Below are 115343 nucleotides of genomic sequence, written 5' to 3'. Positions count from 1 at the left end.
TCGGCGGCGATCATCCCAGCCAGTTCCAGCGCGCGCGGCATCAGCCTTTCGACATCGACGATCTCGTTGACCAGGCCGGTGCTCACGAATTCGGAGGCCGCCACGATGGCGCCGGTCATCAGCAGAAGATTGGCGCGGTTGCGGCCGAGCTTGGCGACGCTGCGTTGCGTGCCGCCACCGCCGGGGATCAGCCCGAGCTTGATTTCCGGCAAGCCGAGTTTCGCGAACTGGTTGGCGATCACGATATCGCAGCACAGCACCAACTCCATGCCGCCGCCCAGTGCGAAGCCGTTGACCGCCGCGATCACCGGCTTACGGTTGTTCTCGATCGCCGCATACATGCGCGTCCCGGCAGCCTGGAACGTGTCGAACTCTGCCGCCGTCTGGGCGCCGTATTCCTTGATGTCGGCGCCGGCCATGAAGCCGCGCCCCTCGCCTGTCACCACGATCGCGCCGACGCCGGGGTCGGAGGAGAGAGCCTCGAACGCCTCCGTGATCTCACCTTGCATGATCCGGTTCATGGCGTTGAGCTGGTCGGCGCGGCGGAAGGTGACGACCGCGACCCGGCCCTGGGTTTCGACCGTGAGTGTCTGGTAGGCGCCCATCCTCAGACCGCGTCCACGGTCATGTCGCCCGACGCTTCGAGTGCAGCGATCTCGTCCTTCGACAGACCGAACTCGGCCAGGATCTCGCGGCCATGCTGGCCGACCAGCGGCGCCGGACGCTCGATGGTCGCGGGCGTCTCGCTCATCTTGACCGCTGGCGCCACCACCTTCACCTTGCCGCCGCGCGGATGATCGTAGCTGGTGATCATGCCCATATGCGTGACCTGCGGGTCTTCCGCCGCGCGACGAATGTCCTTCACCTCGGCGCACCAGATGTCGGCCTTGAGCAGCCGCGCCAACAGGTCCTGCGTGGCGAATTTCTTCGTCTCGGCATTGACCTTCTCGAACACCTCGTCGCGCTTGTCGAACAAAGTCTTGAGATCGTCGTAGACGGCGAGCTGCGGCGCTTCCAGCACCTCATAGAGCGTCTTGAACGGGCTCATGGCGATCGACACATAGCCTCCATCCTTGGTCTCGTAGATGCCGAACGGCGCCTGCATGCCAGGATGGCCGATGCCGGAATTCGGCCGCACGAAATCCTCGCCGAGATTGAGCACGGCGACATATTCCTGGTTGAGATGCGCCAGCAGGCCGGCCAGCAGATTGACCTCGATCTTCTGGCCCTTGCCGGTCTTCTCGCGATAATAGAGCGCCGACAGGATGCCGTAGACCATGTTCATTGCGCCGATCTGGTCGGCGAGGCCGGCGCCTGCCGGAACCGGCGCCTGATCGCCGCGGCCCGTATTGGCGATCAGCCCCGCCAGTCCCTGGATCAGCATGTCCTGCCCCGGGCGCTCGACGTAAGGCCCCTCCTCGCCATAGCCCGAGCCCGAGCAGTAGATGATGCGCGGATTGACGGCCTTGAAGTCCTCGTAACCGTAGCCGAGCTTGGCCAGCACGCCGGGGCGGAAGTTCTGCACCACGACATCCGCGGTCCGGGCCATCGCCATGATGATGGCGTGCACCTTGCGGCTTTTCAGGTTGAGCGCGATCGAGCGCTTGTTGCGGTTCCAGGCGAGGAAGTTCGGGCTCTCGGAGCCCCCGACCCATTTGGCGAAGAAGGTCATGCCGCGGAACATGTCGCCGGCGCCGGCGCGCTCGATCTTGATGACGTCGGCGCCCATGTCGCCGAGCAGCTGCGTGGCGAACGGCCCCTGCAGCAGATGGCTGAAATCGAGGATACGGACGCCTTCGAGGGCCTTGTTCATTTCATGTCTCGTTTCGTTTTCAAAGCAGTTCGGGAACGTAGCGGGGTGCCGCCGTCAGCCCGCCATCGACGCGCAGGTCGGTGCCGGTGGTGAAGCCGGCCGCATCGGAGGCCAGATAGACGGCGGCCTCGGCCACTTCGGAAGGCTCGCCGATGCGGCCGAGCGGATGCATCTTGACCCAGGCCTTGGCGAGGCTGCCGCCGATCTCCTTGATCAGCCTGTCGTTCATCGGCGTGTTGATGGTGCCGGGCGAGATCGAATTGACGCGGATGTTCATCGGCCCGAACTCCACCGCCATCTGGCGCGTCATCGCCATCACCGCGCCCTTGGCGCCGGCATAGGCGGTCCAGCCGTCGAGGCCGATATGGCCCTGCGCCGAGGCCATGTTGATGATCGATCCCGACTTCTGCGCGATCATGTGCGGCAGCGTGTATTTGCAACCGCGGAACACGCTGGTCAGGTTGACGGCGATCAGCCGGTGCCATTGCTCGTCGGTCATCTCGTGCACCGGCATGCCGCCGATGGCGATGGCGGCGTTGTTGACCAGGATGTCGAGATGTCCGGTCTTCTTCACCGCGCTGTCGATCAGGCCGGCGATATCGGTTTCCTGGGAGACGTCGCAATGGACATAGTCGGCGCGGCGGCCGGCCGCGCGAAGTGCCGCGGCGAACGCCTCGCCGGCCTCGTCGGCGATGTCGCCGAGGAAGACATGCGCCCCTTCCCGCGCCATCGCCTCGGCGATCGCGTGGCCGATGCCGTCGGCCGCACCCGTGATGACTGCGGTTTTTCCTTCAAGACGAGCCATGTCAGCCTCCATTCGCGCGCCGGCGCTTCGCTTCGTCGAAGGCGACCGCGGCGATGATGATCATGCCGGTGATGACAAGTTGCCATTCGGTCGGCAGCCCGAGCCCGCGCAGGCCGTTCGACAGGAATTGCAGGATCAGCACGCCCAGCGCCATCCCTGTCAGGCTGCCGATGCCGCCGGCAAGGCTCACGCCGCCGAGGACCGTCGCGGCAACGACCTGGAATTCGAAGTTGAGCCCCGCCGTATGCTGCGCCGAGCCGACTCGCGCCGCCAAGATGATGCCGGCGACCGTCGCCAGCAGCGCGCTGATGATGAAGCAGATGAACTTGACGCGCCGTACGTCGTAGCCTGCCAGCCGCGCCACTTCCTGGTTGCCACCAACGGCGTAGATCTGCCGCCCGAACGGCCGGTGCTGCATCATGTAGCCGAAGGCGGCGAGGAGCATGATGGCGATCACCGCCGAATACGGGATGATGTTGAACAGACGACCGTCGGACAGCGCGATGAAGCTGTCGAGGCTGGCGTCGTCGGGAATCGCGCGCTGGCCGGTGTAGAGATAGACGCCGCCGCGCATGATGAACATCGTGCCGAGCGTCACGATCAGCGAGTTGATGCCGGCGTAGGCGACGAGATAGCCGTTCACCATACCGATGATCAGGCCGAACAGCAGCGCTCCGCTGACGCCGAGCAGCAGCGAGTTGGTATCGTTCATGATGATGATCAGCGGCAGCGCGATGGTCGCCAGCAGCGAGCCTATCGAGATATCGACCTCGCCGGATATGAAGACGATGGCGCAGCCGATGCCGGCGGTGAGCGCCAGCGAGGCCTGGCCCAGCACGTTGGTCATGTTGCGCACGGAGAAGAAATTCTCGACCGTCGCGGAAAAGAACGCCAGCACCAGGATCAGGCAGACGAGCAGCGCCAGTTCCTGCCGGGCAAAGAGCCGCGCCAGCATGGATGGCCGGTCTTTTGCGGAAGCCGTGCTTGCAAGGCTCATCGCTTGCTCCCTTCGAAGGAATTGCACTTATCGCAAGGAATGCTGCGGCGATGCGCCATGGTTCTATCCGATCGCCGCATTGAGGATCTTTTCCTGCGTGGCTTCCTCGCGCGACATGATCGAGGTCAGGCGGCCCTCGCACATCACCGCGATGCGGTCGGCGAGGCCGAGCAGCTCCGGCATTTCCGACGTCATCATGACGACCGCCAGGCCCTCGCCGGCGAGCCGGTCGATCAGCGCGAAGATTTCCGACTTGGCGCCGACATCGATGCCGCGTGTCGGCTCGTCGACGACGATGACCTTCAGGCCGCGCATCAGCCAGCGCGAGATCAGCACCTTCTGCTGGTTGCCGCCCGACAGATTCTTGATCTGCTGGAACAGGCTGGGCGTCTTGATGCGGAAGCGGTCGACATAGTCTTGCACCGCCTGATGCTCTTTCGCCTTGTCGACGAAGCCCAGGCGGGCGAACGCGCCGAGCGAGGCGAGGCTGGCATTCTGGTAGACGGGCAGCTCGCCCATCAGGCCTTCGCTCTTGCGGTCCTCGGTGAGCAGGCCGATGCCGAGCCGCACGCCGGTGCGCGTGTCGTGCGGCGCGAGGCGCTGACCGTCGACCGCGATGGTGCCCGAAATGATCGGATCGTAGCCGACGATCGCCTTGGCGAGCTCGGTCCGGCCGGCGCCCATCAATCCAAAGAAACCGAGCACCTCGCCGGCGCGCGCCTCGAATGACACGTCGATGAGCTTCTTCGCCGTGCTGAGCTTCTCGACGGAGAGCGCCACCTTGCTGCCCGCCGCGCCACGCTGACGGGGAAAGAGGTTGTCGATGCGGCGGCCGATCATGTCCTGGATCAACGTGTCGTTGGTGTGCTCGCCGATCGGCTTGGTCGATATGTGGCGTCCATCGCGCAGCACCGTCACTGTGTCGGCGATCTCGAACACCTCGTCGAGCTTGTGGCTGACATAGACCACGGCGATGCCGAGCGATGCCAGGCGGCGGATGACGGTGAACAGCAGCGAGACTTCGTTCGGCGTCAGCGAGGATGTCGGTTCGTCCATCACCACCACACGCGCCTCGTGGGCGAGCGCGCGGGCGATCTCGACCATCTGCTGCTGGCTCACCGGCAGCGATCCCGTCCGCGCCGCCGGATCGACGTTGAAGCCGATGCGATTGAACAGCGCCGCCGAGTCGGCGCGGATCTTTTTCCAGTCGATCGAGCCGGTCCTGCCGGTCGGATAGCCTTCTAGGAAGATGTTTTCCGCGACGGTGAATTCGGAGATCAACGCGATCTCCTGGAACACGACCTTGATGCCTTCCTTCAGGCTGTCGCGCGGCGACTTGATGTCGACCTCGCGTCCGCGCATGCGCACCGTGCCGGCGTCCTTGCCGTAGACCCCTGCCATGATCTTGATCAGCGTCGACTTGCCGGCGCCGTTCTCACCCATCAGGGCATGGATCTTGCCGGGCTCCAGGGTGAAGTCGACATTGTCCAGCGCCACCACGCCCGGAAACCGCTTGCCGATGCCGCGCATCTCCAGCGCCGACACGTTCGTGTCGATGGCCGCGCCTTCGCCGGGATGAAGGAAATCAACGGACATTGGCTTTGTTCCGGATGATGTCGAGATAGGTCGCCAGGATGATGACGATGCCCGGCACCACCATCTGCAGGTCCTGGTTCCAGCCGAGGATGATGATGCCATTGTCGATCACCTTCAGCACCAGCACGCCGAGCAGCGTGCCGAACAGCGAACCGCGGCCGCCGAGCAGGCTGGTGCCGCCGAGGATGACGGCGGCGATCACCGTCAGCTCGAAGCCGCGCCCGGCGGTCGGCTGGCCGGCATTCATCAACGACGACAGGATCATGCCGGCAACGCCGACGCACAGGCCGGTGACGACGAAGGCAAGCAGCTTGAGCCGTTCCGAACGCAGGCCGGACAGGCGCACCGCCTTTTCGTTGGCGCCGACCGCGTAGAGATAGCGGCCGAGCGTGGTGAAGCGCAGCGTCACATAGGCAACAAGGAAGATCAGCGCCGCCAGGATGACGGGGACCGGCACGGCGCCGACATAGCCGGCGCCGAGATCGGTGAAGCTTGCCAGTTGATTGTGGTTCTGCACCGCTTCGCGCGTGAACAGATAGACGCCACCCTGCAGCATCATCATGGTGCCGATGGTGGCGATCAGCGAATTCACCCTGAGCCTGGTGACGACGAGCCCGTTGAACAGGCCGACGCCGCCGGCAAAGGCGAGTGCCGCCAGCATGCCGAGCGCGAGGCTGTGAGTGGAATTGAGCACCGCCATGCCGATGCAGCCGACAAAGGCAAGCGAGGCGCCGACCGACAGGTCGACTTCCGCCGTGATGATGAGCATGGTCATGCCCGAGGCGACGATCAGCACCAGCGCGCATTGGCGCAGGATGGCGATGATGTTGGCCTCCGAATAGAACTGCGGCGCCGCGACCGAGATGGCGATGCAAAGCACCGCCAGGATGGCGCCCAGCACCAACTGGCTGCTGCCGAGAAGCTGGCCGCCGATGAAACGCTTCTGCGCGGAAGCGTGTATAAGCTCGCTCATATCAGTCCGTTCCCGTCGCTAGAGCATGATGCCGAAAAGTGTGAAGCGGTTTTCGGACGACATCATGCTCTATCTCTCGGATTTAGAGACGGATTCAGATTTCAGGTCGAACAGACCTGAAATCATCCGGCTCTAAGGTCAGGCGCCGGCGCCGTGTTTTCGCTGGCCGTCGGCGCCTGGCTGGTGGTCCTTCCCGCGACGCGGGAAGGACCGTGTCGATCGACCTATTTCTTCAGGTCGGCCGAGGTCTTCATGCACTTTGCCGGCGGCTGGAGCGCATTGACGGCATCCCATTTGATGGTGCGGGTCGTGCCGTCATAATCATAGTATTTCTTCCACTCGTCGCCAGTCATCGGCGCGGTCGGGCTGACGATGTGCTCCGGCACCTGCTCGTTGTTGAACAGCTTGACCGCCGCGTCGATGGTCGTGAAGCCTTCCTTTTCCGGGAACATGGCGGCCTCGATGCGGTAGGACGGCTCGTTCTGCATGGCGTTGATGAAGGCAAGTCCTTCGCCGCCGGTGCCGACCGTCAGCAGGCCGTCCTGCGACTTGCCGGCAGCCTTCCATGCCTGCAGGCCGCCCAGCGAGGACGAATCGTTGATGCCGTAGATGATGTTGATGTCGGAATTCTTGGCGAGTGCGGCCGACGACACTTCAAGCGCGCGGTCCGGATTACCGCCGCCGTCAAGGTCGTGGACCATGACCGCGTCGGGGACGATGGTCTTCAGCCCGTCCATGAAGCCTTGCGAACGCAGCACCGTCGCCGACAGCAACGGCAGGCCGACATTCATCACCTTGGCGACGCCGCCGAGCTTTTCCTTGGCATATTTGCCGGCCTCGACGCCCGAGAAATAGCCGGTGTCGTAGTCGCAGATGGCGACCATCGTGGTCATGCCCTTGACCGGGTTTCCCTCGAGCACCACCGGGATGTTGGCGGCCTTGGCCTGACGCAGCAGCGGCACCACGCCTTCCTCATTCACCGGGGTGATGATCAGCACGTCGACGCCCTTGGCGATGAAGTCTTCGGCCGCGGCGACCTGCTTGGCTATGTCGAGATTGGCGTCCTGCACCTCGACCTCGATTCCCAGTTCCTTGCCATGCGCTTTCATGCCCTTGATGACGTTCTGGTACCACTCATGCGTGGCGTAGTTGGTGACGTAGCCGATGTGCTTGGGCATGTTCTCGGCATGCGCCGCCGCCGCGCCAATGGCCAGCATGGCCGCGGATGCGAGCAGGATTGATTTGGACCAGTGCATTTTTCTCTCCCAGGTTTTCGTTTGTCTCAGTCGCTGAACGGGTAATCCCGCCGTTCCGGGTCGGCACGTGAAGAGCTGTTGGCTTCGCCCCAACCGAGCGCGGCCGATATCTTCTCGGCGGCTGTCCGGGTTCGTTCGAAGACGGTCTGACGGTCGAAACGTGCTGCTTTCTGCGGCAGCAGCGGGACCGTAAGCGCGGCGATGACGGCGCCGACATGGTCGCGCACGGGCATGGAGATGTTGGTGCAGCCCTCGACAGCCAGCGACGCGCGCATCTCGTAGCCAAGCCTGGCCACCTCGTTCAGCCGTGCCTCGATTTCCCCGCGCGTTCCCTGGCCTTCGCCGACGGCGACGATGCGCTCGACGATGCGGTCGCGCTCGGACCGGTTCGAGTGGGCGAGCAGCACCGCGCCGGAACTGGTTTCCAGGATCGGGAAATGCGATCCGAGCGCAACCGAATAGCGCATCGGCAGCGGTGAATCGATCTGCAGCACCACCAGCGCGTTCTGCCCTTCACGCACCACAAGGTGGCAGCTCTGGTCGGCATTGGCGGTCAATTCGCGCATCGCCGGCAGCGCGGATTCGACGAGCCTGTTCACCGGCGGATGCATATGCGCCAGCTCGAACAGTTTCAGCGACAGCCGGAAGCGGTCCGATTGCGTGCGGAAGATGTAGCCGCGCTTCTCCAGCAAAAGCAGGATGCGGTAAATTTCGTGGATGGACCTGCCAAGGCCGGTCGCGATCTCGGTCTGGGTCATCGCATCGGCGCTGGAGGCCATGAACTCCAGCACGTCGAGCGCCTTCTCCACCGCCGGCACGCGATATCCATTGCGGCCGCTTTCACTTTCCTCGAGCGTTTCGGCAATACCGGCAGCCATCACGCAATGCTCCGTTCCGGTTGCCTGGTTTCGCGATAGAGGCGGTTCACGTGGTCGGCGAGCTCCGCAGCGCCGATGTCGCCGGCTATGGCCGCGGCCGCGCGCGGCGCGCATTCGCGGAAGAAGGCGATGAAGCCTGGATGTGTCGGACGCAGATAGGACGAGCTGATCGTGCGCAGCGTCGAGGAGAAGAAATCTTCGGAGAGACGATTGACTTCGGCGTCCTTCCAGGCTGCCAGCGATCCCGGCTGTCCACCCGACTTCACATAGTCGCCGCGCTGATAGTCGGGCGAGCATAGGAACAGCGCGTAGTCGATCGCCTGCTGCTTGTGCTTCGACTGGGCGCTGACGCCGATGCCGGCGCCGCCGAGCAGGGCGCCGGCCGATCGCGGGGTCGGCACGTCGGCAAAGCGCAGATACGGCCTGTCGGTCTTCGCGGCATAGTTCACGTAGCCGAAGGCGAACGGCACATAGACAACGTCGTCATGCGCGACCATGTGGTCGTAGCAGCGGATCGGATTCCAACCGGACGAGTTCGGATGCGACAGCGCCGCAAGCTCGCGCAATTGCCCGACGACCTGCTCGACCATGTCCGTCGCGATGAATTGCTCGCCGTCCTCCTGTGGGTCGCCAAGCGTCAACAGCAGGCACATGGCGTCCGTCGGCACGAAAGGCAGGCCGAGCCATTTCCCGTCCTTGCGCGCCAGCCGGCCGAGCGCGACCACCTCTTCATGCGTGCGGGGCACCGGTGCGTAGCGTTCCAGCAGGTCCGGGCGATACGAGGCGACGTGGCAGGCGGCATCGATCGGCAATGCCCATTGGCGCCCGCTCTTCTCGTAGGACCGCCAGGACGGACCGACGGAATCCTGCTCGAAGAAGCGGACCTGCTCCGCCGACAGATAAGCGTCGAACGGCACCATCAGCTCGTCCTGCGCGATGTCGCCGATGAAGGGATGGTCGAACACCACCAGATCGTAGGCCGAGAGCACGGGGCCGAGCGCGCCCTCGCCGAATTCATAGAGGCTGCGCCGGTCCCATTCGATCTCCAGGCCGGGATTGGCGGCGCGATACGGCCCGACACTGGCATCCAGCGGACCCCAGCAACGTCGATGATCCCACGCAAGACCGCGCAGTCTTGTCATATCCGGCAATTCCTCCCTGCAAACCGGGCATGTGCCCGGTCCGCAAACCACTAGCAGGTATTTTTACCTGAGCAAACAGTTTTTACATACGCAAACCGCCTCAAGCCAGCCCGAACCGCTCGACGGCGCGCATGATGCCCCGCAATTCGGCGAGGCCCTTCAGCCGGCCGATCAGCGAGTAGCCGGGATTGATCCTGGTCTTGCCGATGTCGTCGGCGAGCAGATGCCCGTGGTCCGGCCGCATCGGAATGCGCCAGTCGGCGCGGCCTTCCTTGCGACGGCGCGCCTCCTCCTGCATCAGCGCGAGGATGACATGCGCCATGTCGGTGCCGCCCTCGAGGTGCTCGGCCTCGTGGAAAGAGCCGTCATCCTCGATGGTGACGTTGCGCAGATGGACGAAATGGATGCGGCTGGCGAACTCCTTGACCATGGCGACGATGTCGTTGTCGGCGCGCGTGCCGTAGGAGCCGGTGCAGAAGGTCAGGCCATTGGCCGGGCTGTCGACGGCATTGAGGATGAAGCGCGCATCTTCGGCGGTCGAGACGATGCGCGGCAGGCCGTAGAGCGAGAACGGCGGATCGTCGGGATGGATGCACATGCGCACCCCTTCCTCCTCGGCCACCGGAATGATCTCGCGCAAGAACCAGGCCAGGTTCTCGCGCAATTCCTTCGGCCCGATCGCATCGTAGTCGGCCAAGGCCTCGCGAAAGCTGTCGCGGTTGTAGGCGCGCTCGGTGGCGGGCAGGCCGGCGATGAGATTGCGCTCGATCCCGTCGATCTTCTCGTCGCTAAGCTCCTTCAGCCGCGCTTCCGCCTCGGCGATGCGGGCAGGCGTATAGCCGGCCTCGGCATTCCGGCGCTTCAGCACGAACAGGTCGTAGGCGGCGAAATCGATCGCATCGAAACGCAGCGCATAACCTGTCGTCGGCAGGCGGTAGGCCAGATCCGTGCGGGTCCAGTCGACCACAGGCATGAAGTTGTAGCAGATCGTCGCGATGCCGGCCTTGGCGAGGGCACGGATCGTATCCTTGTAGAAGCCGACATAGCGGAGTCGCTCCGGCGAACCGATCTTGATCGAGTTGTGGACGGGAATGCTCTCGACCACCGACCAGGTCAGTCCTGCCGCCTCGATGATCCGCTTGCGCTCGAGGATATTTTCCAGCGGCCAGACGCGCCCGTCATAGATGCCGTGCAGGGCCGAGACCACGCCCGTCGCGCCCGCCTGTTTGACGTGATCGAGGGTCACCGGATCGTCCGGACCGTACCAGCGCCAGGTTTGTTCCATTTGCCGCTTTCCTCCGTGAGAGGTCGGCAACTTATTGTTGGACCACAATGGGAGTCAAATTAAAATTTGGCGCTCACGAATGGCTGACCTCTCGGGGAAAGCCCCGAAAATTCCCCAACATCAACCCCAAAACCGGTTGTTTTCCTTAGATCATACGATATGTTGGTCCAACAATTAGGAGGATCGATGCCTGAAAATTCGCAAGCCGTGCGCGATAACGTCGTTGCCCGCCGCGCTGGCGGCAGCTCCGCGGTCGACACTGCGGCAGGACGGATCCTCGACCTTATTCGCGCGCGACAGCTCAATGTCGGCGACGTGCTGCCGACGGAACGCGAGCTCAGCGAGATCACCGGCGCCAGTCGCAACACGGTGCGCGAGGCGTTGCGCACCATCCGCACCTATGGACTGATCGAGCCCAAACCGCGCGTCGGCGCGGTGCTCGCCGACGGGCAGAGCATCGCCATCCAGAATTTCTTCGCCGCCCACATGGATGTTTCGCGCTCGTCCTTTGCCGACATCCAGGGTTTTAGGCGCATCATCGAGGTCGGCATCGGCGACCACATCGTGCTCAATGCCACGAGCGAGCAGATCGAAGCGCTCGATGAGATCAATGCCCGGATCGTCGACAGCCGCTCGATCGAGGAAGCCGCAGAGAACGATTTCAATTTCCACATGTCCCTGATCGGGCTGGCGGACAACCGCATGCTCACCGACATGTATTCCTTCCTGTCGCCCGTGATCCTGCGGATCATGACCATCGGCAAGGAAATGCGCCCGGTGCTGGCCGACACCCGCGCCGCGCATGGCGAGATCATAGCCGCGCTACGCGCTCGCGACAGGCTGGCTTACGCCTATCTGATGAGCCGCCATCTCGATTTCGCCCTGCGATTCCTGCCGGAAGAGCCGGCTTCCGACACGTGAATGAAGGAGTTCCCGCAATGAAGGATTTTGAAGGCAAGGTCGCGCTGGTGACAGGGACGACCGGGATCGGTCTCGCGACCGCCAGGCGCCTTGCCGCCGGCGGCGCCGCGATCGTCGCCTGCGGCATCGACCGCTTGGCCAATGCCGCGATGCGAGCGGAGTTGGGAAGCTCAGGGGCCGGCACGCTGGTCGTGGACACCGACGTCTCCGTGCAAGACCAGGTCCGCGACGCCGTCGCTGCCGGCGTGGCGCGCTTCGGCGGCCTCGACGTGATCGTCAATTCGGCGGCGGTCCATCCCTATGGAACCGCGACGACGACCGACTGGGAAACCTGGAACAAGGCAATGACGGTCAATGTCGGCTCGATCTATCTGACCGCCCATTTCGGCATCCCGGAAATGATCAAGCGCGGTGGCGGGGCGATCGTCAACGTCGCCTCGGTGCAGGGTTTCGCCTGCCAGCAGAACGTCGCCGCCTATGCCACCACCAAGGGCGCCATCCACACGCTGACGCGTTCGCTGGCGCTCGACTATGCGGCCGCCGGCATCCGGGTCAATTCGGTCAGCCCCGGCTCGATCCGCACGCCGATCCTGGAGAAGGCCGCGCGTGGCGAAAACGGCAGCGATGCCGACGTCGAGGAAGCCTACAGGCGCTTCGGCGCGGCCCATCCGCTCGGCCGCATCGGCGAGCCCGAGGAAGTGGCGGAGCTCATCGCCTTTCTGTGCTCTTCCAAGGCCGGCTTCTGCACCGGCGCGGACTACAAGATCGACGGCGGCCTGACCGCTGGCATTGGCGTGAAATGACCATGAAGATCGGTCTTGGTCTTTACCGGGAGTCGCTGACACCGGACAATTTCCGCTTCGCCCGCCAGGCGGGCGCCACCCACATCGTTGCCCACCTCACCAACTATTTTCGCGGGCGTGATCCTTCGCTGTCGGCCGGCAGCGAGAAGGAAGGCTGGGGCGATTGCTCCACCGATGCGCTGTGGAACTACGAGGACTTCGCCGGCCTGGTCAGGACCGTGCGCGACAACGGGCTGGAAATCGCCGCGATCGAGAATTTCTCGCCGCGCTTCTGGTCCGACATTTTGCTCGATGGTCCCGACAGGGCGAAGCAGATCGAAGGGCTGAAGCGGCTTATCCAGGATGCCGGCCGCGCCGGCATCCCGTGCATCGGCTACAACTTCTCCATCGCCGGTGTCTGGGGCTGGTCGCGCGGGCCCTTCGCGCGCGGCGAGGCTATGTCGGTTGGGCTCGACCTTGCGGCCATCGACCCCGATTTGCCCCTCCCCGACGGCGTGGTCTGGAACATGCGCTACCGCGCCGGCCGGCCGGCCGCCGCGCCGGTGACGGTGAGCAGCGATGAGCTCTGGCAGCGGCTCGGCGCCTTCCTGCGGGAAGTCGTTCCGGTAGCCGAGGAAGCCGGCGTGGTGCTCGCCGCGCATCCGGACGATCCGCCGGCCGAAGCGCTGCGGGGCGCGGCGCGGCTCGTCAACCGGCCGGAAAAATACGACCGGCTGATGGAAATCGTCGATTCACCGTCCAACGGGCTGGAACTCTGTCTCGGCTCGCTGCAGGAAATGCCGGGCGCCGACGAGATTTACGGGCATGTCCGGCGCTTCGCCCGACGCAAGCGCATCGGCTACATCCATTTTCGCAACGTGCGCGGCAAGGTGCCGAACTATCACGAGACCTTCGTCGACGACGGCGACATCGACATGGCCGAGATCGTCCGCATCCTGCGCGACGAAAACTATGAGGGCGTCATCATCCCCGACCACACGCCGGAAATGTTCTGCGACGCGCCCTGGCACGCGGGGAAGGCCTTTGCGCTCGGCTATATGCGCGCGCTGGTGCAGAATGCCGCAGCGCTGGGACCTTCGCGGACCATTCAATCCACCAACATCCGGATGCAAGCCTGATGACCAGATTGACGCGCCTCTATGCCGACGACGGCGAAATGTACCGCCTGTTCGAAACCGAACTCTTCGTTGCGGTGGTCGGCGACGTAATGGACACGCTGGGGCTGCAGCATCAGTTCCTGCCGCCGGTGTTCAAGCCAGTTGACGAAAGCACGCGATTGCTTGGCCGTGCCATGCCCGTGCTCGAGACCGATATCTTCCCGTCCAACGGACCGACGCACAACCCACTGATGAGCAAGCCGTTCGGGCTGATGTTCGAAGCGCTCGACGATTTGAAGCCCGGCGAGATCTACGTCGCCAGCGGCGCCTCGCCCCGCTACGCGCTGTGGGGCGAGTTGATGTCGACGCGTGCGAAGATCCTTGGCGCGCGCGGCGCGCTGGTCGACGGTTTCGCCCGCGACACGGACGGCATCAAGGCGCTGGGATTTCCCTGCTTCTGCGCCGGTTATTACGCGCAGGACCAAGGCGTGCGCGGCAAAGTCGTCGACTATCGCTGCGCGCTCGAAATCGGCGGCGTGCGCATAGAGCCGGGAACACTGCTGTTCGGCGACAAGGAAGGTGTCCTTGTTGTCCCCGCTGAAGCCGAGGAAGAAGTGGTGCGCCTGGCCCTCGAAAAAGTCCGCGGAGAAAAACGCGTCGCCAAGGCGATCCGCGAGGGAATGAGCGCGGTGGATGCTTACAAGACCTTCGGCATCATGTGAAAGGCCGTGGCCGACCAGCGGTAACCAGATGGTCAGTCGAGCTTGCGCGACAGCACCAGGTACATGGCTGCAAGCATCAGGAACAGGGCCACCCAGAACGAGGCGGCCGGTCGTTCGTCGAAGACGGCCAGACTCCAGAAGATACCGGCGGCCACGGCCAGATAGTTGAAGACCGAAAAGCGCGTCGGCCCAATACGAGCGACCAATACGAAGAACAGGACGAAGAAGACGGCATTGATCGCCGTCGCCAGGACGAGCGGCATCGCGGTCCTGCCCGTCCACTCGGACGGCAACGCCGCACCGCCGAGCGCAAGCATGACAACGCCGGCAACGACGGCCCCTCCCAGCAACGTTCCAGCCGCCATCATTACGGAGGACGCACCTTCGGGGCGCAGCCATTTGGCGCAGTTGTTGGCGGCAGCAAACATGACCGGGGCAATGAGGGCCACCAGAAACCAAACGATGCCGTCCGAACCGACAACGCCTACACCGGGCAGCGCGAGGACAGCCACGCCGGCCAATCCGAGCATCATGCCGGCGAAAGTGCGCCAATCGAAGCGATCAAGGCCCGCCAGCGCGCCGATGGCGAGGGTGAATATGGGAGATAGGCAAAGCACCAGGGTGAGCACCGAGGCGTCGACATGCGGAGCGGCCGACACCAGTATGCCGATCGGCAGGCCAACCACCAGGCCGCCCATGATCAGGTACGTGCCCATCTGCCCGACGGTGACGGCGAACCGACCGCCGGCGGCTACCGCCGCCAGAGCCAGGATCACGCCTGCCGCAAGCGATTGGGCAAAGGCGAAACCCACAGGCGGCCATTGCGTCTCGGCGGCCAGCCGGTTGATCGGAAAGATGCCGCCGTAGATCGCTGCTGCCAGGAGCAGAAGAGCAGCGTCTATCGGTGGCAGGCCGCGGCTCGGCACGGGTCGGTCGTCATGCATCGCACACCGCCGGGCAGGCGCTCCCTCTCCAACCACCGGCCCGGAATTCGAGGTCTCTCGCAGACCAGTTCCGCGCCTAAGCAATTCCAGGAAAAGTGTGAGCGGTTAAGTTCGGCGTCTTCGCCGTAACCTTCCGTCCGGAATTGCGTAAAAACAAAGGGATAGAGCGGTTCGCCGTTTCCGTGAAACGGTGAAACGCTCTATCGGAGTCAAACGGTTCTGAGGGCGGCTGTACGGGCTTCGTCGACCTTGAGCAGGCCAGGCTCGTCGGCATCGACCAGAACCACCTTGTAGACCGTCTCGGCATCCTCGCGGCTCAGCCAGCCGCGATTGACGGTTGCCGCGACACGCTTCGGATCGCGCCTCAGCGGGTCGCCGTAACCGCCGCCGCCGCAGGCGGTGAACTCGATACGGGCGCCATTCTCGATCGTCTCTTCGCTGAAGGCCGGCAACACGATCTTCTCGTCGGCCCGAAGCTTGATCGTCTCGCTCTCCTTGCCGTCGCCGCCCCCCAGCACGCCGCGCGGCGGGAAGCTGGTGCCGTCGGCGGCGTAGACGATCGTCATGTCGTGGTCGAGCGGATAGAAGACGCCGCCGGTCGCCGGCGCGCCCTCGAACTCGCCGAAACCCTGCGATCCAGGCAGCACGCCACGGCGCTCGATGACGATCGGATACATCGATTCGTCGACCTCGACCGAGTCGAGCTGAATGAGGCCGGCATTGGCCGGGCCGCAATAGGTCAGCCAGCCATCGAAGCCATGGCGGGCGCCGCCGCCGGCATAGCCGACGAAGACCTGGTTGACATAGGACTTGCCGTGCTTGAACGGATCCTCGCCGGAGATGACGCCGACGCCGGCCGGCAGGTGCGAGCCGCTCTCGGCCTGGCCGTAAGGCGCGCCCATGCGCGAAAAGACGCAGTTGCCGGCAATCATCAGGCGGTCGTTGACGTTAGTGGTGGCGACCGAAGTGCCGACCGGATATTTCGGCTTGCCGACGACGCTTCCCTCGCGCAGCAGCACCTTGATCTGCGACTTCGCGCCCTCATTGTGCGGAATGCTCTCGTCGAGATTGTTGAAAACGCCGATCCGGCAGGAGCCTGTTGCGGTGTTTTCCGACAGGTTGAGCCCGCCCGGCACATTGTCGATGTTGTCGCGCACGTCGACGACGATCTCGCCCTTTTCCGGATCGACATTGATCGTCACCCTGACCGGAATGCCTTCGTCGGCGACGCCGGGCACCGGGTCATGGCGCGTCTCGTAGCTGTAGCTGCCGGCCGGCAGCTTGGCGATCGCCGCCTTGGCGCAGCGCGCACCGTAGTCGAACCAGTCTTCGACGAAGCCGAGGATGGTGTCGCGGCCGTAGCGGGCGAACAATTCGCCGATGCGGCGCTCGCCGGTGCGGCAGGCGCCGATCTGCGCGCGCACGTCGCCCAGCCACATGTCTGGCACGCGGTTGCGCATCGTGCCGATGCGCAGGATGTCCTTCTTCTCCTCGTAGTTCTGCGCGACGCGCACGCAAGGGAAATGCATCCCCTCCTCGAAGATGTTCTTGGCGAAGGGCAGATAGGTCGACGGCACCGGCGCACCGGTGTCGGCGTGGTGCGACAGCGCCACGACCCAGAACAGCGGCTCGCCGTCGAAGAACACCGGCATCGCCATAATCAGGTCGGCGTGGTGGGTGCCACCGGTGTAGGGGCAGTTGTTGAGGAAGATGTCGCCTTGCGTGATGTCGTCGAACAGGTCGGTCAGCGGCCGCGTCGCCATGTCCATAGACATGACGTGGATCGGCAGCGCGTCTTCGACCGAGACCAGCCGATGATCGTAGGTCAGGATGGCGCAGGAGAAGTCGCGCGCGTTCTTGATCACGGCCGAGCGGCTGGCGCGCATGACGACCAGCGTCATCTCGCGCACGATCGCCTCGAAACGGCTTTTCAGCACTGACATCAGAAAGGGGTCGACCCGCCGTTCCGCGACGTCGAGTTCGAGCCTGTTGATGGAGTCCATAGGATCGTTCCCTTGTGTAGATTTGACTAGGCGATGTTCACGACGAGATTGCCGTAACGGTCGATCTGGCCCTGGTGCTGGTCCTTGAGATAGGCGGTGAAGGTCTCGGCCTCGACCAGGCAGGGGCCGGCAACCTGCGCACCCGCGCGCAATTGCGCAAGTTCGTAGACCGGCACCGTTTCGACACGCCCGCTCTCCTGCTGGTAGATCCCGCGCTTGGCCTTCAGGTCGATGGCGCCGACCTGGTCGGGCAGCGTGTTCTTCTGCCAGATGTCCTGGCCGGAGCGCTTGCCGATGGCGCGCAGCTTCCAGGCCGTGAACTCGACGACGTCATTGTCGGCGCGGATCGAATAGATGCGCTCATGCATCTTGTGGAAGGCTTCGACCAGACCCGGCAGATCGCCCTCGGACACCATGCCGTCCTTGGCCTCGAACGGGACCTCGATCTCGAAGGACTGGTATTCGTAACGGCCGAGGAAGGAGAACTCGAACTGACGGTTCTCCACCGCGACTCCGGCTTCGGCGAGGAAGTTGTTGCCGGCCTGCTTCAGCCGCTTCAGCGCATCGTTGACGCCGGCGACGTTGAAGTCGGCATCGGAGGTGAGCAGCACCGCGCTCTCTTCGGAGCGGATGTCGGAGATCAGGCCGCCGAAAGCGCTGAGGCCGGCCATGAAGCGCGGCACCATGTAGCGCTTCAAGCCGAGGATGTCGGCCATCTCGGCGATGTGGATGGCGGTGGCGCCGCCGCCGCAGACGAAGAAGGAGTCGCGCGGATTGATGCCCTCGCGCACCGTGATCTCTTCGATCGCCGCCACCATGTTGTGATTGCTGGTGGTGTAGATCGCGTAGGCCGCCTCCTGCCGCGACACGCCGAGCCGCATCGCGATCTTGTCGACCGCCGCCTCCGCCAGCTCCCGCTTCAGCTGCATCTTGCCGCCGAGGAAATAATCCGGATCGACGATGCCGAGCACGACATTGGCATCGGTCACTGTCGGCTCGGTGCCGCCCTGGCCGTAGCAGGCAGGACCCGGTCGGGCGCCCGCGCTGCGCGGGCCGACCTGCAGCAGGCCGCCTTCATCGACGAAGGCGATCGAGCCGCCGCCGGCGCCGACCGAGCGCACATCGACCTTGGGAATGCCGAGCGAATCGTCATGGATCATGCTGTCCGGCGTGACGATGATCTGGTGGTCGCGCAGCGCCGAGACGTCGAAGGTGGTGCCGCCCATGTCGCCGACGATGATGTCGGGCTCGTCGGACAATGCCAGTGCCGCCATCGGCGCCAGCGTCGGACCGGACATGACGCTGTAGATCGGCTTCCGGATCATGTCGGCCAAAGGCATCATGCCGCCGACGCAGTTGGCAAGCAGCAATTCGCCCTCGAAACCTTCCTCGTCGAGCGCCGTCTTCAGCTTCTCGATATAGGTGCGCACGATCGGGTTGATGGAAGCATCGATCGCGGCCGCGATGATGCGCTTGTACTCGCGCGGCATCGGGTTGATCTCATGGCTGAGCGTCACCGGGACGCCGGGCAACTCCTGGTTCAGGATCTCGCGCACGGCGAGCTCATGCGCCGGATTGACCACCGACCACAGCAGGCCGACGGCGATCGCCTCGACGCCGAGACCGCGAAACTCGGCGGCGGCCTTGCGGACGTCATCCAGCGAAAGCGGCGCGAGCTCGCGACCGCGGGCATCGATACGGCCGGCGACGGTCTTGGTGAGATGGCGCGGCACATAGGGATCGGGATAGTTCAGCCGCCACTGGAAAGCGCCTTTGCGCGGACCTTCGCGCAGCACCAGTATGTCCTGGTGACCGGCGGTCAGGATGAGGCCGACCTTGACCGTCTTGCGCTCGACCAGCGCGTTGGTCGACACGGTCGAGCCGTGCACGACGAGGTCGATCTGCTTCATGAAGTCGGCGCCGCTCAGGCCGTAGCCCTCAGCCGCGACATGCAGCACGTTGATGAAGCCTTTTTCGAATTCGCCGGGCGTCGTCGGCGACTTGAAGATGGCGATCTCGCCCTTGCTGTTCGAGACAAGGCAGTCGGTGAAGGTGCCGCCGATATCGATGCAAACTTGATAGGCCATACGAGCTTCCCGAAGAGGTTGGAGTATCAGCGCCTGGCTTCGTCGCGATTGACGATCAGGCTGACGATGATGATGACGCCCAGGCAGATCTGCTGCAGATAGCCGTCGATCTGGACGAGGTTCATGCCGTTGGAGAGCACGGTGACGAACAGCGCGCCGAGCACGGCCGCGCCCACGCCGCCCTCCCCGCCGGAGAGGCGCACGCCGCCGACCACGGCGGCCGCGATCGCCTCCAATGTGAGATTGCCGCCGAGATTGGGCTCACCCGAGCCGGTGCGCGCGGTGAGCAGAAGCGCGCCGAGCGCGGCAAGCAGCGCGCATAGCGTGTAGGCCAGCACCAGCACCGGCACGGTGCGAATGCCCGCCGCGACCGCCGCCCTTGGATTGGCGCCGATGATGTAGAGGCTGCGGCCGAAGCGCGTCGCCTTGAGCACGAGGAACAAGAGCACGAACACCAGGGCGGCAATCCAGATCGGCATCGGAATCGAGAGCGGCGATCCCTGCGCGAATTCGGCGGTGAGGCTCTTCGGCAGGCCGGTAACGGGGAAGCCGCCGCTGATCGTCGAGGCGAAGGCCAGCACCATGTTGGCCATGCCGAGCGTCGTCACCAGCGGGTTGATGCCGATGCCGGCGATCAGAACGCCGTTGGCGAGGCCGATCGCACCGGCGATCAGCACCGCGGCGCCGACGCCGTAGAGGATCGAGACATCGCCGCCGCCCATTGCCACCATCGCCATCGAGGCGGCGACGCTGACCAGCGAGACGGTGTAGCCGAGCGAAAGATCGAAGCCGCGCGTCAGAAGCACCATGGTCTGCGCCATGGCGAAGATCGCAAGATAGCTCGCCTGCAGCGCGATGTTGCGGAAATTGCCGAGGGACAGAACACGCGGCTCGACCAGGCCGAACAGGATGAGGACAACGACAATGGCGATCGGCAGGCGCGCCGCGCGCAAGATCTCTTTCAGCGAAAGGCCGGAGCTCTGAGCCATCGGTTGTGTCTTGGCCTCCATGCTCATGACTGCCGCTTCCTCAGCAGAAGCCGTTCGATGGCCAAGGCTATGATCAAGACGGCGCCGAGCACCAGCGTCTGGTACTTGCTGTCGACCTGCACCAGGTTCATCGCGTTGGCGATGACCGACAGGAACAGCGCTGCGAGCGCCACCAGTTCTGCGCGGCCGACGCCGCCGCGCAGCGAGACGCCGCCGATGACGGCGGCGGCAATGGTTTCGAGCGCCAGGGTTCCGCCGATCGTCGACTGGCCGGAGCCGAGCCGCGACGTCATCAGGAAGCCGGTGAGCGCGGCGAGCAGGCCGGCAAGCATATAGGCCGCCATCAGCGTGCGGCCGGTGGCGACACCCGACAAGCGCGCCGAGCGCTGGTCGCTGCCGACCGCATAGATATGGCGGCCGAGCGCGGTGAAGCGCTGCATGACGATGCAGGCGGCAAGCACCGCCAACCCGACCCAGAGCACGATCGGCAGGCCCAGGAACTGGCCGCGTCCGACATTGACGATGAAGGAATCGGCCACGCCGTAGATCGGGATACCTTGCGTGAAATAGAGCGCGATGCCCATCAGCACCGACATCATCGCCAGCGTCACCATGAAGGGCGAGAGCGAGAAGGTCGCCACAAGCCCGGCATTGACCAGCCCGACAAGCGCGCCGGCGCCGAGCGCGATGACCAGCGAGGCAAGGATGACGATCAGCTCCATGCCTGGGAAATAGCCGCTGCCGACCAGCATCACGGCAGCCGTCACCACCGAGGTCGCCGCCACCACCGCGCCGACGGAAAGGTCGAAACCGCCGGCCGTCATCACCAGCATCTGCGCCAGCGACGGAATGAGCAGCAGCGCAAAATTGCGCATGACATTGAGCAGGTTGAGCCGGTTGAGGAAGCGCGGCTCGATCAGCGCGGTCGCGACCACCGCCACGACCAGGAATGTGATGACGATGCCGCCCTGCATGAGGAAGCGGTCGAGCCGGCTGGCGCGATGCGATGGCGCGTTGGCAACGGTCATGGTCGCCGTTTCCGAGCTCATGCGCGCCCTCCGAAATAGTGGGACAGGACCTGGGCTTCGCTGAGCTCGTGCTGAGCAAGCTCGGCGACCACCTTGCCTTCATGCATGACATAGACCCGCGACGCGAGATTGATCAGCTCCGGCAATTCGGATGTCGAGACCACGACCGAGGCGCCGGCCTCGACCAGCGATTTGATGAGGTTGTAGACATCGGCCTTGGCGCCGACGTCGATGCCGACGGTCGGCTCGTCGAACAGGTAGACGTCGAACGGTTTCATCAGCCCGCGCGCCAGCATCAGCTTCTGCTGGTTGCCGCCGGAGAAGGCGGACGCCTTGCGCTCGGGCGCCATGGGTCTGAGCGCAAGATTGGCGAGCGGCGTCTTGATCGTCTCGTTCTCGCGCCAGAATTTCAGCACCGGCCCGGACGACAGTTCCGGCAGGTCGAGCGAGCTCATGGTTGCGTTCTCGCGCGCCGAGCGCGCCAGCGCCAACCCCTCCGAGCCGCGGTCGGCCGGAAAATAGCAGACATTGGCGGCGAGCATCGACGTGGGCGTCGGCCGCTCGACAGCCTTGTCGCCCAGCATGATCGAGCCGGCCTCGATGGTCTCGAGGCCGAAGACGGCGCGGCAGAGCTCGCTGCGCCCGCAGCCGACGAGACCGGCAAGACCGACCACCTCGCCCGCCCGCGCCATGAATGACGCGCCGATGACGGAGCGCTTCTCGGTTGTAAGGTCGCGCACCTCGAGCCTGACCGGGCCGGGCTTGTGCTCGATCTTCGGAAACAGCTGTTCGACGGGGCGGCCGACCATCATCTCGATCAGCCCCTCGTCCGAAATCTCGGCGGTGACAACCGTGCCGATCTTCTTGCCGCCGCGCAGCACGGTGACGCGGTCGGAGAGATTGCGGATCTCGCTCATGCGATGCGAGACATAGATGATGCCGACGCCGCGCGCTTTCAGCAGCGCCACGGCATTGAAGAGCTTTTCCGCCTCGCCATCGGTGAGCGAGGCCGTGGGCTCGTCGAGGATCAGCACCTTCGGCCGCATGCGCAACGCCTTGGCGATCTCGACCATCTGTTTTTGCGCGCGCGACAGGAAGGCGACCTTCTCGTCGAGCGGCAGATGGAAGCCGAGGCTGTCCAGCAGCTCCGCCGCCGCCTGGCGCATCTGCTTGCGCTTGAGGAACAGGCCGGACGACTGCTCGCGGCCGAGGAAGATGTTCTCGACCACTGTGAGATCGGGCACCAGGCTGAATTCCTGGAAAACGGCGGCGATGCCGATCTCCTGCGCCACCTGCGGCGTCAGGCTGGTGATGGTGCGGCCATTGATGCGGTAGACGCCTTCCGCCCACGGGAAGGTGCCGGCGATGAGATTGATGAGCGTCGACTTGCCGGCGCCGTTTTCGCCAAGCAACGCGTGGACCTCGCCCTCATTGAGGGAGAAGTCGACATTGTCGAGCGCGGCGATGCCGCGGAATCTCTTGGTGAATCCTGTAACTTCCAGCATCCAAAAACCCAAGGCTGGCGAGCTAAGTCGCCTGACCGCTTCCGACGAAGCGGCCAGGCCGGGAGGATCGCGATCCAACCGCGATGTGCGGGCCGCGTATGCGGCTACGCTATTCGACCGAGAACTCGGGGCGCCAGTTGTCCGGCGCGAAGATCTGGGTCGTGTCGATCTTGTCGACATTGTCCTTGGTAACGATGCCGGGGGCAACCAGCAGGACCTTCTCGTGATCCTTCTTTTCCAGCGCGCGAACCGCGAGGTCGACGCCGATGCGTCCCATGATGACCGGATACTCGGTGGCGAAGCCCAGCACAGAGCCGTCCTTGACGGCCTTCAGCATGGTCTGGTTCTCGTAGGAGGACATGATCGTCACGTTGCTCAGGCCGGCGTCGGCGACGGCGCCGATCGCGGCTTCCGCCGTCGGCGCGCCGCCCCAGATGACGTTGACGTCCGGATGGGTCTGCAGCGCATCCTCGACCAGCTTGAGCTGCGCCGGCACGCTGGCCTCGCCGAACATTTCGCCGACCAGCTTGATGTTGCCGGTCTTGGTGCTGTCGCGGAAGCCGTTCATGTAGGTTTCGGCCCAGCCGCTGCCCTGCGGGCCCGGGAACGCCACGGCGGTGCCCTGCTTGTCGCCGAGGAACTTCTTCACATACTCGCCGGTCTGAAAGCCCTTCTGGTAGAAGTCGGGCGTGATGCGGGCGGTGATCGGCGTCTCGAGGATCGGGTTGGCGACGGCGATGTTGACGATGCCCTTGCCCATGCCCTCGTTGATCTTGGCTGCCACGCCGGCTTCCGAGATCGCCGAGATCAGGATGGCGTCGGCGCCCGCCGCGACGCAGTCGTCATATTGCGAGATCTGCTTCGGCAGCGCGGTGTATCCACCCGCCTGCAGCACCGTCACCTTGACGCCCAGGCGCTTGGCCTCCTCGACGATGCCATAGTCCACCGACACCCAATAGCTGTCCTGCAGATGCGGAAAGAGCACGCAGAGCTTCCAGGGCTTCTCTGCCTTGTCGAGCGGCTTGTATTCGATCTCTCCCACGTTCTTGAGGTCGCCATCCTTCGCCGAGGCGATCTTGAACGGCCACCAGTCGGCGGCATGCGCCATTCCGGCCGACAGCACCGTCGCCGACAGCGCCAAAGCCAGTGACTTCTTCAATCCACTCATATCAGTCTCCCATTTGAACAGCTGCCCTTGGAGGGCCTGGAGTTGTTGACCCGATCGACCGGTTTAGCCCGATCAGTTTTGTATCCAATCTGCCACTTCTTCGTTGGCATTTCAAACTTCAAACGCTGAATTTCGCCTAAATGTATCCATTTAGCCTATTCAGGTCGCTTAACTCTCAACTTACATCTTATATCTTATGTGTCAATGCGCGATAGGCCGCTCACCCGACAGGGCGTTTCGACTGCCATAGGCTGGCTTAGCCCCGCGGATGAACCTGCGGCAGGGCGGCGTCGAGCGATCGCTCGAAAGCATCGACCAAGGCGTCGACCTGCGCTTCGGTGATGATCAGCGGCGGACAGAAGGCGATCGCGTCGCCCATATTGCGCGAGATGACGCCGTTCTGCTGCAGAAAGCCGTTGACCAGCGCGCCGAGCGCCGCCGGCTTGCCCCACGGCGCTTTGCTTGCCTTGTCGGCGACGAGCTCGACCGCGGCGATGAGACCGACGCCGCGCACCTCGCCCACCAGTGGATGCGAGGCGAGCTTGTTGAGCCTTGCCTGCAGATGCGCGCCGACCTTGCGCGCATTGCCGACCAGGTCGCGCTCCTCGATCAGCTTGATGTTCTCCAGCGCGACGGCCGCGGCGACCGGATGACCGCCGCCGGTGAAGCCGTGGCCGAACGTGCCGATGCGGTCGCTCTCGTCGGCAATCGGCTCGAACACCTTGTCGTTGATGATGAGCGCCGAGATCGGCAGGTAGGAGGAGGAAATCTGCTTCGACAGCACCATGATGTCGGGCTTGATGCCGAATGTCTGCGAACCGAACATCTCGCCGGTGCGGCCGAAGCCGCAGATGACCTCGTCGGCCACCAGCAGGATGTCATATTTCGACAGCACCGCCTGGATCTTTTCCCAATAGCCGGCGGGCGGAACGACGACACCGCCGGCGCCCATGATCGGCTCGCCGATGAAGGCGGCGATCGTTTCAGGCCCCTCGGCAAGGATGAGTCTTTCCAGGTCGTCGGCGAGCCGCGCGGAGAACTGCTCTTCGCTCTCGCCGGGCTGGGCGTCGCGCCAATGATGCGGCGTCGACGTGTGCAGGATATTGGCGATCGGCAGGTCGAAGGAGAGATGATTGTTGGGCAGCCCGGTCAGGCTCGCCGAGGCGATGGTGACGCCATGATAGCCGCGCTTGCGGCTGATGATCTTCTTGCGCGCCGGCTGGCCGAGCGCGTTCGACCGGTACCAGATCATTTTGATCGCGGTATCGTTGGCCTCGGAACCGGAATTGGTGAAATAGGCCTTGCTCATCGGCACCGGCGCCATCTGCACCAGCTGCTCGGCCAGGTCGATCAGCGGCGAATGCGCCTTCGAGCCGAAGTCGTGATAGAAGGGCAGCTTCGACATCTGCCTTGTCGCAGCATCCACCAGACGCTTTTCCGAGAAGCCGACGGCGACGCTCCACAAGCCCGCCATCGCCTCGATGTAGCGATTGCCTGCAATGTCCTCGACATAGATGCCATCGCCCTTTTCGATGACCAGCGGACCCGTCTCTTGATGCTTGCGGGCATTGGTATAGCCATGCAGGTGATAGCGGATGTCGCGGGCTTCGGGGGAATTCGGTCTGGCGTCCATCACGGCTCCTGTCTGCAGGTGTCCAAGCGGAAATTGCCCTGCCTCCCCCTCGTCCAAGGGTCGCAGTTCCCTCTTGCTTTATGCTGTTTGATGCATCATGTTTCTTATAAGATATACTGTCAAGCCCTTTTGGGCCGGCAGCCAAAAATGGGACGGGAACGGCATGGCGAGCTTCAGCTTCGAAACGCTCGAGCGCGAAAATCTCGGCGAGACCGTCTATGCGCGCGTCGCCGAGGCGCTGGTCAAGGGACGCTTCGCGCCGGATGCCAGGCTGACCATCCGCGACCTCGCCCAGTCGCTCGGAACCAGCGTCACGCCGGTGCGGGATGCGATCCTGCGCCTGATCCAGGACGAGGCGCTGGTGCAGAAATCGGCGCGCGAGGTGCGCGTGCCCATCATCACGCTGGAACGCTATCGGGAGATCCGCCAGATCAGGCTGAAGCTCGAAGGCCTCGCCGCGCGCGAGGCCGCGCTCAAGGCGACGGCCAGGGATGTCGAGCGGCTGCGCCATCTGATTGCCCGCAACGAAAGCGCCATTACCGAGAGGAATTGGACGGAAGCGCTGGAGCTCAACCAGACCTTCCATTTCGCGCTTGCCGACATCGGCGACATGGTTGTGCTACGCGGCATCCTGAACCGGCTGTGGCTGCAGATGGGTCCCCTGATTGCGGAATCCTATCATGAAGGCGGCAGGACCATGATCGACAATCACCACGCAGTGCTCGCCGCGGTCGAAAGGAAAGATGCCGATGGCGCCGAACGTGCGATCATCGCCGACATCACCGAGGGCGGAAACGTGATTCTCGAACGGCTGTTCAGCAGGCGCGCCGCCGACACGGCCAAGGCGGGCTGAGAATGGAACAGATCGACTGCATCGTCGCCGGTGCCGGCGTCGTCGGTCTGGCGATTGCGCGCAAGATGGCCGCGCGCAGCCTGGACACGCTCATCGTCGAGGCGGCGGATGCCATCGGCACCGAGACGAGCTCGCGCAATTCGGAAGTGATCCATGCCGGCATCTACTATCCGCAAGGATCGCTGAAGGCCCGGCTCTGCGTCGCCGGCCGCGACATGCTCTACCGCTACTGCGCGGAACGCGCTATCCCGCATCGGCGCTCCGGCAAGCTGATCGTCGCAACCGACGAGGCCCAGGAACCCGTGCTTGCCGCGATCCGCGCCAGCGCCGCAGCCTGCGGCGTGGAAGATTTGCGCTTCGTTTCCGCCGCTGAAGCGCAAGCCCTGGAGCCGGCGCTTCATTGCACCAAAGCGCTGCTCTCGCCTTCCACCGGCATTATCGACAGCAAAGCGCTCATGCTCGCCTTGCTCGGCGACGCCGAAGAAAGCGGCGCCATGCTGTCGCTCAACACGCGCATCGTTTCGGGCCGCATCGATGCCGGCCGCATCGTGCTCCAGACGATGGACACGGCAAGCGGCGAGGGTTTCGAGATCGCTACGTCGCGCCTCGTCAACGCGGCCGGCCTCGGCGCCGTTGCGCTGGCGGGCTCGCTCGAAGGCTTCGACCGGCGGTTTTTGCCGACACTTCGCTACGCCAAGGGCAACTACTTCTCGGTGGTGGGCCGGGCGCCCTTCTCGCGGCTGGTCTACCCGGTGCCTGAACCGGGCGGGCTTGGCGTCCACCTGACACTTGATCTCGGCGGTACGGCTCGGTTCGGGCCCGACGTCGAATGGACGGACACGCTCGACTACCGCGTCGATCCGGCGCGCGGCAAACGCTTCTACGACGCGATCCGCAAATACTGGCCGGATCTGGCCGACGACAGCCTGCAGCCTGCCTATAGCGGCATTCGGCCGAAACTCTCCGGCCCGGGCGAAGAAACCAGCGACTTCGTCATCCAGGATGCGACGACCCATGGGAGCGCCGGGCTGGTCAATCTGTTCGGCATCGAAAGCCCCGGCCTGACCTCCAGCCTGGCGATTGCCGAACATGTGACACGCATTCTCGCGCCTGAGGCGGACTGACGGCGCCGACGCGCAGCATTGAGGCCGGTCGGTACCCGCGCGCCTACCGCAACGAAAGCTGACATATTAATTGTATCCAATGACAAACCTATTTTGACAATTTTCGCCTTTCAAAAGGCAATAAACGTCTCTATCGTATCCAATACGCTTCTCGACCCAGTCACGAACCCGCCAGGAAGTCCTGATGCCCGACTACGCAACATTGGCCCCATCAGCCCCCTGGCGCGAACTGCGCACGACAAGCGCCGACTGGGACGACGCCGATCCGGCCGCGCTGGAATCGATGCTTGTTTCGGCCCATCTCATCCGCGCCTTCGAGGAGAAAGTGCTGGAGCTCGCGGGCCAGGGCCTGGTGCACGGTCCGGCCCATTCCGCGGTCGGCCAGGAAGGCGGCGCCGTCGGCTCGGCCGCGTTGATGCGCGCTGGCGATCAGATCAATGGATCCCATCGCGCGCATCACCAGTTTCTCGCCAAGTCGATCCGTTATGTCGCGCCCGACGGCCTCTTGCCCGCGGCGGAGTTCTCATCGGCAATCCGCGGTCTGGCCAAGAGGTCGCTCGCCGAGATCCTCGGCCTGGCGCAAGGCTTTTGCCGGGGACGCGGCGGCTCGATGCATCTGCGCTGGGCCGAGGCCGGCAATCTCGGCACCAACGCGATCGTCGGAGGCGGCGTGCCGCTGGCGGCCGGTGCCGCCTGGGCGCACAAGCGGGCCGGCAAAGGCGACGTCGCCTTTGCCTATTTCGGCGACGGCGCGGTCAATATCGGCTCGGTGCTGGAGACGATGAACATCGCCGCCGCCTGGAAGCTGCCGCTCTGCTTCTTCATCGAGAACAACCGCTATGCCGTCTCGACCCATGTCGAGGAAGCGACCGCCGAGCCGCGCCTGTCGGCACGCGGATCGGCCTTCGCCATTCCCGCCTGGAAAGTCGACGGCATGGATCCCCTCGCCGTCTATCTTGCGACGAAGGAAGCCATGGAGCTGATGCGCAACGGCGGCGGGCCGGCCATCATCGAGGCTGACGTCTATCGCTACTTCCATCAGAACGGCCCTCTGCCCGGCAGCGCCTTCGGCTATCGCGACAAGGCGGAGGAAGCGGCCTGGCGGGCGCGCGACCCGCTCGACCGGCTGGCGAGCGAAATGGAACAGCGTCAGATCATCGGCAGCTCGGGCGTTGCCGCTCTGCACGAACGCGCGCTTGCGCTGATGGCCGATGTCGCCGCCGAACTCGTCGAGCAGGTGGACGGCAAAAACCGCATCAAGCCCGCGCTCTGGCCGGACGAAGGTTTCCGCGACCACGGCATACGCGGCGACCTCTCGGAATTCGCGAGGACGCGCACCGAGGAATTGGAAACCTTCGGCGGCGCGATCGACGGCAACGCCAAATTCATCGACGCCGTCGCCAATGTCATGCAGCGGCGCATGGCGACGGACGACCGCATCGTCGTCATGGGCGAAGATGTGCACCGGCTGAAGGGCGGCACCAATGGCGCGACGCGCGGCCTTGCCGCCGCCTTCCCCGACCGGGTGCTCGGCACGCCGATCAGCGAAGCCGCCTTTACCGGGCTCGGCGGCGGCATCGCCATGGATGGCCGCTATATTCCGGTTGTCGAGTTCATGTATCCGGACTTCATGTGGGTGGCCGCCGACCAGGTCTTCAACCAGATCGGCAAGGCGCGCCACATGTTCGGCGGCGATATCGACGTGCCGCTGGTGCTGCGCACCAAGGTCGCCATGGGCACCGGCTACGGTTCGCAGCACTCCATGGATCCGGCCGGCATCTTCGCCACCTCGCCCGGCTGGCGCATCGTCGCCCCATCGACGCCCTTCGACTATGTCGGTCTGATGAACAGCGCGCTGCGCTGCAAGGACCCGGTGCTCGTCATCGAGCATGTCGATCTCTACAATTCGACCGGACCGGCGCCGATCGACGACCTCGATTACTTCATCCCTCTCGGCAAGGCCAAGGTGGTGCGCCAGGGCACGGCCATGACGATCCTCACCTACCTCGCCACGGTGCGGCCAGTGCTTGAAGCGGTCGAACGTCTCGGCGTCGACGCCGAGGTCATCGACCTGCGCTCGCTCGATCGCGCCGGGCTGGACTGGCAGACCATCGAAGCTTCGATCCGCAAGACCGGCAATGTGCTGGTGGTCGAGCAAGGCGCGCGCGGCACGTCTTATGGCGGCCTGCTCGCCGCCGAGATCCAGAACCGCTGCTTCGACTGGCTTGACCAGCCGATCCAGCGTGTCCATGGCGGCGAGGCCTCGCCGAGCATTTCCAAGGTGCTCGAGGGCGCCGCTTGCGCACGCCCCGCCGACATCGAGCGCGGCTTGCGCCAGGTGATGGCCGACCAAGGTCGGCCGCTTGGCTGAAAGTCAGGCCTTCGGATCGTCGCGCGGCGTCATGAAGCCGGCGGTCTCGCCACCGTCGACGCTGAGCACCGCACCGTTGACGAAGCCCGCCGCGGGAGACAGCAGCCAGCCGACCGCCTCCGCGACATCTTCCGGTGTGCCGAGGCGCGCCGCGGGAATGCGCTTTTCCAGCTTCTCGCGCCGGCCCGGAATGGCCAGCGTCTTTGCCATCATCTGCGTTGCGATCTGACCCGGGCAGACAGCGTTGAAGCGCACCTCCGAGCCGTATTCGAGCGCCAGCGCTTGTGTCAGGCCGATCAGCGCTGCCTTGGAGGCGGTGTAGATCGCAAGCCCCTCCTCGCCGACCAGGCCGGCCACCGACGAGATCGTCACCACGGCGCCGCGAGCGGCCCGCAGACCCGCGAGCGCATGACGCGTGAACAGATATGCCGAGGTCGCGTTGGCCGTCATCGTCCTGTTCCAATCGTCGAGCGTCGTCTGGTCGAAGGCGCCGCGCCCGCCGGCGCCGGCATTGTTGACCAGGCCGGCGATGCACCCCCTACCGAGTTCCAGCGCGACGTCGACCGCGCGCTTGCAGTCGGCCTCGCTGGTCGCGTCGCCGGCGGCGAAGACGGCGCCGGGAACCGCGGCGATCACATCATCGGCGGCGGCCCGGTCGCGCCCGGTGAAGACGACCCGCGCGCCATCCGCCGCCAGCCGCTCGACGCAGGCCGCGCCGATACCGCGCGTGCCGCCGGTCACCAGGAAGACACGTTGTGCTTGCGCGCTCATGCGGCCGTCTCGTAACTGACCGGCGTGCAGAGCGGACCCGCCCTGTGTGCTGCCCAGTAAAGATCGTGGATGCGGTTGGTGATCGGTCCGGGCTTGCCGTTGCCGTAGATGCGGCCGTCAAGCACCGTCACCGGCATGATGCCGCCGGCGGAGCTGGAGATGAAGATCTCGTCGGCGTCGCGCAGTTCCTCGATCGGCAGCGGCCGCACCTCGCAGGTCACGCCTGCTTCGCCGGCCATCTCGATCACCGTGCGGCGCGTCATGCCCTCGAAGACGCCGCGGTCCGGCGTCGCGATGACGTTGCCCTTCACCGAAAAGACATTGAAGCCCGCGCCTTCGGTGACATTGCCCTTGCCATCGTTGAGCACGGCGACGACGGCGTCCTTGTCGTAGGCCTCGAAGATGCCCATGGTGAGATCGAGCCAGTGGAAATTCTTGATGCGCGGATCGAGCGATTCGGGCGGGATGCGCTGCACCGAGCTCACCACCATCTTCAGCCCGTCGCGGCGCTGCTCGTCATTGGCGATCCAGACGAAAGGCTGCGCGAAGGCATAGAACCGGTTCTGGCAAAGCCGCGGATCGCGCGTGCCTGCCGGCGGCACGCCGCGTGTGCAGGTCATCTGCACATAGGCGTCGCGAAGTCCGCTGCGGCGCACGCATTCGACGAGGATATCGGCCATTTCCGCCTTGGACAGCGGCAGGCTCATGCGCAGGCCGCGCATGGAAGCCAGGAAGCGCTCGAGATGATCGTCGAGCCTGAAGAAGCGGCCCTTCCAGACATGGGTGACGTCATAGGTCGAATCGGACCGGACGAAACCCCGGTCGGTGATCGGGATCGTGGCCTCGGCGAGCGGCACGTAGCTTCTGTTGACGAAGGCTATGCCCAATGCGGGATCGTATTCTGTCCTGTCGTTCATGCAAACCTCCTCCAAAGCGGCGCTAGTATTGGATACAATGGCTACGATTTATTCGGCCAGAATGGCTATTTCTCTTGCCAACGACCATCAATTGGATACGTTTCCGCAGGAATTGCGAGATATCGTACCGATCATGAGCATGGAAGCGACGGATACCATGAAAGGCCTGCCCGGACTGCGCGGCACCGAGCATATCGGCTTCACCGTGCCCGATCTCGACGAAGCCGTCCGTTTCTTCGTCGAGGTGATCGGCTGCGAGCCGTTCTATGAGCTCGGGCCTTTCCAGTCCGACGGCGACTGGATGGAAACCCATCTCAACGTCCACCCCCGGACGGTGATGAAGCGGCTCAAATTCCTGCGCTGCCGTCACGGCTCCAACTTCGAAATCTTCGAATATTCCGCCCCCGGCAGCAACGGCACCCAGCCCCGCAACAGTGACGTCGGCGGACACCACCTCGCCTTCTATGTCGACGATATCGGCGAGGCTGTCGCCTATCTCAGATCGCATGGCGTGCGTGTGCTCGGCGAGCCGACGGTGCGCATCGAGGGGCCGAGCGCCGGTCAGAGCTGGGTCTATTTCCTGAGCCCCTGGGGCATGCAGCTCGAGCTGGTCTCCTTTCCCAAGGGCAAGGCCTATGAGCGCGAGACGGACCGCCGGCTCTGGCATCCCGCCAGCCCTCACCTGTGAGTGGTTGGTTCGTGCCGATTCCCACCCGCTCACCGATGCACTAACATCTTCGGGATCGACACGATGCGGGGAATTGAGATCATGGCCGGCAGACGCACAAGCGGCGGAACCGAGGGCAACGGCGCCGCCCTGGCCAGCGGCCGCGTCACCGACGCGCTGCGCGACGCCATCCTGTCGGGGCGGCTGCGGCCGGGCAGCCGCGTCCGCCAGGAGGAGCTCGCCGAAGAGTACGGTATCAGCCGCATTCCGGTGCGCGAGGCGCTGAGGCAGTTGGAAAGCGAGGGGCTGGTCATCCTCGTGCCCAACAGCGGCGCCTGGATTTCCAAGCTCGACCGCGCCGAATGCATCGAGATCTACAAGATCCGCGAGCGGCTGGAGCCGCTGGCGCTGTCCGAAAGCAGCGCCAACCTTTCGCCCGAAACGCTTGCGCGCCTGGAAGACCTCGTCTCGCGCATCGAGGCCGCTGACGGCATCGACGAGTTCCTGCAGCTCGACCGCGAGTTTCATCTCCTGAGCTATGAGGGCGCGCGGATGCCTCAGCTCGCCCAGATGATCCACAAATTCTGGAACACCACCCAGCAATACCGCCGCGCGTTCGCCGCATCGGTCGGCAAGGCCGGCATGACGGCGGTGCATCACGAGCATCGACTGATCCTCGAAGCGCTGAAGCGGCATGACGGCGAACAGGCCGGCCTCATTCTCTACGGCCACATCCGTCGCACCCGCCTGCAGCTCGAACAACACACCGAGATGTTCGCCTAGCCCAGGCGCGAACCACTAGAATCCCGCCTGGCTGATGAACTTGGTGACGAGATAGGCTTCCAGCGCTTCCGAGCCGCCTTCGGAACCGTAGCCGCTGTCCTTCACGCCGCCGAAGGGCACTTCCGGCAGCGCCAGGCCGAGATGGTTCGTCGTCAGCATGCCGGTCTCGATCTCCGCGCCAAGCTCGGTCGCCGTCTTCAGCGAACGGGTGAAGGCGTAAGCCGCGAGCCCGTAGGGCAGCCGGTTAGCCTCGGCCACCGCCTCGTCGAACGTCGCGAACGGCATCGCCAGCGCCACTGGACCGAATGGCTCCTCGTTCATGATGCGCATGCCGGGGCGCAGGTCGCTGAGCACGGTCGGCTCGAAGAAAGCGCCCTTGTTGCCGATGCGCTTGCCGCCGGTCTCGAGCTTGGCGCCCTCGGCCACCGCTTCGGAAATCATCGCCTCGACGGCTTGCAGCCGGCGTTCATTGACCAATGGCCCCATGCGGGTGCCCTCGGTCAGCCCGTCGCCGACCTTGATAGCGCGCGCATGGCCGACGAGCTTGTCGACGAACGGCGCATAGGATTTCTCCTGGACAAGGAAACGCGTCGGCGAGACGCAGACCTGGCCGCCATTGCGGAACTTGGCAGCCGCCAGCAGGGCCGCCGCGTTGTCGAGGTCGGCGTCGTCGAAGACGATCGCCGGCGCATGCCCGCCGAGTTCCATCGTCACGCGCTTCATATGCTGGCCGGCGAGCGCGGCGAGTTGCTTGCCGACGGGGACGGAGCCGGTGAAGGACACCTTCCGGATCACCGGATGCGGGATCAGGTAACTCGAAATCTCCGGCGGGTTGCCATAGACGAGATTAAGCACGCCGTCGGGAAGCCCGGCATCCTTGAAAGCGTCGGCGAGGCAGGCGGGCGAGGCCGGCGTCCCTTCCGGCGGCTTGACGATGATCGAGCATCCGGTGGCGAGCGCGGCGCCGATCTTGCGGATCGTCTGCGACACCGGGAAGTTCCACGGCGTGAACGCCGCGACCGGCCCGACCGGCTCGCGCACGACCAATTGATGGACGTTGCTGGCTCTCGCCGGCACGATGCGCCCATAGGTGCGACGCCCCTCCTCCGCGAACCAGTCGAGGATATCGGCCGAGGCAAGAACTTCGATCGTCGCCTCGCTCAGCGGCTTGCCCTGTTCGAGGCAGAGCAGGCCGGCGATCCTGCCGGCACGCTCGCGCATCAGCCGTGCGGCTTCTCGGATCACCTTGCCGCGCTCGAAGGCCGAGACCTTGCGCCAGACCTTGAAGCCGCGTTCGGCTGCTGCGAGCGCCCGATCGAGATCGGCGGCGCCAGCCACCGCAACCGAGCCGATGACTTCGTCAGTGGCGGGATTGCGAACCTCGAGCGTCTTGCCGCCAGCCGCCGGTCCCCACTTGCCGTCGATGAAAAGCTCGACTTCTGGGTACATGCTTTTGTCCTGTCTGATGGTGATTGTCATGGCAGCCAAGCCTCAGAGCGAGAGGCTCTCCCTGGTGTCTTCGATAGCGAGAAAAAGCGCGCGGACGAGTTCGTCGATCTGGTCCGGCTCGATGATGTAAGGCGGGCAGAGCGCCAACACGTCGCCCATGTTGCGCAGGATGATGCCGCGTTGCCGGCAAGCGCGTTCAACCTGCGCGCCAACCCTGGCCTCGGCCGGAAAACCCTGTTTGGTGCGCCGATCGGCGACCAGCTCAATGCCGGCCAGCAGGCCGACACCGCGGATCTCGCCGACCATCGGATGGTCGGCAAGCGCGTTGCGAAGCGCTTCCAACATCTGCGCGCCCAGCGTCCGGGCACGGCCGACGACATCGATCTCGTGATAGATGCGCAACGCTTCGGCGGCGACGGCCGAGGCGACGGGATGGCCTGAATAGGTGAAGCCGTGCCCAAAGACGCCGTTCCGGTGCCCTTCGTCCGCGATCGCCTGGTAGGTCGCGTCCGACACGACCACCGCCGCGATCGGCAGGTAGCCCGAGGACAGACCCTTGGCGACCGAGAACATGTCGGGCTTGAAACCGAAAGTCTGGCTGCCGAACCAATTGCCGGTCCTGCCGAAGCCGCAGACCACTTCGTCGGCCAGAAGCAGGATGTCGTGCTCGTCGAGCAGCTTGCGCAGCTTGGGGAAGTAACCTTGCGGCGGCACGACGACACCGCCCGCCCCCATCACCGGCTCGGCGATCATCGCCGCGATCGTCTCGGGGCCGGCCGCCAGGATCATCGCCTCCAGTTCGGCGATCAGCCGGTCGGCGAACGCCTCCTCGCTCTCCCCGTCCCGCGCCTCGCGGTAGAAATGCGGCTTGCCGGCAAAGAGGACGTCATCGGTGTTCATGCCGAACGAGCGGTGCATGTGCGGCAGGCCGCTCAGCACTGCGCCCATCACCGTACTGCCATGGAAGGCGCCGTTGCGGCTGATGATGCGCCGCTTCCCGGGCTTGCCGCGCGCCGCCTGATAGTACCAGGCTAGCTTGACCATGGAGTCGTTGGCTTCGGAGCCCGAATTGGCCAGGAATATCCTGCAGTCCGGAATTGGCGAGACCGCCGCAAGCTGCTCGACCAAGTCGATGCAGGGCTCGTTCGAACGATGGTTGAACGTATGGTAGTTGGCGAGCTTGGCGAATTGGGCAGCCGCAGCGGCGGCCAATCTCTGATCGTTGAAACCGAGCGACGCCGTCCACAGGCCGGCCATGCCTTCGATATAGCGGTTTCCGGCATCATCGTGGACATAGACGCCGTCGCCGCCCGAGATGATCAGCGGCCCATCCTGCTCGTGCCGCCGCGGGTCCGTCTGCGAATGCAGATGCAGGCTCATGTCGATTGCCCGAGCCGAATTGTGCAGCATTTCCTGTTCCCTAAGAGCGGATGATTGTTCTTGCGGCTCAACCAGATATCTTATAACTTATAAGTTGTCGAGGGTCGGATAACTGGAAACGGAGGAGATTGAGCATGGCGTCTTCAGGCGAGAGCCGATGGCCGAGCAACGGCGGCAATGACGGGATCTCGGACGAACAGGCTGCCAGCCTGCGCGAGCGCGCGCGCTTCGTGCGGCTGGAGACGATCAGGCTGATTTCGATCGCCAAGGTCGGCCACTACTCGTCGGTCTTCTCCTGCGCCGAGATCTTCTCGACGCTCTACTACGACACGATGCGGCTGCGCCGCGGCGAGCCGAACTGGGCGGAACGCGATCGTTTCCTGATGGGCAAGGGCCATGCGGCGGTCGGCCAGTTTCCAATCCTCGCCGATCTCGGCTTCTTCGACCGCTCCTGGCTCGACGATTACACCCGCCTCGGCAGCCCGCTCGGCGATCACCCCGACATGCGCAAGGTGCCGGGCATCGACTTCAGCTCCGGTTCGATCGGCCATGCCCTGTCCAATGGCGTCGGCATGGCGCTCGGCGGCCGCTTCCATGGAAAGGATTTCAACGTCTTCGTCCTGCTCGGCGACGGCGAGATGCAGGAAGGGCAGGTGTGGGAGGCGGCCATCAGCGCCACCACCCACCGGCTGGGCAAGCTCGTCGCGATCATCGATCGCAACGGCTACCAGCTCGACGGCAAGGTCGACGACGTCGCGACGATCGAACCGCTCGATGAGAAGTGGCGTGCCTTCGGCTGGGAAGTGCATGAGGTCGACGGCCACGACGTCGTCGCGCTCGCCAACCTGCTGCGCAAGGTCAAGGCCGACACCGGCCGCGAAAAACCCTGCTGCGTCATCGCCAAAACGGTCAAGGGCAAAGGCATCGACTATATGGAAACCGAACCCGGCTGGCATCTCGGCTATCTCGCGCCGGAGGACGAAGCGCGTGCCCGCGATATGATCCTCGAAGGTGCGGAATGAGCGCGGCCTTGCATCCCGACAGCTGGCAGTACCGCGAGCTGAACAAGCGCGCGCCTTCGCTTGCCACTTTGGCCAACACGCTGATCGAGCTTGCCGAAGCCGGCCATCCGGTCGTTGCCGGCACCGCCGACCTGCAGCATTCCAACGGCCTCGTCGGCTTTGCCCGGCGCTTTCCCGAGCGCTTTACGCAATTCGGTATTTCCGAGCAGAACATGGTTTCGGCCGCGGCCGGCATGGCGACGACCGGCGTCATGCCCTATGTGGCGACCTTCGCGTCTTTCCTCGCGCTGCTTTGCTGCGAGCAGATCCGCATGGACGTCGCCTATTGCGCGCAGCCGGTTCGCCTGATCGGTCACCACACCGGCATCTCGCTCGGTTTCTACGGCACCTCGCATCACGCCACGGAAGACATCGCGATCATGCGCTCGATTGCCGACCTCACCGTCGTCTCCACCGCGGACGGCCCGCAATTCGCCGCGGCGCTGCGCGCTTCCGTCAACCATCCGCAGCCGATCTATTTCCGCATCTCGCGCGGCCACGACCCGGTCGTCTATGCCGAGGACGCGCCGTTCGAATTCGGCAAGGCCGTGGTCCACGGCATCGGCAACGACCTCACCATCATCGCCTGCGGCATGGCGGTGCACTCGGCCAAACAGGCGATGGAAGCATTGAACGCCAAGGGGCATTCCGTCGGCCTCATCGACATGCACACGATCAAGCCGCTCGACCGCGAGGCGGTGATGGCAGCGGCGCGCAAGTCGCGCTTCATCCTGACCGTCGAGGAACACAATATCCTCGGCGGCCTGGGTGGCGCCGTCGCCGAAGTGCTGGCCGAGGAAGGCGGCGGCGCACGGCTTGTGCGGCATGGCATCAAGGACGAATACAGCCTGATCGCGCCGCCGACCCACCTTTATCGCCACTACAAGCTCGACGCTCCCGGCGTCGAAAGCGTCGCCCAATCCCTGCTCGCTTAGAGCATGATCCCGAAAAGTGGGAACCGGTTTTCGGAAAAGATCATGCTCCCAACAAACAGCTGAGCAGGATGACGATTCAACGTAACGTCATCCTGCTCTAGCAGGCTCCACAATACAGTGAAGGAAAAAGCGTCTATTGGTTATATCCTGTAGAATCACTGCCGGCAGAAGACGCCAGATAACAATGCCGAGGAGACCTTTGCCGTGAACATTCAGCCGCTCGAGCAAGGCAACCTTTCCGCACGCGCCTATGTCGCCCTTCGCGAAGGCTTGATCGCGGGGCAGTTCCGGCCCGGGCAGCGCCTGGTGATGCAGGATCTCGCCGACCAGCTCGGCACCAGCGTCACCCCTGCCCGCGAAGCCTGCCTGCGGCTGGTCAGCGAGCGCGGGCTCGAGCTGCGCTCGGGGCGTTTCGTCACCGTGCCGGCGCTGACGCTGGCGCGCTACATGGAGGTCCGCACCATAAGGCTGTCGCTGGAGGGCCTTGCCGCCGGGCTCGCGGCACAGAACGCGACGAAGGATGACATCGATAAGCTGACCGCCATCCAGAAGGTGTTCGAGAAGGCGGACCGAGCCAGCGATCCGGAACTTTCATTTCGCTACAACCGCGACTTCCACTTCACCGTCTATCGGCTGTCCGGCATGGAAATGCTGGTCGCTCATATCGAGAGCCTGTGGGTGTCGATGGGGCCGATGCTGACCGTCTTCTTCAAGGAAGGCGAGCACAAATATGTCGGCGCCGCCCAGCACGAGACGGTGATAGAGGGCCTGCGCGAGAAGAATTCGGAAAAGGCGCGCGCCGCCATGGAGCAAGACCTCATCCTGGGCGGCGAGGATTTCCTGCGCTTCCTGCAGGGGCACGAAGGCTTCGTCGCGCCGTAACCGCCGTAACCCTTGTCAGGCCACCAGCCGCGCGACCGCCGCCAAAGCCTCGTCCGTCACCGCCAGCGCCTGATCGATATCGGCCTGCTGGTGGGCAGCCGACAGGAACAGCGTGTGTGCGGGATGCAAGTAGACGCCCCGGGCGAGCGCTTCCAGGCAGAACCTGTCGCCGAGCTTCCGATCCACATCGTTCTCGAACAAAAGCACCGGCATCTGCACCGGTCCACTCTGCATGAGCGGCACACCATGCTTCCTCGCCTGCGCGTCGAGGCCGTCGCGGAAACACTGGCCCATGACCTGCATATGCGCCACGGCATCGACCGTGCGCAGCTTCCGGATTGTGGCGATCGCCGCCGCCATCGACACGCCGGCGGTCCAGAAGGAGCCAGTGGTGAAGATGCGTGTCGCTCCTTCGCGGAACCGATCGTTGCCGGTGACAGCGGCCAGCGCATGGCCGTTGGCGATCGCCTTGCTCCAGGCGGCCATATCCGGGCGCACGCCGACCGGTTCCCAGCTGCCGCCCATGTCTAGGCGGAAGCCGGCGCGGACGTCGTCGACGATCAGCGCTGCGTCGGCGCCGTCGGCGAGCGCCCGCGCCTTTCGCGCGAACGCCACGGTCGGCAATTCATGCGGCTTGCCAAGGTCGTGCTTGAAGGCCGAGACCAGGATCGCGGCGAGATCACCCCTGCACAGCTCGGCCGCGGCCTCGAGGCTCTCGACGTTGTTGTAGTCGTAATAGACAAGATGCGCCCGGTCTTCCTCGGTAACGCCTGCGACCGATGGCGAGCACCAGGGAATGGCGCCATGATAGGCGCCGCGCGCGACCAGGATCTTGCGGCGCCCGGTGCCCGCGCGCGCGATCGTGAGGCAAGCCGTCGTGGCGTCGGTTCCGTTCTTGGAAAACATCGCCCAATCGGCATGCGGGACGGTCTCGACTATCAATTCCGCCAATTCGACAAGCCGCTCGCTCGGGCCGTTCATCGCATCGCCAAGTGCCCGCTGCCCGTCGGCCGCCGCCTCGACGTCGGCGTCGCCATAGCCCAGGATCATCGGCCCCCACCCGCAGAGGAAATCGATGTATTCGCGCCCGTCTGCGTCCCAGGTGCGGCACCCTTGGGCGCGGGAGAAATATTGCGGATAGCCGGCCGGCAAGCGTGGCGCATTTTGATGCCCCCACATGCCGCCGGGGATGACGCGCTTTGCCCGGGCACGCAAGGCGCCGTCGATGCTCTTCGAATGTTGGTCCATGGAAGGATGCCCCGCCTGGCGCCGTGCCGCCCGACTCGCCAAGACTTGTTTGCAGCATTCGATATATCATGTATCATCCGCGCACAATAGTTTGGGGACGCGGAGAAAATGCAGCCCATCATCGGCATCGTTGCCGACGATCTCACCGGCGGCATGGAAACGGCCGCGATGCTGGTGGCGCTCGGCGTCGACTGCGGATTCGTGACCAGGCCTGCTTTGGTCCAGCATTTCGCCAACTCGCCCGCCGTCGTCGTCGCGCAAAAGACCCGCGTCGTTCCGGCCGCCGAGGCCGTGCGGAAATCGGAAGACGCCGCGCAGCGGCTGCTCGACATCGGCGCGAGACGGCTGTTCTTCAAATATTGCGCCACCTTCGACTCTACCGAGGACGGCAATATCGGTCCGGTGGCCGACAGTCTGCTTGCCCTGACGCGGGCCACCCACACCGGTTTCTGCCCGAGTTCCGGCGATCTCGCGCGCAGCGTTTTCCAGGGCCATCTGTTCGTCGGCGCGCAGCTCGTTTCGGAATCGCCCAAACGGTTCGATCCGCTGACCCCGATGACCGACCCCAATCTCGTTCGCGTGCTGCAGCGGCAGTCGAAACTCGCCGTCGGGCTGTTGCCGCACAATGTCGTTCGGGCCGAGCCTTCGACCCGGCGCGCCTATGTCGACCAACTGGCCGCCCAAGGCATCCGGCACATCATCATGGACGCGATCTATGCGGAAGATCTTGCCGCGGTCGCGGCGCTCACCGTCGATTGGCCGCTGATGACCGGCAACGCGCCGGTCATGCGCCACTATCCCGTGCTCTGGCGCGAGCGCGGCTGGCTGGACCACGCGCCACCGAAGCGGCCGCTCCCGGCGGTGGAAAGCGCGGGCGTCGTGCTGGCAGGCAGTTGCGCGGAACGGACGCTGGAGCAGCTCGCTGCGTTCGAGCAGGCAAGGCCGGTGCATCGCATCGACATCGCTTCGGTCGGAAACGTCGATGCGGCGGTTGCGGAGGCGCTCGCTTGGGCAGGCACACATCTCGAAGCCGGCCCGATCGCGATCGCCACCTCCGCCGGCCCGGAGCAGGTTGGCACCGCACAGGCAAGACATGGGCGCGAAGGCGCAGCAAGCCTCGCCGAGGCTATTCTTGGCAGGCTCTCTGTGGAACTGCGCAAGCGCGCCGTGCGGCGCTTCCTCGTTGCGGGCGGCGAGACGTCAGGGACGGTCGTCGAGCAGCTTGGAATAGATCGCTTGAGGGTTGGCGCCTACCAGGGTCCTGGCATTGCGCGGGCGACAACGGAAGATGGCGAGATCGTCGCCCTCAGCCTCAAATCGGGAAAGCTTGGCCCTGTGGACATGTTCCTGCCGACGCTGGAATCCATGCGGCATCCGGAGCACTGACGACGATGGACGAAGACACACCGCGCCAGGCGATAGTCGACACAGTGAAGCGTCTGCAGGACGAGGGCTTCAATCACGGCAACAGCGGCAATGTGAGCTGCCGGATTGCCGGCGGCATGCTGATCACGCCTACCGGGGCAAACAGCGCCAATCTGACGCCGTCCAGGCTTGTCCGCGTCGAAGCCGACGGCGGTGCGATTGGCGGCATTCCGTCGAGCGAATGGCACATGCATGCCGCGATCCTCGACGCCTATCGGGCCGCCAACGCGGTGATCCATACCCATGCCGATGCCTGCGTGGCGCTGGCTTGCCTGCGCAAGCCGCTGCCGTCGTTCCACTATATGGTCGCGGCCTTCGGCGGCGCCGATGTGCGTTGCGCCCGCTACGCCACCTTTGGCACGGTCGATCTCGGAACATCGGCGGTCGAGGCGCTCAAGGATCGCACGGCCTGCCTGCTCGCCAATCACGGCATGATCGCCATCGGCAAGACGCTGGAAGCTGCCTTCCAGACCACGGTGAAGCTCGAAACCCTGGCGCGCCAGTACCTGATGGCGCTGCAAGGCGGCGAGCCGGTGCTGCTCCCGGAAGAAGAAATGCTGCGTGTCGGCGAGCGTTACGGCAATTATGGGACGGGTTTGCTGCCCGGCTAACGAGCGTGGCCGCAAGGAGCGATGAGCCTCGTTATGAACCGGATTTTCGAACGCTGCCGGGGACGCGATATGGACATGCCTGGTGCTGTATGGTCATGAGGACAGTCGGCCAGATGCAAAAGCGAGTCCGCTGAAAATGCAGAACCTGCCTGAGATTCAGGCGACGAGCCTGTCTTCGCAGATCTACCTGCGTCTTCGCCAGGAGTTGATGTCGGCGCGGCTTCATCCCGGCGACCGGCTGAAGATCCGCGACCTGGCCCAGCAACTCGGCACCAGCGAGACGCCTGTGCGCGAGGCTATCTTCCAACTCGTCAAGGACGGCGCGCTCGAGATGAAGCCGGGTTACTATATCCGCGTGCGGCGGATCAGCCTCAAGGAATATCTGGAGCTTCGCGACATCCGGCTGGTGCTCGAACCCTATGCCGCCGCCAAGGCGATGCCGCATATCGACGAGCCGTTCCTGACAACCCTCGAAGATATCCATCACAAGCTGATCGAGGCTGAGCGCACCAAGGATTACGCGGCCGCGCTTCAGCACAATTACGACTTCCACTTCGCGGTTCATCGCAAATCGGAAATGCCGCATCTGATCGAGATGATCGAGAGACTGTGGATCCAGGCCGGCCCGTTGCTCAGCCTGCTCTACCCGCATGGCCACCCGACCTATGAAGGCCAACATCAGCATGTCAACGTGATCGCGGCCTTGCGCGCCAAGGACGAGGCGGCGCTCCGCGGCGCCTTCGAACAGGACCTGATCGAGGGCGGCCGCAAATTCATCGAGCATCTCGCCGGTATCGAGAGCAAGGAAGATACCGAAGACAAGCCTCCGCAGCGGTCGCGGCGCTAGTCGGCACCCCACAGAAAACCCGACATCCAGGCCTCGCTTCATTCAAGGAAAATCTCCGGATGGGCCGTGAGGACCGAGCCTTTCCGCCGTGTCGCAACGCTTGCGTCTATCCTCGATTTCACCGCTCGCCACGCGGCGCGGAAACGTCATCATGCGCGCTTGCGACCTTCATCATATATGATATATTCTATTTCCAGAGGTCAAAAATAAGGGGAGAACAATGAAGCTTCGCAATGGGATTTTGGGAATGGCGCTCGGCCTTTTGATGGGCGGCGTCTCCTTCTCGGCATTCGCCGACGACGCATCCACCTTCGTCTATGCCGATGCCGGCGAGCCGAGCACTATCGACCCGGCCAAGGCCAACGTGAACTGGGAGTTCACGGTCACCCGCAACATCTACGATCGCCTGATCGACTTCGATCTTAATGATCCATCCAAATTGTTGCCGGCCCTGGCGACGGAATGGCAGCAGGACGGCAAGGTCTGGACCTTCAAGCTGCGCGACGGCGTCACCTTCCACGACGGCACCGCCTTTGACGCCAACGACGTCAAGGCGACGCTCGACCGGTTGCTGAAGATCGGCCAGGGGCAGTCCTATCTGGTCGACGACATCGCCAGCGTCACCGTGGTCGACCCCAAGACCGTCAAGATCGAGACCAAGGCGCCGACCGTCTTCCTCGCCTCCAACCTCAGCCGCATCGAAATGCTGTCCGACGAGGACATCGCCAAGCACAAGGACGACCTCGGCCAGGCGTGGTTCAACGAGAACGCCAACGGCACCGGTCCCTACGAATTCGTGTCCTGGACGCGCGGCACCCAGATCGAGCTGAAACGCAACGACAAATGGTGGGGCAAGTTCCCGGAAAAGCCGTTCGACCGCGTGCTCGACCGTTTCGTCACCGACGGCGCCAACCGCGCCCGTGGCCTTGAAGGCGGCGAGTTCGACCTCGCCAATTTCGTTCCGCTCGACGAGGCGCTTCGCATCGGCACCAGCAGCGGCTTCCATCTCGTCGAAGGCAACAATCTGTGGGCATGGCCGGCGATCTATCTCAACATGGATCTGGCGCCGACCAACAACAAGGATTTCCGCGAGGCGCTGGTCAAGGCGTTCGACTACAACGCCATGGTGCAGTCCTTCCAGGGCAAGGCCGAAGTCGGCCGCGGCCCGGTGCCGTCCTGGTTCCCCGGCAGCCCGGAAAAGGAGGAGGCCGAGATCAAGACCGATCTCGACGGCGCCAAGGCAGCACTTGCCAAATCGGGTCTCGCCAATGCCAAGATGAAGTGCTCGGTCCCCGCCGGCTTCCCGGAATTCCGCTTTGCCGCGACCGTGCTCCAATCATCGGCCCAGCAGCTCGGCGTCACCGTCGAGATCGAGGAGCAGCCCTTCGTCGAGGCGATCACCGCCATCAAATCCGACAAGAGCAACTGCTTCGTGCTCGGCAACGCCAACCTCAGTCCGTCCGACGCGACCAAGTTCTTCGCGGCGCATTATCTCAAGGGCGGGTTCTACAATTCGGGCAAATTCTTCGACCAGACGCTGCAGGACCTCGTGGCGAAGCTGCCGACGATCGCCGACCCGACCGAGCGCGGCAAGCTGCTCAAGCAGGCGGCCGATATCGTGGTGGACTCCCACTACATCATCTGGACCGCGCGGCCCAAGACCGTGGTGCCCGAACCTGACCGTATCGGCGGCTATCGCATCGACCCGGCCGAGTACATCAACGCCCGCTTCTGGGAAATGTACAGCAAGTAACAGCGGGGTAAGCATGCGGACAGCACGGTTGTGATCGCCTTCCTGTTCAAGCGTCTGGTCTGGGGTCTTGTCGTCCTCATCGCCGTCGCGGTCATAACCTTCTTCCTCAGTCGTGTCGTCCCGGCCGACCCCGCCGCCTTCCTGGCCGGCCAGAACGCCTCCGAAGAGACCGTGCAGCGCATCCGCGTCGAGCACGGTCTCGACCGCCCGCTGCCGGAACAATTCGCCACCTATATGATCGGCCTCGCCAAGGGTGACCTCGGCGAGTCGATCCGCACACGCCGCAGCGTCAGCACCGACCTCAAGCAGTACCTGCCGACCACGCTGGAACTCCTGATCGTCAGCTTCGTCCTCTACTCGGCGATCAGCTTCTCGCTGGCGGTGCTCGCGGCCCGCCGCCCCGGCGGCGCGGTGGACGGCGCGATCCGCCTCATCACCATGATCGGCACCGGCATCCCGGTGTTCTGGCTCGGCATGACGCTGCAGTTCCTCTTCTTCTACAAATTGCATTGGCTGCCGCTCGGCGCGCGCTTCCCGATCCGCGAGACGGCGCCGCCCGTGGTCAGCGGCTTCCTGCTCATCGATTCCCTGCTGGCCGGCAGCCTCTCGGCCTTTCTCGCCAGCCTGAAACACCTGGCGCTTCCCGCCGCGACCATCGTCGTCAACCTGCTTGCGGTCGGCACCCGGCTATCGCGCGCCGCCCTCATCCAGGAGCAAAGCCGGCTCTATGTGCGCACGGCGCGCGGCAAGGGCCTGTCGCCCAATCGCATCCTGTTCAAGCACATCTTGCGCAATGCGCTGTCGCCGATCCTGACGGCGACCACCATGCAGTTCGGCTACATGATCAGCTGGGTGATCCTGGTCGAGGTCATCTTCGACTGGCCCGGCATCGGCCTCTACGCCTACCAGTCGTTCCAGGTCTTCGACTATTCGCCAGTGATTGCGCTGGCGATCGTCTCGACGGCCGGCTTCGTGATCATCAACCTGGTGATGGATCTGCTCTATCCGGTGATCGATCCGCGTGTGCAGAGTGTCGGCTCATGAGCGTTTCCACACAGCCTACGCGCCGGACCATCGCGAGGCCGAAAGGCGTGCTGCTGCCGCTCGCGCTGCTGGTGCTGGCGATCCTGGCGGCCTTTACGCTTCTGCCCGGCCTGATCGCGCCGCACGACCCGATCGCGCTCGCCATGACCGACCGGCTGAAGCCGCCGAGCCTCACGCACATCTTCGGCACTGACGAGGGTGGCCGCGATGTCTTCTCGCGTATCGTCTACGGCACCCGCTATTCGCTCGGCGTGGCGATCGCCATCGTCTTTGCCTCCGCCTTGTTCGGCGTGATCTACGGCGCGGTCTCCGGCATGGCGCGCCAGGGCATCGACAACCTGATGATGCGCATCGTCGACCTGTTCTTCGGCTTCCCGGCGCTGGTGCTGGCGCTCGCCGTCGCCGCCTCGATCGGACGCGGCCTCGACAGCGTGGCGCTGTCGCTCGCCATCATCTGGTGGCCGGGTTATGCGCGGCTGGTGCGCGGCGAGGTGCTGCGCCTGCGCGAGCGGCCGCATGTCGAGGCCGCCCGCGCGCTCGGCGTGTCGGAGATGACCATCCTGCGCCGCCACATCATCCCTTTCGTCGTCCAGGAGGTGAATGTGCGCGTCACCACCGACATCGGCTACGCGCTGGTCGCCGTCACCGCGCTTTCCTTCCTCGGTCTCGGCGCCAATTCGCCGACGCCGGAATGGGGTTTGCTGATCCGCGACTCGCGCCCCTATTTCGGCTCGGCCTGGTGGTATCTGGTCTTTCCCGGCACCATGATCATGCTGACCGCCACCGCCTTCTCGCTGATCGGCGACGCGCTCGCGTCGAGGCGGGCCGCATGATCCTTTCGGTCCGCGACTTCGCAATCGGTTTCCAGCGCGAGGGCCAGAACCTCGTCGCTGTGGATGGCATTTCCTTCGACGTCGCCGACGGCGAGACCTTCGTCATCATCGGCGAGTCCGGCTCGGGCAAGTCGCTGACCGGCATGTCGATCGCCGGATTGCAGCCGCCCACCGCCTTCGTCTCCGGCTCGATCCGCTTCAAGGATCGCGAAATGCTGAAGCGGCCCGACGCCGAATTGCGCAAGCTGCGCGGCCCGGAGATCGGCCTGATCTATCAGGATCCGCTGAGCTCGCTGAACCCGGTCTGGCCGGTCGGCGACCAGATTGCGGAAACCCTCGTCGCGCACGGCCTTGCCGGCCGCGCCGAGGCAAGCAAGCGCGCCGTGGAAATGCTGGAGCGCGTACGCATTCCCGACCCGCGCCGCGTCGCCTCCGCCTATCCGCACGAGATCAGCGGCGGCATGCGGCAGCGCGCCATGATCGCGATGGCTCTGGCGGCCGGCCCGAGCCTGCTGATCGCCGACGAGCCGACGACGGCGCTCGACGTCACCATCAAGGCGCAGATGCTTGAGCTGCTTGCCGAACTGAAGCGCGAGCTGGCGCTGACGATCATCCTGATCACCCACGACATGGGTGTCGTCGCCGAAGTAGCCGACCGCATCCTCGTGCTCTATGCCGGCCGTATCGCCGAGGTCGGGCCGGCCGATTCCATCATGCTGCAGCCCTCGCATCCTTACACGGCGGCACTGATGACCAGCGCCATGATTTCGCAGACGCCGGCCAAGCAGGATCTCAACGCCATCGTGGGCGGCGCGCCCGGGCTGGGCGCCTTCCCGTCCGGCTGCCGCTTCCATCCGCGCTGCCCGCGCGCGCAAGACGACTGCAAGGCCGTCGAGCCGCCGCGGCGCAAATTCGGCGCCGTGGAGCTGGCCTGCCATCATCCGATCGAGGCAGCCAAGCCTCTTGAAATCGCGAGGAGCTGACCATGGCGCTTCTCGAACTTGATGCCGTCTCGAAAACCTTCTCGCAGCGCCGCGGCGGCCATGGCGTGCAGGCGGTGGCCGGTGTTTCGCTCACCGTGGGCAAGGGAGAGACGTTGGGGCTGGTGGGCGAGAGCGGATGCGGCAAGTCCACTCTCGCCCGGCTGGCGCTCAAGCTGGTCGACGTGACGGATGGGCGCGTGCGCTTCGACGGCGTCGACGTGACCGGGTTCGCCAGCCGGCGCATGCTGCCGATACGTCGCCGGTTGCAAGCCGTGTTCCAGGATCCGCTCGCTTCGCTCAACGCGCGCATGACCATTGCCGAAGTGATGCGCGAGCCGTTCGACACGCATGGCGTCAAGCTGGGCACCGGGCTTGAGGGGCGCATCCGCGAGCTTCTCTCCTTCGTCGGATTGGAGAACATCGATATCCAAAAACTGCCCGGCCAGTTTTCCGGCGGCCAGTTGCAGCGCATCGCTATTGCAAGGGCGCTGGCGCTCGAACCGGAAATCATCGTCGCCGACGAGCCGACTTCCGCGCTCGATCCGTCGATCCAGGCGCAGATCGTCAACCTGATGCTGCAGATCCAGCGCAAGCGCGGCATCTCCTACCTGATCATCTCGCATGACCTCGACGTCATCGGCCATGTCGCCGACCGCATCGCTGTGATGTATCTCGGCACCATCATCGAGCAAGGAACGGCCGACGAGATCATGCGGCGGCCGCTGCATCCTTACACGCAGGCGCTGTTGTCGGCCGCGCCGACGCTTGCCGCGCGCCGCCAGGTCGGCTGGAAGCGCATCATACTCACCGGCGATCCGCCCAATCCTGCCGACGTGCCATCCGGTTGCCGGTTCCACCCGCGTTGCCATCTGGCGCGCGACATTTGCCGGGAACAAGTGCCGCCGTTGCGCGCCATGCCCGGCACCGGCCAGATGGTGGCCTGCCACCTCGCGCCCGAAGAGACGGCGCGCGCTGGGGCCGAGGTTGGGCGAGCCCGACGCGGGCTAGCCGCCGCCAGTTAGAAACACACCGAAGGGAGGGAGGAGCAATGAAACGGTCGAAGGAAATCCACGTGACAGGCCTGGGCTTTCCGGAGGGACCGGTGGCGCTTCCGGACGGTTCGATCGCCTTCGTCGACCTGCTGCACGCCAAGGTCCGCGCCTTCAAGGACGGTGCCGTGCGCGAGCTGGCCACGCTTCCCGGCGCGCCGAACGGTATGCGGCTCGGCCCCGACGGCGCGCTCTATATCTGCAACAATGGCGGGCTTGCACCGGAATCGTTGGAGAAGCTGCATTTCGCCGCGCCGCTGATCCCCGGCTGCATCCAGCGCCTGGAGCTCGACGGCCGCTGGGAAAACTTCGCCGACCAACTGCCCGGCGCAAAGCCTTCGCGGCCAAACGATTTGATCTTCACGCCGGAAGGCGGGATCGTCTTCACCGATCCGCAGAACTGGGAGGTTCTGGGCGCCGACGACGCGGCCTACCATGGCGGGCAGCTGCTTGCGGCGGGACGGGACCGGAAGGTCCGTGCCCTGGCCAAGATGACCGGCTTTCCCAACGGGCTTGTCTTCCATCCCGACGGTTCGCTGATCGTCGGCATCACCATGGAGCATCGTCTGCTGCGCTTCGACTGGAATGACGGCAGCGTCGGCGCGATGACCGAATGGGTTCGTTTCGACGACCGCTTCAATCCGGACGGCATGGTCTTCCATCAAGGCCTGCTCTACGTCACCGGCAGCACCGGCGACCGGGTCGCGATCCTCGACACCACTGGACGGCTGGTCGAGATGATCGATTGCGGCGAGGGCGGCGACCCGACCAATTGCTGCATCCATGACGGCCGGCTCTGGGTGACGCGCGGCCTGCCCGGCGAGCTCGTCTCGTACACGCTTTAACCGACCTTCCCTGCTGATGATCTGAGTGAGCTAGCCAATGTCCCGTGAAGACGATTTCGTTCCGCCCGAACTCGGCCCCGTCAACATCCGCCCACGCAAAGCCTGGGCCATGTCCGCCGACGAGCATTGGCACTCCAACCCCTGGTACGAAGCGCCGCGCGGCGACCCTGCCCTGCCCGAGGTCTATACCTACACGGACACGATGTCCTATGACCCGGGCGACGAGGTGGTCTTCCATTCCTCGACTACCGCGCCGCATTGGACGCTGGAGATCTACCGCGACGGCTATCGGCCGGAAACCGTCCACAAGGTCGAGGACATCGCCGGTGTCTTCGCGCCGACGCCGGCGGATGCATATCGCTCCGGCTGCGGCTGGCCCGTCAGCCACCGCTGGCGGCTGCCGGCCGATCTGCGCTCGGGCTTCTACCGGGTCGTCTCGACCTGCACCCGCGCCAATGGCGGCAAGTTCGTCCAGCACCATTTCTTCATCGTGCGTCCGACAGCGGCGACGCGCCGCGCCAAGATCCTAATGATCCTGCCGACCGGCACCTGGACCGCCTACAATGATTTCGGCGGCGCCAACCACTATTTCGGTGTTGCCGGTCCGGGCAAGGACCAGCCCTCGCCCGTGCTTTCGCTCGAGCGCCCGTGGACCCGCGGCGTCGTCTGGCTGCCGCCTGGCGCGCCGCGCATCTGCGCCGACCCGCTGCCGGAATTCGGTGACGCGCCGCGCTATCCGATGAAGGAATGGGCCTATGCCAACGGCTTCGGCCAGTATTACGCCGCCGCCGGCTGGGCGCAGTTCGACCGCCACTTCGTGCTGTGGGCGGAGAAGGAAGGCTACGAGCTCGACATGATCACGCAGACCGACCTTCACTACAGGCCGGAGCTGCTCGACGCCTATCCGTGCGTGACCATTGTCGGTCATGACGAATACTGGACCCGCGAGATGCGGCTGGCGGTCGAAGCCTATGTCGAACGCGGCGGCAGGCTTGCGCGCTTCGGCGCCAACTTCCTCTGGCAGATCCGCCTGGAGGACGACGGCAAGCGCCAGATCTGCCACAAGTTCAACGCCATCAACAACGACCCGGTCGCCGGCACCGATAAGGCGCATCTGCTGTCGACCGCATGGGAAGACAAGGACGTTGCCTGGCCGGGCGCCTCGACGGTCGGCGTCAACGGATTGCATGGGCTCTACGCGTCCTGGGGCGGCTTCGCGCCGCACGGCCAGAAGGGCTTCACCGTCTACCGTCCCGAGCACTGGGTGTTTGCCCGCACCGGGCTTCACTATGCCGATATCTTCGGCGACAAGGAGCGCATCTTCGCCTACGAGGTCGACGGCCTCGACTACACATTCAGGCATGGCCTCCCCTATCCTGTCCCGGTCGACGGTCAGCCGGAAACGATCCAAATCCTCGCCATGGCGCCGGCGGTGCTTGCCGAGGACGAGCCGGACGGCGAAGGCTTCCGTTACTATGTCCGCAGCAGCGACCATGAGGGCCTGGTGAAATGCGTCACCGGCGAGGTGACGCCGGAAGGGCTTGCCCGCTATAAATACGGCGCCGGCATGATGGTGCACATGACGCGCGGCAAGGGCGAAGTGCTGACCGCCGCGACTTGCGAGTGGGTGATGGGCCTCAAGCGCGGCGACCGCTTCACCGAGCAGATCACCCGCAACGTGCTCGACCGTTTTACCAACGCATGAAATTGCGCGGCGGGCTTGTCGTTTGATCGGCGAACGATCATCGGAACGCAGGCCTGGCTCCGCCACTCTGCTTGCCTGTTTGTCCTGCCACCGCGCTCCCACAAGCACGGACACTCAAACATTTCGGGTGACGGACCGACGACCTGGACCAAGGACCTGAAAGCGCCTCGGAACGCGAGGAAAATGCCGTGCCGACAAACCGGCCCCCGCCCGCGAAACCACCCCAGATCGCGCCGGCCGCAACGAACAATACCCTTGCGGCCTTCGTGGCTGCTGACTATAGTCGCGCAGATATGAAATTAAATTCCACTCGCTGATTACGCGGCACGAATGAGCTCCACGAACGATCAATCTCTCGTTGTCATCGAGAGCCGCCCTGTCGAGAATGTGGGGCTGGTCGAAATCAATCGTCCCGAAGCGCGCAATGCTCTCAATCTGGAAGTGCGGGAGAAGCTGGCCACCGCGGTAGCCGGCTTTTCGGAGGATCCGGAAGTCCGGGCGATCGTGATTGCGGGGCGCGGCGGCAACTTCGTGGCGGGCGCCGACATCAAGGCCTTCGAAAAACTCGGCTCGGCCGATATGCTTCTGCAACGCACCCACCGCTATTGGGATGTGATCGCCAGATGTCCGAAGCCGGTCATTGCCGCGGTCGAAGGCTTCGCGCTCGGTGGCGGCTGCGAACTTGCCATGCACGCCGATATCATTGTTGCCGCACGCACAGCCACGTTCGGGCAGTCCGAGGTCAAGCTTGGCTTGATGCCGGGCGCCGGCGGCACCCAGCGGCTGCTGCGGGCGATCGGCAAATACAAGACGCTGATGCTCGTTCTCACCGGCGACATGTTTTCGGCCGAGCGTGCCGGCCTCGTCAGTACCCTCACGGATGAGGGCCAGGCCTTGCAGCAGGCGTTGCAGATCGCCCAGAAGATCAGCCGTCTCCCGCCGCTGGCCGTGGAGCAGATCAAGGAAGCCGTCGTCAACGGCGAGGACGCTCCGCTGGAGACGGCGTTGAGGCTGGAACGCAAAGCCTTCCAACTGCTTTTCGATACCGCCGACAAGCGGGAAGGCATTGGCGCCTTCATCGACAAGCGTAAGCCCTCGTTCAAGGGGCGCTGACTTGGCGGACGCGGGAGGGATCTCAACAAGTCGGATCGAAAAAGCCGGTGTCGTGGGCGCCGGAGTGATGGGCTGCGGCATAGCGGAAGTTCTGGCGGCGGCGGGCATTGACGTGCTGATCGTCGATGAAGCGGCCGGCAAGGCAGCTGCCGCCGTCGAGCAGATCGCGTCGCGCCAGCGCGCCAGGGCGCAGGCAGGCAAAATCAGCCCGGACGCCGTCGAGAAACTGCTTGCCCGCATCGCGCCTGTCGAAACCCTCCACCGCCTGGCTGACGCCGATCTGGTCGTGGAGGCCATCGTCGAACGTATCGAGCCCAAACGTCAGCTCTTCAAGGCGTTGGAGGAGATCGTCGGGCCCGACGCGATCATCGCGACCAACACCTCTTCCCTCTCGGTGACGGCGATCGCGGCGGCGGCGAAACGGCCGCAGCGGGTCGCCGGCTACCATTTCTTCAATCCCGTGCCGGTGATGAAACTGGTCGAGGTCATCTCCGGCGCTCACACATCGCCCGAGGTGGAGCGCGCGCTGGTCGACCTTGCCGCCCGCTTCGGCCATCGTCCCGTCGTCGCCGCCGACACCCCCGGCTTCATCGTCAACCACGCCGGACGCGCCTTCGGCACGGAGGCCCTGGCGATGCTGCGCGAAGGCGTGGCCTCGATCGGCGAGATCGACGCGATCCTGCGCGATGCGGCCGGCTTCAAGATGGGGCCGTTCGAGCTGATGGACCTGACCGGCCTCGACGTTTCGCACCCGGTGATGGAAAGCATCTACACCCAGTTCTACCAGGACCCGCGCTACCGTCCTTCCGTGATCGCCGCGCAGCGCGTGGCGGCAGGCCTGCTTGGCCGCAAGACGGGACGCGGCTTCTACAGCTACGACGCCAACCGGCAAGCGATGCCGCTTGAGACCGCGCAGGCCGCCGAGACCGCGGCACTTCCGAAGCGTGTCGCCGTGCTCGCCGACAATGACGCGGGCGATATGCAGAAGCTGGTCGCGTCGACCGGCGCCACGGTCCTGAGTCCCGAGGATCGGACGCCCAAGCAGGATGATCTCATCCTCGTGGGACTGGAGGGTGAGGATGTCGCCGGCGCGGCGATCCGCCTCGGCTTGTCCCCATCTCTATGCGTCGGGTACGATTCCTATTTCGGTCTGGGTCGGCATGTCACGCTCGTCGCGTCTGCGGCGACATCGGAAAAAGCCAGGAGCGCGGCTGTCGCGCTTGTCCAAAGCACCGGCCGCAAGGCGACGCTGGTGAACGACAGCTGCGGCGCGGTCTGCCAGCGCGTCGTGGCGATGATCGTCAATATCGGCTGCGAGATCGTTGAGCAGAAGATCGCATCGGCAGCGGACGTAGACGCCGCCGTGCGGCTGGGGCTCGGCTACCCGCACGGACCGCTGGAATGGGGCAACAAGCTCGGCCCTGCCCGCATTCTGCGCATCCTGGATACGGTGCATGAGCGCACCCGGGACCCTCGCTACCGCGCAAGCCTATGGCTGCGCCGGCGCGCGGAATTGGGATTGGCGCTGGAAGAATAAGCATGCCGGGGAGGAGTTGAGTTGGTCCAAAAGCATGAGTTGAAGCCTTCGGCGCCGTGGTACCGGATCGAAGCGGACGAGTCCGACTGGTCGAGCCTGCCCGCGCAAGAGCTGGTTCGCCTCTACGCCCAGATGAAGCTGATCCGGCGCTTCGAGGAAAAGATCCTCGACCTGGAGAAGGCCGGCCTCATCCATGGCCCTGCCCATGCCAGCATCGGCCAGGAGGCGGCGGCCGTGGGAGCCGTTTCGATGCTGCGCGCCTGCGATCAGATCAACGGCACGCACCGCGCGCATCACCAGGTGCTGACCAAGCTGGTCAACGCGCAGACCGAGCCGGATTTCGACATACTGAGCCAGGACTTCACGCCGCCGATGGATGACGCCGTGCACCGCTTCATGGCCGAAATCATGGGTCTCTCGCCGGGCTATTGCGGAGGCCGCGGCGGCTCGATGCATATGCGCCACGCGGAGTCCGGCGTGGCCGGCACCAGCGCCATCGTCGGCGGCAACATTCCGCATGCCGTCGGATACGCGCTTGCCGACGACATCCTCGGCAGGGACGGGATCTCGGTCGCTTTCTTCGGCGACGGCGCCTCGCTGCAGGGCGCAACCTATGAATCGATGAACATCGCGGCCGCCTACAAGCTGCCCGTCATCTTCTTCGTCGAAAACAATCTCTACGCCGTGTCCACGCATATCGACGACGTGACGGCCGAACATCGGATCGCCTCGCGCGGTCCGATGCTCGGCTTCACCGGCATCGAATGCGACGGCATGGATGTGGTCGCGGTGCATCGCGCGATGTCCGACGCCGTCGAGACGATCCGCGCGGGGCGCGGCCCGGTGGTCATCGAAGCGAAATGCTACCGATACTTCCATCAGAGCGGCAGCAAGGCCGGAAGCGAGTTTGGCTATCGCGGCAAGGAAGAAGAGCAGGAATGGCTGAAGCGCGATCCGCTTCGCCTGGCGGAGGCGCGCCTCGGCAAACTGGGGATTCTCGACAGCGCCGCGCTGGCCCTGATCGATGAGCGCGTGACGACGGTCGTCCAGTCGGCCGCCAGCCGTTTGACCGAAACGGCGCCAGGCAGCAACCAGCTTCGCATCCCGGACGGCCTCTGGCCCGCCGCGCAGTCCGTCGACACCGGCATCCTGGCGCCGCCCGCCGAAGCCGAAGGGCTAAAATATCGCGAGATCGAAGATTTTGCGCCCGACCAATTGGTGAAGGCGCGGTTCGTCACCGCTGCCGGCGAAGCGCTGGGCGCGGCGATGGCCGCCGACCCGACCATCATCGTGCTCGGCGAGGACGTCCATCGCTTGCGTGGCGGGGTGAGCGGCTTTACCCGGTCCGCCCTCGAGCAGTTTCCCGGTCGCGTGCTGGCCATGCCGATCGCCGAGAACGGCTTCACCGGCGTGGCGCTTGGCGCTGCGCTGCGCGGGTTGCGGCCCATCGTCGAAATCATGTTCGGCGATTTCTGCTTCGTGGCGGCCGATCAGATCGCCAACGGCATCGCCAAGGTGAGGCACATGTTCGGCGATGGATTTCCCGTGCCGCTCATCATGCGGGTGCGCGTTTCCCCGCACACCGGCTACGGCTCGCAGCATTCGAGCGACCCGGCGGCGCTGTTCAGGATGTTCCCCGGCTGGCACGTGGTCTCGCCGACGACGGCGTTCGATTATGTCGGATTGCTGAACACGGCGCTGAAGACCAACGACCCCGTCGCGATCATCGAACATGTCGAGTTCTATCAGCGCGAAAGCCTGGTTCCGCGCGACGAGCGCGACTACTGCATCCCGTTCGGCAAGGCCAAGATCGTCCAGCCTGGCGGCGCCTGCACGGTTCTCGCGACATCCGTCATGGTTCCCACCGCCGTGAAGGTCGCGGAGGAAACCGGCGTCGACGCCGAAATAATCGACATGCGCAGCATCGGCCAACTCTCGACCGACTGGGCTCTCGTGCTGTCGTCCGTAGCCAAGACAAACCGGGTCATCATCGTCGAACAGGTCGCGAGCGGCCTTTCGCTTGGCCGCCACTGGATCGCCGAGATCCAGGCGCGCGCCTTCGACGATCTCGACCACGAAATACTCCACGTCACCGGCAGCCTTTCAGCGCCTGTCGTTTCGGCCGTTTTAAACAAGGCCGCGCTGGGATCCGCCGAGAGACTGCGCCAGGCGATGGAGTTGATTGCCCAAAGTGCCTGAACTGAAAAATGCCAGAAGGAGCATGATAATGAGACTGGGGAACTTCAACCGTATTTCTAGACACTGGAAGAGCCTTGCGGCGGCGACGATGCTTGGCGGTCTGGCCGCCACGGCAATGCCGGCGGAGGCCAAGACGCTGGTCATCGCCCGCGACATGGACGTCAATTCGCTCGATATCGACAGGAGCTGGTGCGACACCTGCATGATCTACAATGCGGCCGTCTATGACGGGCTGCTGGCGCTGGACAAGGACAACAAGCTGGTTCCGGTCATCGCCGAGAGCTGGACGGTCAACGACGACCAGACGGTCTTCACCTTCAAGCTCAATTCCAAAGCGACTTTCTCCGACGGCTCCAAGGTCGAGGCGAAGGACGTGAAATGGTCGTGGGAGCGCCTGAAGAACATCAAGGGCAGCCCGTCCGACCTCGCCGCCAGCATCTCGTCGATCGAGACTCCCGACGCCGAGACCGTAGTGGTCAAGACCGCCGAGCCCAATTCCGAACTGCTGAACGTGCTGGCGGCGAGCTATTTTGGCGTCATCAACAGCGACGTCGCCCAGTCGGAGGGCAAGGCCACGGCAGCGGCCGACGCCGCGCAGTCGGACCAGGCCGAACCGTGGTTCCTCGCGCACTCGGCCGGCGCCGGTCCGTTCGTGCTCGAATCCTACCAGCCGGGGGCCGAGCTCAGGCTGAAGCGGAACGAGAAATACTGGCGCGAGCCGGCGAAGGTCGACGAGATCGTCATCCGTCAGGTCGGCGATGCCGTGGCTCAGGCCCAGCTTCTGCAGAGCGGCCAGGCCGACGTCGCCATGAACATCGATCCGGAAACGGCCAAGACGCTCACCGGTCCGAACGTGAAGACGGAGTCGGCTCCGTCCAACAACTTCGTCTACCTCGCCATCAGCCCAGGCGCGGTCGCCAACCCGTTCCCGATCACGGCCGATATCCGTGAAGCCATCTCGCTCGCCGTCGACCGCAAATCGCTTGTCGACTTCACGCTGGGCGAAGGCAATGGCCGGCTGATCTCGGTGCCCTTCCCTCTGGACTTCCCGGGCGGGGCCGGGCACTCGATCCCGGAATACAGCCCCGACAAGGCAAAGGAATTGCTGGCCAAGGCAGGGCACGCCGACGGCTTCACGCTAGAGGCGACCTATCCGAAGCTCAACGTCTACGGCGTCGATTTCACCCTGGCCATGCAGAAGATCCAGCAGGATCTGGCGGCGGTGAACATCAAGCTGGAGCTCAAGCCCGTCGAGTTCCCGAACTGGCGCGAGGCGGCGACGAAGGATCACATTCCGATCACCTTCGTCTTCTTCGCGCCCGACTTCTACGGCACCTCCCAGTATGTGAACTACTTCGGCCTTGCCCCGGATACACCCTGGGCCAAGCGCGCGGGTGCCGCCACCGACCCCTCCTTCGTCCTTCCTGACTCAAAGACGATGCTGGCGGAAGCGCTCAAATCAGCGCCCGAAAAGGCGGAGAAAATCTATTTCGATATCGGCGAGAAGATCAAAGCGCAGAACGTCATCATTCCGATGATCAGCCCGAACACGATCCTGGCCTATGGCAGCAAGGTCCACGGGGTTCGCAATTCACCGAGCTCAAACGTTCCGCTCTACGAGATCACGCTCGACGACTGAGCGACATCCCTGTATCCGCGAGGCCTTTGAGGAGCCCTCGCGGATACAGTCCATTCGACCAGATTCCTGGATTGCCGCAGTGGTGGGGCGCCTGTCCTGGCCACCGCAATTGCTATCCTGGCACAATCATAGCAGTAAATTGCCGCTCGAATCTCGTTGACAAATCAATGTCTTGATCGCATTTTTGGTTAGTCGATAAAAATCGACTAACGTGGAGGCTGCCCCGTGGCATATACCGACTTCATTTTCGACGCCTACCGCAAGCGCGTTGCCGAACTCGAGGCCAGCGACAATCCGTTCGCGAAGGGGGTGGCCTATGTCGAGGGTGAGCTTTATCCGATCCACGAAGCCCGCATCCCTATTCTCGACCAGGGATTCCTCCATTCCGATCTGACCTATGATGTACCCTCGATCTGGGATGGCCGCTTCTTCCGGCTCGATGATCATCTCGACCGTTTCGAGCGCAGCCTGAAGCAGTTGCGGCTGCGCAGCTCGCTCGACTGCCACGGCATCCGGCAGAAGCTGGTGGAGATGGCGGCAAGGAGCGGCATTCGGGACGCTTATGTGTGCATGATCGTGACGCGCGGCCTGAAATTCATCCGCCAGTACAGCCCCGATGAAATCGAGAACAACCTCTACCTCATGGTGCAGCCCTTCTTGTGGGTGATGGGTGAGGAACTTCAGAAGACCGGCGGCTCGGCCGTCATCGCACGCGACGTTCGTCGCGTGCCGCCAGGCGCCATCGACCCGACTGTGAAGAACCTGCAGTGGGGCGATTTCGTGCGCGGCATGCTGGAGGCGCGTGATCGCGGCGCCAACTACCCGATCCTGACGGACGGGGACGGCAATCTGACCGAAGGTTCCGGCTTCAACGTCTGCATCATCAAGGACGGCGTGCTGCGGACACCGAAGCGTGGCGTGCTGGAAGGCGTGACGCGCAAGACCGTGCTGGAGGTCGCCAAGGCGCATGGCGTCGAGTGCCATGTCGAGGACGTCCCGGTGAGCGCCGCCTATGATTGCGATGAACTGTTGTTCGTCACCACGGCCGGCGGCGTCATGCCGATCACCAAATTGGACGGGGTGCCGGTAGGCAGCGGAGAAGTCGGTCCGCTCAGCAAAACAATCTGGAAGGCTTATTGGGAAGCTCATTACGATCCGATGCGCAGCTTCGCCATCAATTATTGAAAGCCGACGGACAGCCGCCTCAGCTCGAACGGCGGACAGCGGGCCGCTCGGACGAAAAAGGCTGCGGACCATGAGGGCCGCAGCCTTTCGCATTTCCAGGATTGCCTGTTCAAGCGATCCGGCATGCATTTTCAAAGGCAAGCCGGGGCAACCGCGGAAACAGGCCTGCCGGATCGCCATAGCCCAGATTGACCAGGAAGTTGCTCTTCCAGGTCGTTCCCGCGAAGAAGGCCTCGTCGACGAGATGGTTCTTGAAACCGGACATCGGTCCGGCATCGAGCCCCAGCATGCGGGCGGCGAGGATGAGGTAACCGCCCTGGAGGGTGCCGTTGCGAAAGGCGGTCTCATGCGCGATATCGGGGCTCGACGTGAACCAGGAGCGCGCGTCCGTATGTGGGAAGAGCTCCGGCAATCGGTCGTAGAAGGCTTCGTCATAAGCAACGATCGCGGTGACCGGCGCCGCCATGGTCTTGGCGGAATTGCCGCTGCTTAGGGCCGGCCGGAGTTTTTCCTTGGCTTCGGGCGACCTGACAAAGACGAACCTGCCGGGAGAGCAATTCGCCGAAGTCGGCGCCATCTTCAAGAGGTCGTAGAGCTGCCTCAGCGTATCGTCGGAGACCGGCCTGTCCGTCCACTTGTTGTGTGTGCGGGCTTCCGTGAAAATGCTGTAGTCGTTCATTGCGATCCGCGCGTCCTTGGGCATGAATTCAGGCCCCCGTCTCATGCGACCAGGGTGCCTGACGATTCGGTGATATTCTCCCGAAGATACGGCGCTCCGTATCCGGCGGACCGCCGCAAGGTCCGTCTTCAGCGAGCGACTTTGAGCCTTGCCAGGACGAGCGGATTCTCGTTTGCAGGAATTCGCGTGCGCTCGGCCTTGAGATCCGCGAAGGCCTGCTCGCTCGCCTTCAACGTCTGCTCGATGTCGGCCGCCGTCATGGCCGCGTTCAGGAACATGTTGTGATACGGATGGAAATAGACGCCATGCTTGAGGGCGTTCGTCACCCAGGCATAGCCGAGGCGCATGTCCGGATCGTCATGGAACAGGATCTGCGGCATCTGCGACGGACCGGTCTGGCGCAACGAGAAGCCAAAGGCGGCGGCCTGCTCATCGAGGCCCGCACGCAACTTGTCGCCCAACTCCACGGTATGTTCCAGATACTTGGTTTCGCGGATCAGCCGCAGCGTCTCGACGCCGGCCGCCATCGGGACGGCGGAGAACCAGAAGGAGCCGGTGGCGAAGATGGAACGAGCGGCGGCGTAGAAACGCTGCGACCCCATCATCGCCGAGATCGGATGGCCGTTGGCAATGGCCTTGCCCCAGCAGCTGATGTCGGGTTCCACTCCCAGGATTGACCACGAGCAGTCCCGCGCCAGCCTGAAACCGGCGCGGACGTCGTCGACGATGAGCGGCGCGTCGACGGCATCGCAAATCTTGCGCGCGGCCTTGGCGAACGCTTCGGAGGGGATCAACTGATCGGCAAAGACCTCGTGCTTGAACGGCGTGGCGAAAATGCCGGCGACGTCGCCGTCGGCCGACCGCACCGCGGCCTCGAGGCTTTCGATGTTGTTGTACTCGTAGGCGATGATCTGGCGCCGCTCGTCATCGACGATGCCGGTGCGGTTCGGCGTGCACCAGGGCTGGGAGCCGTGATACGCGCCGGTCGCCACCAAGATCTTGCGGCGTTTGGAATAGGCGCGCGCGATCGTCATCGCCATGGACGTGGCGTCGCTGCCGTTCTTGCAGAACATCGCCCAATCGGCGTGGGAGACCATCGAGACCATCGCTTCGGCCAGTTCGACCATCAGGTGCGACGGTCCGGTCATAGTGTCGCCGAGTTCGGCCTGCCGGCGCGCGGCGGCCTCGACGTCGGCATTTCCATAGCCAAATAGATTAGGCCCATAAGCGCTCAGATAGTCGATATATTCATTGCCATCGACATCCCACAGCCTCGCGCCGCTGGCGCGGCTGAAGAACTGCGGGAAGTCGGAGGGCAAAAGCGCTGTAGATTCATGGCCATACATACCACCCGGTATGACGCGGCGGGCGCGTTCCAGCAGCTCTGAATTCCGACGGTTAGACCAAGTCATTGATGTGATTTCCCTATTTGCGATGCAGCCTATAGCAAGAAAAATATCTACTATCAATGATGAATCCGATGGATTGCCGGCTGCTTTTCCGCTACAAAACCCGGGAGCCGGGCAATGCGGACGCATTCGCCGCCACCGCAGACCGGCTCGCTGCGCCGAGCGTCCGAGGAGAAAAGCTGATGGCAGGATCGATCGTCGGAGAAGCCAGCCTTGCCTGGGGGCTCCGAGCTCGGCCGGTCGGCAAAAGACGCGGCGTCACCGAAACCGGAAATCAAAAATCCAAAGGGGAATCCATGAACACTACCAAGAATGGTCTGAGCAGACGCAGCGTGCTGAAGCTGGGCGCCGGTACGGCCGCCGCGGCATCATTTCTTGCAATGCCGGCGATCGGCCGGGCGGCGCCGACGTCGCTCTCCGTCGCCAATGGCGGCGGCGCGCTGGGCGATGCGTTCAAGGCCGCATGTTTCAACACCTTCGAGAAGAAAAACGGCATCAAGATCATCAGCGCCCCTTACATGGAAGGCGCCCGCCTGAAGGCGATGGTCGAGGCCGGCGCAGTCGACATCGACGTCACGGATACGGATTCCTCGGAAGCCGCGCCGCTGGCCGTTGCCGGCCTCCTCGACGAGATCGACTACAGCGTCGTTCCGAAGGAAGGGCTCATCGCTGGCGCCGCCAGCAAATACTGGACGTCGTGCTACATCGCCGGCTGCGTCCTTAGCTGGAACACCGATTCCAAGGACGGCCGCCCGAAGAACTGGCAGGAATTCTTCGATCCGAAGATCAAGGGTCGCAGGACACTCTGGAAGAACGCCGCGCAGACCATGGAAGTGGCGGCGCTGGGCGCCGGCCAGACTCTGGACAAGCTCTATCCGCTGGATATCGACCGCGCCTTCGCCATGCTCGACGGCATCCGTTCGTCCATCACCTGGTGGACGTCCGGCGCGCAGAGCGCCCAGCTTCTCGCCAATGGCGACGCCGATTTCGGCATGTGCTGGAACGGCCGTGTCGACCCGGTCAAGCAGCAGGGCGGCCCGATCGATTATACGTTCGACTACTCGCTGCACACGCCCGGCATCTGGAGCCTGCCGAAGGGTGGCCGCAACCGCGACACCGCGATGAAGTTCATCGCGCATTGCATGGACCCGGAAGTCCAAGCCGCCTTCTCCAAGCTGATCCCCTATGGACCGACGAACGACAAGGCGTTCGACATCCTGTCGCCGGAGGAGCGCGCGCGCATGCCGAGCTCGCCGGAAAACCGTAAGCTTTCGGTCGCGATTGATGGCGATTACTGGCTCGAGAACGGCACCAAGATCTACGACCGCTTCAACACCTGGGTCGTGACGAAATAAGCGGGACCCTCCCGGGACGGGACTGCGCGGGCGACTCGTTACCCGCGCAGTCCCGTCTTTCGTGCCAATTCGACACTGCTCGCCAATTCGACGCCGCCAGCGCCGCTTGTGCGAGAGCCTGACAATCTGTTGAAGTGGTTGCGCCGTCCAACACGCCCGGATCCGCATGTGAGGATATGTTGACGTCATGAAGCACCGCAGCTTCCTGCTCTACCTTCCCGTCGCCTTGCTGCTGACGCCCTTCTTCCTCGCGCCGATGGCGGTGATCGGGACGGAGAGTTTCAGCGGCCAGCAAGGGATCGGGGCGGAATACGCGAAGGTCGTGACCGACCAGGGCATCAGGACTGTCCTCTACAACACCTTCTATGTCGCGGCGATGGTGACGATCTTTTCGCTGCTGATCGCCTACCCGATAGCCTATGTGCTGGCGCGGCTCAGGGGCCGATGGGCCACCATCGGCATATTCCTGATCTTCCTGCCCTTCTGGGCGAGTACGGTGATCCGCTCCTTTGCCTGGATGATCCTTCTCGGCCGCAAGGGCCCGGTCAACTCCATCCTGGTCGGCATCGGCCTTATCGAGGATCCGATCCGCTTCATCGACAACGGCCTGGGGGTGATGATCGCCATGACCTACATCATGGTGCCGTTCATCGTCGTGCCCATCCTCAATGGCCTGCGCGCCATAGACCCCAACCTTCCGCGCGCGGCGGCGGTGCTCGGAGCCAATCCATGGCGCCAGTTCCTCGCCGTCACCCTGCCGCTTTCCATGCCCAACGTGGCGGTGGGCTGCACGATCGTCTTCGTCACCTCGCTGGGTTTCTTTGTCACGCCGTCGCTTCTGGGCGGAGACCTGACGGTGGTTTCGATGCTGATCAGCGAACAGGCCAACAGGCTGCTGGATTGGCCGCTCGCCTCGGCGCTGGCGATCATTGTGCTTCTCCTCACCATCATCATCTTCGCGCTGCTGCGGTTCAGCCAACTGGCTTCCCGCCGCAAGGGCAAGGCACAGGCGGGAGTGTTCGCATGAACGTCTCCGAGAAGAAGCTTTGGGCCGCTTGGAGCCGTCTCCTGAACGGCCTCGTCGGGGCCATGCTCATTGGTTTCCTGGTGCCCATCCTGGTCGTCGTCGCCGTATCCTTCCAGAGCAAGTCGTACCTGTCGTTTCCGCCGACGGACTTTTCGCTGCGCTGGTACCAGCAGTTCATCGGCAACGACGATTACCGCTCCGCCATCCTGAACAGCATGATGATCGGAGCGGCGGCCGCGGCACTGGCGACGATCGCCGGGATTTCGACGGCATTGGCGGTCGTTCGCGCGAGCGTGCCTGGCTCCACCATCGTCAGCGCGCTTTCCGTCGCGCCCGCGATATTGCCGCAGATCGTTCTGGCGATCGGGCTTTTCCCGATCAGCGTGTGGCTAGGACTTCAAGGCACGCTATGGGCTGTGATCCTGGCGCATGCCGTCATCGGCCTGCCCTTTCCGTTCATCACTGTCTGCGGCGCGCTTGCATCCTATTCGAACCGGATCGAGATCGCCTCGATGACGCTCGGCGCCAATTCCTTCCAGACGTTCCGGCTGATCACCTTCCCGATGATCAGGCCGGCCGTGATCGCGGGTTTCATCTTCGCATTCGCGGCATCGCTCGACGAACTGGTGCTGGCGCTCTTCCTGAGCAGCCCATCGACGCGGACATTGCCTTTGCTTCTTTGGGAACAGCTCAACTTCCAGGTCACTCCCGAAATCGCTGCCGCGGCCAGCGTCATTCTCGCCGTAACAAGCCTACTCATTCTCGCGGCAACTTTGTTGCCCCGTCTCGGCAAGGACAACTAGGATGCTGCAGATGCCAAGTCGATCCGCGACAGGTCAGAACCGTGCCGCAGGGGGCGCCGCAGTCTCCATTCGAAATCTTTGCAAGCACTACAACAATTTCGAGGCCGTCGTCCCCACGTCCGTCGAGATCGATTCCGGCGACTTCTTCGCCATCATCGGACCGAGCGGCTCCGGCAAGTCGACACTGCTCGGCATGATCGCGGGCTATATCGACCCGACCGAAGGGCAGATCGTGGTCGACGGGCGCGACATCGTTCCCGAACCGATCTACCGGCGCAACATCGGCATGGTGTTCCAGAACTATGCGCTGTTTCCGCATCTGTCGGTCGCCCAGAATGTCGCCTATCCGCTGAAGATCCGCGGTGTGACGAAGGACGAGATCGCAAGGCGCGTGCGCGAGAGCCTTGCCATGGTGCGGCTTGAGGCATTCGCGTCGCGCAAGCCGTCGGAACTCTCGGGCGGGCAGCAACAGCGCATCGCGCTGGCCCGGGCATCGATCTATCATCCGTCGATCCTGCTCATGGATGAGCCGCTCGGCGCGCTGGACAAGAACCTTCGCGACGAGATGCAGGAAGAGATCAAACGCTTCCAGCAGGAATTGGGCGCGACCGTCATCTATGTCACCCATGACCAGCAGGAAGCGGCATTCCTGGCCGACCGCATCGCCATCATGCGCGACGGCGCCATGACGCAGATCGGCAGCCCGCGCGCGCTCTATGAACAGCCGAACAGCCGCTTCGTCGCCGAGTTCCTCGGCGAAGCTTCGATCTTCCCCGTCAAATCGGTGTCCGGGAAGCAGGCCGGTCAGCCTTGCCAGATCGTCCTGGAGGATGGCACCCGGGCAATTATCCGCACGGACGAGGACGCAGGTCCCGGCCGTTTCGCCTGCATCCGGCCCGAACGCGTTACCGTCGGCCCGAAAGCGCAAGGCCTGGACAACACTTACACCGGCATCGTGCGCGAGAGCCTCTACACGCCGGGCAGCATCCGCTACCGGATCGAGCTGAACGGCACCGGCTCCACGCTCAAAGTGCGCGTGCTGCCGCAGGGCAATACCGAGGTCTTCCAAACCGGAAGTGCCGTCGACATCGGCTGGTCGGCCGATGACATGACCATCCTCGCGGAGTAGCCGCAAGCGTTCGTCGGCTAAACGGCAAATTGGCTCCGGCCAGTTGCGCTTTTACTCCGGTTTCTGCTGGCCGTAGGTCTTGTACCGGTTCTTGACCACGCTCAGCTCGTCGTCCGTCAGCATGACCGGGCGCCCGAGCATCGAGGCAAGCATGTACTGCCTGGCCAGCGTCTCCAGCTTTTCGGTGCGCGCGACCGCCGTAGCGAGATCCGGCCCGTAGGCGATCATGCCGTGATTGGCGATCAGGCAGGTGTTTCGTTCCGGCAGCGCCCGTACCACCACCTCCGCCAATTCTGCCGTGCCGAACGGCGCGTAGTCGGAACATGGAACATCGTCGCCGCCGAACGACGCGATCATGTAGTGGAATGGCGGAAGGCCCTGCCGCAGGCAGGACAGCGCCACGCAGTGATCCGGATGGGCATGCACGACGGCCTGGGCCTGAGGGCACGCCTTGTAGATCGCCGCATGCATGTTCCATTCGCTCGACGGACGGATCTCGCCGTTCCAGTCGCCGTCGAGCGTCATCTCGACCATCGCGGCCTGGTCGAGCTTTTCGGGCGGGATGCCCGTCGGCGTTATCAGCATGCCGCCGACCCCGAAGCGCAGGCTGACGTTCCCAGAGGTTCCGCTGTTCAAGCCTTTCGACGCGATGGCGCGCACGGCATCGACCAGAGATTGACGCATGGCTGCTGATTGATCGGTCATTGGATTTTCGCCTGTGGCGGCCATTGTTCGAGATAGGGTGCGATCCTTACGGGCCGGCGCATTTCGTCGAGCACCGCCGAAAAGACGTCCAGCCCGCCGAGCTTGCCGGACTTCAGCATCAGCGCGACGGGAAACGGCATTTCGGCCACCATGCGTCCGGTGCCCAGGCCCTGATATGGCCCGACGATGAAGCGGGTGATGGGCAGTTTGGGGACGATGGCGCCAGCAGTTTCGCCGCCGGCGATGACGAGCCGACGGACGCCGCGTTCAAAGATCAGGCGTTGCGCGAGACCGGTGAGGAAATCCTCCGCCGCGCGCGCCACCACATCGCGTCCATATTTGCCCTGCAGCCGTTCGACTTCCTCCTGCGGCGCCATCGTGGCGATGGCAATCGCCTGCCCCGCGCCGATCGCTCGATCGGCCGACGCCAAAGCCGAAGCAAGCAGATCTTCGCCTTCCATGACGCGGCCGAGATCGATCGTGACGACTTCATTCTGCCGGCCGAAATGCGCAAGCTGCTCGGCGGTGCGCGGCGCCACGCTGCCGGCAAGCACGACGGCAGGCCCTTCGACGCCCGGCAACGCGGCAGCCTCGGGGCTGGCAAGCTTGCCGCCGCGCCGCCATGACGTCGGGAGATGCGCCGCCACCGACGCATTCCCGGTCAGCAAAGGCATGGGCGCCGCGGCCTCCGCGATCGAAGCCAGATCGCGCTCATAGATCGTGTCGGCGACGGCAAAGCGAACGCCCTCCCCGATCAAATTCTCGCAATGCTTGACGATGGCCTCCGCGCCGCGATCGACAACCGGGTGCGCAACGAGCCCGACCCGGCTCCGGCTTTGCGCCGCAAGGACGCGGACGATGTTCGAATCCGTCATCGGCGTCAGCGGGTCGAACCGCTTGGGAGACTCCGCCAGGATCTGCGAGCCGCCGAACATATAGCCCTGAAACACCGTTCGCTGGGTCTCGCAGAGAGCCGGACAAAACAGGACCATTTTCGCGTCGAGCAGATCCGCCAGCGCCTCGGCGCACGGACCGATGTTTCCGGCCGGCGTGGAATCGAAGGTCGCGCAGTATTTGAAAAAAATCTGATCACAGCCAGCGGACTGTAGCCGCCGCGCTGCCCGCAGAACGAGATCGACCGCATACTGCGCCGGTATCACGCGCGTTTTCAGCGCGATCACATGCGCGAGCGAGGCGGAAGGGATGTCCGCCTCGATGCTGGTCGCGAAACTCGTCGGCACGCCCCGCGCCACCAGCATGGCCGCCAGTTCGGACCCGCCGGTCAAGTCATCGGCGATCGCGCCGAACAGCAGCGGACGCTTTCGTTCTGTCATTGATTCATTCCCTTGAAGTCCCGTCCAGGCTTGAAGCCGTGGGCGGTCGTATACGCCATATGTCAAAGACCCAGAAATGCCCGAGCCAGGGCCAATTGACCGTCCATCATCTGGCGACCGACCAGCAAGCGGCAACCCTTGGCTTCGGCCGCCTGCAGGAGCCTGGTCTTTTCCGGCTTCATGACGATGTCGGCAACGATCATATCCGCGGATAGCGTCGCGAAATCCACGGGATCTCCATCCTCCTTGCCGATCATCCCCAGCGAAGTCGCGTTGACGACCATGTCGAAGCCGGTGGCGTCGGCCTCACCTGTTCGAACCGACGCCCCCGGATAGGCGGCGGAAACCGCATCGACGAGCCCAACGGCCCTGGCATGGTCGCGGTTTGAAACGACCAGTTCCGCCACGCCCGCCTCGGCCAACGCAAAAGCCAGGCTGCGCCCGGCACCGCCGGCGCCGAGCAGAAGCACACGAAGTCCTGCAGGCTGAATGCCGGCCTCCGTGGCGCCGCGCACGAAACCGCTGCCGTCGACATTGTCTCCGGTCAGCTTTCCATCCGCATCGCGCCGGATGTAGTTGACGCTGCCGATCGTCCGGGCGCGAGGCGTGAGTTCGTCGAGCAGCGGCAGAACGGAGATCTTGTGCGGGATGGTGACGCCTGATCCGACGCAGTTTTGAAATCCGCGCAGCGCCTGGATGGCGGTGGCCAGATCCCGCGCGCCCACATGAACAGGTACGCAAACGAAGTCATGGCCGGCGGCGCGCATGAAGGCGGTGATGGCTTCCGTGCCGACCACATGCGAGACCGGATCCGCCATCAGCAGCATGATTTTCGTATGGCCGGTTATGCGGCGCGCATCCATAAGTCCCTCCCGCGGTCCTCGGTTCAAATAGTATGATAAATATCGACTAATGACTTTATGGCTGCCAATCCGGAATGAGATCCATATCGGCAGCATTTGCGCCCATTTTTCATGAAATTCAAGCAGTTTTGGTGAGACTTCGGCAGTCGCCCACCGCGATCGCCGGCACCGTCGTTTCGCCCAGAATGCCTGTTGATAATGAATAAGTTTCTCTGTAGTTCTAGCACTCTCTCATACCATGACTGTCCCGGCCACGCGGAGGATTCCCACCCATGTCGAAGCGGCAAATGCACCTGATAGGCTATGTGCTGGCGGGGCCGACCTGGCATCACTACGGCAGCTGGCGGCACCCGGAAAGCGACGGCCTGGATATGCTCGATCCTGCCCGTTACGAGGAGATCGCCCGTGTCCTGGAGCACGGCAAATTCGACGGGCTGTTCTTCGTCGACTTCCTGATGCTGTTCGATTCCTACGCCGGCGGCTACCGCACCAACCTGAAGGAAGGCGGTCAGCAATGCATGATGGACCCGATGCAGCTTCTTGCCGCCATGGCCCGCGTCACCTCGCGCATCGGGCTTGCCTCGACCATGTCGACGACGTTCTACCACCCCTTCCACATCGCGCGCGCCTTCGCCTCGCTCGACCATATCAGCAAGGGCCGGTCCGGCTGGAACGTGGTCACCTCGGCGATGGAGCGCGAGGCCAAGAATTTCGGCATGGATGCACTGATGGACAAGAACAAGCGCTACGACATGGCCGACGAAGTGCTGGAAGCCTGCGACAAGCTCTGGCAGAGCTGGGAGCCGGGAGCGCTCGTCGGCGATCGCGAGAACAACATCTTTGCCGACGCCGACAAGGTTCACTACGCCAATTATGAGGGCCAGTATGTGCGCACCAGCGGCCCGCTGACGGTGCCGAGCTCGCCGCAGGTCAAGCCGGTCATCATGCAGGCGGGCTCCTCGCCTCGCGGCCGCGAGTTCGCCGGCCGCTGGGCCGAGGTCATCTTCACGCTGCAGAACTCCAAGGAGCACATGCAGGCCTTCTACCGCGATATCAAGGATCGGGTCGTCGCCAGCGGGCGCAAGCCGAACGAGTGCGCCATCGTGCCTGCCGTCGACATCGTGCTCGGCGACACGGAATCGATCGCCAGGGAACGCGCCGCGGCCATCAATGAATATGCGAGCCCCACGCTCGGCGTCGCCGAAATCTCCAACGCCCTCGGCGTCGACATGTCGAAGGAGCCCCTCGACAAGCCGCTGGAGGACCTGGAGCTGACGCAAGGTTGCCGCGGCATACTCGACGTGATGCTGCAGGGAACCAAGAAGGATGGGCTGACGCTCGGCCAGGCCGGCAAGGCCTGGGCGACCAGCCAGATGACCCCGCAGCTCATCGGCACGCCGAAACAGATTGCCGACCACCTGCAGGATTTCTTCGAAGCGGAATGCTGCGACGGCTTCATGATCTGCCCGTCGGTCAGCCCGGGAACCTATGTCCAGTTCGTCAAGACGGTGGTTCCGGAACTGCAGCGTCGCGGGGTGTTCCGCAAGGAGTACCAGTACGCGACCTTCCGCGAAAACCTGCAGAACTGATCGCGGCGATCCGGCAGTTTATCAGGCCGCTCGGCGATCAAGATTGCCGGGCCGCCAAAGTTTTGTGCGCTCAGGACGGCAAGCCGCCGAAATTGCTCGCGGCCCAATCGCTATTCGCTCTGTTCCCGCGGCATGAGAATTTCCGGAAGATAGCAGCGCAGATAGGCAACGCCCGCGAGATGCGCTTCCGCGATATAGTCGTCGCGAATATAGCCATGCTCGCTGTATGACAGCGAAAAGACCCCGTCGATCATCGAAAAGTACGTGGCAAGCCGGCGTTCCCAATCCGGGACCGAGGGCATGTGAAAATAGTAGGACAGAAGCTGCGACCTGCCGTCAACGAGGCGGTGCAACTGCGATATGTCGGCGGTTTTGACTTCCAGGCTGATGTTGGCGCCCAGGAACAATCGCAACGCGGCCGGATGGTTGTTGTGGTAGTGAGCCGCGCTGGTCACCTTCAGCCGGAACAGGTCCTGCCAACGCGCCGGCCGCACCTCGAGCGGCAGCTTCGAGAGCTCCAGCAACGCGTTGTGATGCACTTCGGCCAGGGCAAGCAGCGCGGCCTCGGTGCTCGGAAAGAAATGATAGACTGACGCGTTCGGTACCTTCGCCTTGGCGGCGATCTGATAGAGGCCGATATCCTGGACGTTGCTGGTTGCAAGCAACTCGTCCAAGGCATCGAGCAGCTTGCGGAAGCGCAACTGGCCGGGTTTGCGCTGAGGGCGCCGAGCGACAATGCGCTTCGGCTGCCGATCCGCCTTTTCCTCGACATCGTTGCTCATCGTCACCTCGAATTGCGGAGCCTTGAGTCCGACACAAGAAGAAACGCGCCTGAAGGTCAAGACACCAAAGATTTCAAGCAATCAAGCCAGTCTTCGCCATTCGTCGCGCGGCAGCCGAAGCAGCAGTTTTCGATGAGTGAAGACGTCTCGATAGATTGGATTTCATAGAGCCGGCGGATGAATTTCCGCCAGAAGATGCTCGTTGTTCGTCATCGTCGCATCCCGGCGCATCCTGTCGTAAAGCCAGGTGCAAAACATTTCGCAACTCTGTTTGCGCAGCTGTCCAGCCGGCTCGACGACGTAATAGTCGGAACCCCGCACCCTGTAGGGGGCGATGTCGAGCGCCGGCACCAGAACCCCGCTCGCAAAGAGATCGTCGATCAGAGGGCTGCCTCCCAGGGCGATGCCCTGGCCGCTCAGCGCCGCCTGCATGAGGACCGAGAAGTTGTTGACCGTGATCTGATGCTTGCCTTTCGTGGCGTCGATGCCATGGGCATGAAACCAGTCGCTCCATCCGCCGCCCTGCACGGACCGTCCCTCTATGTCGAGCAGTTTCTCGCCCAAAAGATCGGCCGGGCGGGTCGGACGATTGCGCTTGTCCCAATAGGACGGATGGCAGACGGGTGTCACCTCGCAGCCGACCAGGAAGCTGGCGGACATGGACGACCATGAGCCTCCGCCGAAACGGACCGTCATGTCGATCCGCTGTTTCGAAATGTCGACGAGTTCGTCATTCACCGCCAGCCGCAGATCCACATCGGGATGGAGACTGCTGAATTCGGCAAGCCGCGGCGCCAGCCAGTAGGCGCCGAAAGCATGGGTCGTGCCGACGACGATCGCCTGCGGATCGCGCAGTTCCCTTACGCGGTCCGCGAGAGACGCTATCGCCGTCAGATGCACCGGCAGCGATGCATTGAGCATGGCGCCCGCGGGCGTGAGCTCGATCGACCGGTGCCCTCTTTCGAAAAGAGGAATCTGGAGAAAGTTTTCCAGCTCACGAATCTGCCGGCTGATGGCCGCCTGCGTGATGTTCAATTCGTCCGCGGCCTTGGTGAAGCTCATCAGCCGCGCGGCCGCCTCGAAGGAGATCAGCGAGACGAGAGAGGGAATGCTTTTGCGCAGCAATGACATAACGAATTTTAATGCCAATCGGATGCCATCCGCAAGTCGGCGCTTGAGCCGGCTACCCGTTTGATGCGTACATTTTCGAGACCTGGCTGGCAGCCTCGCCAAAACCTGTATCGGCGGCTCACTGCAATTATTTCAGCGGCTTAGCTCTCGACGCGGGCTTTCTTCCGGTGAGCGCTGACAAAAGGAATTGTTATGGGATACCAAGAATTTTGCGCGTTTACTCAGTCACCGCCCTTCGGCATGCTCGCAATACCAAAAGCGCGATAATAGGACGCACCGAACATGAATGCTCCCGTCGTCATCCCGCCTGCCACTGTGCCGATCGGCCGCGATCTGTTCAAGACCGTGTCCAGCCATTGGCCATCCGGCGTGGCGGTCATCACGACGGCGGCCGGCGACGGGACCTTGCACGGCTTGACCATGAGTGCCGTCATCGCGCTCTCGCTGGAACCGATGCAGTTCCTGATCTCCGTCGACAAGACTTCCAACACGCTGCCGGTGCTGAAACAGAAGCGGCGCTTCTGCATCAATTTCCTCAACAGCGATCAGCGCGACATCTGCATGCTGTTCGCCAGCAAGGCCGCCGACAAATTCGCTTCCGTCGGCCATCGGCTTTCCGATCTGGGCTTGCCGAAGATCGACGGCGCGGTTTCCTGCATCAGCTGCGACGTGAACAGCATCATTTCGAGCGGCGACCATGAGATCATGATCGGCGATGTCCGCGATATGGAGCATTTCGGCGGCGAGCCGCTGATCCATTTCAAGCGATCGTTCCACACGGTGCAGCCCGGCTGAGCGACATGCTCTCCTAGACAACGTCTCCCCTTGGTTCGTGGCGCGAAGTACGGTTCGCATCCAGCTCTCAACCTGGCCGGACGACCGAGGCCTTTCCTGGTCCAAAGCATGTCTCCCGAAACCCGTTCCCACCTTCGGGAGGCTTGGGCTAGGATGATGCCATGCGACTTTATGCATCCGTGACTGCATTGGGCTTCCTGCTGGTGGCGATCGCCGCCGGCATGTGGCCGTCCTGGGCGTTGGCCTCGTCGCTGTCGCGGCCCGCCGTCGTCGTCGCTTCATCGGCCGCCACCATGGAGCGTTCGGCCTTCAGGCCCTGCTACCGCACAGTGCGGACGTCGGCTGTGTCCTGCTTTCTTCAGATCGGCCTGCCGGAAGACGCGACCGGCGGCGAGGCGCAAACCTCCAGGCATTGCATTCCCGTGATGAGTCCGCCCGCGACGAAGTCCGTCTTCCGCGAGGCGGAACCGAGACCGCCCCAGCCTTCCTCCATCGCCTGAATCCGGTGCGCGTCGGCGGATCCCGCCGGCACGCTTCTTTCATCCCATGAAGAGTGGCGATGCCGTCTCAAAGGTCATTTCATGCTGAACGAAACTCCCATCGGCCGCCGGCGTCTCCTGCTCGGCGCCTCCACCCTGGCGGCAGCCGCGACGCTCCTGCGTTTCCTGCCGGCTCGCGCCCAGGAAGGTCTGACACCTGAACAGGTCCTCAACGATCCCGACATGCCGTTCGTCGGCGCCAGCAGTCCCGACATCACGATCGCGGAGTTCATGGACTATAACTGCCCCTACTGCCGCAAGAGCCACCCGGAACTGAAGAAGCTGCTTGCGAGCGACCGCAAGGTGCGTGTCGTCTACAAGGACTGGCCGGTGTTCGGTCCGGTTTCCGAATACGCGGCCCGCATGGCGATCGCGGCCAAATGGCAGGGAAAGTACGAGGCCGCGCACGACGCGCTGATGTCGTCGCCCAAACGCTTCCAGCAGAATAAGGAAGTCACGACTGTGTTGACCAGGGCCGGCATCGACATGTCGAGACTGAACAGGGACGCGTCGGCGCATAAGGCCGACATCGACAAGCTGCTTGCCCGAAACGCCCTGCAGGCCGATACGATCGGCCTGCAAGGCACACCGTCCTGGCTGGTGGAGTCCTTCATCGTCTTCGGCGGCCTCAGCCACGCCCAGTTGCGGGAAGCAGTGGCGGAAGCGCGCCGTAGAAAGAAGGCGTCGGGCGGCAAGTAGCACGCCCTATTCGCAGGAGGCCGCCGGCCAGTTGGCGCGACGGCCTCCGTCGTGCTCATGGCCGAACGGATCGGATGCGAAATCTCAACCCAGCCCACATGGCTTAGGCAATGAACGCTTCGGCGACGCTGCGAATGCCCGCGGCATCGAGCTTGTAATGAGCGTAGAGATGGGTGGGCGGCGCAATCAGGCTGTATTCGTCATAGATGCCGTGACGCTTGAGCTTCACGCCCATTCCCTCGTCGGCGAGCACTTCGGCGACCGCGCTGCCAAGTCCGCCCATGACATTGTGCTCCTCGACCGTCATGATCTTCTTCGAGCGGGATGCCGCATCGAGAATGGCCTCCCGGTCGAGAGGCTTGATGCACGCCATGTCGATCACGCCGACGGAGCGTCCGCCTGCATTCATTGCCTTGGCGGCCTCGAGCGCGCCGTGCACGGCCATCCCACAGGCGATGATGGTCAGTTCCTCGCCCTTGAAATGCTCATGCGCCTTGCCGAACGTGAATGTCGGGGTGCCTTGATAGACGACGGGATCGCGGCCCCGGCCGATGCGAAAGTAGATCGGCTTGTCGTAATCGGCGGAGGCGCGGATCGCCGCTTCCAACTGCGGACCGTCCGCCGGCGACACCACAGCGATGTCGGCGATCGAGCGCATGATGGCGATGTCTTCCGTGGCATGGTGCGACGTGCCGTAGAAGCCGAGCGAGATACCGGTGTGATGGCCGACGAGCCGGACCGGCTGCGCGGAATAGGCAACGTCCATCCTGATCTGCTCGCAGGCAAGCAAGGCCAGGAAGGAAGCAAAGGTCGCCACGAAGGGCACCACGCCGCAGGTCGCGATGCCCGCGGCGGTGCTGACCATGTTCTGCTCCGATATGCCGAAGGAGACGTAGCGGTCGGGATACGCGGCCGCGAAGCGGTTCAGGCCGTTCGAGTATTGAAGGTCAGCCGATCCGGCCATGACGTTATGGCCTGCCTTCACCAGGTCGATCAGTCCGTTGGAGAGGTGGTCAAGGCCCGGATTGACGGCGTTGAGGCCGCGATATTGCCAGGAATTGGGAGAGAGCGGACCGTTCATTTCAAGCATCCAGCGCGTTGATCTCGGCGATGGCCTTTTCGGCATCGGACGGGTCGAGATAGCCCAGGTGCCAGCCCGGCTCGATCTCCATGTAGGAAACGCCCCTGCCCTTGCTGGTCCTGGCGATGATCATGCAGGGCCTGGTACGCTCGTCGTCGGCCCGAACCCGGCGCAGCAGCTCCGTCACCTTCGCCACGTCATGGCCGTCGACCTCATGGACTTCCCAGCCGAAGGCGCGCCATTTCTCGCCGAGCGGCTCGATGTTCATCAAGTCGTCGACGCGGCCGTCCAACTGGTAGCCGTTGCGGTCGACGATGGCGATGAGATTGCCGGCCCGATGCTGGGCGGCGTTGATGGCGGCCTCCCACACCTGTCCTTCCTGCATCTCGCCATCGCCCATCATGCAGAAGACCCGGTAGTCCTTCTCGCCGGTCCAGCGCTGCGCCAGCACCATGCCCAGCGCGTTCGACAGCGCATGGCCGATCGAGCCCGACGAAAAATCGACCCCGGGCACTTTCCTCATGTCGGGGTGATCGCCAAGCGGGCTGCCGAGGCGCGTGTATTGATCGAGCCACTCCTTCGGGAAGAAGCCGAGATCGGCATAGATCGGAAACAGGCCCACCGCGGCATGCCCCTTGCCGATGGTGAAGCGATCGCGGCCGGCCCATTTCGGGTCGCCACGACGCAATCGCATGACATCGTAATAAAGCGCGGCGAATATTTCCGCGGCCGAGAACACCGACGTGTAGTGACCGGTCTTGGCGATCTCGATCAGACGGATCGTCTCCAGCCGCACGAAGCGGGCGCGCTCCTTCAGCATCGCCACCACGTCCGGCGTTGGCTCGAAGCTGTTGCCGCGCGCCGTGCCTCCAGAAGAACCGCTCATATCATCCCTCGATCAAAGTTCATGGTTCCGCGGCACGGCCTCTTAAGCCGCGGCGCGACTGCGTCAGGAACGCAGATTTTCCCGGAACGTCCTGCCGGAATAATCCCGGCGGTAAATGCCACGGCGCTGCAGTTCGGGCACCACCGACTTGACGAACTGGTAGAACGATCCCGGGGTGATGGACGGGCAGATGACAAAGCCGTCGCAGGCTTCGGACTCGAACAGCTCGTGGATGTGATCGGCAATCATCATCGGCGTTCCAACCAGCTGCGGCGACATCTGCGTGGTCGCGTATTGGTGGCCGGCATCGCGCAGCGTCTTGCCCTTGCCGCCGCTCATGATGATGTCGAAGACACCGCGCGCGCCCTGCGTGATCTCCATCTCGCTCAGCGGCTGGTCCATCGGGAAGCCGGAAAGGTCGATGCCGATGTGGTTCGACATCTCAGAGAGGCCAAGCTCGGCATTGGCGAGCGAGTCGATATAGTCGGCGCGCTCGCGCGCGATCGATTCCGTTTCGCCGATGACGATGTCCGTCGCCGGCAGGATAGCGCAGTGCGAAGGGTCGCGTCCGGCATTGGCGACGCGATCCTTGATGTCCCGGTAGAAGGCCTGCATGTCGGCCTTGTTGTTCTGCAGCGTGAAGACGATCTCGGCCCAGCGCGCCGCAAACTGACGCCCGCGGTCCGAAGATCCCGCCTGCATCAGCACGGGGCTGCCCTGCGGCGAATGCGGCGTCATCAGCGGGCCGCGCGTCTTCACATATTTGCCGGCGTAGTTGGCGTAGTGGACCTTCGAGGGGTCGCCGAAAATGCCGGCCTGGCGGTCAAGCACCAGCGCATCGGGCCCCCAGCTGTTCCAGAGCGCCGTGCAGGCCTCGACCACCTCGTCGGCATGATCGTAGCGCTGCGCCTTATCCAGCAGCCGATCCATGCCGTAGTTCTGCGCTTCGCGATCGGTCGCCGACGTCACGATGTTCCAGGCGGCCCTGCCGCCGCTGATGTGGTCGAGCGATGCAAAGGCGCGGGCAATGTGGAACGGATGGTAGAGCGAGGTCGACATCGTCGCCGACAGGCCGATGTGATTGGTCACCCGCGCCATCGCCGTCAGCATCTGCATCGGGTCGAGCATGCACATATGCCCGCCATGTTTGATGCAAGGATCGGTGACGCCGCCATAGGTGTCGTAGAGCGTCTGGACGTCGACGAAGAACAGCCCGTCGAACTTCCCGTCTTCCAGGATGCGGGCGATGTTCTCGTAGCGAACCGGATTCAGGAAATCCGTCCCGTCACTTTCATCGTGACGCCAGCTGCCGTTGTTGTGCCAGGACGGCCCGATCGTGCAATAGCCTACGAAATGCAGCTGACGTCCCATTGAACTCACCCAAAATCCGCCCATCGCGGGCTCGAAGGAAGTGCCCGGCGAGCCCCGCGCTGCGAAAGAAACTCTTATGCGTCAGGGCGCGTCGTCGCCTTGCGCATGTTTTCGTCGAACCGCGACAAGACCACCGATTTACGTCTGCTTCTTGCACTCCCCCGCTATGCCGTACACTGGCAAAAACCTTTGGGCAGGATAACCTTTCGTTATGCTAGACGCCGGGATGGCGCTCGCATTGCGCCGTCAGGCGGCGGCAGGTGAATACTGGCGCACGACGCCCTGTCTGATGAGGCTTTCGACTTCCTCGGGAGCATAGCCGAGCGCCTCCGACAGCACTGCGGTCGTATCCTCGCCAAGCATGGGCGGCGCTTTGTAATCTGCGTCTCGCTGCGCGACGAGACCCTGAGCCGGCCTGATCAGCGAGACCGGTCCGATATGCTGGTTGTGCAAGGTCTGCACGACATCACGGGCTTTCACCGTCGGGCTTTCGAAGGCCTCCGGCACGGACTTGACCTCGCCTGCGGGAACGCCGTGCCGCAGGCAGGCTTCCATCCAATGGTGACGCGTGTTCGCGCGAAACGACTGGCTCAACTGGGCAAGCAGGCTTTCGCGGTTCAGCGCACGGGCCGCGGCCGTCTTGTAGAGCGGATCCCGGGCGAGCTCGGGCAGGCCGACGACCTTCTCGCACAGGGCGGTGAATTGCTTGTCGTTGCCCACGGCCAGCGCGAAGTTGCCGTCCGAGCATTCGCATATCTGGTAGGGCACCACCGTCGGATGCGCATTGCCGTAGCGGCGCGGAATGACGCCGGCGTTGAGGTAGCCGCTGCCGACATTGATCAAAGTGTTCAAAGCGCATTCCAGCAGCGATATGTCGATATACTGCCCCTGGCCGGTCTCCCGACGCTGATAAAGCGCCGCCAACACCGATTGCACCGAAACCATGCCTGCGATGATGTCGGTCATCGCAACGCCGATGCGCTGGGGCTCGCCGTTGACGGGGCCGGTGATCGACATCAGGCCGCTCTCGGCCTGGACGACGAAATCGTAGCCGGGTCGGTCCCATTCGGGACCGGTCTGCCCATAGCCGGAAATCGAACAGTAGATGATGCCAGGGTTGAAAACCTTCAGCGTCTCATAGTCGATCTTCAGTCGCTGAACCGTGCCGGCCCGGAAATTCTCTATGACCACGTCGGCTTTCGCTGCCAGGCGATGGACGATCTCATGACCCTTGGGATGCTTGATGTCGACCGCGATGCTGGACTTGCCGCGATTGGCGCACAGGTAATAAGTGCTGACGCCCTTGTAGCTCGGCACCGACCAGGCACGCGTGTCGTCCCCACCGTCGATGTTCTCGATCTTCCAGACCTCGGCGCCGAGATCCGCCAGCGTCATCGTCGCCCAGGGGCCGGCCAGCACACGGGAAAGGTCCAGCACCTTGATGCCTGCCAGCGGCAAACGGGATGCGGCTTCACCCGCGGGCCTAATGGATTCCGACATGGGTTCTCGCTTTCTTGCTCTGCTGGAATTTCCACCGCTCAGGCGGCGAGCCCGATATCCGCCGGACCCGGGAAATGACACGCCGCGTGATGCCCGGGCTCGATCTCGACGAGCGGCGGCGGCACCTCGGCGCATTTATCCTGTGCCTTGAAACAGCGAGTCCGGAAGGGGCAACCCGATGGCGGGTTGATCGGACTGGGCACGTCGCCCCTCAGCAGTATCTGCTTGCGGCTGCGCTCGATATCCGGATCGGCGACCGGCACCGCCGACATCAGGGCTTGAGAATAGGGATGAAGCGGCCTGCCGTAGAGCTTCTCCGCCGGCGCCACTTCGACGAAGCGGCCGAGATACATCACCGCGACCTTGTGGGAGATGTGGCGCACCACCGACAGGTCATGGGCGATGAAGACATAGGCCGTGCGCATCTTCTCCTGTATCTCCTGGAGAAGGTTGAGCACGCCCGCCTGGACCGACACGTCGAGCGCCGAGACCGGCTCGTCCAGGATGAGCACTTCCGGCTTCAACGCGAGCGCGCGGGCGATCACGACACGCTGACGCTGGCCGCCCGACAATTGGTGCGGATAACGCCGACCATGCGCGGCGCTGAGGCTGACCAGGTCGAGCATCTCCAGCACGCGCTCGCGCCTTTGCGCGCGGTTCATCGTCGATATGCGCAGCGGCTCCGCGATGCTGTCCTCGATGCGCATGCGCGGATGCAGCGAGCCGTACGGATCCTGGAAAACCAGTTGCAGATGGCGGCGCATCCTGCGCATCTGTTGCGGGCCGAGCGAGATGACGTCGACGCCGTTGACGCTCACGCTGCCGGACGTCGGCTCGATCAGGCGCAGCAGGCATCGGCCAAGCGTGGACTTGCCGCAGCCGGATTCGCCGACCAGACCCAGTGTCTCGCCGGATTTCAGGTCGAAAGAGATGTCGGTGACAGCCTTCAGTTGCGCGACTTCCCGACGGACCACGGTGCCGCCCATAATCGGGAATGTCTTGGACAGATTGCGCACCGACAGGGCAAAGCCCGCGTCCGACGCGGCCTGGATGCTGCTTGACGTTTCAGACATTTGCGCGCTCTTCCGCCGGCGCCGTGCGACCGGCATCGCTCCAAGACGGCAGGCTCTCTGCGAAGTGACAAGCCGCTCGGTGCCGGCCAAGCTCGATGACAGGAGGTGCAGTCTTGCGACAGATATCCTGGGCAAAGCTGCAACGCGGATGGAAGGCGCAGCCTTCAGGCAGCGCGCCAAGCATGGGCGGCGCGCCGGGGATCGAGTAGAGCTTTTCCTTCGAGGCCGTCAGCTTCGGGATCGAATCGATCAAGCCGCGCGTGTAGGGATGACGGGGATTGGCGAAGAGTTCTCGCACCTCGGCTTCCTCGACCACCAGTCCGGCATAGATGACCGCGACCCGGTCCGCGTGCCCGGCGACGACGCCGAGGTCATGCGTGATGAGGATCAGCGCGAGCCCGAGCTTTTCCTTGAGCTCGCGCAGCATGCGCATGATCTGGGCCTGGACGGTGACGTCGAGCGCCGTCGTCGGCTCGTCGGCAACCAGCAATTCGGGATTGTTGGCAACCGCCATGGCAATCATGACACGCTGGCGCATGCCGCCGGAGAACTCGTGCGGATACTGATTGATCCGCCGGTCCGGCTGCGGGATGGCGACAAGCTGCAAAAGCTCGAGCACGCGCTCGGTCGCCTTCGTCTTGCTCATGCCCCTGTTGTGGAGAAGAAGCGCCTCGCGGATCTGGCCGCCCACGGTCATCACCGGATTGAGCGACGAAAGCGGGTCCTGGAAGATCATGCTGATCTGGGCCCCGCGCAGCGCGCGCATATCCCGGGGCGGACGCCCCACGAGTTCCAGCCCCTTGAAGACGACGGAGCCGCTGACGATCGCGTTGCGCGCCTGCAGACCGAGCGAGGCGAGCATGCCGAGCGATTTGCCCGACCCGGATTCCCCGACGATGCCCAGGACCTCTCCCTTGAACAGTTCGATGCTGAGGCCGCGCACCGCGGGCAGGACGCGGTCCCGCGACGCGAAGCCGACCTTGAGGTCGCGGATGCGCAGCAATGGTTGGCCGGCGGCATCTTGGTTGATCTCGGCCGCGCTCATTTGGACGACCTCGGGTCGAAATAGTCGCGCAGGCCGTCACCTATGAAGTTGAAGCCCAGCACCACCGTCAGGATGGCCATGCCCGGCCCGAATGCGATCCACCAGCTGTAGAAGAACGTCGCTCCGTCCGAGATCATCGCTCCCCATTCGGGTGTGGGAGGCGTGGCGCCGAGGCCGATGAAGGAGAGCGACGCCGCGAGAAGGATCACCTGGCCGAGGTCCATTGTCGCGCTGACGAGAATGGGCGTCCAGCAAAGCGGCAGGATATGCTTGGTGAGGATGCGGAAATGGCCCGCCCCGGCCGCGACCGCGGCCTCGACGTGCTCGCGCTCGCGCACCTCGAGCACCTGGGCGCGCATCAGGCGGGCATAGACCGGCCACCAGACGACCACCATCGCGATCGCCGCGTTGCCCAGCCCCGGTCCGAGCGAGGCCGCGACGGCCATAGCCAGCAGGATCGGAGGGAAGGAAAGGGTGATGTCGACGAGCCGCATGATGGCGGCGCCGATAATGCCGCCCCGGTAACCGGAAATCGCGCCTGCGGCCGACCCGATCACCACGGCGCTGACCACGACCAGAAGCGCTATCGGCAGCGAATGCTGCGCGCCATGGATCGTGCGCGAAAGCACGTCGCGGCCAAGGGCGTCTGTTCCGAGCAGATAGCTCGCATTCGGCGCCTGCAACCGCCGGCCCGCGAGCTTGAGCGGATCGTAGGGCGCGAGCCATGTCGGAAACAGGGTAGCCACGAACCAGAAGAAAACGACGACACCGCCGACCAGAAAAGCGGGCGAAGCCCATTCGGGAAGGCGAAGACGCGCCGATGATGAGGCTTGAACCGAAGACACTGGCTTTCCCTCAGTTCAGGCGCACGCGCGGATTGGCCAGGACATAGGCGATATCCGTGAGCAGGTTGGTGATGAGGAACATCACGCCGCCGACTATGGTGACGCCGATGATCGCCGGGAAATCAAGCGAACGTGCCGCTGTCACGGCGTAGCTGCCCATTCCCGGCCAGGCAAAGACCGCCTCCGTGAGCACCGCGCCCGTGATGAGATAGGCAAACGAGTAGCTGATCACCGTCAGCACCGGCACCAGGATGTTGCGGAAGGCATGGCGCAGCACCACGCGCATCTCGCCGGCTCCCTTGGCCCGTGCGGTGAGGATGAACTCGCGCTCCATCACCTCCAGCATGTTGGCGCGCACGAGGCGCGAGATCGTCCCCGCCACCGTCCAGCCGAGAACCACCGACGGCAGCACAAGATGGGCGAGCGCATCCTTGAAGGCGGCAAAATTCCCGGCGAGCAGGGTATCGATGGTCATGAAACCGGTCACGACAGGCGGCGGCGAAAGCCTGGGATCTATGCGGCCCGGGCCAGGCAGTATCTGATATTTGACCGACAGCAGGAAAAGCAGCGCCAGGCCGAGCCAGAAGATCGGGACGGAGGAGCCGAACAGCGAGAATATGCGGGCGCCCTGATCGATCGCAGTGTCGCGGTAGTAGGCTGCGAGGAGGCCGAACACGATCCCTATGACGCTGCCGATGATCATCGCGGCAATGACGAGTTCGAACGTCGCCGGCAGCCGTGCCACGAGATCGGCCGACACCGGGCGGCGCGTGACGAAGGACGTTCCCATGTCGCCTTTCAGCAGATTGCCGACATAGATCAGGTACCGCTCCGGCAAGGGACGATCGAGCCCCCAGCGTTGCCGCGCGGCAGCGACGATCTCCGGATTGTTCATCTGCTGTTCGCTGACGACGGCGGTGAGAGGATCGCCCTTGGTTATGGCCGTCAACAGGAACGCCATCGTGACGATGCCCAGCAGAATGAAAGGCATCGCGATGCTGCGTCGTAGGATATAGTTCAGCATCGGCCGTCTCTTGGCATCGCGGTCCGCACCTACCCCATCGAGTGAATGTGACGCGATATTGACAAGGCTGAAAACACCAGTCAATAGAAATGAAATTAAGTTCCAAATTTCGTGCGCAGCTTGTTGGACGCGCCTGGCGCGGCTGACACAGTGGGGCCCTGATGGTCCCATGGGCCGGCAGAGTCCTTTCGCGCTGTTGGGAGGCAGCATGAGAAAACGCAACAAGCCGATCGTCGCGCCCTCGGATGAAGAACTGGGTCAACACGCCTCGGCCCTTGTGCGCGGACTGCAGATATTGCGCGCCTTCACGCCCGCGGACGTCACGCTCGGCAACCAGGAACTGATCGAGCGGACAAGCCTGCCGAAGGCCACCATATCGCGCCTGACCTACACTTTGGTCGGGCTTGGCTACCTGGTCTACGACCCTTTGCTCGGCCGATACAGCATCGGGCCCTCCACCGTATCGCTCGGCTACTCGGGCCTCAGCAGCAGCGCGGTGATCTACATGGCCAAGCCGCTCATGCAGGCGCTCGCCTTCGAAACCGGCGTCGCGGTGGCCATGGGCATGCGGGACGGGCTGGAGATGGTCTATGTCGCCAACTGCAGGCCGGAAACGCCCGTGACGCTCAGGCTGAACGTCGGCTCGCGGCTGCCGATATGGCAGACCTCGATGGGGCTGGCCTATCTGGCCGCCATGGAGGAGACGCTGCGCGACCGGGTTGTCCGCCAATTGCTCGAGACAAACCCCAACACGAAGGACAAGATCCAGCGTGCCGTCGACAGCGGGCTTGAAAGCTACGCCAAGCATGGTTTCGTGTCATCGTTCGGAGACTGGTACAGCTACATAAATGCCGTGGGCGTGCCTTTCAGACCAACCGACGGTTCCCAACTGGTCGCCATCACGTGCGGCGGCATCAAGGACCTCGCGCCCGTCGAGGCCTGCCTCTCGGTTTATGTCCCCAAGCTCAAATCGCTGCTCGCGGAACTTCAGAGCCGGCTGATCGGCGCCGTGCCGCCGGCGATGGGCCAACCAACCGCGGCGACGCTGGCCGGCAACGAAGGATAATGTCATGGCGACTGCCGTTATCTTTCCGAAGGTCAGCCTGGAGACGGACGCCGGCACGATTTCGCGCTGGCTGAAGGAAGATGGCGCGACGGTGAGCCAGGGCGAGGCTCTTTTCGAGATCGACAACGACAAGGCGGCGGTCGAGGTCGAGGCCCCGGCATCCGGAGTTGTCTCGTATGTCCGCAATGCCGGCGAAGACGTCCAGGTCGGCGAAGTCGTCGCCCATATCCTGCAAAGCGGCGAGCAGCTCGAAGCCGCAGGCAAACCGATCGCCAAAGCGGCGCCGATGGCCGTTGCCGCCAATGGCAAGAGCCAACCGGCGCAGCAGAGCTCGTCCGCCCGCATCATAGCCACGCCGCTGGCCAGACGCATCGCCGAGCAGCAGCAGATCGACCTGCGCAGCGTCCGCGGCTCCGGACCGAAGGGACGCATTCAGAAGCGTGACGTCATTCAGCTGCCGGCGGCAGCCCCGAGACCGTCTCCGGTTGCAGGCGATTCGCCCCTCAATGCCGTGTGGTTGCAGAAGGACGGCCCCGGCACGCTCGTCGCCCTGCATGGCTTTGCGTCTGACCACAATGCCTGGCGCGGCCTGCTGGCCGCCGGACGGCCAAGGGCGCGCATGCTGGCTGTCGATCTGCCTGGCCACGGACGATCGCCGAGGACAGTTCCGGCGGATCTCGACGCGATCTGCGCCATGGTCGAGCAGCGCATGGCAGCCGAAGGCATCGATGAGGCGACTTTCATCGCCCATTCCTTTGGTGCCGCGGTGGCCGCGAGACTCGCCAGCCGCGGGTTCGTCCGGATCAATGCGCTGCTGCTGATTTCGCCGGCGGGGCTCGGCCCGGAAATCCGTCATCAGTTCATCAAGGGCTTCGTCGCGGCTAGGCAGCCTTCCAGCATCCTGCCCTGGCTGCACGAACTGGTGTTCGATCCCGGCCTGATCTCCGAAGCCTTCGTGCGCAGCGTGGTGGATCAGCGCAAGGACGACGAATTGTCCGGCGCGCTGGCCGGCCTGGCGGAGCGCTATTTCTGCGATGGCACGCAGACCTTCTCGATCCGGCCCGACCTGGAACGGCTGCGTATCCCGGTCCGCATCATCTTCGGCATGCAAGACAGGATCATTCCGTTTGCCCATTGCCATTCGCTTCCCGGCCGCGTCGGCCTCCACGCTTTCCAGCAATGCGGTCACATGCCGTATCTGGAGCAGCCGGAGCTCACGCTTTCAATCGTCAACGAGATGCTGGTTCTGGGTCGCTCCGACCGTTGAGCGATCTCCTCGGGACGACGAAGCTTAAGACGAGAGAGGCCCGGGCTCCCGCGGACCGAGACGACATGGCGCGCGCCGAGCGATGCTGAAACGACAATTGTGAGACGACCGATGGCCCTTGAAGCAGACCTCTTCGAACAGCTGCGCGACACGGTGCGGCGCTTCGTGAGGGAACGCCTGGTCCCGCGCGAAGCCGAAATTGCCCGCACGGACAGGATGCCAACCGAGATCAAGCAGGAGATGCGCGAGCTCGGGCTGTTCGGTCTATCGATACCGCAAGAGTATGGCGGCCTCGGTCTCGACATGGAGGAAGAGGTCCGCATCACCTTCGAGCTTGGACATACGTCTCCGGCATTCAGGTCAGTGTTCGGCACCAACAACGGCATCGGCTCCCAGGGCCTTGTGATGGACGGCACGGACGCCCAGAAGTCGTCCTACCTGCCGAGACTGGCGACGGGAGAGTTGATCAGCTCCTTCGCGCTCACCGAACCGGAAGCCGGATCCGACGCTGGTTCGCTGCGCACGACCGCCCGCCGCGACGGCGACGAGTACGTGCTCGACGGTACCAAGCGCTTCATCACCAACGCGCCCTATGCGGATCTCTTCACGGTCTTTGCCCGGGCCGAGGCCGGTCAAAAACCCGGCGGCGCGGTTACGGCATTCCTCGTCGAACGGGGCGCGCCGGGCCTGTCATTCGGCAAGATCGACAAGAAGATGGGACAGGCCGGCTCGCACACCTGCGACGTGATTTTCGAGGATTGCCGCGTGCCGGCCACAGCCGTCCTGGGCGGCAAGGAAGGCCAAGGCTTCCGGACCGCGATGAAAGTTCTGGACAGGGGGCGGCTGCATATTTCGGCCTTCTGCGTCGGCATGGCCGAACGGCTCATCCACGACAGCCTGACCTATGCCATGCAGCGCAAGCAGTTCGGGCAGCCGATCGCCGAGTTCCAGCTGATACAGGCGATGCTGGCGGACAGCCGGGCCGAAGCCTATGCCGCCCGCTGCATGGTGCTCGAAACGGCGCGGTCGAAGGATCGCGGCGAAAATGTCTCCACCGAGGCCGCCTGCTGCAAGATGTTTGCCAGCGAAATGGTCGGCCGCGTCGCGGACCGGGCGGTGCAGATCCATGGCGGCGCCGGATACATGGAAGAGTACGGCATCGAACGGGCCTACCGCGATGTCCGCCTGTTCCGCATCTACGAGGGGACGACCCAGATCCAGCAGATCCTGATCGCGAGGAACATGATGAAGGAAGCTGCCGCCGCGGCTTAGAGCATGATCCCGAAAAGTGGGAACCGGTTTTCGGAAAAGATCATGCTCCAAAAAGGAGTTAGATCAGGGTGACGATTCAACGAAACGTCACCTGATCTAGCCGGCGCGGACAAAGCCGCTGTGCTGGCTTCTACGAATGACGCCCTGTGCACCTAACCTGATCGTTGATAATCGAATTTTTTTCATTATCATCGGTTCCTAATTTCCACAATCAACCGACGAGCCCGCCGTGAACGCGCATTCCGAAATCAACGCGACCGACCTCGCCTACCATCTGCATTCCCAGACCAATCCACAGGCCCTGTCGCGCGAGGGCGCTTACATCGTCGTCAAGGGCGACGGCGCGCATGTCATCGACGAAAACGGCAAACGCTACATCGACGCCATGGCGGGACTCTGGTGCGCGTCGCTGGGTTTCAACAACGAGCGCTTGGGGCGTGCGGCCGCCAAACAATACGAAGAGCTCGGCTACTACCATAGCTTCTACGGACGCACGAACCCGAAGGCGGCGACGCTGAGCAAGAAGCTGGTCGACCTGACCGGCATGCCGGGCGGCAAGGCCTTCTTCGTGACCTCGGGTTCCGAAGCCAACGAAACCATGGTGAAGCTGGCCTGGCTCTACCATGCCTCGCGCGGCAAGCCGACCAAGCGCAAGGTCATCGCGCGTGACCGCGCCTTCCACGGATCGACCATCGTGGCGGGATCCATGTGCGGGCTGGAGATGATGCACAGGGAGTTCGGACTTCCGCTCCCGGGCTTCATCCATACGCTTTGCCCCAACACCTATCGGGTCAAGCTGCCGGGCGAAAGCCAGGCGGACTTCGTCGCCCGCCTGGCAGGCGAGCTCGAGCGCATGATCCTGCGGGAAGGCCCGGATACGATCGCCGCCTTCATAGCCGAGCCGGTCATTGCCGGCGGCGGCATCATCTCGCCGCCCGAGGGCTATTTCGAGGCCGTCCAGAAGATCCTGGCGAAATACGATATCCTGTGCCTCGACGACGAGGTCGTCTGCGGGTTCGGCCGCACCGGCAACTGGTTCGGGCGCGAGACGGTCGGCATGGCGCCAGACATGATGTCGCTCGCCAAGGGCATCACCTCTTCCTATTTCCCGCTCGCGGCCGTGATCGTGTCGCCGAAGATCCTCGAAGCGGTCGAGCGCTACAATGAAGGCGGCACTTCGTTCGGCCACGGCTTCACCAACGCGGCTCACCCCGTCGGCGCGGCCGTCGCGGCGGAAACGATCGCGATCTACGAAGAGCTCGGTATCGTCGCCCATGTCCGCAAGATGGGCGCGCTTCTCCATCAGACGCTCGCCGAGGTGACGAAGGACTCGCCCATCGTCGGGAACCTTCGCGGCGTCGGGCTCATGTATGGGGTCGAGCTCGTCGAAGACCCGGCAACCGGCTCGCCTTTCGCGCCGGCGCGCCAGGTTGGCGCCCGCCTTGCCGCCAGCGCCTATGAGCACGGCCTTGTGGTTCGCGCGATGCGCGACACCGTCGGCTTCTGCCCGCCTTTGATCATTGACGAGCGTGACGTGGAGGAGATCGGCTCCAAGATGGAGAAGGCTCTGAGGGAAACCGAGAAGGCCATCCAGGCAAAGTCGATCTGAGAAAACGGGAGCGAGGCGCGCCGACAGCTCCCGCACTCCGGCCGTCACAGCGACGGCCGGCAAACAACGAAAAACGCAGGCGCAGCCGATGCCAGCCCGGCAATCTTCCTTCACCAACGTCTATGTCTGCGCCTTCGCGGCCTATGCGTGCTTCTCGACTTCCGACGCTTTCACCAAAGCCCTGCACGGGCCTTTGAGCGTTTTCGAGATCGGGTTCTTCGAGAACGCCTTCGCTTCGATAGTCCTCCTGGCCACGCGCCACGAGAACGAGCGTTGGGTCGAGTTCTGGAAAATGAGCCGGCCATGGCCCATTCATTTGCGCGCCATATGCGGCGTGCTGTCCAGCCTTTGCGCGATCTATGCCTTCACGACAATCCCGCTTGTTGACGCCTACTCGCTTATCTTCCTTGCCCCATTCTTCGTGACCGTCATGTCCGTCCTGATCCTGAAGGAACACGTCGGGCAATGGCGATGGTTCGCCGTGCTGCTCGGATTTGTGGGCGTCCTGCTGGCGGTCAAGCCTGGCTTCCAGGCGTTTCAGCTCGGACATTTCGGCGCGATGGTGGCAGGGCTTTCGACCGGCACGTCGATCATAATCATGCGAGGCCTCGGCTCCGCCGCCAAGAAGACGAGCATCCTGGGGATGCTGTTCCTCTACCTCGTCTCGGTCAATGGCATCGGCATGGTGCTTCACGGCTTCACAGCGCCTGCCCTGCAGGATCTGGTGCTGATGGCGCTGTCGGGCCTGTGCGTGGGGCTCGGCCAGTGGGCGTTCGTGAGCGCGGCGCGCTACGGGAACGCGACCCAGATTGCGCCGGTCGCCTATTCGCAGCTTGGCTGGGCCATGCTCTTCGGCATCATCATCTTCCACGAATATCCCGATCTGTTGGCGGTGATCGGAGTGGGGATCATCGCCAGCGCAGGCCTGCTGACGGTCCTGCGCGAGCGCATACGCCGGATCAAACCCGCAAACCCGCCCGGCATACGCTGAGGAACGCTGGTCGATAGCGACCTTCGCTCACGCCCTCATCTTGTCCAGCGCCGCGGAAAACACGTCCTCGGTGCCGATCTTTCCTGGCTTAAGGAACAGCGAAATACGCCTGTCGTCATGCGAGACGCAGGAGCCGGCGCCGAGCTCGTCGAAGGGAAGCACCTGCATGCTCTGAATGCCCAGCGCCTGGACGATCGCGCCGGAGGATTCGCCTCCCGACACGACGAACTTGCGAACCCCCCTGTCCGCCAATCCCCTGGCGATGCCGGCCAGGATCGCTTCGGCCTTGCGCGCCGCCCCCATCACGCCGAACATCGACTGCGCCCATGTGACGGCATCCGGATCGCCGGCGACCGAAAATCCGATCGCTCGTCCCGCATCGAGCGGCGTCTGCGCCCACTCCAGGGATCTCTCGGTCAGGATATCGCCCTCGGCCTCGCGGATGTCGATGTCGAGAACCGGGTTGGAAAGCGCGAAGTGATCGCGCTGCCGCAGCGTGACTTCGCTGCAGCTTCCCACCAGAACCGCCTCCCCGCCCTGCCCGCGGATCGGCCTCGGCCGGTCTTGCGGAGCGCGCCCGACGCCTTCTTTTTCCCACTGCGAGGCCAGTTCGATCGCCAAGGCATCGGCACCGCTGGTGATACGGTCGCGCCGGAAGATTGCCGCGCCAAGCGCCACGTCGTCATTGTCGACGCAGTCCATGAGGAAGTAGCGCACGCCCTTGTCCTGCTGGTCCCGCACATAGTCATGCGCGAAGGCCGAGCCGCGATGCAGGACACGATGCGGCAGCAGCCCGACCTTCTCGGCGGTCTGGCGCTGCAGCACCCTCGCCATGTCCGGGTCGTTCATCGGCGTGATCGGATCGAAGCGCTTGATCGATTCCGAGATCAGGCGATCCTTGTAGAACATGTAGCCTTCATGCACGTAGGTGCTAAGGTCGGGATAGCCGGGGCCGAAGATCAGGCGCGGCTGGTCGTACTTCTTGACCAGGAAGTCGGCGCAGGGACCGATATTGCCTTCGTCGGTGGAATCGAAGGTGGAGCAGTATTTGTAGAAAACATGCTCGGTGCCGATGGCGTCCAGAGCCGTCGTCAAGGAATCCAGCATGGCTACCGCCTCGGCTGGCGGCATGAAGCGCAGGCGCGTGGCGATCACCACGACATCCTGATCGCCGATCGACGGCAGGATATCCGGATCGCAGACATAAAGGGCGGGAATGCCGATCTTTTCGAGGTTGCTGGCAACGAACAGACCGCCGGTGAAATCGTCGGCAATGACGGCTAACCTGACACTCATGCGACCGCTAGCTCCTCCCGAGCGCCGTCATTGATTTCCTCCACCCGCGGCCGGATTGCGCCTTCTTGGGCCGTTATTCAATGCTAGCCTCTGATAGGATATATCGCCTTGGTTTGCTACGGTGCGGAGCGTTTTAGTCGATTTTTTTCGCACTTTTGAACGCCGCCGAGAAGCTGCGGACAGCCCCGAGAATGTTGCGATCCGTGACCTCACCCGGCATTGCCGGTGCATGGGTCATGCCTGGACCGTCACCTGGCCGCCCATCACCCTCGAGACGCAAGGCATCATGGCGGTTCCTTCGGCCCGCTCCGTTGCATCCAGAACGTGGTCGTTGTGGACGATCCTGCCGGTGCAGCCTTGCACCTTCAGCCGGCATTTGCCGCAAGCTCCGACGCGGCACATGGAATCGATTTCGACGCCTGCATCCTCCAGCGCTTCGAGCATCGACTGGTCGGAGGAAACCTCGATGACGCGCTCTTCCTTCTCGGGCAGCACCACCGAGAACGGTACGCCTCCCACCGCCGCCTTGAACCGTTCCGCGTGAAAACATGACGGGGGCCAGCCCACGGCGCCAGTTGCCTCGATCGCCGCGTCCATCATCCTCGGCGATCCGCAGACATAGGCATGGGTGCCTGCCTGCTGGCCAGCCAGCAGACCGGAAATATCGAGGCGCGTTCCCGCGGCGCTGTCGTGAACATGCACCTTCGGACCATAGCGGGCGCGAAGCGTCGCGACGAAGGGCGCGTCCTCGGCCGAGCGGACCGAATAATGCAGTTCGAAGTCCGCACGCACGCGATCGAGCTCGCGCGCCATGCTCAGAAACGGCGTGATCCCGATGCCGCTTGCAATCAGCAGATGGCGCCGTGCCAGCCGATCCACCGGGAAGAAGTTCAACGGCCGGCGAACGGTCAATTCGTCGCCGACGCGAAGGCCTTCATGGAGGAACCGCGAGCCGCCGCGCCCGTCGGGCTGCCGCAGCACCGAGATCGCGTAGCGGCCGCGATCATCGGGATCGCCGGTCAGCGAGTAGGCATTGCGGCGGATGCGCCCACCGGTGTCGAGCAGCAGCACAAGATGGGACCCGGGCGAAAAAGCCGGTAGATCGAGCCCCCGTGGATGCTCGAGGAAAAAGCTCTTCACACCCCCGGCGACGGTCTCGATACCGGCCAGCCTCAGCTTCAGGAATCCCTTGTCGGCGGGATCCATCACAGAGGCTCTCGCCGCAAGGCGGGCATGTTGGGATCCGAGGGATGGAGGACGACGGCCTGATAGGCGCCTATACGCCGCGAGTAGTGATCCCGCACGACCAATGTCACCTTGCAGCAAGCGCAGTCGAAGGCCCGGTGGGCAATGCCGTCATACACCGTCTTGCAATGTGCGCATTGAGCCCGCCGCGCGCCAGCGCCAACCAGTTCCGCAAGCAGAATGTCGGCGGCAAGGCCCCGGTCCCGCGCCAGCCGGCGCACGAGGGAGAGGAAGGGTTCACAACCCGCGACATAGAGCCTGCCCGCCGCCGGCATGGCATCCATTCGAGCCGAGAGCGCATCGGAAAAATCCGGTTCAGCGGCGTGCAGTTCAATGCCGGCTGTTGATGCCTTCAACGAGGGCCCGATCCGGTCCTCACGCCCCAGCATGTGAATGCGTATGGACCCGGCGCCGCCAGGACATGGCGTCGCGAGGAGACGCTCGACAGCGATTAGGCCCGCCTCGTCCGAAACCACGACGTGCTGCTGCGCGGCTCCCCAGGTCAGCGTGCCGTAGGCAGGCTTCGACGAACTGTCGGTACCGATGGTCAAGGGCGTGGCTCCAGCCGGTCGGTGTCGGGGCCGGCGCCTGGCGAAAGCGGTCGCCCGTCGTCGAACCGCGCAAGCCAGTCGACGCATTCGTGCCGGAAGTGGATGTTGGAAAACCGCGCAAGCCCGGGATCGAGGTCGCGCAGCACGCGGTGCAGACGCGCTGCCCATTTCGGCACCCGCGCCACGTCGCGCAACGACAGCAGATAGTTGCGCAGGACAAAGATGATCGCATTGCTGCGCGGCAGGCGATAGAGCTGCTGGAATTCGCTGCGCACGAAGATGTCGTCGGGCACCGTCTCTGCCGTGACGCCATCGATGTCGTGCTGCCAGACGATCTTGTTCTCCAGCGACTTGTCGAGACGCGGCCGCACGGCGTGCACCCAGGTAACCCGCCTTTGCGGCGCCTCGGCAGACAGCATCATCGTCATCCGCAACGCCTGGTCGATGACTCGGCTCTCCGCCGCCGCTCCGACCAGCGTTCCATGCCAGTCATGCCAGTTCATTCCCAGGATGAAATCAAACGACCAGCCGTATGAGGCGGTCACCATGCCGCCGTCCAGCCACAGCGTGCCCTGCCGCTGATCCATGAGCACGAAATCGCCCTGGGCCTGGCGGGTGATGTATTCGAACGCCTCGCAGGGAAGCGTTTCGGCGCGGCCAAAGACGAAATCCCGCCGCTCTCCCAGCAGGCGGTTCTCCCACCGGCAGTTCCTGTCCTCCCGCCGATAGGAGAAATACGCCGGAAAATCCCGCGCCAAAGCGCGCATGATGTAGTCCGTCGCTTCCCACTGCGCCTCTTCCATGTGGGGCATGATGTGATAGCGCGAGCGGTCGCGATCGAGCACGAATGCCCGTTCGGCAACCTCGTCCAGGTAGTGCTCATCGACATCGAAGAGCGACCTGTAGGCCGCGGTCGGCCCGTTTCGATCCTGCGGCTCGATACCCACCCCCTTCATCTCGAAACGGTCGGTGTCCAGGGGAAAGGGAAAGCGCAGAATGCCAGCGTCCGAGTTGCGGAACGTCATGTCGCCGCGAAAGACGTGGGGCGCAAGGTCGCCACTTGGCGGCGCGATGGACAAATTCATCTCTCCCCGCATGGCCTCGATCGGCGCAGGTCGTTTTCCGGCGGAAGGGTTGAGTCCCGGGCGCGGCATACCGCCGCTCGGGAATGCCCCATCTTGGCATTGAGGAGGTTCACCAGGTCAATCGTCCGAAAGGATGATTTTCCTCAAGCACGCGATCGCGACGGAAGATGTTGATTTGACCTTCGATCGAACGCAATCTTGCGGCTTGGAAACCGGATGCAGTCGAGGCGCAGAATGAGCGCGACCCAATTTGTCTTGGACGGCGAGGAGACCAGGCCGATCGTCGAACTGCTTCAGTTCGCCATGGACGCGACGCACATACCTTCTTCGATCTTCTACTGGATCGACGAGAGGATGCGCATGCAGATAGCGGCCTGCAGGGCTGTCGATCTCGATCGGCTCAACATCTACCAATCCAGCTTCTATGCACATGACCCGTGCAGTCCTGTGCGGATGATCAGCCGGCAGGCGCGCACCCAGACCTTGCAGCGCGCATGCTGCGAAAGCGAGGCCCTCGATTTGTACCGGCCGTATATGGCGCTCAGCGGGATCAAAGACGCATTGGAGATGGTTTTCTGGCATGAAGGCCGCGCGGTTGCCGGGCTAGGACTTGTGGCCAGGGATGACCAGGATTGCGTCTCGGCGGAAGCCTGGAAGCTGGCCCAGAGCATGCAGCGCTATGTCGAGGCCAGCCTTGCGCTGCATCCAAGGGTGATGCGCGATCGGGCCAGAAGAAGGCTCGCAAGGGAATTCCTGTTGTCGAAGCGGGAACTCGAGATCGCCGACCTGGTCGGCAAGGGCCTGACCAACCAGGAGATCGGCGAAGAACTGGCGATTTCCCTGCCCACGGTGAAGACCCATCTGCGGAGCCTGTTCGCAAAGCTCGATGTCGGGAACCGCACTTCGCTCGTCGCCGAAATGCGCAAAGCCGAAATGACTGGATAATCGCTGCGATCAGCGGGCGTCGGCCGCCGCCAAGATTGTCTCCACCCTGACCGAAGCGTCGACCTGTTGCCTATGGCTAAGGCTGTAGAGGCCTTCAACGCCACTTGCAACGCTTGGCAATTTTGCAATACGATATATCAAAATCAACTTCCGGATCGACGACATGACAGTTTCGGCAACGGCGAAGGCCGCCCATCCGTCTCTCAGCCCGCTCGACAAAGGCGTGCCGGGAACGATCTCGGAGGTTACGATTGAAGCCGTCGCGGACCAGCGATGGAGCCTGCTGCGGGAAGACATTCCGCTCCCGGCGGCCGTCATCAAACAGGATGCGCTCCGCCATAACCGCGAATGGATGAAATCCTTTCTCGAAGACAGCGGCATGGCTCTTGCCCCTCACGGCAAGACGACGATGTGCCCGGCACTTTTCGACATGCAGCTCGATGACGGCGCCTGGGCCATCACCGTCGCGACGGCGCATCAGCTCCAGGTCGCGCGCGCCTTCGGATATTCGCGGATCTTCTTCGCCAATCAGCTGATCGGCAAAAGCGCGATCGACTATGTCATGCGCGAACTGGCGAATGATCCGGCCTTCGAGTTCTTCTGCCTGGTGGACGACCTGTCGAATGTCGAAGCCCTGGCTTCTGCCGCCAGGGCAGCGACCCTTGGCCGTCCCATGAAAGTCCTGGTCGAGCTCGGCTATGTCGGCGGACGGACCGGATGCCGCACGGTCGAGCAGGCCATGACATTGGCGCGGGCGGTGCATGCGTCAGGCACCCTGGCGCTCGCCGGCATCGAAGGCTTCGAGGGGCTCATTCGAGGCTCGTCGAACACTGAAACCCTGGCGCAGGTGGAAAGCCTGCTCGGCACGATGGTCGAGCTTGCCGAAAGATGCGCTTCGCAGCAGTTGTTCGCCGAAGGCACGGTGCTGCTTTCGGCGGGAGGATCGTCCTTCTTCGACGTTGTCGCCACGCGGCTGTCTGCGGCCAGGCTCGACCGAGAGACGCGGATCCTGCTGCGCTCGGGCTGCTACATCACGCACGATTCGGTGCTCTACGTTCGCGCCATGGACGCGATGCGGGAGCGCAACAGCGCGCTCGCCGACTCGCATGGCGGTCTGGAACCCGCGCTCGAGGTGTGGGCCTACGTGCAGTCGCGGCCCGAAGCCGAAAAGGCAATCGTCGGCTTCGGCAAGCGGGATATCTCCTATGACGACCTGCCGGTGGCGCTGAGCTGGTACCGGCCGGATGGCGGCATGACGGCGCCTCGGCCGGTGCCGGCGGGGTATGTGGTGACCAGGCTGAACGACCAGCACTGCCACCTTTCGCTGCCGGCTAGTTCGCCGCTGCGGGTCGGCGACCTGATCGGCTTCGGCATCTCGCACCCATGCCTGACTTTCGACAAATGGCGGGTCATCCACCTTGTCGATCCGTCCTACCGGGTCACCGGATCGATCCGGACCTATTTCTGAAAACGCCGGCACTGGAACAAAGGCATCGCGATGAGCAGGAAAGAAAGCTCCAGGATCATACTGGTTACCGGCGCCGCGAGCGGCATCGGAGCGGCAACGGCAAAGCTTGCCGCCAGCGCCGGCCACAAGGTGATCCTGGCCGACATCAACGAAGCTGGAGCCCGCGCCGCGGCCGACGAGGTCGGCGCAAATGCATCCGCGAGCCGCCTCGATATCCGTTCGGAGGAAAACTGGAACGCGGTGCTCGATCGGGTCTGGGCGGAACACGGTCGGCTGGACGTCCTGATCAACAATGCGGCCATCGTCCATACCGGCTTTGCGGCCGATGTGCCGATCGAGAAGCACAGGCACACGCTCGACACCAATTTCATGGGCGCGGCCATCGGCATGCTGGCCGCGTTGCGGCGCTTCAAGGCGCAGGGTTCCGGCCACCTGATGACGGTCGCCAGCATGGTCGCCTTCCTGCCCTTCCCCGGCATAGCGAGCTACGCCGCGGCAAAGCACGCGCTGCGGGCCTTCCACCATGCCCTGGCTATCGAGGAACGTCACAGTCCCGTCCGCTTCACGATCGTCTATCCGACGGCGACCGAAACACCCATGCTGGAGCAGGAAGCTGAGGACGACGCCATGGCGCTTGCCTTCGCCGGCAATCCGGTCGCCGCCGAGCATGTCGCGCGGACCATTCTCGACGCCGTCGCGAAGAAGCCGGCCGAGGTTTACATTCCGCCTGAGCGCGGCGCCTTCGTGCGCCAGATCGGCGTAAAACCGCGCGCGCTGGCGAAGATGTACGAGCACAACGCGGCCATCGGCGCGGAAAAGCTCAAGGCCCGCCGCGCCGGAACATCCGCCTGAAAGCCTCGGCGGACCGGCTCAGCCCTTCGACCGAAGGCGCGACGTCAGTCTTTTCCTGGAGTTCGCCTCGGTCAGCTTGAGCTGCTCGAGAATGCGGTAGGAGCCCTCCCGCAGGTCTCTCACCACCAGTTCGCCCGCTTCCGACGGAGATCGGCGGGAAAGGGCATCGATGATCAGCAGATGCGGGTGCACGTCCGACCAAGCCTGACGGATGCTGGGATATTGGTGGGTCACGAAGGGGCCGGCGAGCAGCCAGAGATTCTCGATGACCCGAACCAGGACGTCGTTGTTCGAAGCCCGGTAGATCGTGAAATGGAATTCCTGGTTCGCCGAAAGAGCGGCTTTCCACTGTTCGGCGGCCTCCGCCTCGACGAAAGCCCGGTGCAGATCCTCCAGCCTGCGAATGTCATCCGCGGTGATGTTGACGGCGCTCAATTCCGCCGCGAGCCGTTCGAGCGGGGCGCGGGTCTCGCGAATGTTGATGTATCTGGGAATGGAGATGACCGGCACCCGGGCCTGGTAGCCCAGCTTCAGCTCGAGCGCGCCTTCGCGAACGAGCTGGCCGATAGCCTCCCGCACAGGCGTCGGCGACGTCTGATACATCAACGCCAGTTTTCGAATGTTCAACCTGGAGCCTGGTTCGTACTGCCCCGTCATCAAGGCCAGGCGCAGCCGGCCATAGATCCTTTCCGAGAGACTGTCCCGATTGAGCGCGAGGCCGTCGTCGGCTTCCTGTTCGTCCGGTTGGGTGGTCATGGTGCCTTGCTGGTTGTTCGCGACGGTGATCGTCCGGGCGCTCATTCGCGTGCTATTCTGGCATATACCATTTCAAAATCCACACAGCGACAAAACCAACCTCGACCCGATTGCCTGTTTTGCTATATCAAAATCATGGAATCGTAAGAGCTGAAGAGCACTCGGGCGGGAGAATGTCGACGAGATGCGACCGAGCGACTTCGAAGAACCCATCGAGCGACGCATCGATCTCGACCTGGCCATTGGCGAGAGCCCGGTCTGGGATGCCGGTCGCCGCCTGCTCTGGTTCGTCGATATCCTGGCGCCCTGCATCTACGCGCTCGATCCCCAGACGAACCATCTGACAACCTACCCGATGCCCTGCGCCGTCGGCAGCATCGGACTGGCCGCCGGCGGCCGGCTTGTGGTTGCGCTTCGCACCGGCGTCCATCTTTTCGATCCTGGGTCGCGGACGTTGGAGTTCCTGATCCACCCGGAGCCCGATATGGAGATGAACCGGCTGAACGACGGGAAGGTCGGCCCGGACGGATGTTTCTGGGTCGGCTCGATGCATGACAGCCAGCCCCGCGCGCCGACCGCCGCGCTCTACCGGGTGACGCCGACCGGGGAATGCACGCGGATATCGAGCGGGCTGAAGGTGTCGAACGGGCTGGCCTGGAGCCCCGACGGCAGGACCATGTACCACGCGGATTCGCGCGGAGCCTATGTGCAGGCCTACGACTTCGACCCGGATAACGGGAGCCTCTCCGGAGGACGACGGTTCGCGACATTCACGGAAAGCGACGGCTTGCCGGACGGTGCGGCGATCGATGCGGAAGGGCACTACTGGGTTGCGGGCGTGACGGCCGGCCGGATCACCAAATTCGCCCCGGACGGCCGGATCGCCGGCATATTCTCGCTGCCGACGCCGGCGCCGACCATGCCCTGTTTCGGCGGCAGCGACCTTAAGACACTCTTCATCACATCACTCCGCACGGACCGCCCGGGCAGACATCAGATGGGAACGCTGCTCTCCGTGAAGACGGACGTCGCCGGAATTCCGACGGGCGTTTTCGGCTGAGAGGATGCGCAGAGCGGTCAGCTTTCAGGCCGCGACACCGCCCAGGTAGGCGCTGACGACGGCGTCATTGTCCGCAAGATCGCTTCCCCGCCCTTCAAGCACTATACGTCCGCCCTTTAGAACGTAGCCGTAGTCCGCGAACTTCAATGCGACTTTGCTGTTCTGCTCCACCAGAAGGATCGTCACGCCCTCACGATTGAGGCGCTGCACGATGTTCATGACTTCCTTGATCAGCTGTGGCGCCAGCCCCATTGAAGGCTCGTCGAGCAGCAGCATCTGTGGGGCCGCCATGAGAGCTCTTCCGATCGCCAGCATCTGCTGCTCGCCGCCGGACAGGTTCCTTGCGTCGCCATTGTGCCTTCGCGCCAGGATCGGGAAGAGTTCGAACACATGATCCAGCCGCCGTCGCCGCTCTGCGTCGTCGCTCAGCGTGAACGAACCCAGGTCGAGATTCTCCCGGATCGTCATGTCGCCGAAAATGCGCCGTCCCTCGGGAACGTGAACAAGACCTCGGTGGGGCAACCGGTGGGCCGGGACCCTGGTTATGTCCTCACCCAGGAATCGGACGCTTCCCGAGGACGCAGCAATGAGACCGGACAGCGTTCGCAATGTCGTGCTTTTGCCGGAGCCGTTCGCGCCGAGCAGTGCCACGATCTGGCCGCGCCTTATCGAGAGGCTGACGCCATGAAGCGCCTCGATGCTGCCGTAGCGCGCGACGATCCGGTCGGCCGCAAGGACAATATCCGTGTCCATCAATCCTCCGTGCCGAGATAGGCTTCGATGACTTTCGGATCGGCGCGCACGGCCTCTGGCGTGCCATCGGCGATCTTCTGGCCATAGTCGAAGACAACGATCCTTTCCGACACCTGCATGACAAGGCCCATATCGTGCTCGATCAAAAGCACGGTGACGCCGGTCTCGTCGCGAACACGGCGGATCAAATGCACGAGATCGAGCTTCTCGCGCTCGTTCAGCCCGGCAGCGGGCTCATCGAGCAGGATGATCTCGGGCGCCGAGGCCAAGGCCCTTGCAAGTTCAAGCCGTCGCTGGTCGCCGTAGGAGAGCCCGCCGGCCAGACGATGCGTATGTTCAGCGATGCCGACGAAGTCGAGCCAGCGCATTCCCGCCGCGCGTATCATATTCTCCTCCCGCCGTTGCGACGGCAGGTGAAGGATTGCCGAGACGATGCCGTGGCGGCTGCGGCAATGCTGGCCGGACATGGCATTTTCCAGAACCGACATCTCCTTGAACAAGCGGATGTTCTGGAAAGTGCGGGCAAGGCCGAGCGCTGTGATGCGGTGCGGCGGCAAGCCCGTGATCGGCCGGCCGGCCAGTCGGATCGACCCACCCTTTGGTTTGTAGAAGCCGGTCAGGCAATTGAAGAGGGACGTCTTGCCCGCGCCATTCGGCCCGATGAGGCTGTTGATGGCGCCCTTCTCCACCGAGAACGAAATATCCTGCAGGACCTTCAGCCCTCCGAAGCTGAGGCGCAGATCGCGGACTTCCAGCAAGGCCATGGTCAACCCCGCTTGTCCGGCCACAGGCCGTTCGGCCTGAAGAGCATGATTGCCAGCAGCGCCACAGCCGTGACCAGCGGACGATAGGTACCCGCTCCGCGCAGCACCTCCGGCAGCAGGGCCACGAGAATCGCACCCAGGACGACACCGGGGATGCGGCCCATGCCGCCCAGGACGACGCCTAAAAGGATCAGAAGCGACTGGTTGAAGGTAAAGCTTTCCGGCGAAATCGCGGTCATCTTCGCGGCGTAGAGACACCCGGCCACCGACGCGATCACGGCCCCCATCATATAGGCTTGCAACTTGGCCGACACGCGATTGATGCCGATACCTGCGGCGGCGTCCTCGTCATAACGGACATAGAACCAGGCACGTCCCATGCGCGACCGCTCGACGCTCAGGCAGACGAAAACGGCAAGCAGCGCGAGCGTCAGGAACGCATAGTAGAAGTGCTGCACCTGCATCAGCTTGAAGCCCAGTATCTCCGGCCGCTCGATACCGACGAGGCCGCTGGCGCCGCCGGTGATATCGAGGTTGCGGGCAATGATGCGCACGATTTCGCCGAAGCCCAGGGTCACGATCGCCAGATAGTCGCTGCGCAGCCTCAAGGTCGGCGCGCCGATGATGACACCGGCCAGACAGGCAGCCGCCATGGCGACGGGAATCGTGAGCCAGAAGTTGAAGCCGAATTCCGAGGTCAGGATGCCGGTCGTATAGGCGCCGACAGCAAAGAAGGCCGCGTAGCCGAGGTCAAGCAGGCCCGCATAGCCGACGACGATGTTGAGACCGAGGCACAACACGACATAGAGCAACGCTGTGGTTGCCACCTCAGTCACATAGGCATTGGCGAAGTGCGGCAGCACCAGCGCGCAGCCAAGCGCGGCGAGAGCCGGCAGCAAATGCGAGCGCCGCACCAATGGCGGCTGCGCGGCGGCGGGCAAGGTCCTGGCTCCGTCGCTCATCACACCCGCTCCACAACCGAGCGTCCGAGCAGGCCCGTCGGCTTGAAGACCAGGAACAGGATCAGCGCGCCGAACACGAAGACGTCGCGCCATTCCGATCCGACGAAGGGCAAGGATGACCCGTAGGCCTCGAGAAGGCCGAGCAGCAAGCCGCCAAGCATGGCGCCCGGCACACTGCCGATGCCGCCGATGACGGCCGCGGTGAACGCTTTGAGCCCCATGATGAAGCCCATGAAGAAATGGACGCTGCCATAGTAGGCGCCCGCCATGACGCCGCCGCCAGCCGCGAGTGCCGATCCCATGAAGAAGGTCAGCGCGATCACCCGATCGACATCGATGCCCATCAGGCGGCTGGCCCCCATGTCGATCGACACGGCGCGCATCGCCTTGCCGTACATGGTGCGCGAGACAAAGGCCTGCATGCCAGCCATCAGCAGGATCGAGGCGGCGACAAGCACGATCTGTGTGTAGGTGATGTGCACAGCCGAAACGTCCAGGCCCGCAAAACCGAGGTCGGTGCTGAATGCGAAATGCCGCCCGCCGGTCAGCGCAAGCGCGGTGCCATTCAGCACCATCGAGGCGCCGAGCGCGGTGATCAGGATCGACAGGCGCGGCGCGTTGCGCATCGGCCGGTAGGCGAAGCGCTCGATGACGACGCCGAGCAACCCTACGGCCAGCATCGAAACCAGCAAGGCGCAGACGACGCCCGCCCAGCCATTGCCGACCCACACGCCGACGAAGGAAAACACGATGAGGCCGACGAAGGCGCCGCTCATATAGATATCGCCATGGGCGAAATTCAGGAGCTTGATGACGCCGAAGACCATGCTGTAGCCGAGCGCGATCAGGGCGTAGAACGAGCCGACAATCAGGCCGTTCACCAGTTGCTGAATGACTAGGTCGAGCGTCATTGATGCTCCGGTGCTGGGATTGAAGAAATCGAGCCTTGGCGAAGCATCGATCGCCCGCCACATAGCCGCAAAAACAGGAATGATGCCGAGGCTGGCAAAAAAGGCCGCCCCGGCATCAGCATGTTTCGTCGGTTACTCGGCGGCGACCCACTTGCTGCCCTTGGCGACGACCGGGCGGAAATTCGACGTCTGCAGGGTGTTCTTGTCGGTGAACTTGATTTCGCCGGCCAGACCCTTGAAGTCGCTTGCTTTCAGCGCCTCGATGATTGCCTTCTGGTCGGCAGATTTTGCTCGTGCGATGGCGTCTACGATCAGGTCGCCGACATCATGGGAAAGGGCCGCGTAGGCGCCGGCGTCGCGGCCATAGGTCTCCTTGTACTTGGCCTTGAAATCGGCAGCGCCGGAGAGGAGATCGACGGTTGGCGGGGACAGCAGAAACACGCCCTCGCCGGCCGAGCCGGCGATCTCCAGATATTCCGGCGAATTGTTGCCGTCGCCGAGAACGATGCCGCCCTGGAAGCCTGCCTGCCGAAGCTGCTTGGTGAGAAGCGCGCCGCCGGCATGATAGGCGGTCCAGAAGACGGCATCCGCGCCGCTTGATTTGACCTTGGTGACGACCGCCGAATAGTCCTGCTCGCCGGCGGTGGTGGTTTCCTTGGCGGCGATCTCGCCACCCGCGTTCTTGAAGGCTTCGGCGGTGAGCTTTGCCAGGTCGGAGGAATAGGCGTCGCCTTCGTCGATGACGGCGATCTTCTTGTAGCCGTTCTTCTTGAAGAGTTCGACGGCGGTGGTCGCCTGCATGTCGCCGGTCGAGTTGGCGAGGAAGGCGTTGCCCTGGTTGGCGGCGACCAGCTTGGTCGAATTCGCGCCGATGATGACGAACGGAACGCCGGCATCGCCGTAGATCTTCAACGTCGGCAACACGGCGCCCGAGCAGTAGCCGCCGACGATTGCCGTCACGCCTTCCGATATCAGCTTGCTGCCGGCGGTTACCGCCTGCTGCGGATCGCAGGCGTCGTCGGCAGTGGTTGTGGTGATCTTGTCGCCGTTGATGCCGCCCTTGGCATTGGCGGCATCGATCGCCATCTTCACCGCGTTTTCCATGTCCTGCCCTTCGCTGGCCAACTGGCCTGTCATCGGCGCGACGATGCCGATCTTGATGTCGGCGGCGGCGGCGGCGGCGGTCATGGCCAGCCCGGCAAGGGCGGTGGCGCAGGCAAGCCTCTTGAAGGAAACAACCATCATTCTCTCCATTTTCCCCTGTTGGCGCATCCGGGTCGTGGCCCGGAATGCATTCTGCTTGATTGTCGCCGAGCCGCTCTGCGCGGATCAGCCAGATTGCGCTCCTCCTTCAGAGGCGGAGCGGCAATGTTTGCAATCGCCAGCCGGCCTGCGATCGAGGCCCTGGCGTCAGGCTCTGCAACTCAATGGCTGCTGGCCGGAGCCTGGGCATAGGCACCCTGGTAGCGGTTCTCCTTGATGCTCTGCATGATGCCGGCTTCGCGCGCTTCCTGCGCCTTGACGGCTGCCAGCAAGGCCGTGGCGCCCTCGAGCGGAAACGCCACGACGCCGTCCTCGTCGCCCACGACGATGTCGCCGGGACCGACGACCATTCCGCCCACCGAGACCGGAACATTGATCGCCCCGGGACCGTCCTTGTAGGGGCCGAGGTGGATGGCCGATCGCGCGAAGCAGGGAAATGGATTGCGGCCGATGGCGCCGGCATCGCGGATGGCTCCGTCGATGACGATGCCGGCGGCGCCGCGTGAGGCAGCGAGGCTTGTCATGATCTCGCCGACGAGTGCCCGTCCTTCGTAACCGCCGCCATCGACGACAATGACATCGCCCGGCTGTACCAGGTCGAGCGCGCGGTGGATGAACTGGTTATCGCCGGGGCGCGTCCTCACTGTCAGCGCCCGCCCAACCATGATGCCGCTGATCTTGTGGAACGGTCGCAACCCGACGGCGCCGGGCACCCGGGCGAGATTGTCGCTGATCAACGGCGTGGCAAAGACGCGGAACGCGTCGACCAGTTCACCTTCCCGCTGCCCGCCTGTCATTTTCGTCCTCCAATTGTGAATATATTATCCAATCATCATTTGGAGAGCAAAGTCAACCGGCTTGCTTAGGCTGTCCGAAAAAGCCGATTCCCCTGCAATTCCGCGCTGGAAGCCGCTTTCGACCTGCCGCACCGGGCTTGCCATTAGCTCGCGCCTGGCGATAGATTGGATAACATATCCTCATTGGCATCAAAAAAGGAATCGGCTGTGAAGCATGCGGGCAAAGTCGTGATCATCACAGGGGCGGCGCAAGGCCTGGGCCTCGCCTGCGCCGAGCGCTTTCATGCCGACGGCGCCAATGTCGTGCTCGTGGATGTGAAGGCCGACCGCGGCCGCGAGCATGCGCAACGTCTCGGCGAGCGCGCCGTCTGGCTCGAAGCGGATCTTTCCGCGTGCACGGCGGACATGGCGGCCGGCGTCATCGCCGAGGCTACCGACGCCTTTGGCGGAGTCGACGTCTTGATCAACAATGCCGGTGTGATCCACCTCGATGATTTCGTCGACTTCCCCGAGGAAGCCTTCGATTGGGTTCAGCGCGTCAATCTCAAGGCGCCGTTCCTTCTCGGTCAGGCGGCGGCACGAGCCATGATCGCTCAAAGGCGCGGCGGCTCGATCATCAACATGTCGTCGATCAATGCCATCCTGGCCATTCCCAATTCCGTCGCCTACGCGGTGTCAAAGGGCGGCATCAAGCAGCTGACGGCGGTGATGGCGGTCGGGCTCATCCCGCACAACATCCGCGTCAACGCCATCGGACCGGGAACGATCATGACCGACATGGTCAGGAGCTCGGTCATGGCCAGCGAGGCGCAGCGGCAGACCATCCTGTCGCGAACGCCGAGCGGGCGCTGCGGCGAGCCGTCGGAGATCGCCAGCGTTGCTTCGTTCCTGGCCAGCGACGATGCCTCCTACATCGTGGGCCAGACTATTTATCCAGATGGCGGCCGCCTGATCCTGAACTACACCGTGCCGGTGAAGGACTGACCGTTCATGACCATTGGGCCAGCGCCGCGCATCAGCCTTGCGGGATCAGGCGCGCTGCTCCTCGATGGCGCGCAGGCAAGGTTCGACGACGCCATTCAAGAGTTGGTTTGGGCCGTGGCGGAAGCTGCACGAGGCCTCGACGGCGTGCGCGAGACGATCCCCGGCATGAACAACCTGCTGGTGCTGTTCGACCCGCTCGTCACGGATGCATCGAGTCTCGGCGAGCAACTGCAATCACTTTGGGCCGGCACCGATCCACAAGCGGCCGCCGGCAGCTTGCACAGGATTCCCGTGCATTACGGCGGCTCGCGCGGCGAAGACCTCGCTAGCTGGGCCGCGCATTGCGCGTTGTCGCTGGAAGAGACAGTCAATCGTCATGCGGCCGCGACCTATTCCGTGGCCGCTATCGGGGCCATGCCGGGCTTTCCTTATTTGTCCGGTCTCGACCCGCGGCTCAGCTGGCCACGGCGCAAGAACCCCCGCCTGAAAGTGGCCGAAGGTGCCGTCATCATCGGCGGCGCGCAGGCAGGCATCATGCCGATGACCGCGCCGTCGGGGTGGCACATTATCGGCCACACCGACGTGAGGCTCTTCGATATTCAGGCGCAATCGCCGGTGCTGCTGAGGCCTGGAGACAAGGTCCAATTCGAGATTGCGGGCATCGAGCAATGATCGAAATCCTGTCCACCGGTCTTCCGAACACTGTCCAGGACCTCGGCCGCCCAGGCTATCTGGCGCTCGGGATCAGCCATGGCGGCGCCATGGACAGCCAAGCGCTGACGATCGCCAATTTCATGCTGGGCAACGACCGATCGGCCGCGGGGCTGGAGATCGCGCTCTATCCGTTCCGGCTCAAGGCACATGTCGACACCGCGTTGGCCATCACCGGAGCCGACTGCCCGATCCGTATCGATGATCGGCGGTATCCGCCCTGGTGGGCAACCACTATCCGCGCGGGCGAGACGCTTCTGGTGGAAGTGCCTCGCGCAGGCGCGCGTTCTTATATCGCCTTCGCCGGCGGGCTCGACCTGCCATCCGTCATGGGCTCGCGCGCGACGGATGTGAAAGGCGGTTTCGGCGGGCTTGCCGGGCGCGGCCTTGCGCGCGGCGACCAGCTCCAGCTCAACAGCGCGGTGTGCCCGCTTCCCTCGGCAGGCGTTGGCGTGGCACTGGAGGAGCGGCAAATCACCGGCAACGCTACCGACTCTGCGATCGAATTGAGGGTGCTTCCCGCCGCCGAGTTCGACGCTTTCACGGCGCAGGCGCAGGCGGCCTTCACCAGCAGCGAATGGAAGATCACCAGCGAAGCCAACCGCATGGGCTATCGCTTGTCCGGAGAAACGCTCTCGCTAACCTCACCCCTGGAATTGCTTTCGCATGGCATCGTGCCGGGCACCGTTCAAGTGCCGCCATCCGGCCAGCCGATCGTCCAGCTGGCCGATGCCAACACATGCGGCGGCTACCCGAAGATCGCAACCGTGATCGAAGCTGATCTCTGGCGGCTCGCGCAAGCGCCGGTCGGCGCGCGCTTGCGTTTTGTGCCAGTATCGATCGAAGCGGCGACCCAAGCACTGCGTATTGCCAGGCAGCAGCTTGACGCGCTTGCGGGCGCGCGAAACATCAGGCCGGGCTGCCCTCGACCGGCGTGACGGCCGGTTGCAACCAAAAAAGCCGCAACGACAGCGATTTTCGCTTCAAACCCATAGCGCCGAGCGAACATGTCCATGGATATCCACCTCTTCACGATTCGGATTGCCCAGGCCGAAATCGACGACCTGATGCGACGCATCGCAAGCTGGCGCGAGCCGGACCAACTGGAGGGTATCGGCTGGGCCCAGGGAACCGAGCGTGAGGAGTTGCGGCGACTTCTCGAACACTGGAGCTCGGGCTTCGACTGGCGCAGACAGGAAGACGCCTGGAACAAGCTTCCTCACTACCAGACGGAAATCGGCGGCCAGACCATTCATTTCATCCATGTCCGCACCGCAGTTCCAACCGCCAGAGCGATCATTCTCACTCATGGCTGGCCGGGCAGCTTTTGCGAATTCATCAGGCTTTTGCCGCTCCTGTCCGATCCGCTTGCCAATGGCGGGAGAGAGCAGGACGCATTCAACGTCGTGATCCCTTCGATCCCCGGATACGGCTTTTCGAGCCGCCCGACCAAGGCCGGCCTCAACCTGTTTGCCGTCGCCGATCTCTGGGCGGAACTGATGAGCCGCCTGGGCTATGAGCGCTATCTGGCGCAGGGCGGTGACCTCGGCGCCAGCGTGTCGACGATCCTGGCGCACGCGCATCCCGGCAATCTCGCCGGCGTGCATCTGAATTTCATTCCCGGCTCGTATTCGCCCCCGCATGACCCTGGTTCCGGCGGCGACCTCACCGCCGAAGAACGCATCTTCCTAGGCGAGAAAGCCCGGTGGGCGGATCTTGACGGCGCCTACAGCCACATTCAGGGAACCCGCCCCCAGACCCTTGCCTATGGGCTCACCGATTCGCCCGTGGGACTGGCGGCATGGATGATCGAAAAGTTCCGCGACTGGAGCGACTGCGACGGCAATCTGGACAACGCCGCATTTTCTCGCGACGAAATCCTCGCCAACATCTCGCTCTACTGGTTCACGCGAACCGTTGCCTCCTCCATGCGTCTCTATTGGGAGACTCGCGCTTGGCCGTTGGCATTCCCGCATGGTACGGAGATCGAGGTTCCGCTCGCGGTAGCGCTGTTTCCGAAGGAATTGCCGATGCCGCCAAGAAGCTGGGTCGAACGGGTTTTTCGTAATGTGCGCCGGTGGACAACAATGCCGTGCGGCGGGCATTTTGCAGCCTTCGAGCAACCCGGCCTGCTCGCGCAGGATCTGAGAGCCTTCGCGAGCGAGCTGCAATTTTCCTGACCTGCGGGCGCATGCTCCGCAGGCAAATCCCGAAGGCCAGAATGAGCAGCACAACAGCCCTCACCATCGAAGCCCTGCATGAGCGCGTCGAGGCGATTTTCAGCAAGGCCGGACTTAACCCTGCCCAGGCCGGCGCCATCACGCGCGCCATCGTCGCCGGAGAGCGCGACGCCTGCAAGTCGCACGGCATCTATCGCATCGAAGGCGCGCTGCGCACGGTCAAGGCCGGAAAGGCCGAGCCGAAGGCGGTGCCTGAATTGCTGCCGGCGGACGCTCGGGCAATCGTGAAAGTGGACGCGAGAGGCGGCTTCGCCAATCCCGCCTTCGAACTGGGCCTGCCTGTCCTGGTCGAGCGCGCGCGCACAACCGGCATCGCGGCGCTGGCGATCAACAACGCGGTTCATTTTTCGTCCCTCTGGGTCGAGGTCGAGGCACTGGCCGGAGCCGGTCTTGCCGGCCTCGCCATGTGTCCAAGCTACGCGACGGTCGCGCCGACGGGAGGCTCAAGCCCCTTGCTTGGCACCAATCCCTTCGCCTTCGGCTGGCCGCGCCAGGGTCATCCGCCTTATGTCTTCGACTTTGCAACTTCAGTCGCGGCGCGCGGCGAAATCGAGCTCCATCGTCGCGCCGGGAAACAATTGCCGGAAGGCTGGGCGATCGATTCGGACGGCAGGCCGACGACCGACCCCGAAGCGGCGCTTGCCGGCGCGATGCTTTCCTTCGGCGGGCATAAGGGCTCGGCCATCGGCACCATGATCGAGCTGCTCGCCGGTGCCATGCTCGGCGACCTGACGAGCCGCGAGGCCCTCGATCTGCTTGGCACGACGACGCTCTATCCGAAGCATGGCGAACTGGTCATCGCCCTGTCGCCGGAAGCTTTCGCCGCTGGCCGCCCCGGAAGTCCTTTCTCCCGAGCAGAAGCGGTGTTCGAGGCGATCCTCGGTCAGGGCGCGCGCCTGCCTTCGCAGAGGCGGTTCCTAGCTCGTGAGAAGTCGAAACGCGACGGCATCAGCCTCACGCCGCAGGAGATGGAGCAACTCGATCGTTTCCTAGAACGGGGACTCGATGCTGCCTGAAACACCCGGCGCGGGCGCTGTGAGCCATGAGCCCGGACGCAGCCGACCCCTCAGGGCGTTGCAGCGAACGCCTTCACCCTGACCCCGCTCGCCTCCAGGCCAGCCCGCACGCGGGCGGCTATGGCAACGGCCGCCGGGGTATCGCTATGGACGCAAATCGAGTCGATCGATGTCTTCAGCAATTGGCCGGAAATCGACTCGATGGCGCCCTGCCTGACCATGCGCACGACTCGCTCCGCTGCCTTCCCGGCGTCGTGGATGACGGCGCCCTCCAGCTTGCGCGAGACAAGAAACCCCTCCTGCGTATAGGCGCGATCGGCGAAGATCTCCGACTTGACGGTCAGGCCCGCCTCGCGCGCGATCCTGTCCTGGAAGCCGAGCGCGATCGCCAGGCAGATCAGGGTGGGATCGACGGCCTTGACGGCGCGCGTGACGGCTTCGGCGACCGCGCGATCGGTCTGGGTCAGATTGCCCAGCGCGCCATGCGCCTTCACATAACGGATCGGGTGTCCGGCATAGACCGAAAGCGCCTGCGCCGCGCCGATCTGATATGCGACCAGCCTTTCGATCTCGTCCGCCGAATGCGGAATGGTGCGCCGTCCGAACCCCCACAGATCGGCGAAGCTTGGATGCGCGCCGACGGCAACGCCCTTCGCCCGCGCCATGGAAAAGGTGGCCGCCATGATCTCCGGGTCGCCGGCGTGGAAACCGCAGGCGACATTGGCCGAGCTCACGATATCGAGGATCGCCGCGTCGTCGCCCAGCCTGTAAGCGCCAAAGCCTTCGCCCATGTCCGAATTGATATCGACTTCAAGTCCGCTTCCCGTCATGGCGACTTCCTCAGAATTCATGTCACAGCAACTCGTAGAGCGGTGTGCCGTAGCCGACGACCGCGCCGTCCTCGGCCAAGCCAACCCCCAGCTTGCCGTCCGCCGGCGAAACCACGGCCTTGAGGCATGCGCCGATCTGCAGGATACCGACGGTCTCGCCCTTACGGACCGTCTGGCCGCGTTCGATGACCGGATGGCCGGTCGTCGGATGAACGAGACGGAACACTCCCACGCCCGGCGCGCGAACAGTCGTCGCGACCGCCTCGGCCTTCAGCGCCTCGCTCGCCGCCGCGCGGGACCCGGGACCGGCTGACTGGATACGCAGACAAAGTGAAAAGCCGGCCTCCGCCAGTTCGATCTCACTGACACCCGCGGCCGCACACCATGCGGCAAGTCTCTCGATCTCGTCGACCGTCATCGCTGCGTTCGTCCGTCGAGCAGGCCGCCCTCGATCAAGCGTTCCAGGTGGTGGATGTCGAAACCTCCGGCCGCAAAACCTGGCTCCTCCATCAATATGCCGTGCAGCGGCGCGTTGGTGGCGATGCCAACCGCCTCCATCTCGGCCAGCGCCCCCTTCATCCTGCGGATCGCTTCGGCTCGCGTCGCGCCATGCGCGAGCAGCTTGGCCACCAGGGAATCGTAGTGGGACGGCACGGTGTAACCGGAGTAGAGATGCGACTCGACCCGTATCCCCGGGCCGCCCGGCGGCGTCCAGCGCTCGACCCGTCCCGGATGCGGCCGGAAGCTGTAAGGGTCCTCGGCGTTGATGCGGCATTCGACGGCGTGGCCCTGGATGCGGATGTCTTCCTGCTTGAAGGACAGACGCTCGCCCTGGGCGATCCGGATCTGCTCGCGAACGATGTCGATGCCGGTGATGAGTTCGGTGACGGGATGCTCCACCTGCACGCGGGTGTTCATCTCGATGAAATAAAAGCGCCCGTCCTCGTAGAGGAACTCGAACGTGCCCGCCCCGGTATAGCCGATCTCAAGGCAGGCGCGGGCGCAAAGATCGCCGATCCCGGCGATCGCCTCGCGAGCGATGCCGGGCGCCGGCGCTTCCTCAACGATCTTCTGGTGGCGGCGCTGCATGGAGCAGTCCCGCTCGCCAAGCCATACAGCCGCGCCATGCCGGTCGGCCAGAATCTGGATCTCGACATGGCGCGGATGTTCGAGGAATTTTTCCAGATAGACCTGCGGGTTGCCGAAGGCTCGTCCGGCTTCCTCTCGTGCCAGCGCCACGGCTTCCATCAACGCGCCTTGCTCGCGCACGATGCGCATGCCGCGCCCGCCGCCACCACCGGCCGCCTTGACGATGACCGGATAACCTATGGTTTCGGCGATCACCCGCACCACTTGCTCGTCTTGCGGCAACGCGCCTTCCGAGCCCGGAACGCAGGGCACGCCGGCAATGATCATCGCCTGCTTGGCCGCCACCTTGTCGCCCATGGTCCGGATCGCGGCCGCGGACGGCCCGATGAAGACAAGACCGGCATTTTCAATTGCCTCGGCGAAGGCCGAATTTTCCGACAGAAACCCGTAGCCGGGATGGACCGCGCCCGCGCCGGTGAGTTGCGCGGCTATGATGATCTCCGCGATATTGAGATAACTGTCGGCCGAAGCTGCCGGACCGATGCAGATCGCTTTGTCAGCCAGCGCCACGTGGCGAAGGCTCGCATCGGCCTCCGAATAGGCCGCTACCGTCTTCAGTCCGAGATCGCGGCAGGCGCGCAGGATGCGCAGCGCGATTTCACCCCGGTTGGCGATAAGGACGGTATCGAACATGGCGCTCAACCCGCCTCTTCCAGGACGAACAGCACGTCGCCGGACTGCACGGCGGCATGGTCTTCAAATGCGACCTCGACAATCCTGCCGGCGCGATCGGCTTCCACGACGTTGAATGTCTTCATGGCTTCGAGGACACCGATCTTTTGCCCCTCCTCGACCACGTCGCCCGCCGAGACGAGCGGCGGCTCCCCCTCGCCGGCGGAGCGATAGAACACGCCCGTCAGCGGCGCGCGGATCGAATGCCGCGGAATGGTCGCGGCGGCGGGGCTGGCGCCCGAAGCAGCGGGCGCGCCAAAAGCCGGCGCGGGCTGCGGCAAAGACCCGGACGGCAATGCGGGTGGCGACGCTTGCTTGGCGATGCGGACGCGAAATCCGTCGCGCTCGATCTGCAACTCGCCAATGGGTGAGCGCGAGACCACATCGATAAGTTCTCGGACGAGGTTCAGATCCATGCCGCGCTACCGCATGGCTTCGACTGCCTCGGCGATACGCCCGATCGCCTTCTCGATCAGGTCCATCGACGTGGCTATGGAGATGCGGAAATGCAGCGACAGGCCGTAGGCCGAGCCTTGCACCACCGCGACCCGCGCCTGATCGAGCAGGTAAAGCGAAAGATCGTCATCGCTGCCGACAACGGAGCCGTCCGGACGCCGGCGGCCGATCAGGGCCGAGCAGTTGGGATAGAGATAAAAGGCCCCTTCAGGCGTCTGGCAGGTAAGGCCAGGGATTGCGCGCAGCAGTTCCAGTGCGCGATCGCGGCGGGCCTGGAACTCGAGCGCGCGTGGGCGCAGGAAATCCTGCGGGCCGTCCAGCGCGGCTATGGTCGCGGCCTGCGAGATGGATGACGGGTTTGACGTGCTCTGACTCTGCACGGTCGCCATGGCGCGGATCAGTGGTTCCGGCCCGCCGGCATAGCCGATCCGCCAGCCTGTCATGGCATAGGCTTTCGACACGCCGTTGACCGTCAGCGTACGCTCCTTCAGCCGCGGCTCGACGCCGGCGATCGTCTGGAAGGGACGCCCATCGAACAGGATGTGCTCGTAGATGTCGTCGGTCAGCACATGAACATGCGGATGGTCGAACAGCACTGCCGCCAAGGCAGCAAGCTCGTCACGGCTATAGACTGCGCCCGTCGGGTTGGACGGGGTGTTCACGAGCAGCCATTTCGTGCGCCCGGTGATGGCTGCCCGTAAAGCGGACGGTGTGAGCTTGAAGCCAAGCTCCTCGCCGCAGGGAACGACCACGGGCTTGCCTTCCCCCAGAAGCACGATGTCGGTGTAGGAAACCCAGTAAGGGGCGGGAACGATCACCTCGTCGCCCGGCGCCAGCGTTGCCAGCAGGGCGTTGTAGATGATCTGCTTTGCACCGCCGGCGACGGTAATCTCCGACGGCCTGTAGTCGAGGCCGTTCTCGCGCCTGAACTTGTCGGCCACCGCTTTCTTCAGCGCCGCCGTTCCATCCACTGCCGTATAGCGAGTCTCTCCCCTGCGCATCGCCGCGTAGGCCGCCTCGACGACATGCGAGGGTGTCGGAAAATCCGGCTCTCCGGCGCTCAGGCTGATGACGTCAATGCCGGCGGCGCGCATGTCGATCGCTCGAGCCGTCACCGCCATGCTCGGACTTGGCTTGATGACGTCAAGACGGGGAGCGATGAGGCCCACTGAACACTCCTGGGATGCTGCACGATCCAGCTGGCAGCGGATGTGTGAATTGGATAATGTATTCTTATTTTCTCGTCAAACCCCTTTTTCTTGCCATTGGGCTGGGTTATGAGTGCCGTTAAAGGCTTGTTGGCGGAGAAAAGTATCCAATCTTTGCCCATGGCCATGACATTTGAGACAAGGGAACGCGACCGGAATGAGCGCAAATTACGATGTGGTGATCGTCGGCGGAGGCGTCGTCGGCAGCTCGATCGCCTATTTCCTCTCCGCCAATCCGGATTTCGATGGCAGTATCGCCGTCATCGAGCGGGACCCCTATTACACCGCCTCTTCTTCTTCGTTGTCGACCAGCGCCATACGCCAGCAGTTCGGCACCCAGCCGAATATCGCCATGTCGAAATTCAGCCTCGACTTTCTGCGTGAGGCGGGCACTCGACTTGCGGTCGGTGACGAGCCGGCGGACATCGGACTTCACGAGCCTGGCTATCTTGTGCTGGCGACGCCGGAGCGGGCCGAGGCGCAGCGTGCCAAGAACCGCGTTCAGCGCGACATGGGTGTCGATATCGAGCTGATCGAGCAGGCCGATCTGGCGGGGCGCTTCCCTTGGCTCAATACGGAAGATCTGGCGCTCGGCTCATTTGGCCGCGGCTGCGAAGGCTGGTTCGACGGACCTGGCCTGATGCAGGCTTTCCGCCGCAAGGCACGCACCCAGAAGGTCGACTATCGTGCCGCGACCGTGACCGGACTGACCATGGCTTCCCGAAGCAAGGTCGACGACGTGGTGCTGGACAATGGCGAACGGATTTCCGCCGGCACGGTCATCAACGCAGCCGGTCCGTGGAGCGCGGGCATTGCACGGATGGCCGGCACGGATCTCCCGGTCGTGCCCAGCAAGCGATGCGTCTTCGTCTTCGAAAGCCCGGCGCGGATCGACAACTGCCCCTTCGTCTTCGACGTCAGCGGCTTCTGGCTGCGGCCGGAGGGTCAGCTCTTTCTGTGCGGCATTCCACCCGTGCGCGAGAACGATCCGGACGATTTCGGGCTGGAGGTCGATTACGATCTGTTCGAGGAGCTGATCTGGCCGGCGCTGGCGCATCGCGTGCCCGGCTTCGAACAATTGCGCATGCTGCGTGCTTGGGCAGGCCTCTATGAGTACAACACCTTTGACCACAGCGGCATCATCGGGCTCCATCCGGAGATCTCGAACTTCGTGCTGGCCACCGGCTTCAGCGGCCACGGCATGATGCACGCCGCAGCAACCGGTTCCGGCGTGAGCGACCTCATTGCCTATGGCGAATACCGTTCAATCGATCTCTCGGCCTTCCGCTACGAGCGTATCGCCAACAACCAACCGATCGAGGAACATGTCTATTGAGGGCGACGGGCCTTCGGAGTGACAACAACCTATACGCAGTGCTATGCGTCCGTTTCTTCAATCAAAAAAGCGCCGCACGCGAACAGAGGCGCCGTCGCCCTAGGCTGATCCATGCTCGTACAGAAGAAAACCATATCGACCCAGGTTGCCGACGCCATCAGGCAGAAGATCCTGGTCGGCGAATACGAGGCAAATGCCCAGTTGCGGCAGGAGCACCTGGCGACCGAATTCGGCGTCAGCCGGATACCCGTGCGCGAGGCGCTGCATCAGCTTCATTCGGAAGGGTTCGTCACGCTCGTCTCCCACAAGGGAGCAGTGGTTTCCTCGATTTCGCTCGACGAAATCCTCGAGCTTTATGAATTGCGGGCCAGGATCGAGACCTGGCTGCTCGCCCTTGCCATCCCGAGAATGAGCGAGGCCGACCTCGCTTTGGCGCGGGACCGTGCCAGACAGCACCAGGAGCAGGGCAAGACCGGCGAATATTCCAACCAGCTGAACTGGAACTTCCACGCAACCCTTTACGCGCCGTCCGGCCGCAAGGCCACGATCGAACTCGTCGGGCGCATCTACCAGCAGCTGGAACGCTATACGCGCATGATGGTGACGCTGACCGAGATCCAGGTGCAATCCGACCGCGACCACTGGCAGCTCATCGAGTTGTGCGAGGCCAAGGACACGCTGCGCGCCGTCAGCCTGCTGGAAATGCATATCATCACCAGCGGCAAATTCCTGGTCGACCGACTTCAGGAATTGCGGGGCAGTTGACCGAGCAGCCGTCCCCCGCCGGATATTCTCCGCAAATCCTTCCCCCGGCACATCATTTGCCGGGCAAATTCGTCGCCCGGGTCAGCAGGATCACACCGGCCTTGTCGGCGGTGTCGTAATAGGTGAAGCCGGTCCGATTTTCCCGGCGCCCGCGCATCAGCACGGAAAGGCCATCGCCTTCAGCCTCGCTTTCGGCGGCATCCGCGTCACGGACCTCGAAGCCGATGTGGAAGACGCCCTCGCCTTTCGTATCCAGGTGGATCCGCTGCGGTGAAGGGTCGTGGCTTGGCTGGCAGAGTTGCAACTGGACATTCGGCAAATTGCAGATCCGGTACTGCATGGCCATGAAGCCCTTGGGACTCGGGACCTGCAGTTCCTCATATTCGACCAGCGGCGGGTAGGCTTCCCATGGACCGATACCGATGGAATCGTAGTAGGCCTGCGCCTTGTCGATATCATGCACGACGATGCAGACGTGATGCAGCTTGTCGAAGATGCCCATTTCCCTACTCCTTGACCGGGACGGTGTAGTTGAGCACGCGGCG

The 115343-nt window shown here is 63.8% G+C and carries 107 protein-coding genes (2 of these 107 only partly in view); 51 read left to right on the top strand and 56 right to left on the bottom strand.

Annotated features, from left to right (window positions below):
• From FJ430_RS14360 to uxuA, 10 genes are all read right to left on the bottom strand, one after another.
• On the bottom strand, positions 1–605 hold the 5' portion of the coding sequence (locus FJ430_RS14360; RefSeq protein ID WP_140707713.1) for an enoyl-CoA hydratase/isomerase family protein. 178 nt of this gene lie to the left of the window's left edge; 605 of the gene's 783 nt are visible here — the first part of the coding sequence; its start codon is at positions 603–605; the stop codon falls past the left edge of the window.
• A gap of 2 nt (positions 606–607) precedes the next feature.
• Positions 608–1813, bottom strand: a complete 1206-nt coding sequence (locus tag FJ430_RS14355) for a CaiB/BaiF CoA transferase family protein (protein WP_140707715.1) — start codon at positions 1811–1813, stop codon at positions 608–610.
• Between the two features lie 19 nt (positions 1814–1832).
• A complete protein-coding gene (locus FJ430_RS14350) occupies positions 1833–2618 on the bottom strand; it encodes an SDR family NAD(P)-dependent oxidoreductase (protein WP_140707717.1) in 786 nt (261 codons plus the stop codon).
• Between the two features lies 1 nt (position 2619).
• Positions 2620–3615 (bottom strand): ABC transporter permease, encoded by a 996-nt coding sequence (locus tag FJ430_RS14345; RefSeq protein ID WP_140652847.1) that lies wholly within the window; start codon positions 3613–3615, stop codon positions 2620–2622.
• 63 nt (positions 3616–3678) lie between these two features.
• Complete coding sequence (locus FJ430_RS14340) at positions 3679–5211, bottom strand: sugar ABC transporter ATP-binding protein (protein ID WP_140707719.1); 1533 nt, start codon at positions 5209–5211, stop codon at positions 3679–3681.
• On the bottom strand, positions 5201–6184 hold the full coding sequence (locus FJ430_RS14335; RefSeq protein ID WP_140707721.1) for an ABC transporter permease: 984 nt from the start codon (positions 6182–6184) through the stop codon (positions 5201–5203). The genes FJ430_RS14340 and FJ430_RS14335 overlap by 11 nt, the downstream gene beginning before the upstream one ends.
• Before the next feature lie 224 nt (positions 6185–6408).
• A complete protein-coding gene (locus FJ430_RS14330) occupies positions 6409–7440 on the bottom strand; it encodes a sugar ABC transporter substrate-binding protein (protein WP_140640355.1) in 1032 nt (343 codons plus the stop codon).
• A 26-nt stretch (positions 7441–7466) separates the two neighbouring features.
• A complete protein-coding gene (locus tag FJ430_RS14325) occupies positions 7467–8318 on the bottom strand; it encodes an IclR family transcriptional regulator (protein ID WP_140707724.1) in 852 nt (283 codons plus the stop codon).
• Positions 8318–9460, bottom strand: coding sequence for an ABC transporter substrate-binding protein (locus FJ430_RS14320; protein ID WP_140707726.1), 1143 nt, complete (start codon positions 9458–9460; stop codon positions 8318–8320). The genes FJ430_RS14325 and FJ430_RS14320 overlap by 1 nt, the downstream gene beginning before the upstream one ends.
• Positions 9461–9560: 100 nt before the next feature.
• Complete coding sequence (gene uxuA, locus FJ430_RS14315; protein WP_140707728.1) at positions 9561–10745, bottom strand: mannonate dehydratase; 1185 nt, start codon at positions 10743–10745, stop codon at positions 9561–9563.
• A gap of 186 nt (positions 10746–10931) precedes the next feature.
• Between uxuA and FJ430_RS14310 the strand changes: the two genes are divergently transcribed.
• The 4 genes from FJ430_RS14310 to FJ430_RS14295 are packed head-to-tail and all read left to right on the top strand — an operon-like array spanning position 10932 to position 14288.
• A complete protein-coding gene (locus FJ430_RS14310; RefSeq protein WP_181175491.1) occupies positions 10932–11666 on the top strand; it encodes a FadR/GntR family transcriptional regulator in 735 nt (244 codons plus the stop codon).
• 17 nt (positions 11667–11683) lie between these two features.
• Positions 11684–12469, top strand: coding sequence for an SDR family NAD(P)-dependent oxidoreductase (locus FJ430_RS14305; RefSeq protein WP_140707730.1), 786 nt, complete (start codon positions 11684–11686; stop codon positions 12467–12469).
• 2 nt (positions 12470–12471) lie between these two features.
• Positions 12472–13587, top strand: a complete 1116-nt coding sequence (locus FJ430_RS14300) for a mannonate dehydratase (protein WP_140707732.1) — start codon at positions 12472–12474, stop codon at positions 13585–13587.
• Positions 13587–14288 (top strand): RraA family protein, encoded by a 702-nt coding sequence (locus tag FJ430_RS14295; RefSeq protein WP_140707734.1) that lies wholly within the window; start codon positions 13587–13589, stop codon positions 14286–14288. Before FJ430_RS14300 ends, FJ430_RS14295 begins: the two co-directional genes overlap by 1 nt.
• A 32-nt stretch (positions 14289–14320) precedes the next feature.
• Here the strand turns inward: FJ430_RS14295 and FJ430_RS14290 are convergent, their stop codons facing one another.
• From FJ430_RS14290 to FJ430_RS14255, 8 genes are all read right to left on the bottom strand, one after another.
• Positions 14321–15232, bottom strand: coding sequence for a DMT family transporter (locus tag FJ430_RS14290; protein WP_140707736.1), 912 nt, complete (start codon positions 15230–15232; stop codon positions 14321–14323).
• A gap of 209 nt (positions 15233–15441) precedes the next feature.
• Positions 15442–17235 (bottom strand): hydantoinase B/oxoprolinase family protein, encoded by a 1794-nt coding sequence (locus tag FJ430_RS14285; RefSeq protein WP_140707738.1) that lies wholly within the window; start codon positions 17233–17235, stop codon positions 15442–15444.
• 26 nt (positions 17236–17261) lie between these two features.
• Positions 17262–19322, bottom strand: coding sequence for a hydantoinase/oxoprolinase family protein (locus tag FJ430_RS14280; protein WP_140707740.1), 2061 nt, complete (start codon positions 19320–19322; stop codon positions 17262–17264).
• Between the two features lie 26 nt (positions 19323–19348).
• Positions 19349–20338, bottom strand: coding sequence for an ABC transporter permease (locus FJ430_RS14275; RefSeq protein ID WP_226892192.1), 990 nt, complete (start codon positions 20336–20338; stop codon positions 19349–19351).
• Entirely contained in the window at positions 20335–21360 is a 1026-nt protein-coding gene (locus tag FJ430_RS14270; protein ID WP_210242102.1) for an ABC transporter permease, read from the bottom strand. Before FJ430_RS14270 ends, FJ430_RS14275 begins: the two co-directional genes overlap by 4 nt.
• Positions 21357–22844 (bottom strand): sugar ABC transporter ATP-binding protein, encoded by a 1488-nt coding sequence (locus FJ430_RS14265; protein ID WP_140707742.1) that lies wholly within the window; start codon positions 22842–22844, stop codon positions 21357–21359. Before FJ430_RS14265 ends, FJ430_RS14270 begins: the two co-directional genes overlap by 4 nt.
• 109 nt (positions 22845–22953) lie before the next feature.
• Entirely contained in the window at positions 22954–24012 is a 1059-nt protein-coding gene (gene torT, locus FJ430_RS14260; RefSeq protein WP_140707744.1) for a TMAO reductase system periplasmic protein TorT, read from the bottom strand.
• A gap of 256 nt (positions 24013–24268) precedes the next feature.
• Positions 24269–25645 (bottom strand): aspartate aminotransferase family protein, encoded by a 1377-nt coding sequence (locus FJ430_RS14255; RefSeq protein WP_140707746.1) that lies wholly within the window; start codon positions 25643–25645, stop codon positions 24269–24271.
• Between the two features lie 163 nt (positions 25646–25808).
• Between FJ430_RS14255 and FJ430_RS14250 the strand changes: the two genes are divergently transcribed.
• The 3 genes from FJ430_RS14250 (at position 25809) to FJ430_RS14240 (ending at position 29993) form a co-directional block, all read left to right on the top strand.
• Positions 25809–26498, top strand: coding sequence for a GntR family transcriptional regulator (locus tag FJ430_RS14250; RefSeq protein ID WP_140707749.1), 690 nt, complete (start codon positions 25809–25811; stop codon positions 26496–26498).
• A gap of 2 nt (positions 26499–26500) precedes the next feature.
• Complete coding sequence (locus FJ430_RS14245) at positions 26501–27622, top strand: NAD(P)/FAD-dependent oxidoreductase (protein WP_140707751.1); 1122 nt, start codon at positions 26501–26503, stop codon at positions 27620–27622.
• A gap of 184 nt (positions 27623–27806) precedes the next feature.
• Positions 27807–29993, top strand: coding sequence for a thiamine pyrophosphate-dependent enzyme (locus FJ430_RS14240; RefSeq protein ID WP_140707753.1), 2187 nt, complete (start codon positions 27807–27809; stop codon positions 29991–29993).
• A 3-nt stretch (positions 29994–29996) separates the two neighbouring features.
• Here FJ430_RS14240 and FJ430_RS14235 read toward each other — a convergent pair whose 3' ends face one another.
• Both FJ430_RS14235 and FJ430_RS14230 read right to left on the bottom strand, forming a co-directional pair.
• Entirely contained in the window at positions 29997–30764 is a 768-nt protein-coding gene (locus tag FJ430_RS14235) for an SDR family NAD(P)-dependent oxidoreductase (protein WP_140707755.1), read from the bottom strand.
• Complete coding sequence (locus tag FJ430_RS14230) at positions 30761–31681, bottom strand: aminotransferase class IV (protein ID WP_140707757.1); 921 nt, start codon at positions 31679–31681, stop codon at positions 30761–30763. The genes FJ430_RS14235 and FJ430_RS14230 overlap by 4 nt, the downstream gene beginning before the upstream one ends.
• Positions 31682–31814: 133 nt before the next feature.
• Here FJ430_RS14230 and FJ430_RS14225 point away from each other — a divergent pair, with 133 nt between their 5' ends.
• Entirely contained in the window at positions 31815–32369 is a 555-nt protein-coding gene (locus FJ430_RS14225; protein ID WP_226892191.1) for a VOC family protein, read from the top strand.
• 81 nt (positions 32370–32450) lie between these two features.
• Positions 32451–33131, top strand: coding sequence for a GntR family transcriptional regulator (locus tag FJ430_RS14220; protein WP_140707759.1), 681 nt, complete (start codon positions 32451–32453; stop codon positions 33129–33131).
• A gap of 15 nt (positions 33132–33146) precedes the next feature.
• Here the strand turns inward: FJ430_RS14220 and FJ430_RS14215 are convergent, their stop codons facing one another.
• Positions 33147–34580 carry an NAD-dependent succinate-semialdehyde dehydrogenase gene (locus FJ430_RS14215; protein WP_140707761.1) on the bottom strand — a complete coding sequence of 478 codons (1434 nt, stop codon included), beginning with the start codon at positions 34578–34580 and terminating at the stop codon, positions 33147–33149.
• Between the two features lie 42 nt (positions 34581–34622).
• Positions 34623–35990 carry an aminotransferase gene (locus FJ430_RS14210; RefSeq protein ID WP_140707763.1) on the bottom strand — a complete coding sequence of 456 codons (1368 nt, stop codon included), beginning with the start codon at positions 35988–35990 and terminating at the stop codon, positions 34623–34625.
• 104 nt (positions 35991–36094) lie between these two features.
• Between FJ430_RS14210 and FJ430_RS14205 the strand changes: the two genes are divergently transcribed.
• The 3 genes from FJ430_RS14205 to FJ430_RS14195 all read left to right on the top strand — a co-directional run bounded on the left by FJ430_RS14205 (position 36095) and on the right by FJ430_RS14195 (position 38838).
• A complete protein-coding gene (locus FJ430_RS14205) occupies positions 36095–36982 on the top strand; it encodes a transketolase (protein WP_140707765.1) in 888 nt (295 codons plus the stop codon).
• Positions 36979–37956 carry a transketolase family protein gene (locus tag FJ430_RS14200; protein WP_140707767.1) on the top strand — a complete coding sequence of 326 codons (978 nt, stop codon included), beginning with the start codon at positions 36979–36981 and terminating at the stop codon, positions 37954–37956. The genes FJ430_RS14205 and FJ430_RS14200 overlap by 4 nt, the downstream gene beginning before the upstream one ends.
• 204 nt (positions 37957–38160) lie before the next feature.
• Positions 38161–38838 carry a GntR family transcriptional regulator gene (locus tag FJ430_RS14195; RefSeq protein ID WP_140707769.1) on the top strand — a complete coding sequence of 226 codons (678 nt, stop codon included), beginning with the start codon at positions 38161–38163 and terminating at the stop codon, positions 38836–38838.
• A 15-nt stretch (positions 38839–38853) separates the two neighbouring features.
• Here the strand turns inward: FJ430_RS14195 and FJ430_RS14190 are convergent, their stop codons facing one another.
• Positions 38854–40086 (bottom strand): aminotransferase class III-fold pyridoxal phosphate-dependent enzyme, encoded by a 1233-nt coding sequence (locus FJ430_RS14190; RefSeq protein ID WP_181175492.1) that lies wholly within the window; start codon positions 40084–40086, stop codon positions 38854–38856.
• A gap of 108 nt (positions 40087–40194) precedes the next feature.
• Between FJ430_RS14190 and otnK (FJ430_RS14185) the strand changes: the two genes are divergently transcribed.
• The 15 genes from otnK (FJ430_RS14185) (at position 40195) to FJ430_RS14115 (ending at position 58854) form a co-directional block, all read left to right on the top strand.
• Entirely contained in the window at positions 40195–41472 is a 1278-nt protein-coding gene (otnK, locus tag FJ430_RS14185; protein ID WP_140707771.1) for a 3-oxo-tetronate kinase, read from the top strand.
• A 5-nt stretch (positions 41473–41477) separates the two neighbouring features.
• Positions 41478–42122 (top strand): class II aldolase/adducin family protein, encoded by a 645-nt coding sequence (locus tag FJ430_RS14180; RefSeq protein WP_140707773.1) that lies wholly within the window; start codon positions 41478–41480, stop codon positions 42120–42122.
• 136 nt (positions 42123–42258) lie between these two features.
• On the top strand, positions 42259–42969 hold the full coding sequence (locus FJ430_RS14175; protein WP_140707775.1) for a GntR family transcriptional regulator: 711 nt from the start codon (positions 42259–42261) through the stop codon (positions 42967–42969).
• 247 nt (positions 42970–43216) lie between these two features.
• A complete protein-coding gene (locus FJ430_RS14170) occupies positions 43217–44722 on the top strand; it encodes an ABC transporter substrate-binding protein (protein ID WP_413467877.1) in 1506 nt (501 codons plus the stop codon).
• Between the two features lie 30 nt (positions 44723–44752).
• Positions 44753–45766 (top strand): ABC transporter permease, encoded by a 1014-nt coding sequence (locus FJ430_RS14165; protein WP_140707777.1) that lies wholly within the window; start codon positions 44753–44755, stop codon positions 45764–45766.
• 68 nt (positions 45767–45834) lie between these two features.
• Positions 45835–46599: an ABC transporter permease gene (locus FJ430_RS14160; protein ID WP_413467876.1), complete on the top strand. Its 765-nt coding sequence runs from the start codon at positions 45835–45837 to the stop codon at positions 46597–46599.
• Complete coding sequence (locus tag FJ430_RS14155) at positions 46599–47582, top strand: ABC transporter ATP-binding protein (protein WP_413467875.1); 984 nt, start codon at positions 46599–46601, stop codon at positions 47580–47582. The genes FJ430_RS14160 and FJ430_RS14155 overlap by 1 nt, the downstream gene beginning before the upstream one ends.
• On the top strand, positions 47579–48604 hold the full coding sequence (locus tag FJ430_RS14150) for an ABC transporter ATP-binding protein (RefSeq protein ID WP_413467874.1): 1026 nt from the start codon (positions 47579–47581) through the stop codon (positions 48602–48604). The genes FJ430_RS14155 and FJ430_RS14150 overlap by 4 nt, the downstream gene beginning before the upstream one ends.
• A 26-nt stretch (positions 48605–48630) precedes the next feature.
• Complete coding sequence (locus tag FJ430_RS14145) at positions 48631–49476, top strand: SMP-30/gluconolactonase/LRE family protein (RefSeq protein ID WP_140707783.1); 846 nt, start codon at positions 48631–48633, stop codon at positions 49474–49476.
• Positions 49477–49513: 37 nt separating this feature from the next.
• A complete protein-coding gene (locus FJ430_RS14140; protein ID WP_140707785.1) occupies positions 49514–51181 on the top strand; it encodes a N,N-dimethylformamidase beta subunit family domain-containing protein in 1668 nt (555 codons plus the stop codon).
• Between the two features lie 330 nt (positions 51182–51511).
• Positions 51512–52294: an enoyl-CoA hydratase-related protein gene (locus tag FJ430_RS14135; protein ID WP_140707787.1), complete on the top strand. Its 783-nt coding sequence runs from the start codon at positions 51512–51514 to the stop codon at positions 52292–52294.
• Positions 52295–52361: 67 nt separating this feature from the next.
• Positions 52362–53831 carry a 3-hydroxyacyl-CoA dehydrogenase gene (locus FJ430_RS14130; RefSeq protein WP_140784243.1) on the top strand — a complete coding sequence of 490 codons (1470 nt, stop codon included), beginning with the start codon at positions 52362–52364 and terminating at the stop codon, positions 53829–53831.
• 21 nt (positions 53832–53852) lie between these two features.
• Positions 53853–56030, top strand: coding sequence for a thiamine pyrophosphate-dependent enzyme (locus tag FJ430_RS14125; RefSeq protein WP_181175493.1), 2178 nt, complete (start codon positions 53853–53855; stop codon positions 56028–56030).
• Positions 56031–56058: 28 nt separating this feature from the next.
• Positions 56059–57669: an ABC transporter substrate-binding protein gene (locus tag FJ430_RS14120; RefSeq protein WP_413467852.1), complete on the top strand. Its 1611-nt coding sequence runs from the start codon at positions 56059–56061 to the stop codon at positions 57667–57669.
• A gap of 225 nt (positions 57670–57894) precedes the next feature.
• Positions 57895–58854: an aminotransferase class IV gene (locus FJ430_RS14115; RefSeq protein WP_140707791.1), complete on the top strand. Its 960-nt coding sequence runs from the start codon at positions 57895–57897 to the stop codon at positions 58852–58854.
• A 109-nt stretch (positions 58855–58963) separates the two neighbouring features.
• Here FJ430_RS14115 and FJ430_RS14110 read toward each other — a convergent pair whose 3' ends face one another.
• Positions 58964–59533, bottom strand: coding sequence for a malonic semialdehyde reductase (locus FJ430_RS14110; protein WP_413467851.1), 570 nt, complete (start codon positions 59531–59533; stop codon positions 58964–58966).
• A 128-nt stretch (positions 59534–59661) separates the two neighbouring features.
• Positions 59662–60945: an aminotransferase class III-fold pyridoxal phosphate-dependent enzyme gene (locus FJ430_RS14105; protein WP_140707934.1), complete on the bottom strand. Its 1284-nt coding sequence runs from the start codon at positions 60943–60945 to the stop codon at positions 59662–59664.
• 293 nt (positions 60946–61238) lie between these two features.
• Between FJ430_RS14105 and FJ430_RS14100 the strand changes: the two genes are divergently transcribed.
• From FJ430_RS14100 to FJ430_RS14085, 4 genes are all read left to right on the top strand, one after another.
• A complete protein-coding gene (locus tag FJ430_RS14100; RefSeq protein WP_181175494.1) occupies positions 61239–62297 on the top strand; it encodes an ABC transporter substrate-binding protein in 1059 nt (352 codons plus the stop codon).
• Positions 62298–62484: 187 nt separating this feature from the next.
• A complete protein-coding gene (locus FJ430_RS14095; RefSeq protein ID WP_140707797.1) occupies positions 62485–63324 on the top strand; it encodes an ABC transporter permease in 840 nt (279 codons plus the stop codon).
• A complete protein-coding gene (locus tag FJ430_RS14090; protein ID WP_140707799.1) occupies positions 63321–64127 on the top strand; it encodes an ABC transporter permease in 807 nt (268 codons plus the stop codon). The genes FJ430_RS14095 and FJ430_RS14090 overlap by 4 nt, the downstream gene beginning before the upstream one ends.
• A 10-nt stretch (positions 64128–64137) precedes the next feature.
• Positions 64138–65256: an ABC transporter ATP-binding protein gene (locus tag FJ430_RS14085; protein ID WP_140707801.1), complete on the top strand. Its 1119-nt coding sequence runs from the start codon at positions 64138–64140 to the stop codon at positions 65254–65256.
• 51 nt (positions 65257–65307) lie between these two features.
• Here FJ430_RS14085 and FJ430_RS14080 read toward each other — a convergent pair whose 3' ends face one another.
• The 3 genes from FJ430_RS14080 to FJ430_RS14070 all read right to left on the bottom strand — a co-directional run bounded on the left by FJ430_RS14080 (position 65308) and on the right by FJ430_RS14070 (position 68254).
• Positions 65308–65961 (bottom strand): class II aldolase/adducin family protein, encoded by a 654-nt coding sequence (locus tag FJ430_RS14080; RefSeq protein ID WP_181175495.1) that lies wholly within the window; start codon positions 65959–65961, stop codon positions 65308–65310.
• A complete protein-coding gene (gene otnK, locus FJ430_RS14075) occupies positions 65958–67295 on the bottom strand; it encodes a 3-oxo-tetronate kinase (protein WP_140707803.1) in 1338 nt (445 codons plus the stop codon). Before otnK (FJ430_RS14075) ends, FJ430_RS14080 begins: the two co-directional genes overlap by 4 nt.
• A 62-nt stretch (positions 67296–67357) precedes the next feature.
• Positions 67358–68254, bottom strand: coding sequence for a shikimate dehydrogenase family protein (locus FJ430_RS14070; RefSeq protein ID WP_140707805.1), 897 nt, complete (start codon positions 68252–68254; stop codon positions 67358–67360).
• Positions 68255–68430: 176 nt separating this feature from the next.
• Here FJ430_RS14070 and FJ430_RS14065 point away from each other — a divergent pair, with 176 nt between their 5' ends.
• Complete coding sequence (locus FJ430_RS14065) at positions 68431–69747, top strand: LLM class flavin-dependent oxidoreductase (protein ID WP_140707807.1); 1317 nt, start codon at positions 68431–68433, stop codon at positions 69745–69747.
• Positions 69748–69857: 110 nt separating this feature from the next.
• On the opposite strand, the gene FJ430_RS14060 is transcribed toward FJ430_RS14065, so the two are convergent.
• Positions 69858–70529: a TetR/AcrR family transcriptional regulator gene (locus FJ430_RS14060; protein WP_140707809.1), complete on the bottom strand. Its 672-nt coding sequence runs from the start codon at positions 70527–70529 to the stop codon at positions 69858–69860.
• A gap of 162 nt (positions 70530–70691) precedes the next feature.
• Positions 70692–71762 carry a LysR substrate-binding domain-containing protein gene (locus tag FJ430_RS14055; protein WP_140707811.1) on the bottom strand — a complete coding sequence of 357 codons (1071 nt, stop codon included), beginning with the start codon at positions 71760–71762 and terminating at the stop codon, positions 70692–70694.
• Positions 71763–71942: 180 nt separating this feature from the next.
• On the opposite strand from FJ430_RS14055, the gene FJ430_RS14050 reads away from it, so the two are divergent.
• The 3 genes from FJ430_RS14050 (at position 71943) to FJ430_RS14040 (ending at position 73693) form a co-directional block, all read left to right on the top strand.
• On the top strand, positions 71943–72455 hold the full coding sequence (locus FJ430_RS14050) for a flavin reductase family protein (protein ID WP_140707813.1): 513 nt from the start codon (positions 71943–71945) through the stop codon (positions 72453–72455).
• 161 nt (positions 72456–72616) lie between these two features.
• Entirely contained in the window at positions 72617–72955 is a 339-nt protein-coding gene (locus tag FJ430_RS14045) for a hypothetical protein (protein ID WP_140707815.1), read from the top strand.
• An 81-nt stretch (positions 72956–73036) separates the two neighbouring features.
• A complete protein-coding gene (locus FJ430_RS14040) occupies positions 73037–73693 on the top strand; it encodes a DsbA family protein (protein WP_140707817.1) in 657 nt (218 codons plus the stop codon).
• A gap of 103 nt (positions 73694–73796) precedes the next feature.
• Here the strand turns inward: FJ430_RS14040 and FJ430_RS14035 are convergent, their stop codons facing one another.
• The 8 genes from FJ430_RS14035 to FJ430_RS14000 all read right to left on the bottom strand — a co-directional run bounded on the left by FJ430_RS14035 (position 73797) and on the right by FJ430_RS14000 (position 82518).
• The gene (locus tag FJ430_RS14035; protein ID WP_140707819.1) at positions 73797–74774 is read right to left on the bottom strand and encodes a transketolase family protein; all 978 of its coding nucleotides are present in this window, start codon (positions 74772–74774) and stop codon (positions 73797–73799) included.
• A 1-nt stretch (position 74775) separates the two neighbouring features.
• Positions 74776–75594 (bottom strand): transketolase, encoded by an 819-nt coding sequence (locus FJ430_RS14030; protein ID WP_413467873.1) that lies wholly within the window; start codon positions 75592–75594, stop codon positions 74776–74778.
• A 129-nt stretch (positions 75595–75723) separates the two neighbouring features.
• Positions 75724–77031 carry an LLM class flavin-dependent oxidoreductase gene (locus FJ430_RS14025; protein WP_140707823.1) on the bottom strand — a complete coding sequence of 436 codons (1308 nt, stop codon included), beginning with the start codon at positions 77029–77031 and terminating at the stop codon, positions 75724–75726.
• Between the two features lie 246 nt (positions 77032–77277).
• On the bottom strand, positions 77278–78531 hold the full coding sequence (locus FJ430_RS14020) for a CaiB/BaiF CoA transferase family protein (protein ID WP_140707825.1): 1254 nt from the start codon (positions 78529–78531) through the stop codon (positions 77278–77280).
• 38 nt (positions 78532–78569) lie between these two features.
• Positions 78570–79604 carry an ABC transporter ATP-binding protein gene (locus FJ430_RS14015; RefSeq protein WP_140707827.1) on the bottom strand — a complete coding sequence of 345 codons (1035 nt, stop codon included), beginning with the start codon at positions 79602–79604 and terminating at the stop codon, positions 78570–78572.
• Positions 79597–80649, bottom strand: a complete 1053-nt coding sequence (locus FJ430_RS14010; RefSeq protein WP_140707829.1) for an ABC transporter ATP-binding protein — start codon at positions 80647–80649, stop codon at positions 79597–79599. Before FJ430_RS14010 ends, FJ430_RS14015 begins: the two co-directional genes overlap by 8 nt.
• Positions 80646–81428, bottom strand: a complete 783-nt coding sequence (locus FJ430_RS14005) for an ABC transporter permease (RefSeq protein WP_413467872.1) — start codon at positions 81426–81428, stop codon at positions 80646–80648. The genes FJ430_RS14010 and FJ430_RS14005 overlap by 4 nt, the downstream gene beginning before the upstream one ends.
• 76 nt (positions 81429–81504) lie before the next feature.
• Positions 81505–82518, bottom strand: coding sequence for an ABC transporter permease (locus FJ430_RS14000; protein ID WP_140707833.1), 1014 nt, complete (start codon positions 82516–82518; stop codon positions 81505–81507).
• A gap of 208 nt (positions 82519–82726) precedes the next feature.
• On the opposite strand from FJ430_RS14000, the gene FJ430_RS13995 reads away from it, so the two are divergent.
• The 5 genes from FJ430_RS13995 (at position 82727) to FJ430_RS13975 (ending at position 88723) form a co-directional block, all read left to right on the top strand.
• Complete coding sequence (locus tag FJ430_RS13995; protein WP_140707835.1) at positions 82727–83584, top strand: IclR family transcriptional regulator; 858 nt, start codon at positions 82727–82729, stop codon at positions 83582–83584.
• Positions 83585–83588: 4 nt separating this feature from the next.
• Entirely contained in the window at positions 83589–84851 is a 1263-nt protein-coding gene (locus FJ430_RS13990; protein WP_140707837.1) for an acetoin dehydrogenase dihydrolipoyllysine-residue acetyltransferase subunit, read from the top strand.
• Positions 84852–84962: 111 nt separating this feature from the next.
• Positions 84963–86123: an acyl-CoA dehydrogenase family protein gene (locus FJ430_RS13985; protein WP_140707839.1), complete on the top strand. Its 1161-nt coding sequence runs from the start codon at positions 84963–84965 to the stop codon at positions 86121–86123.
• 229 nt (positions 86124–86352) lie between these two features.
• Positions 86353–87732, top strand: a complete 1380-nt coding sequence (locus FJ430_RS13980) for an aminotransferase (protein ID WP_140707841.1) — start codon at positions 86353–86355, stop codon at positions 87730–87732.
• Between the two features lie 88 nt (positions 87733–87820).
• Positions 87821–88723: a DMT family transporter gene (locus FJ430_RS13975; RefSeq protein WP_140707843.1), complete on the top strand. Its 903-nt coding sequence runs from the start codon at positions 87821–87823 to the stop codon at positions 88721–88723.
• A 27-nt stretch (positions 88724–88750) separates the two neighbouring features.
• Here the strand turns inward: FJ430_RS13975 and FJ430_RS13970 are convergent, their stop codons facing one another.
• From FJ430_RS13970 to FJ430_RS13955, 4 genes are all read right to left on the bottom strand, one after another.
• The gene (locus FJ430_RS13970) at positions 88751–90019 is read right to left on the bottom strand and encodes a four-carbon acid sugar kinase family protein (RefSeq protein WP_140707845.1); all 1269 of its coding nucleotides are present in this window, start codon (positions 90017–90019) and stop codon (positions 88751–88753) included.
• 234 nt (positions 90020–90253) lie between these two features.
• Positions 90254–91225, bottom strand: coding sequence for a PDR/VanB family oxidoreductase (locus FJ430_RS13965; RefSeq protein ID WP_140707847.1), 972 nt, complete (start codon positions 91223–91225; stop codon positions 90254–90256).
• Entirely contained in the window at positions 91225–91815 is a 591-nt protein-coding gene (locus FJ430_RS13960) for a dimethylamine monooxygenase subunit DmmA family protein (protein WP_140707849.1), read from the bottom strand. Before FJ430_RS13960 ends, FJ430_RS13965 begins: the two co-directional genes overlap by 1 nt.
• On the bottom strand, positions 91812–92900 hold the full coding sequence (locus FJ430_RS13955; protein ID WP_226892189.1) for a heme-dependent oxidative N-demethylase family protein: 1089 nt from the start codon (positions 92898–92900) through the stop codon (positions 91812–91814). Before FJ430_RS13955 ends, FJ430_RS13960 begins: the two co-directional genes overlap by 4 nt.
• Before the next feature lie 360 nt (positions 92901–93260).
• On the opposite strand from FJ430_RS13955, the gene FJ430_RS13950 reads away from it, so the two are divergent.
• From FJ430_RS13950 to FJ430_RS13940, 3 genes are all read left to right on the top strand, one after another.
• Positions 93261–93845, top strand: a complete 585-nt coding sequence (locus FJ430_RS13950) for a helix-turn-helix transcriptional regulator (protein ID WP_226892188.1) — start codon at positions 93261–93263, stop codon at positions 93843–93845.
• 163 nt (positions 93846–94008) lie between these two features.
• Positions 94009–95313, top strand: a complete 1305-nt coding sequence (locus tag FJ430_RS13945; RefSeq protein ID WP_140707853.1) for an amino acid deaminase — start codon at positions 94009–94011, stop codon at positions 95311–95313.
• A 30-nt stretch (positions 95314–95343) separates the two neighbouring features.
• Entirely contained in the window at positions 95344–96165 is an 822-nt protein-coding gene (locus FJ430_RS13940; protein ID WP_140707855.1) for an SDR family NAD(P)-dependent oxidoreductase, read from the top strand.
• Positions 96166–96183: 18 nt separating this feature from the next.
• Here FJ430_RS13940 and FJ430_RS13935 read toward each other — a convergent pair whose 3' ends face one another.
• A complete protein-coding gene (locus FJ430_RS13935; protein WP_140707857.1) occupies positions 96184–96966 on the bottom strand; it encodes a GntR family transcriptional regulator in 783 nt (260 codons plus the stop codon).
• Positions 96967–97105: 139 nt separating this feature from the next.
• Between FJ430_RS13935 and FJ430_RS13930 the strand changes: the two genes are divergently transcribed.
• Positions 97106–97981 (top strand): SMP-30/gluconolactonase/LRE family protein, encoded by an 876-nt coding sequence (locus tag FJ430_RS13930; protein WP_140707859.1) that lies wholly within the window; start codon positions 97106–97108, stop codon positions 97979–97981.
• 24 nt (positions 97982–98005) lie between these two features.
• Here the strand turns inward: FJ430_RS13930 and FJ430_RS13925 are convergent, their stop codons facing one another.
• The 6 genes from FJ430_RS13925 to FJ430_RS13900 form a co-directional block, all read right to left on the bottom strand.
• The gene (locus FJ430_RS13925) at positions 98006–98734 is read right to left on the bottom strand and encodes an ABC transporter ATP-binding protein (protein WP_140707861.1); all 729 of its coding nucleotides are present in this window, start codon (positions 98732–98734) and stop codon (positions 98006–98008) included.
• Positions 98734–99498, bottom strand: coding sequence for an ABC transporter ATP-binding protein (locus tag FJ430_RS13920; RefSeq protein ID WP_140707863.1), 765 nt, complete (start codon positions 99496–99498; stop codon positions 98734–98736). The genes FJ430_RS13925 and FJ430_RS13920 overlap by 1 nt, the downstream gene beginning before the upstream one ends.
• Positions 99499–99500: 2 nt before the next feature.
• Positions 99501–100439, bottom strand: coding sequence for a branched-chain amino acid ABC transporter permease (locus FJ430_RS13915; RefSeq protein WP_226892187.1), 939 nt, complete (start codon positions 100437–100439; stop codon positions 99501–99503).
• A gap of 20 nt (positions 100440–100459) precedes the next feature.
• Positions 100460–101371 (bottom strand): branched-chain amino acid ABC transporter permease, encoded by a 912-nt coding sequence (locus FJ430_RS13910; protein ID WP_140707867.1) that lies wholly within the window; start codon positions 101369–101371, stop codon positions 100460–100462.
• A 132-nt stretch (positions 101372–101503) separates the two neighbouring features.
• Positions 101504–102613: a branched-chain amino acid ABC transporter substrate-binding protein gene (locus FJ430_RS13905; RefSeq protein ID WP_226892186.1), complete on the bottom strand. Its 1110-nt coding sequence runs from the start codon at positions 102611–102613 to the stop codon at positions 101504–101506.
• A 182-nt stretch (positions 102614–102795) separates the two neighbouring features.
• The gene (locus FJ430_RS13900) at positions 102796–103431 is read right to left on the bottom strand and encodes an RraA family protein (protein ID WP_140707871.1); all 636 of its coding nucleotides are present in this window, start codon (positions 103429–103431) and stop codon (positions 102796–102798) included.
• Between the two features lie 207 nt (positions 103432–103638).
• On the opposite strand from FJ430_RS13900, the gene FJ430_RS13895 reads away from it, so the two are divergent.
• From FJ430_RS13895 to FJ430_RS13875, 5 genes are all read left to right on the top strand, one after another.
• Entirely contained in the window at positions 103639–104415 is a 777-nt protein-coding gene (locus FJ430_RS13895; protein ID WP_181175498.1) for an SDR family NAD(P)-dependent oxidoreductase, read from the top strand.
• Positions 104416–104421: 6 nt separating this feature from the next.
• The gene (pxpB, locus tag FJ430_RS13890) at positions 104422–105087 is read left to right on the top strand and encodes a 5-oxoprolinase subunit PxpB (protein ID WP_140707873.1); all 666 of its coding nucleotides are present in this window, start codon (positions 104422–104424) and stop codon (positions 105085–105087) included.
• Complete coding sequence (locus tag FJ430_RS13885; RefSeq protein WP_140707875.1) at positions 105084–106064, top strand: biotin-dependent carboxyltransferase family protein; 981 nt, start codon at positions 105084–105086, stop codon at positions 106062–106064. The genes pxpB and FJ430_RS13885 overlap by 4 nt, the downstream gene beginning before the upstream one ends.
• 75 nt (positions 106065–106139) lie before the next feature.
• The gene (locus tag FJ430_RS13880) at positions 106140–107306 is read left to right on the top strand and encodes an epoxide hydrolase family protein (RefSeq protein WP_140707877.1); all 1167 of its coding nucleotides are present in this window, start codon (positions 106140–106142) and stop codon (positions 107304–107306) included.
• Positions 107307–107347: 41 nt separating this feature from the next.
• Positions 107348–108382, top strand: a complete 1035-nt coding sequence (locus FJ430_RS13875) for an Ldh family oxidoreductase (RefSeq protein ID WP_140707879.1) — start codon at positions 107348–107350, stop codon at positions 108380–108382.
• A gap of 50 nt (positions 108383–108432) precedes the next feature.
• Here the strand turns inward: FJ430_RS13875 and FJ430_RS13870 are convergent, their stop codons facing one another.
• From FJ430_RS13870 to FJ430_RS13850, 5 genes are read right to left on the bottom strand one after another with little or no spacing between them, the layout of a single operon-like run.
• Positions 108433–109212, bottom strand: a complete 780-nt coding sequence (locus FJ430_RS13870) for a LamB/YcsF family protein (RefSeq protein ID WP_140707881.1) — start codon at positions 109210–109212, stop codon at positions 108433–108435.
• A gap of 22 nt (positions 109213–109234) precedes the next feature.
• Positions 109235–109630: a biotin attachment protein gene (locus FJ430_RS13865; protein WP_140707883.1), complete on the bottom strand. Its 396-nt coding sequence runs from the start codon at positions 109628–109630 to the stop codon at positions 109235–109237.
• Positions 109627–110994: an acetyl-CoA carboxylase biotin carboxylase subunit gene (accC, locus tag FJ430_RS13860; RefSeq protein ID WP_140707885.1), complete on the bottom strand. Its 1368-nt coding sequence runs from the start codon at positions 110992–110994 to the stop codon at positions 109627–109629. The genes FJ430_RS13865 and accC overlap by 4 nt, the downstream gene beginning before the upstream one ends.
• 5 nt (positions 110995–110999) lie before the next feature.
• Complete coding sequence (locus tag FJ430_RS13855) at positions 111000–111449, bottom strand: acetyl-CoA carboxylase biotin carboxyl carrier protein (protein ID WP_140707887.1); 450 nt, start codon at positions 111447–111449, stop codon at positions 111000–111002.
• 6 nt (positions 111450–111455) lie between these two features.
• On the bottom strand, positions 111456–112658 hold the full coding sequence (locus FJ430_RS13850) for a pyridoxal phosphate-dependent aminotransferase (RefSeq protein ID WP_140707889.1): 1203 nt from the start codon (positions 112656–112658) through the stop codon (positions 111456–111458).
• Positions 112659–112854: 196 nt separating this feature from the next.
• Between FJ430_RS13850 and FJ430_RS13845 the strand changes: the two genes are divergently transcribed.
• Both FJ430_RS13845 and FJ430_RS13840 read left to right on the top strand, forming a co-directional pair.
• On the top strand, positions 112855–114033 hold the full coding sequence (locus FJ430_RS13845; RefSeq protein WP_140707891.1) for an NAD(P)/FAD-dependent oxidoreductase: 1179 nt from the start codon (positions 112855–112857) through the stop codon (positions 114031–114033).
• A gap of 111 nt (positions 114034–114144) precedes the next feature.
• Positions 114145–114798: a GntR family transcriptional regulator gene (locus FJ430_RS13840; RefSeq protein ID WP_140677668.1), complete on the top strand. Its 654-nt coding sequence runs from the start codon at positions 114145–114147 to the stop codon at positions 114796–114798.
• A 52-nt stretch (positions 114799–114850) separates the two neighbouring features.
• Here the strand turns inward: FJ430_RS13840 and FJ430_RS13835 are convergent, their stop codons facing one another.
• Both FJ430_RS13835 and FJ430_RS13830 read right to left on the bottom strand, forming a co-directional pair.
• Positions 114851–115300 carry a VOC family protein gene (locus FJ430_RS13835; protein ID WP_140707893.1) on the bottom strand — a complete coding sequence of 150 codons (450 nt, stop codon included), beginning with the start codon at positions 115298–115300 and terminating at the stop codon, positions 114851–114853.
• Between the two features lie 4 nt (positions 115301–115304).
• Positions 115305–115343: the 3' portion of an SDR family NAD(P)-dependent oxidoreductase gene (locus FJ430_RS13830; RefSeq protein WP_140707895.1), read on the bottom strand. 741 nt of this gene lie beyond the right edge of the window; only the last 39 of its 780 coding nucleotides appear in the window; its start codon lies off the right edge, out of view; it ends in the stop codon at positions 115305–115307.

It is taken from the genome of Mesorhizobium sp. B2-8-5 (genome assembly GCF_006440675.2).
GTDB lineage: Bacteria > Pseudomonadota > Alphaproteobacteria > Rhizobiales > Rhizobiaceae > Mesorhizobium.
Note: the sequence above shows the minus strand (reverse complement) of the source record. Positions and strands in the feature narration are given on the sequence as shown.

Bases quoted from the DNA above. Each gene is read 5' to 3' on its own strand.
- FJ430_RS14070 (WP_140707805.1), bottom strand. From the start codon at position 68,254: ATGCTGCCGATATGGATCTCATTCCGGATTGGCAGCCATAAAGTCATT.
- FJ430_RS14210 (WP_140707763.1), bottom strand. From the start codon at position 35,990: ATGCTGCACAATTCGGCTCGGGCAATCGACATGAGCCTGCATCTGCAT.
- FJ430_RS14130 (WP_140784243.1), top strand. From the start codon at position 52,362: ATGGGCTGCGGCATAGCGGAAGTTCTGGCGGCGGCGGGCATTGACGTG.
- FJ430_RS13835 (WP_140707893.1), bottom strand. From the start codon at position 115,300: ATGGGCATCTTCGACAAGCTGCATCACGTCTGCATCGTCGTGCATGAT.
- FJ430_RS13995 (WP_140707835.1), top strand. From the start codon at position 82,727: ATGAGAAAACGCAACAAGCCGATCGTCGCGCCCTCGGATGAAGAACTG.
- FJ430_RS13840 (WP_140677668.1), top strand. From the start codon at position 114,145: ATGCTCGTACAGAAGAAAACCATATCGACCCAGGTTGCCGACGCCATC.
- FJ430_RS14050 (WP_140707813.1), top strand. From the start codon at position 71,943: ATGAATGCTCCCGTCGTCATCCCGCCTGCCACTGTGCCGATCGGCCGC.
- FJ430_RS13875 (WP_140707879.1), top strand. From the start codon at position 107,348: ATGAGCAGCACAACAGCCCTCACCATCGAAGCCCTGCATGAGCGCGTC.
- FJ430_RS13975 (WP_140707843.1), top strand. From the start codon at position 87,821: ATGCCAGCCCGGCAATCTTCCTTCACCAACGTCTATGTCTGCGCCTTC.
- FJ430_RS14230 (WP_140707757.1), bottom strand. From the start codon at position 31,681: ATGAACGACAGGACAGAATACGATCCCGCATTGGGCATAGCCTTCGTC.
- FJ430_RS14105 (WP_140707934.1), bottom strand. From the start codon at position 60,945: ATGACTTGGTCTAACCGTCGGAATTCAGAGCTGCTGGAACGCGCCCGC.
- FJ430_RS13925 (WP_140707861.1), bottom strand. From the start codon at position 98,734: ATGGACACGGATATTGTCCTTGCGGCCGACCGGATCGTCGCGCGCTAC.
- FJ430_RS14090 (WP_140707799.1), top strand. From the start codon at position 63,321: ATGAACGTCTCCGAGAAGAAGCTTTGGGCCGCTTGGAGCCGTCTCCTG.
- pxpB (WP_140707873.1), top strand. From the start codon at position 104,422: ATGACCATTGGGCCAGCGCCGCGCATCAGCCTTGCGGGATCAGGCGCG.
- FJ430_RS13855 (WP_140707887.1), bottom strand. From the start codon at position 111,449: ATGGATCTGAACCTCGTCCGAGAACTTATCGATGTGGTCTCGCGCTCA.
- uxuA (WP_140707728.1), bottom strand. From the start codon at position 10,745: ATGGAACAAACCTGGCGCTGGTACGGTCCGGACGATCCGGTGACCCTC.
- FJ430_RS14265 (WP_140707742.1), bottom strand. From the start codon at position 22,844: ATGCTGGAAGTTACAGGATTCACCAAGAGATTCCGCGGCATCGCCGCG.
- FJ430_RS14240 (WP_140707753.1), top strand. From the start codon at position 27,807: ATGCCCGACTACGCAACATTGGCCCCATCAGCCCCCTGGCGCGAACTG.
- FJ430_RS13910 (WP_140707867.1), bottom strand. From the start codon at position 101,371: ATGACGCTCGACCTAGTCATTCAGCAACTGGTGAACGGCCTGATTGTC.
- FJ430_RS14300 (WP_140707732.1), top strand. From the start codon at position 12,472: ATGAAGATCGGTCTTGGTCTTTACCGGGAGTCGCTGACACCGGACAAT.
- FJ430_RS14305 (WP_140707730.1), top strand. From the start codon at position 11,684: ATGAAGGATTTTGAAGGCAAGGTCGCGCTGGTGACAGGGACGACCGGG.
- FJ430_RS14245 (WP_140707751.1), top strand. From the start codon at position 26,501: ATGGAACAGATCGACTGCATCGTCGCCGGTGCCGGCGTCGTCGGTCTG.
- FJ430_RS14120 (WP_413467852.1), top strand. From the start codon at position 56,059: ATGAGACTGGGGAACTTCAACCGTATTTCTAGACACTGGAAGAGCCTT.
- FJ430_RS13865 (WP_140707883.1), bottom strand. From the start codon at position 109,630: ATGACGGTCGACGAGATCGAGAGACTTGCCGCATGGTGTGCGGCCGCG.
- FJ430_RS13935 (WP_140707857.1), bottom strand. From the start codon at position 96,966: ATGAGCGCCCGGACGATCACCGTCGCGAACAACCAGCAAGGCACCATG.
- FJ430_RS14020 (WP_140707825.1), bottom strand. From the start codon at position 78,531: ATGTCGGAATCCATTAGGCCCGCGGGTGAAGCCGCATCCCGTTTGCCG.
- FJ430_RS14320 (WP_140707726.1), bottom strand. From the start codon at position 9,460: ATGACAAGACTGCGCGGTCTTGCGTGGGATCATCGACGTTGCTGGGGT.
- FJ430_RS13985 (WP_140707839.1), top strand. From the start codon at position 84,963: ATGGCCCTTGAAGCAGACCTCTTCGAACAGCTGCGCGACACGGTGCGG.
- FJ430_RS14335 (WP_140707721.1), bottom strand. From the start codon at position 6,184: ATGAGCGAGCTTATACACGCTTCCGCGCAGAAGCGTTTCATCGGCGGC.
- FJ430_RS13930 (WP_140707859.1), top strand. From the start codon at position 97,106: ATGCGACCGAGCGACTTCGAAGAACCCATCGAGCGACGCATCGATCTC.
- FJ430_RS14180 (WP_140707773.1), top strand. From the start codon at position 41,478: ATGGACGAAGACACACCGCGCCAGGCGATAGTCGACACAGTGAAGCGT.
- FJ430_RS14100 (WP_181175494.1), top strand. From the start codon at position 61,239: ATGAACACTACCAAGAATGGTCTGAGCAGACGCAGCGTGCTGAAGCTG.
- FJ430_RS14140 (WP_140707785.1), top strand. From the start codon at position 49,514: ATGTCCCGTGAAGACGATTTCGTTCCGCCCGAACTCGGCCCCGTCAAC.
- FJ430_RS14250 (WP_140707749.1), top strand. From the start codon at position 25,809: ATGGCGAGCTTCAGCTTCGAAACGCTCGAGCGCGAAAATCTCGGCGAG.
- FJ430_RS14175 (WP_140707775.1), top strand. From the start codon at position 42,259: ATGCAGAACCTGCCTGAGATTCAGGCGACGAGCCTGTCTTCGCAGATC.
- FJ430_RS14330 (WP_140640355.1), bottom strand. From the start codon at position 7,440: ATGCACTGGTCCAAATCAATCCTGCTCGCATCCGCGGCCATGCTGGCC.
- FJ430_RS14000 (WP_140707833.1), bottom strand. From the start codon at position 82,518: ATGCTGAACTATATCCTACGACGCAGCATCGCGATGCCTTTCATTCTG.
- FJ430_RS14025 (WP_140707823.1), bottom strand. From the start codon at position 77,031: ATGGGACGTCAGCTGCATTTCGTAGGCTATTGCACGATCGGGCCGTCC.
- FJ430_RS14170 (WP_413467877.1), top strand. From the start codon at position 43,217: ATGGCGCTCGGCCTTTTGATGGGCGGCGTCTCCTTCTCGGCATTCGCC.
- FJ430_RS13965 (WP_140707847.1), bottom strand. From the start codon at position 91,225: ATGGATCCCGCCGACAAGGGATTCCTGAAGCTGAGGCTGGCCGGTATC.
- FJ430_RS13970 (WP_140707845.1), bottom strand. From the start codon at position 90,019: ATGAGTGTCAGGTTAGCCGTCATTGCCGACGATTTCACCGGCGGTCTG.
- FJ430_RS14280 (WP_140707740.1), bottom strand. From the start codon at position 19,322: ATGGCCTATCAAGTTTGCATCGATATCGGCGGCACCTTCACCGACTGC.
- FJ430_RS14205 (WP_140707765.1), top strand. From the start codon at position 36,095: ATGGCGTCTTCAGGCGAGAGCCGATGGCCGAGCAACGGCGGCAATGAC.
- otnK (WP_140707771.1), top strand. From the start codon at position 40,195: ATGCAGCCCATCATCGGCATCGTTGCCGACGATCTCACCGGCGGCATG.
- FJ430_RS14190 (WP_181175492.1), bottom strand. From the start codon at position 40,086: ATGGACCAACATTCGAAGAGCATCGACGGCGCCTTGCGTGCCCGGGCA.
- FJ430_RS14340 (WP_140707719.1), bottom strand. From the start codon at position 5,211: ATGTCCGTTGATTTCCTTCATCCCGGCGAAGGCGCGGCCATCGACACG.
- FJ430_RS14085 (WP_140707801.1), top strand. From the start codon at position 64,138: ATGCCAAGTCGATCCGCGACAGGTCAGAACCGTGCCGCAGGGGGCGCC.
- FJ430_RS14345 (WP_140652847.1), bottom strand. From the start codon at position 3,615: ATGAGCCTTGCAAGCACGGCTTCCGCAAAAGACCGGCCATCCATGCTG.
- FJ430_RS13905 (WP_226892186.1), bottom strand. From the start codon at position 102,613: ATGGTTGTTTCCTTCAAGAGGCTTGCCTGCGCCACCGCCCTTGCCGGG.
- FJ430_RS13920 (WP_140707863.1), bottom strand. From the start codon at position 99,498: ATGGCCTTGCTGGAAGTCCGCGATCTGCGCCTCAGCTTCGGAGGGCTG.
- FJ430_RS14355 (WP_140707715.1), bottom strand. From the start codon at position 1,813: ATGAACAAGGCCCTCGAAGGCGTCCGTATCCTCGATTTCAGCCATCTG.
- FJ430_RS14135 (WP_140707787.1), top strand. From the start codon at position 51,512: ATGAGCTCCACGAACGATCAATCTCTCGTTGTCATCGAGAGCCGCCCT.
- FJ430_RS13950 (WP_226892188.1), top strand. From the start codon at position 93,261: ATGCAGATAGCGGCCTGCAGGGCTGTCGATCTCGATCGGCTCAACATC.
- FJ430_RS13945 (WP_140707853.1), top strand. From the start codon at position 94,009: ATGACAGTTTCGGCAACGGCGAAGGCCGCCCATCCGTCTCTCAGCCCG.
- FJ430_RS14200 (WP_140707767.1), top strand. From the start codon at position 36,979: ATGAGCGCGGCCTTGCATCCCGACAGCTGGCAGTACCGCGAGCTGAAC.
- FJ430_RS13880 (WP_140707877.1), top strand. From the start codon at position 106,140: ATGGATATCCACCTCTTCACGATTCGGATTGCCCAGGCCGAAATCGAC.
- FJ430_RS13845 (WP_140707891.1), top strand. From the start codon at position 112,855: ATGAGCGCAAATTACGATGTGGTGATCGTCGGCGGAGGCGTCGTCGGC.
- accC (WP_140707885.1), bottom strand. From the start codon at position 110,994: ATGTTCGATACCGTCCTTATCGCCAACCGGGGTGAAATCGCGCTGCGC.
- FJ430_RS14145 (WP_140707783.1), top strand. From the start codon at position 48,631: ATGAAACGGTCGAAGGAAATCCACGTGACAGGCCTGGGCTTTCCGGAG.
- FJ430_RS14290 (WP_140707736.1), bottom strand. From the start codon at position 15,232: ATGCATGACGACCGACCCGTGCCGAGCCGCGGCCTGCCACCGATAGAC.
- torT (WP_140707744.1), bottom strand. From the start codon at position 24,012: ATGAGTGGATTGAAGAAGTCACTGGCTTTGGCGCTGTCGGCGACGGTG.
- FJ430_RS14010 (WP_140707829.1), bottom strand. From the start codon at position 80,649: ATGAGCGCGGCCGAGATCAACCAAGATGCCGCCGGCCAACCATTGCTG.
- FJ430_RS14275 (WP_226892192.1), bottom strand. From the start codon at position 20,338: ATGAGCATGGAGGCCAAGACACAACCGATGGCTCAGAGCTCCGGCCTT.
- FJ430_RS14045 (WP_140707815.1), top strand. From the start codon at position 72,617: ATGCGACTTTATGCATCCGTGACTGCATTGGGCTTCCTGCTGGTGGCG.
- FJ430_RS14030 (WP_413467873.1), bottom strand. From the start codon at position 75,594: ATGCTGAAGGAGCGCGCCCGCTTCGTGCGGCTGGAGACGATCCGTCTG.
- FJ430_RS13940 (WP_140707855.1), top strand. From the start codon at position 95,344: ATGAGCAGGAAAGAAAGCTCCAGGATCATACTGGTTACCGGCGCCGCG.
- FJ430_RS14040 (WP_140707817.1), top strand. From the start codon at position 73,037: ATGCTGAACGAAACTCCCATCGGCCGCCGGCGTCTCCTGCTCGGCGCC.
- FJ430_RS14235 (WP_140707755.1), bottom strand. From the start codon at position 30,764: ATGAGCGCGCAAGCACAACGTGTCTTCCTGGTGACCGGCGGCACGCGC.
- otnK (WP_140707803.1), bottom strand. From the start codon at position 67,295: ATGACAGAACGAAAGCGTCCGCTGCTGTTCGGCGCGATCGCCGATGAC.
- FJ430_RS14215 (WP_140707761.1), bottom strand. From the start codon at position 34,580: ATGTACCCAGAAGTCGAGCTTTTCATCGACGGCAAGTGGGGACCGGCG.
- FJ430_RS14295 (WP_140707734.1), top strand. From the start codon at position 13,587: ATGACCAGATTGACGCGCCTCTATGCCGACGACGGCGAAATGTACCGC.
- FJ430_RS13900 (WP_140707871.1), bottom strand. From the start codon at position 103,431: ATGACAGGCGGGCAGCGGGAAGGTGAACTGGTCGACGCGTTCCGCGTC.
- FJ430_RS13885 (WP_140707875.1), top strand. From the start codon at position 105,084: ATGATCGAAATCCTGTCCACCGGTCTTCCGAACACTGTCCAGGACCTC.
- FJ430_RS14325 (WP_140707724.1), bottom strand. From the start codon at position 8,318: ATGGCTGCCGGTATTGCCGAAACGCTCGAGGAAAGTGAAAGCGGCCGC.
- FJ430_RS14285 (WP_140707738.1), bottom strand. From the start codon at position 17,235: ATGGACTCCATCAACAGGCTCGAACTCGACGTCGCGGAACGGCGGGTC.
- FJ430_RS14060 (WP_140707809.1), bottom strand. From the start codon at position 70,529: ATGAGCAACGATGTCGAGGAAAAGGCGGATCGGCAGCCGAAGCGCATT.
- FJ430_RS13955 (WP_226892189.1), bottom strand. From the start codon at position 92,900: ATGAATTTGTCCATCGCGCCGCCAAGTGGCGACCTTGCGCCCCACGTC.
- FJ430_RS14035 (WP_140707819.1), bottom strand. From the start codon at position 74,774: ATGAACGGTCCGCTCTCTCCCAATTCCTGGCAATATCGCGGCCTCAAC.
- FJ430_RS14350 (WP_140707717.1), bottom strand. From the start codon at position 2,618: ATGGCTCGTCTTGAAGGAAAAACCGCAGTCATCACGGGTGCGGCCGAC.
- FJ430_RS13990 (WP_140707837.1), top strand. From the start codon at position 83,589: ATGGCGACTGCCGTTATCTTTCCGAAGGTCAGCCTGGAGACGGACGCC.
- FJ430_RS14110 (WP_413467851.1), bottom strand. From the start codon at position 59,533: ATGAACGACTACAGCATTTTCACGGAAGCCCGCACACACAACAAGTGG.
- FJ430_RS13870 (WP_140707881.1), bottom strand. From the start codon at position 109,212: ATGACGGGAAGCGGACTTGAAGTCGATATCAATTCGGACATGGGCGAA.
- FJ430_RS14080 (WP_181175495.1), bottom strand. From the start codon at position 65,961: ATGACCGATCAATCAGCAGCCATGCGTCAATCTCTGGTCGATGCCGTG.
- FJ430_RS14255 (WP_140707746.1), bottom strand. From the start codon at position 25,645: ATGGACGCCAGACCGAATTCCCCCGAAGCCCGCGACATCCGCTATCAC.
- FJ430_RS14270 (WP_210242102.1), bottom strand. From the start codon at position 21,360: ATGAGCTCGGAAACGGCGACCATGACCGTTGCCAACGCGCCATCGCAT.
- FJ430_RS14310 (WP_181175491.1), top strand. From the start codon at position 10,932: ATGCCTGAAAATTCGCAAGCCGTGCGCGATAACGTCGTTGCCCGCCGC.
- FJ430_RS14065 (WP_140707807.1), top strand. From the start codon at position 68,431: ATGTCGAAGCGGCAAATGCACCTGATAGGCTATGTGCTGGCGGGGCCG.
- FJ430_RS14225 (WP_226892191.1), top strand. From the start codon at position 31,815: ATGAGCATGGAAGCGACGGATACCATGAAAGGCCTGCCCGGACTGCGC.
- FJ430_RS14015 (WP_140707827.1), bottom strand. From the start codon at position 79,604: ATGTCTGAAACGTCAAGCAGCATCCAGGCCGCGTCGGACGCGGGCTTT.
- FJ430_RS14095 (WP_140707797.1), top strand. From the start codon at position 62,485: ATGAAGCACCGCAGCTTCCTGCTCTACCTTCCCGTCGCCTTGCTGCTG.
- FJ430_RS14220 (WP_140707759.1), top strand. From the start codon at position 32,451: ATGGCCGGCAGACGCACAAGCGGCGGAACCGAGGGCAACGGCGCCGCC.